The following is a 115343-nucleotide window of genomic DNA, read 5'->3' on the forward strand; positions in this document are numbered from 1 at the left end:
ATCCGATGCCAAGATTTTCAGCACATCCACGTACACCGAGATCTTTATGATCTTGATAATACTGGATTGCATCAAGTTTAAATTGTTTGTCATGTTGCGTTGCCATATGAGATCCTCCTTCAGCATAGCCCAATTTCTGAATGGATAGAAATGCAAATTGGAACATATCCCGGTAATTAATTAAATACATTAACTCTACGGAGCGTAGAAACCGCAAAAATTCACCATATTCTACGTTGCGTGGGTGTGATTGGAAATAGGATTGAAGGATAATTAAGCCAGAAAGGAGGAAAGCAAATGGATCAAATAAAAATTGGAAGATTTATAGCTGATGAGAGAAAGAGAAAAGGGTATACTCAAAAACAGCTTTCTGAAAAATTAGAAATCAGCGATAAAACAATTTCAAAATGGGAACGAGGTGTTTGAGTTATAATAGGACCAAGTTAGATGAAACCCAGTAAAATCAAGGGGTTATGCCTAATTTAGTCCTTATTTTTATACCAATTTAGCGGTAGATAAGGCAGCGCTGTTATATCAAAACCGAAAATCCAAGTCAGTATCACAGATGTCCGCAATCAGTCTGAGAGTGAATCTGTGTGCTTAGATTAGGTACAATTTTATATCAAAACATTTAGTGAGGACTAAATTAGCACTTGAGATGGAATATTCCATCAGCTGGTTTGGTCCTCTTTTTATTTGAGAGGAGTGGTCGAATGGGCAAAGTGTTAATTTGGTTCGTAATCATTATTAGTACAGTGGTTCTCTACTGTCTTATGAAAGTTAAGGCAGAGAGTGATGAACTGTATGAGAAATTAATGAGAAAGCATTTTTATGGCAGGTCTGATGATATTCCTGCATCTGACCAAACTAAGCACTTGAAAGGGTGTGGGTAATTATATGAAATTTTGCAAAACAATAATGCAGACAATACAGAAAAGGAGTGAAAGGAACATGAATAACAAGTTAGAAGTAATCGGCATTGATCATGGCTGGTCAATGATGAAAACAATCTCTCAGGTATTTGTCACAGGTGTTAAGGAGATTACAACAACTCCGGCACTTTTCGGCGATGTACTTGAGTATGAAGGAAAGTTCTATAAGGTTGGAACTGTGAGGCAGGAAGTAAAGGATACCAAGGTCGAAGATGACAGCTTTTATCTTCTCACTCTTGCAGCAGTTGCTAAGGAACTTAAAAGAAGAGGTCTTGCAGAGGCAAAGGTATTCCTTGCTGTAGGACTTCCGCTTACAAGGTTTGGAGCAGAGAAGAATGATTTTATCAAGTACCTGACAAAGAATAAGCGTGTAAGCTTCAAATATGAGAATGAGTCATATCATATTGAAATTGATGATGTGGCAGTATTTCCTCAGTGCTATGCAGCAGTAGTGGACAAGATTCCTGCTATGGCAAAGAAAACACTGATAGTAGATATTGGAAGCTGGACAATCGACATTATGCCGGTAATCAACAAGTCTCCGGATGAATCAAAGTGTGTGACGATTCCCAAAGGTCTTATTACCTGTATGTGTTCTATCAATGAGCAGTGTGTAAGACAGCTTAACGGAGAGGTAGACGAGTCAGAGATACAGAACATCATGCGATATGGCAGGTCAGATATTGATGATGAATACTTTGCCATTATTAAGGCAGAGATAGAGGATTTTGTTGATAAGGTATATAACTCAATCCGTGAGTTTGGGTATAACTTAAAGACTATCCGTCAAAGGTAGAGCATACTTCATTCTTTACTGATGAGGACGGAGATTTAATCTTACCGGAGGCACTGAAAATCGGTAACTACCGCATTGAGGAAGTGTCTGCACCATTTGGATATGTTGTAAATGATAAGTATGTCAACATCTTTGTTGATACTGACACAGCATTTGAGACAGATGGTGATACAAATGATGCAATCATTATTGTGGAATATTCCGATGCCCCTGCAGTCGGAGAGCTGACTGTAGAAAAGAAGGGCGAGGTACTTGACGGATTCAAGGGTGGACTCCTTGCAAGCTCATATGAGAAAGAGTTTGTTTATAAGGAAGGCTCACTTGCCGGAGCAAAAATCAAAGTTTATGCTGCCGAGGATATTTACACAGCAGACAACCAGAAGGATGCAGACGGAAACCGCATTAAGTATTACAGCAAGGGGAGACCTTGTGACAACTCTTACAACTGGCAAGGATGGAAAGGCAACAGCTAAGAATCTTCCTCTTGGACAGTACAGGGTTGTGGAAGTGGAAGCTCCATACGGATATGTATTAAATACGAATGGGCAGAAAGTGACATTCACATATGTGGATGATAAGACACCTGTTATCAAGGAAAGCCTTACTTTCTCAGATGACAGACAGAAGCTTGATATGTCAGTGACTAAGCTTGATGCAGAAGATAACACACCTATTGCAGGTGCAGTATTTGGTCTTTATGCAGACGAGGATATCAAGAATGTTGCTGGCAAGGTAATTATCGAGAAAGGCACACTTCTTGAGAAGGCAACATCTGATGAGAATGGAAAGATTGCTTTTGTTAAGGATTATCCATTTGCAAAATATGTTGCAAGGGAGCTTGTAAAGCCTGCCGGATATGTGACAAATGAGGAAGCAGTAAACTTTGATACAAAATATCAGGGACAGGATGTTAAGGCTGCTGTATATAACAGCGAGTATAAAAACACTCCAACAACCTTTGAGTTTACAAAGACAGATATCACAAGCGGTGCAGAGCTTACAGGTGCAACACTTACTGTACTTGATAAGGATGGAAATGTGGTAGACACATGGACATCTGATGCTAAGGAAGCACATGTGATCAAGAGACTTGTAGTTGGCGAGATTTACACACTTCGTGAGGAATTTGCTCCTTACGGATATCTTAATGCAACAGATATCCAGTTTACAGTAGAGGATACAGGCAAAGTGCAGCATGTAGAGATGAAGGATGAAGTTCCTACAGGTTCCATTGTCATCAATAAGGACGGCGAATTTGTAACAGATACTACTCTTATGAAGGGTTACTGGTACGACTTTATCTTCAATTTCTTCAAGGACAGCCTTGCAGGAGTAACTTTTGATGTATATGCAAAAGAGGATATCGTAAGTGCCGACGGACTTGATACTGTATATCATAAGGCAGGAGACAAGGTGGCAACCATCGTGACAAATGATAAGGGTATCGCAAGAATTGATGACCTTCCACTTGGCAAGTATTATCTTGTTGAGACAAAGACAATTGATGGATTTGTATTAGATGATACACCGATTGAGGCAGACCTTTCTTATATCGACCAGAACACAAAGGTTGTATTTGCAGGAATGGATGTGACAAATGAGCGTCAGAAAGTGCAGATTACTGTAACCAAGACTGATTCAGAGACTAAGGAAGCACTTGAAGGAGCAGTATTCGGCTTATTTGCGAAAGAAGATATCGTGAACAAAGATGGCAAGGTAATCGTAAAAGCTGATAAACAGATTGAGAGAACAGTAACAGGCAACTCTTAAGCTTATCAATGTACCGACAGAGCCTAAGCTTCCACAGACAGGCGACAATGCAAATCCGCTTCTTTATCTTGGAATTGGTGCACTTGCACTTATTACAGGTGTTGGAGTAGGACTTCGTGGAAGAAAGAAAAAGAATAAACAGTAACAATTAACCTTGCGGGGAATGTAAGCCAGTGACTTATGTTCCCTGCTTTTTTTGATTTGGAGGACAAACAGTGGTAGGAGAAAGAATCAGATATTACAGAAAACGACAAAAAATGACATTCAGGGAACTGGGCGAGAAAAGTGGTTTTGAAAATAGAGGTGATGTAAGAATTGCCCAATACGAAAATGGTTCAAGAGTTCCAAGGACGGGAACGTTGAACAGGATTGCAAAGGCACTTGGCATTCCGCCGGAAGAATTATTCTGTGAGGACTGTAGAAAGTGCATGTTTCTCAAGAATTATTACAGAAAGAAAAGAAAATCTCATACCACTTTTGATATGGGAATCGAAGAAGACAACAGTTACAGAGAACACAAAAATCCCGAGGATGAAGGGATTTTGTATGACAATTTAGATTAAGGAGGAACCGTAATATGATGAATTACGAGATTTTTAAGGAAGTAGTAAAAGAAAAGTTTATGGATTATATGCCTGAGAAGTTCAAAGGAATGGAGCTTGTGGCAGAACCCGTGGAAAAGGTGAATGTGACTCTTGATGGCATCATCTTACGAGAGGAAGGCAGGAATATTTCGCCTACGATTTATATCAATGACATGTATAAGAAGTATCAGGACTGTGGTGATCTTGAGGTGTCACATCATTGACAAATGTACATCGCCATGATACGATTTGAGAAATATATATATTTTTTGTCGGAAGTGTGGATTTTTTTGTCGGATACTTTTCTAAAATAAATAAGCTATTACATCTTTATGAAGGTGTTTCAGCATTTGGCACAAGGGGTTATCGCAGAAAGACCTATTTTTTGCAATAACTCAAGTAGAAATGAGGTGAATATCGATGATGCAGCAATTGTATAAATTGACATATGTCAAAAATGGGGGGAGAAGCCTACTGACCGTGAATGACGCTCAGGAGAGAATGACAAAAGGAGGACTTTATGAATATTATCAAACATAAATATGGCAAACGAACGGTATTTCTGCTGCTTGCGGTAATTTTGGTGCTATGCCCTTTGCAGGTTAGGGCGGCAGATAACAAGCCAACCATCGAAATTGGTAACTACATTCAGATGGGTACTTATGGGGGAGTGCCAATTGTGTGGCGTTGTGTAGCGAAGGATAGCAATGGGCCATTGATGCTTTCGGATAGAGTATTGTGTGATTACATGCCCTATGATGCAAAAACCAACAAAAATGCCGAAACAGGCTCGCACCGGCGCAATAGCTGGAGAGATAATTTTGGTTCTAACCACTGGAGAGACAGCAACATACGTTCTTGGCTCAATTCCAACGCTGAAGCAGGAAAAGTGAAATGGCTTTGCGGAAATCCGCCAACAGAGGATTCTGTCTATCCTAAAACGGCAGCATATGACCAAAAGGAGGGCTTCCTTCGCAGCTTTCGTTCGGATGAGCTGGGAGCGATTCGAACGGTGAAGCAGCGTTCTATCGTTTCCCATCCGGAGTATACGGCAGGTTATATCGACGCAGCCGGTGTTGATCTTCCCTATAACACCACAATTGATACGGTAGCGGATGGGTATGACAGTGCCCATTATGAATATATTTGGGATAGAGTTTTTCTGCTGGATGTTCAGCAGCTCAAAACGGTTAATGATAACCTGAACGGCTACCATATCGCAAAAAACAGAAGCGGTGTAGCATGGAACTATTGGCTGCGTACACCGATTACAACCTGTAACCATGATATGCGATTTGTGACCCCTCAAGGGAATATTTTGCGTGACGCACCCTATAAGGGATATTACGGCGTTCGTCCTGCCTTCTATCTGAATACGGAAAATTACACCGTATCATCCGGCACAGGACAGAGCGCACAGGACCCCTATGTTGTTTCCGCACCGGATGCGCCGGATGACAGCATTGGCATATCCGGCGCTGTGCGAGAGGATGTGAATGGTGACTGGAATGTGAACACGGATGAGTATCTACAGCTGGAGATGAGTACCCTCTACACTGAGGATCCTGCATATGCAAATGTAACCGTACCGGTGTATACAATCCAGAAGCCTCGCAGCGATAAGGAGAACATGGTGATTGTGTACTGCGCCGAGGGCTACACCAAAAGCCAGCAAAAGCAGTTTGTCGAGGATGTAAAAAAGCTGTGGGGGGAGGTATTGCAGATAGAGCCATATCGCAGCATGGCGGATCGCTTTAATGTCTATGCACTCTGCACGGCATCGGTGGATGGCTATGGCGGTACCAGCACATTTTTTGCTGCGACCGCCAAAGGAGGAATTTCTACTAACAAAGGGAACTGGCGCAACCATGTTTTGGAGCGCATCATAGGCCCTGCGTTTATCGAGAAGATTCATGACGCACATATTCCTAATGAAACGCATCCAAACGAAAACACGATGGATCATAATTATAGACAGTATGATTATGTGTATGAAAATATCAACCAATTCGTTGTGTTGGCGAATAGCGGTGAGTATTTCGGTGGCTCTCATGATAATAAACAATATGGTATTCACTATATTGTTGCGTCAGCGAGAAACGCATATTCTGCGTTTACCCAGCGGCATGAACTGGGACACGGTCTGTTCCATCTGGGAGATGAATATAATTATAGCACTGTTCCTGTAGGTGAGTGGAATTACACTACATCACTGAATATGACTGCAACAAAAGATCCCACGAAAGTGAAGTGGAGGCAGCTGCTTGGCTTCCGTAATACCTATACCTGCCCGCATCTTGACTACTATCCTTATACCTATAATTCCAGCAGGGATTGTCTGATGCGAGAGACCTTTCAGAATGATTTTTGCGATGTGTGCAAGCTACAGGGCATAAAGGTCATGAGTCAGCTCATTACAAATCCCCCTGCGCTTTATGTGGCTGTTCCTGAGGTGAAAAAGTATATCGGCGATTACAGAAATCCCACAAAAGATCCTTCTGCCTTTGAGGCAGCGAATTCCTCCGCATATGCGAGCTATCAAAATGACAGGAATAGCCGTCTATTAAGCGGCGGCAGTAAAAACAGCTTTGATTATAGCAGCATGAAGGGGCAGCAGGTTGAGCTGCGCACCATTATACAAAATCTTTCGAATACCCAAGCGAAGACTGTGACCCTGCGCCTGTGGGTGGAACATTCCAACGGCGAAAAAGCGGTCACGACAGATGGGGAGCAGGTTTTCACTACGCAGGAGTTTGACATCCCTGTTTGGAAAGAGAAAAGCAAATTCTGGACAAAGGGTGCGTTGGATTACGAGGGCAGCGACTTTAATTCCGGCCTTGTCAACTGCTCTCTGGTTTACACGATTCCGGAGAATGCCATTCTGCAATCCGGCGATACCATCGGCTTTGAGATTGTAGATCATGCGACAGGCGAGGTATTGGCTGATGATGATACGGAGCAGCAGCGCTATGTCAATGTCACCATCCAATATCAGCTGGAGGATGGCACAGATGTTCCAAACACCATGCCGACTACCTTTACTGTTCCGGTAGGCAAAAAGGTTGATTGGCAGCCGCCGCAGGAACTGCACGGCTACACTTTTGTTAAAGCGGAGGGGATGGAAAATGCTGTCCCGAACAGTGGTATGACGATTCGTTATATTTATAAAAGGTCTGAGGAACGCCCCGAGCCGCCGGTGACAAAAAATTATACGGTGCAATACAATTGGGGCTCTGTATTCCCGACAGGCGCAACGCTGCCGCTAAATAGCAGCTCCTATTCGAGTGTGCAACAGGCGAAGGCGGCTGTGGATAAGAAATATACCTCCACAACACGCATTCAGGCACAAAAGGATGGTAAAAACGGCACATGGGCTTTTTCGGGCTGGGATGCCGGCAACCTAAACGGCACAACCGTGGTATTCCGTGGAAGTTGGAGTTTTACGGCGGATACAGCGCCGATAACGCCTCCGAGCGGTACAGCAAGCTACAAGATTACCGCAACGGCAGGTATCGGTGGAACAATCTCTCCCGGTGGCACGACAACGGTATCTGCCGCAGGTCAGCTTACATATACAATCAAGGCGAACGAAGGATATTATATTGCGGACGTAAAGGTGGATGGTTCGGAAGTGACAGCGACCACAAGCTACACCTTTAGTGATGTGAATACTGATCACACCATAGAAGTTACCTTTAAACAGGAAAGCCAGACACCGGATGTGCCGGATGTGATTGCACCAAGCATAACCACACAGCCTGGCAATGCGACAGTGAAGGTAGGTGAGACTGCGTCCTTTACCATAGCAGCAAGCGGTACAGATCTTACCTATCAGTGGCAGATAGACAGAAATGATGGGAAAGGATGGGTAAACATTGACGGTGCAACGGCAACGAGCTATACCACATCCACAGTCAATATAAGCTGCAACGGATTTAAGTATAAGTGTGTTGTTTCAAACAGCGCAGGAAACGTAGAGAGTAATTCTGCAACATTGACCGTACAGGATGCGGGCATAACGCCTCCGAGCGGTACAGCAAGCTACAAGATTACCGCAACGGCAGGTATCGGTGGAACAATCTCTCCCGGTGGCACGACAACGGTATCTGCCGCAGGTCAGCTTACATATACAATCAAGGCAAACGAAGGATATTATATTGCGGACGTAAAGGTGGATGGTTCGGAAGTGACAGCAACCACAAGCTACACCTTTAGTGATGTGAATACTGATCACACCATAGAAGTTACCTTTAAACAGGAAAGCCAGACACCGGATGTGCCGGATGTGATTGCACCAAGCATAACCACACAGCCTGGCAATGCGACAGTGAAGGTAGGTGAGACTGCGTCCTTTACCATAGCAGCAAGCGGTACAGATCTTACCTATCAGTGGCAGATAGACAGAAATGATGGGAAAGGATGGGTAAACATTGACGGTGCAACGGTAACGAGCTATACCACATCCACAGTCAATATAAGCTGCAACGGATTTAAGTATAAGTGTGTTGTTTCAAACAGCGCAGGAAACGTAGAGAGTAATTCCGCAACATTGACCGTACAGGATGCGGGCGGTTCCGATAATCCTGACACACCGAATAACACCTATCAGATTATTGATGGAGCAAACAATAGTTGGACGCATGACAGTGATGGTAATATCACCATCCGGGGTAACGGAGACTTCTCCAAGTTTACCGGAGTTAAGGTGGACGGAAATTTGATAGACAAGAGCAACTACACTGCAAAGGAAGGCTCTACCATTATCACACTGAAAGCTTCCTACCTGAATACACTTTCGGCAGGAACCCATACAGTTGAAATCCTGTGGACGGATGGTTCTGCAAGCACCACATTTACCATCAAAGCAAATACCTCTGATAACAGTAATAACAACCAGAATGATAACAACAATAGCGATTCCTCTGATGACAAGCCATCGAGTGGAACTGATAAGAAGGATGTGACTGCACCTAAAACCGGGGACAACACACCGAGTGTATGGCTGTTTATACTATTAATTCTTTCCGGAACGGGATTGATTATTACCGTAAAGAAACGCAGAGAAAATTTGAATTCATAGAAACGATAGTTAAAAAATGAAACGAGAAAATAACCATGGAGAAGGCGGGCATGTATGTCCGTCTTTTTTTCAAAGAAAACACAACAGGGAGTGTACGCTGCGGAAGAGGTGAAAGAAAAGACACAGACGGAATCAAAGCAGAAGGCGTGTATGGGAATGGAAATGGAAATTTCTTCTCAATCAGGTAAATCTTAAAAATGCAATGCGCTCATTTGGAACATTTGTTTCTAAGATTGATTGGTCGAAGTCAGATTCCTTAAGAGAACTGTTTAGACCATTTGAGCATCTTGGGACAGAAAAGATATATGCTTTATAGACATAAAAAGCAAGATTGAATAGCAACCCTCCCAAAGTTGTGCATTTGCAACCAATGTTTTCTTTACTTTCAGCCACCTGTAGGTATAATTTTGGGTATAAATTGAATTGGAGGTATTTATTTTGATAGGTGACAATATTAAGTTTTACAGAAAAAAATCAGCTTACACAGGATGACATTGCTGAGGCATGTAATGTGACAAGACAGGCGGTGTCGAAATGGGAGAACGGAAATGGTTTTCCGGAAGTATCACTGTTGTTGCCATTATGTAATGAATTAGAGATAACGGTGAACGAATTATTGTCTGGTGAAAGAGTATCAGAAGAAGATTATCTAAAGAAAGCGGAGGAAAATATGGTGAATTTAGTTAGAGAAGCTCAGGAGAGTAAGAAGAAAATTATATTATCAGCAATGGCAGCAGGTCTTACAATTATTGCTGCAGTTCCATTGTTTCTGTTGTCAGGAATGCTTGCGATGGAGAACTGGATGAGGATTCTGCTTATAATTATAGGTTTGGTTGTAATATGTGGCGGTATTGTAATTGCGTGTATTCTTGACAGAGATGCAGGAGCATATGAATGTCCTGATTGTAAGAATAGATTTGTCCCGGATATGAAGTCTTATATTATGGGACCACACACAATAACAAAGCGTAAATTAGTATGTCCTAATTGTGGTGCATATAAGTACTGCAAGAAGGTCCTTACAAAATAAAGCAGTAATTTTACTGCTACAAAAATTTCGACAGATTTTAGCTTTTTCAACTCTATAGGCTTTTTGAGAAGTTTGGTTTTGATGAAGCATTTGGAAGAAGTGCAGTTATGCAATTTCTTGAGCTGAAAGGTTCAGGTGATTCAAAATTTCTTTCCAATCTGATGCAGGCAGATATTATTGAACTGGTATCCGGTCGCGGAAAGGGGAAATATAAGTTCAAAAAGTAATTTGATTATGAAGAAAGATTGAGTGAAAAGTCTTTATGATAAAACACTGTTGACTGAAGAAATGTGGGGAAATTATTAGAAAATTGATACGGATACTTAGAAAAAATACCAGCTGGAAAATATTGAAGGATAAAGCAAAACCGCAGTATATGGGATTTGTGTGTCATTTTTATTTAAAAACAATAAAATGGGTTATCGGCTGGTAAAAAATCGAAAAGAGTTGATAAATACTGGAAAAGTTGGTATAGTTATTCTTAGAAATGGCGGAAATACGTTGGATAAACATTAACATAGGATGTATTGAAACCGCCTTGGGATGGAATACGACAACGGCGTTGGGAAGATAAACATTAACATAGGATGTATTGAAACTTACCTCCCTTTATTGCAAATATCTTTCTCGCCGTGATAAACATTAACATAGGATGTATTGAAACATGTGTCCGGTTCCCGCTTTTATTACGGCCTTTTCGATAAACATTAACATAGGATGTATTGAAACTCACCTGCAATGATTTTAAAACAATTCTTGACTTGATAAACATTAACATAGGATGTATTGAAACGACAAACAGTGTTTATCATACATAAAGTCAGTAGGATAAACATTAACATAGGATATATTGAAACCAAAAATAGGAAGTCCCTATTTTTAAAAACCTAAATGATAAACATTAACATAGGATGTATTGAAACATCTGATCCATATAGTTTTCAAGTTCGGTTTTCTTGATAAACATTAACATAGGATGTATTGAAACAGCCTGACGGCAACAGTAAATGCCAACACGACTGCGATAAACATTAACATAGGATGTATTGAAACAGTAACAGCGGAGCGGATTTTAGAGCCGTGCCTGAAAGATAAATATTAACATGAAATACATTGAAATATCCATATGAAAACTGTAAATAAGACATCATTAAGATAAATTGGAGCGCATAGCATTGATTCGGATGGGAACAATACTAGAAAAATGAAAAATATAGTTGCATGTACCAGAGCGGCAAGGGGGGAATAGTACATAACGATTAGCACAACTTATCAATAATCCGGGTAGAAGGAATTGATATATCATTTTAGAAATACTATAATGAAATTATCAAGAAAAAGGAGTTGATAATTTTGAGTAAAAATTTAATTATCTATTATTCACGTAAAGGTCAAAACTATGTAAATGGCAGAATAGAGAGCCTTACGAAAGGAAACACGGAAATTTGTGCAGAATTTATTCAAAAGGCAGTTGGCGGAGATTTATTTGAGGTTGAAACCGTCAATGGTTATTCGTCAGATTATCATGCATGTACAGCAGAGGCAAAGACGGAGTATGAAAACAATACACGTCCGGAGCTTAAAGCATATCTTAAAGACATCAGCGGGTATGACAATATTTTCATTTGTGGTCCGTGCTGGTGTGGAACATATCCAATGGCAGTATTTTCGTTGATAGAGTCCCTGAATTTCCAGGGCAAAAATGTAATGCCGCTGATGACACACGAAGGCAGTGGATTGGGACGTTCCATGCAGGATATAAACCGAATCTGCAAGGGTGCTGTAATAAAAACAGGCCTTGCCGTTCATGGGGCAGATGCCAGCAAATCAGAGCAGGCAGTCACAAAATGGGCAAAAGAAAGCCTGAATGTGTAAAATCTTTAAGTATGGTATGATATATATAAGGAAATACTGACAGGAGAGAATATAAAGGAGCTTAGAGCCGATGAAATGTGACAAAATCTATATTGCAATTGACCTCAAGTCGTTCTATGCTTCGGTAGAATGTAAGGAGCGTAACCGTGACCCGCTGACAACCAATCTGGTTGTGGCGGATCAGAGCCGCACACAAAAGACGATATGTCTTGCAGTATCACCGGCATTAAAAAAATACGGAATTCCGGGACGGCCGCGGCTTTTTGAGGTGATTCAGAAAGTCAAGGAAGCCAACAGCGACCGTAAGTGGAAAGCACCGAATCATACATTTACAGGGGCTTCGGATGACAGTGAGGAGCTTTGTGAAAATCCGGCGCTTGAGATCGATTACATTGTAGCATCGCCTCGCATGGCACTTTATATGGAGTACAGTACAAAAATTTATAATATCTATTTAAAATACATTGCGCCGGAGGATATTCACATCTATTCTATTGATGAAGTATTTATGGACGTCACGAATTATCTTGCAGCCTATAATCTGACACCGGAAGAACTGGCGATGAAAATGATTCGTGATGTTCTGCAGACAACCGGAATTACGGCAACCGCAGGAATCGGAACCAATCTGTATCTTAGCAAAATTGCAATGGATATTGTGGCAAAGCATATTGAACCTAATAAGGATGGAGTGCGGATTGCCAGACTGGATGAAATGTCTTACCGGAAGCTTTTATGGAATCACAGACCGCTTACAGATTTCTGGCGGGTCGGGGGCGGCTATGCAAAGAAGCTTGCAGAAAATGGATTGTATACAATGGGCGATATTGCAAGATGTTCCATAGGCAAAACAAATGAATTTTACAATGAAGAACTGCTCTATAAGCTGTTTGGAATCAATGCAGAACTGCTGATTGACCATGCATGGGGACACGAGCCTTGTACCATGCAGGATATAAAAGCCTATAAGCCGGAAACCAACAGCGTCAGTTCGGGACAGGTACTGCACTGCGCCTATGAATTTGATAAGGCGAAGCTGGTGGTCAAGGAAATGGTAGATTTGATGGTGCTGGATCTGGTGGAAAAGGGACTAGTAACAGACCAGATTGTGCTGACAATCGGTTATGATATAGAAAACCTTACCGATGCGGACAGAAGGCGGCAGTATTACGGAGAGATTACTGTTGACCGTTACGGGCGGAAAGTGCCGAAACACGCACATGGGACTGCCAATTTAAAAAGGCAGACGTCGTCCACACATTTGATAACCGATGCAGTCATGCAGTTATATGATAAAATTGTCCATCCGAAGCTTCTGATTAAAAGAATCACCGTGACCGCCAATCATCTGGTCGAGGAAAGCCGTGCAGAACAGACACCGAAATATGAACAGCTAGACCTTTTTACGGATTATAGTGTGCAACAGGAACAGCAGGCAGCGGAAAATGCAGATTTAGAGCGTGAAAAACGGATGCAGAAAGCAATGATTGACATCAAAAAGAAGTTTGGAAAAAATGCCATATTAAAAGGCATGAATCTTGAGGAAGGTGCAACGGCGAAAGACAGAAACGAACAGATAGGCGGGCATAAAGCGTAAAGCATAGAATCCTGTTAATTCAGAGCGGATTATACGTCAGATGTCAGGTTGTTGTCCTTAAAATAAAAAGAAAGCAGTGATCAGAATGGATTATCAGAATCAACATCAATACGACGACATCCTTAATCTGCCACATCCGACATCCAAAAATCATCCGAGGATGTCCCTGCATGACCGTGCAGCACAGTTTTCGCCGTTTGCGGCACTCACCGGGCATGAAGCGGCGATAAAAGAAACGGCGCGACTGACGGACGATAAGCAAATTTTAAGTGAAGATGTCATTGAAAAGATAAACGGACAGTTAAAAATAATTGCAGAAAATATAGGAGCAGAACAGGAAATAACCGTCACGTATTTTGTGCCGGATTCCAAAAAATCCGGTGGCGCGTATGTAGACTGCGCCGGAACGGTCAGAAAAATTGATAAATATAACCGCACGCTGGTAATGACGGATAATACCGTCATACCGATAGAACAAATCAGCAGGATTTGCGGCTTGCAGGACTGTGAGATTGATTTGTGGGATATGTATGCGGATTACATCAATGGCAAGCGTGAAATTGCAGAAATCAATATGGATTTTAAGCCGGAGTACAAAACGATATAGCACCGGAACAGGAAAGGAAAAATGAAAATGCAGTTATATCAGGGCAGACCGGCGGATATGACCGGGCGGCAGGATAAAGAAAAACGGGTATATGAATTATTGGACAGATTAGGTATTGCCTATGAGCGGGTTGACCATGAGGCGGCAGAAACGATGGAAGCCTGCGAAGAAATTGATAAATTTCTTGCACCGGCGGTTATCTGTAAAAATTTATTTTTATGTAACACACAGAAAACGAAATTTTATCTGCTGATGATCCGCGGTGATAAAAAATTTAAAACAAAAGAGATTTCATCACAGATTCACAGTGCAAGGCTTTCCTTTGCACCGGCTGAAAAAATGGAAGAATATTTAGATATTCTGCCGGGTTCGGTGAGTGTCCTCGGACTGATGAATGACAAAGAGCATCAGGTACAGCTTCTGGTCGATGAAGATGTGCTGAATGCAGAATATGTGGGGTGTCACCCATGTGTGAATACGTCCAGTCTGCGTTTAAAGACATCAGACATCTTTAATACCTTTTTAAAAGAAGTATCACACGACTATATCACGGTTGTCTTGTCAGAATAAATAATCATACAATTCATTGAAAATAAACTTTATTGTTTACATTTTTGTTCATATGATGTATAATTGTAATAAATATTGTACGTGCTTTCAAGAAAAATGATACAAAATGCACAAAATACAGTAAAAATCAAAAAAATAAGGAGGAACTTTCAATGAATCGTTTAAAAGGAAAAATTGCGGTGATTACAGGCGGTAATTCAGGTGTAGGTGCGGCAACGGCGAAGCTGTTTGCGGCAGAAGGAGCAACCGTTGTGATTACGGCACGCAGGGAAGCAGCATTAAAAGAAGTGGCAGATGAGATTACTGCGGCAGGTGGTGAAGTATATGCCGTTTCAACAGATATTTCCAAGCCGGAGGACCCTGAAATGTTGATGCAGAAGGTTATGGACAAGTACGGAAAGATAGATATTCTTGTCAACAATGCCGGTATTCTGGAGCAGGGATTAAAGCCAATTGATAAGTTCTTAGATGAAGATATGGACAGAATTATCGAAACCAATGAAAAAGGCACAATGCGCTGCATGAGAGCGGCATCTAAGAGAATGACGACGGGCGGCGCGATTGTCAATGTGGCATCGGTAGCCGGTGAAAAAGGCTGCGGCGGTGCGGCTTATGTAGCGTCTAAGGCGGCAGTTATCGGTCTGACAAAGCATACGGCACTGCGTTTCCAGAAAGACGGAATCCGTTGTAATGCCATTTGTCCGGGCAACATTATTACACCGATGACCATGGGAACAGATCCGAAGGCATTAGACCCGGATATGATTGGTGCAATGATGACACACAGCGATATTAAGGCACAGTCTTGTACGGCAGAAGATGTTGCAAATGTAGTTTTATTCTTTGCAAGTGATGAAGCCAGAGCCATTACAGGTCAGATTATCGTAACAGATTTCGGCGCAATGCTGTAAGCGGAAAACGTTAAATCAAAATATATCGGTACGAATATGTGAATAAAATATATTAGTAAAATACATAAAAATACCGGCAGTGAAAAGCTGATAAGAAAATCGGGCTTTGGACTGCCGGTTTTTTGATGTGAAATTTTCAGTCTTGTGTGGTGTAAACACTTTGCTTATATTATAATAAATTCAGACATTTAAAAATATGGAAAAGGAAATCAGCAGAGTAAACAATGAGTAAAGCATCCAATTACTATTATGAACAATTAAATAAAGAACAGCAGAAAGCGTATTATGCCATGAAAGAAGGGCTGTTAAACCAGCAGGACTCTTTTGCAGTGCCAATGCTTGATAAAAAGGAATTATCTGACATTTATTTTATGGTGCGTATGGACTGCCCGGAAATTTTTTATTCCGTGCGTTTTTCGTACCGGTATTATCCGGATTCTACGGCAGTTGAATTTATCCCGGAGTATTTATTTCAAAAAGACAAAATCAGGGAGCACCGTCAGGCAATGCAGGCGCGTGTCAAAAAGCTTGCAAGACAGGCGCAGGGACTGGATGAAAAGGGGAAAGAGCTGTTTATCCATGATTTTATCGTACAAAATGTGCGGTATGACAAATTAAAAAAAGAGTATTCCCACGAGATTATCGGGGCATTGGGAAATGGTGTTGCCGTCTGTGAGGGCATGGCAAAAGCCGTTAAAATCCTTTGTGATGAGCTTGGAATCTGGTGTATTATTGCGCTGTCGGAGGCCAATCACGAAAAGGGAATCAAGTACCGTCATGCGTGGAATGTTATTAAAATCGGTGGGCAGTATTATCATCTGGATGCAACGTTTGACAATACGCTCTCCAAAGACGATACAATCCGGTATGATTATGTGAATCTGTCGGACAAGCAGATTGCAAGGGACCATGAACCGGTCATCTGGAAGGTTCCTGCCTGCCCGGACGGCGACCATTTTTATTATAAGGAAAAGAAGCTGTCGTGGACAACAACGGATGAAGTCAGAAACCGGACGCGTCAGGCAGTGAAAAAGGGAAAAATTCTGTTATTTCACTGGCGGGGAGGGTATCTTACCAAAGAAGTGCTGCAGGAACTGCTTTCCATTTTCTCAGAAGAAGCAAAGGCAAAGGGAAAACAATCCTTTGTATCGGTCAACCGGGCGCAGGCGGTACTGAGGGTGCGTTTTCAGGAAGGTGCCGGTGAAGAACAGATTGAGATGGAAGAAGCCAATGAAAGCGAATTATAGGAAATACAGAATGACCGTATGCAGAATTAAAATAAAAGCATGAAAAAAAAACAGCAGAAATGGAGAAGGGTATGAGGACAGGTAAAAAACTGACAGCAGAAATTCTGTCAGGAAAATGGGATGAGGCATTAAAAAAGCTTTATATGGATAACCAAAAGATACAGCAGCAGAAAAAACGTTATGTAAAAGCAGTGGCATCTTATTGTGAAATTTTTGGCGAAATGCCGGTTGAAATCTATAGTGCACCGGGCAGAAGTGAAGTGGGCGGCAATCATACAGACCACCAGCATGGCAGAGTGCTTGCGGCATCTGTAAGTCTGGATGCCATTGCAGTTGCAGGCAGGGTGGATGAGCCGTTGGTGCGGATACAGTCAGAAGGATACAAGTTGTGTGAAATTCGGCTGGACGAACTGGATAAGAAAACGCGCGAGGAGGGAACAACTAAAGGATTGATCCGCGGCGTGCTTGCAGGCTTGAAACAGCAGGGATATAAAATGGGTGGATTTTGCGCATATATTACAAGTGATGTGCTTTCCGGTTCGGGGCTGTCTTCATCGGCAACATTTGAAACACTGATTGGCACGGTTGTATCGGGACTGTACAATCATGCGGAAATTCCGGCAGTAACCATTGCACAGACCGGCAGATATGCGGAAAATGTGTATTTTGGCAAGCCAAGCGGACTGATGGACCAGATGGCATGTGCCATCGGCGGCATGGTTTATATTGATTTTGAAAATGAAGAAAAACCGCAGATAGAAAAAATTGATGCGGATTTTGAAAAAGCAGGATTGACACTGTGTATTGTGGATACGAAAGGGTCGCATGCAGGACTGACACACGAATATGCACAGATTCCCGTAGAAATGAAGCAGATTGCAGCACATTTTGGAAAAAATGTACTGCGTGAGGTTGAAGAAAAAGATTTTTATGCGGCACTTCCGGTTTTGTGCAAAGAATCAGGCGACCGTGCAGTACTGCGCGCCATACATTTTTTTGCAGAAGATGAACGGGTTGTAAAGGAAGTTAATGCCCTTCGCGCCGGTGACTGGAACCGTTTTTTAAAACTGGTAAAAGAGTCGGGCGATTCGTCTTATAAATATCTGCAAAATGTATATGTCAGTCATGATACGGTCAGTGAGCCGGTTGCCATTGCGCTGGCAGTGAGTGAACGGACGCTTGCGGATAAGGGCGTATGCCGTGTGCATGGCGGCGGTTTTGCGGGAACGATACAGGCATTTGTAAAAGAAGCTGCGGTTTTGGATTATAAAAATGCAATGGAAGCCGTATTTGGAGCGGATTCGTGCCATGTTTTAAAAATACGCAGATATGGAGGAATCAGAGTCATTGGATAAAGATTGTTCGTTAAAGAAAAAGATATTTAACATTATTCAGATTGGTGATAAAAGTAACCGTATCAGCAGGGCATTTGATATATTTATAACAATTACGATTGTTTTAAATATTCTGGTGACATTTGCACAGACGTTTGATGAATTGTCACGGATAACAATGGGATTAAAAGCGATAGAATATGTGACACTGGGCATTTTCTGTGTGGAATATGTCCTGCGAATCTGGACGGCAGAGTACTTATATCCCAATATCGGCAGAAGACAGGCAAAACTTCGTTTTTTGATTTCATTTGATGGAGTGATTGATTTACTGACCATTGTACCTGTATTTTTCTTATCGGGATTTGTAATATTCAGAATGTTACGGGTGGCAAGAATTTTCCACCTGTTCCGGTTAAATGCAAAATATGACTCGTTTAATGTCATCACAACGGTTCTTTATGAAAAACGCAACCAGATTATTTCTTCGGTATTTATTGTACTGATACTTATGCTTGCCAGCAGTCTGTGTATGTATAGTGTTGAGCATGACACACAGCCGGACGTTTTTCGCAATGCGTTCAGCGGTGTCTGGTGGAGTATGTCCACACTTTTAACAGTCGGTTACGGCGACATTTATCCGGTAACGACACTGGGGCGTGTGATGGCAATCTGTATCGCGTATCTGGGAGTCGGTGCAGTTGCAATTCCAACCGGTATTATCAGTGCAGGTTTTGTAGAACAGTATCAGCGCAAAAGCAGTCTGTCCAATCTCAAAAACGCGGACATCAAGCAGATTGCTGAAATATTTGTAGACAAACGCTATGCAGGGAAATCAATTGAAGAAGTGGAAGAACAGGAGCAGCTGACCATTTTCTTGATTTTAAGAGAAGACTTATCAATCCTCCCGCAAAAAGATACGCTGTTAAAACAGGGCGATATCATCATAATCCGCGCTGAAGGGGAGAAAGAATAGAATACCCCCGTGATAAAGGGGGCAGCTCAACGTGTTACTTAACTTCGCTGTCCCCTTTATCACGGGGAAGTTATTCGTTCATACGGTCAGATATTTACTCTTTATAAAGCCTGGTGTGAAAAATCACACGGATGTGCTAATATAGCTATGAGGGCAGATGGGAAATGAGGATTAGTGGAACAACTCCTGTACCATTTCCGCATTATAGACAACCTGTGTCTGATGTTCGGCTTCAATCATGTAGAGCGCGTGGGCGGCGAGGTGTTCGGCAGCCTGCTCTAAATCACGGATACCGGTAGTATCTTTAAAAATATCAAGGACAGCATCCAGTCCGTCATCCAAAACAACACATTCATTTTCATGCAGACCGATACGTTTTAAAACCTTCGGGAGAGAATATTTCACAAAAATTGTCTTCTTTTCTTCCCTTGTGTAATCCGGAATATCAATAACGGCAAAACGGGATAACAGCGGCGCACTGATTTTTTCCTTGTCATTCGCGGTGGCAATCGGATAAACGCCGGAAGTCGGAATCAGACATTCCATATAGTTATCCGTAAATCCTAAGTTATCCAGCAGTGTCAGTAACACATCGGCAGGATTGCCGTTGCCGTTTCCGGCTGTTGCCTTGTCCAGCTCGTTAATGATAAAGACAAGATTATTTTCACCTGCCATATTGAAAGCTTCCATAATAATACCCGGCTTTGCGTTGGAATAAATTCTTGAACTTCCGGTCAGCTGTTCTGCATCGTTAATGGAACTCATATCGAGCGTTGTCCACGGCAGTTTTAAAATCTTGGCAACCAGATAGGCAATCTGGGATTTACCGGTTCCGGCAGGTCCGACCAGCAAAATGCCGTATGCCGGCAGGGTGTGTGTACGGTTAATCTGGATCACGGTTTCGATAATCCGCTGTTTTACACGTTCCATGCCAAATAATTCTTCATCAAGAATCCGGCGGGCTTCTACAGGGTCAATGGATTCAAAATAATTGCTTTTCCATTTAATATTTAACATAATGGATAAAGCACGCTGTGCGTGACGTTTTTCTTCCGGTGTAACCTCGTTGGAGCGTGCAACGACTAAGTTGCGGCGTGCCCACAGACGGATATTTTCAGGAAGCGTCTTACCGGCACAGTTTAAAAAGTCGGAAATGCTTGTGATGCTTGTCAGCTTCATATCATCTGCGGATTCATCTAAATCTTCATCGGAGGTTTCCTCGGCAATCGCATCACTTTCCAGCAGACGCTCAATCATAAACTGTAAAAATCCGTCTTCGGAAGAAAGCTTCTGACTGTTGCTGAAAGCCACTTCGCGGATTTTATATACGGCATAGCCGTCACTGCGGTTTTCACCGGTCAGCTTGACCTTAATGCGGTTTTCGCCAAGCCACTTAATCAGGCTTGTAAAACGGGAGTCAATCTGTAAAATATTGCTGAGTTCCACTCCGTCATCAAGCTGGAATTCAAAGGCGGTCTTTTTATATGGATTTGCAAAAATACCGGCAGAATCCTGTTCCCATGGGTGAGAAGAATTATCTAAAACCAGAATCGGATGCTCCGGTGTGGCTGTGGAGTGATTGGACTGAAAAGTTGTATAAGTACATTCAAAGGCGGAAACCGTATTGGATGTACTGGTTGAATCATATACAAGCATAGTATTTCTCCTGTTCATTTTATTTTATAGTAAGATGTATAAATGTTTAAATATGCACTCAAAACATCATAGCATACCTTGTTCAAATTTAAAAGAGCCGAAATCCCACACAAAATAAAATTACTTATTGACAAATGCGTATATGCACTGTATATATGTATATATACAGATGGCGGAAAAAGAGGAGGGAGCGGAGAAGATGATTCAGCTGGAAAACGTGTGTAAAAAGCTTGGAACCTTTGAACTCAAAGACATCAGCGTTAGTCTGCCTGCGGGCTATATCTGCGGAATTGCGGGCAGAAACGGTGCAGGAAAAACAACACTGTTACATCTGCTTTCGGGGCTGTACCGGCCGGACAGCGGAGCGGTGATGATATTTGACAGCAGGTACGATACACAGGAAAAGCAGATTCACGACAGCTTAGGCGTTGTTTTAAATGAAGATTTGATGATGAAACATCTCAACCTTGAGAAAAACGGGGACTATTTCGGGACATATTATTCCGGGTATCAAAAAGAACAGCTTTTATCATATTTAAAGCAATTTGGACTGGAAAAGAACAGAAAATTCGGAAAGCTGTCCAAAGGGGAAAAATTAAAATATCAGTTTGCATTTGCATTATCATGTAATCCGAAGCTGCTGATTTTAGATGAGCCGACAGCCAACTTTGATGTGGAATTCCGCAAAGATTTTTTGAAATTGTTACAGGAGTTTATCGCAGACGGACAGAAAAGTGTTGTACTGGCAACGCATTTAATGGAAGATATCGACCGCCTTGCAGATTACTTGATTTATCTGGAAGACGGCAGAAGCATTTTCGCAGGACAGATGGAAGATTTCCGGGAACAGTACCGTATTGTGTCGGGAGAAGCTTATAAAATCAAGCTGCTTGACCGGGAAGATATCATTGCCATGGAACAGAAAAAATACGGGGCAAAGGCGCTTGTCAGACATCACGGTTATCAGCATTATGACGCGGAGCTGACAGCGACAGCGCCGACCGTGGAAGAATTTATGTATTTTTTGAGTAAGGCAAAGACGGCGGAAAGGAGAAATTATGAAAAAGTTATTCACTGAATACTGGCAGGAATTTGATGTGCAGTATATAAAAAATATGTATGGAGCAGAGCTTCCGCTGCTTTATTTTGTCATTTACTGGAGCTGGAGTCTGGTTTTTGGAAATGCGGCAGGGACTGACACGACATCTGTCACGGGGAAAATAATACTGGCGGCAGCGGTTATTTTTCCGACGGTCTTTAGCTTTATTTCCTATACACTGCATCCGATAGCACTGTCAAAGCAGATGTATCTGTGTCCGCTGGGCAGTCAGGAGCGGCAAAAGCTGGTTATGGACAAATATCTTTTCCGGGTGGGGCTTCATATGACGGTCTGCATAGCAGGCACGGTTCTGGCAGCATTTATGGCGCGGGGCGCACTGTACTGGTATCTGCTTATTTTATGGAATGGTTTTATCATCAGCATTTTTATTCCGTCAGAGCAGGAAAAGACGGATAGCAGGACAAAGGAGCTGATTTATAAAAATATCATGATTCCTGTGGTGCTGATATTAAATGCCGTATATTTTGAAAATGCTTTAAATAAAGAAAATATACAGATTGTTTATGTTGTGTTGATTGCCGGGTTTATAGGACTGGTACAGTTACCGCTTTTTATATGGTATGCCGGACGGGTAAAAAGCCATATCCGGTCAGCAGTATTTTATAAAACCGGTATAGATGTCAGCGGCAGAGCTGTTTAGGGAGATTCACCATAAAAAGATGTTGGGGACAAAAGACCCCAACTATGAGCAAGCTCATGTGGGTTTAGACCTTTTGACCCTGATATCATAAATATATTGTAGTAGAAATGAGGCGCGTATGAAAATAACAATACTTCCGCAGGGGACACTGGCTATTTATGAGCAGATTGTCAATCAGCTCAAAAATGCAGTGGTAACAGGCGAACTAAAAGCAGGGGAAGCACTGCCGTCCATCCGGGCACTGGCGGCGGATTTGGGTGTCAGTGTCATTACAACCAAAAGAGCGTATGAGGAGCTGGAAAAAGAGGGGCTGGTGCGCTCGGTGGCAGGAAAGGGCTTTTATGTCTGTGAATATAATGCGGATTACTTAAAGGAAAAACAGCTGGTGCTGTTGGAAAAACGCTTAAATGAAGTGATAGAGGAAGCAAAACAGGCAGGGCTTGCCAAAGAAGATTTTGTGGAAATGGTGCAGGCATTATACGAACAGTAGATTACAGATTAGAAAATGTCTGTGCAGTGGGGGCAGGCGGCATCAGGTATCTGCGGTTTATTAGATTGTGGCGAATACAAAAAAAGAGGAGGAAAAGAGCTTGGAAAAAGAAATATTGCGGTTTGAACAGGTGACGGGAAGGGGCAGGAAATTCCCGATTCAAAATGTGGATTTTGCGATGAAGTCCGGTTACATTTACGGATTAACGGGCAGAAACGGTGCCGGAAAGTCAACGCTTATCAAGACAATTCTGCATGAGCAGTCCCGGTATAAAGGTGCAATTTACGTGGATGGAATCCCGGTAAAGGAAAATTATGCAGCGGCATGCCGGAAAATCGGATATGTATCCGAGGACAACGTATTTTTTGAAAAATGTACGGCAATGCAAAATGCAGAAGCGTTGGGCGTTTTTTATGATGATTTCCGGATAGAACGGTTTTGCAAGCAGATGCAGGCATTTGACGTGCCGGTTTCAAAGCAGTACGGAGCAATGTCAAGAGGTGAAAAGTTAAAATGCCAGCTGGCATTTGCCATTGCCCATCAGCCGGTTTTATATCTGATTGATGAGGCAACGGCAGGAATGGACGCAGTATTCCGGCTTCAGTTTTTTGATTGTATGCGCAGGCTGGTGGAGGACGAAAGCTGCGGCGTACTGCTGACAAGCCACATTACTTCGGAGCTTGAAAGAAATACGGATTACAGTGCGGTGATGGAAAACGGACGGTTTAGCGGGTGGACAGAGAGCATTGACGGGATTTTACGGCAGGATGACCGGGAACAGGAGGCGTTATGTATCGAATAACAGACGACAGACAACAGCAGTGTTTGGAAAAATTTTTTGCGAAAGAAAAAACATGGTATCCCGATTATTTCGGGTGCAAATTTGCGGCATATATGATGTTTTTTTGTGGCATTATCGGCTGGCTGTTTCCTTATCAGGCAGAGTGGGTGTCCATTCATGAAAGCATAAAGACGTATGGGATTTATACAATGATATATTTGCTGGGTTTTAGTTTTTACAGCCAGATGTTTACATCGTATAAAGGCAGTAAAAGAAACAGAAATCTCGGTGAAATACTGCAGAATTTACCGGTTTCGTCAGTACAGACAGCGATTTTTAAAGCGAAAAAGACATTAAAAATCTGTGGCAGAATCGCGGTGATTGCGGCAGCCGGACAGACATTTTTTGCGATTGTGGCATTACATACTTTTTCAATAGGAAATATATTGATTCCGCTTGCGGTATTATACGTTCTTCCGGCAGGAATCTGTGCCGTGGAAATTGCGGTTGAATTATGGAAAGGGCAGACACCGGTCAGATTAAAAAAGGCTGACCGGTGATAAAAATAAGTGCTGCCCCGCACATTTATTTACAAGTTATGCGGCTTCCTTTGGTGCTTTATTGACAATATAAATGCCGATACATACAAGAACCAGTGCGGCAATGCTGCTAAAGCCCAAAGAATCTTTTTCGCCAAGCAGCACAGCGGATAAAAGCACGCCGATAACCGGATTCATAAAGCCGAACACAGCAACTTTTGAAATCGGATTGTATTTTAACAGCAGACCCCATAAAGAGTAGGCCACTGCCGAGATAACGCCAAGGTAAAAAAGCATGGCAAACGCAGGCAGGGTAAATCCGGAGAGGTGTCCACCCATAAAGAAGCCGCACACAGCCATGACAATGCCGCCTAAAATAAACTGATAACCGCTTAACATTACAGGATTGTCCTGAACGGAAAAACGTTTCATAAATACCGATGAAAAAGCGTAGGCAACGGTTGACAAAAGAATTGCACCGTCCCCGTTTACGGTAAAATGCAGGTCCATCCCGTTTCCGGCGACGTTGACAAGTACCACGCCGGCAAAACCGACAAGACAGCCAAGCATTTTCCGTGCTGTAACCTTTTCCTGATGAAATAAAAATCCGGCAACGAAAATGGCGACAAACGTGCTGACGGCTTCAATAATCGAAGCCTTAACACCCGTTGTGTGTGCCAGTCCGATATAGAAAAACAGGTATTGTAAAATGGTCTGTAACAGGCTCAGTTCCAGAATATGCGGCAGAGAGGCTTTTGTCGGAAGCAGAAACTGCCGCTGTGTCAGACTGCCAAGAACAACTGCGAGGATTCCGGCAAGCGTAAAGCGGCAGCCCGCATATAAAATCTGGCTTGCCGTATCGGAAGATGCAATGTGCATCATATTGTAGCCGATTTTAATACAGGGAAATGCACTGCCCCATAAGGCACAGCAGATTAATGCGCCAAACAGCACGACTACAGGGTTACTAAGAAAATTTTTTTGTGTATTCATGAGTTTCTCCTAAATATAACTTCACTTTTTGCACAGGATATTGTAGCATAAAAGGATGGATTCGTGGGAAAAACTTCCGGATAAATAAGAGAATATAAATAAAAGATAATACAAGATAAATAAAGCGGAATCAAACAGACATAAAAGAGAGGAACTAAAAGGAGAACGAAAAAATATGAAAATGACAACACTGTGTTATATCGAAAAAGACGGACAGTATTTGATGCTGCATCGCACCAAGAAGAAAAAAGACATCAATAAAGATAAATGGATTGGTGTCGGCGGTCATGCGGAAGGCGCAGAAAGTCCGGAAGACTGCCTGTTAAGAGAAGTAAAAGAAGAAACAGGGCTGACACTGACACGCTTTCGTTTCCGCGGGTTGATTACCTTTGTAAGTGATGCGTGTGAACCGGAGCAGATGTGTCTGTTTACGGCAGACGGCTTTGAAGGTGAAATCTGTCCGTGTGACGAGGGCGAACTTGCGTGGATTGATAAGAAAGAGATTTTAAAGCTGCCGACATGGGAGGGCGATGCCGTCTTTTTAAAGCTGCTCTTAGAAGGCGAACAGCGGTTCTTTACCTTAAAACTGGTCTATGAGGGCGAAAAACTTGTAGAAAAGCAGCTTCGTTTTTATAATTAGTTTATAAAATGATAATTTGACACTGAAAAAGAGCGGGTGCTATAATTTTTCCTCGATATTTAAAAACCGGCGGGAAATGCCGGATAAAAAAATCGGATAAGGGAGAATTTATGACATTTTATCAGGAATTACAATTAAATCAGGCAGGTTCAAAGGCACTGATTAAAGCATCAAAGAGTAAAAAAGAAAAGCATCGGCATATTGCCGTATATCTGTTTAAAATCCTATTGACCGTGGCGTTCTGCACCGCATTTGTAATGGCATTCGGCGCAGTTTTCGGAGAAGATAACAATATCGTAGGTGTTGTTATGCTTTTGTGCGTATTGTCGTTTAGGTATGCGGATTTAGGAATTAAAAATAAGGATGCCATGTGGGCATTTGCAGTGATTTTTGCCATTCTGGCAGCAGGACCGCGGCTTGCCAACGCCTGCGGACTTGTGGCGGAGTGTATGATACATATTGTCTGCATTATGGCGATTATGATTCTTAGCTGTCATAATGTTTTAATGTTTAATCATGCGACACTGGTACTCGGCTATCTTTTGTTATACGGATATGATGTGACCGGTGAAGCTTATTTATACCGTCTTGTGGCGATTGCGGCAGGCGCGGCTCTGACAATGGCGGTTTATTACCGCAATCACAGAAAGCGGACATTTAAAAGAACGTTTAAAGACTTATTTAAAGAAGTGGATTTTCAGTCGTCAAGAACACAGTGGCAGCTGCGCCTTGCACTTGCGATTGCAACAGCACTGCTTCTTGCGGGAATCCTTCATCTGCCGCGCCGTATGTGGGCAGGCATTGCAGTGATGTCAGTAACACTGCCGTTCCCGGAAGAAATCAAGGGACGTGTAGGGGGAAGAATCCCCGGCAATATCATCGGCGGACTGGTATTTATATTAATTTACTGTTTTGTTCCGAAGTCCCTTCATTCATATATCGGGATATTTGGTGGAATCGGTGTGGGACTGTCAGCCACCTACGGCTGGCAGGCGGTGTTTAATTCACTTGGAGCGATGGCTATTGCAGTCAGCTTCTTAGGACTTCCGGGCGCAGTATTTTACCGTGTTTTTCACAACGCGTTCGGTGCGTTGTACGGAATGTTTTTTGAGAAAATTTACAGCAGATGTATAAAAGCTTAATAAGGACAACAGACGAGACTGCCGTGCGATGCCATTCGCATGGCAGTTTTTTTTTGTAATAGGAAAATCCGATAGAATTCCCTATTACAAAAAAGGCACTACGTGCCGATGATGCGCACTCGCGCAAAGATGTAGTTTGTCGCAAACGACCGCGCTCGGCGCGAGAATGTGCTTTGCACATTCTTTTTTGCACAGACAGCTGCAAATCAGTCCAAATTTTGTTGACAAAAGTATTATCTGTATTATAATGTATAATACAAATAATACAAAACGCATCGGAAAGGAGTGAAACTGGAAGATGGTTATAGAACTGGATATGGAAAGTGAAGTGCCGATATATGTGCAGCTTCGCAATCAGATAGTGAAAGGAATCGGAAAAGGAGAATTAAAAGCGCAGGAAAAACTTCCGACAGTCCGCCAGCTGGCAGCAGAAGCGGGCGTTAATACAATGACCGTGAATAAAGCTTATCAGATATTAAAGGCGGAAGGCTATATTAAGATTGACAGACGGCACGGCGCGGTAGTGGCAGATTTTGTTGATATGGATTTGCAGTTCAGGGAAAAGTTAGAAGCGGAATTAGAGCTTTTGTCGGCGGAAGCCAGCATTACGGGAATGGAAAAGGCAGAGTTTTTAAAGCTGTGCGACGGGATTTATTCTAAGATGAAGGTGTGCAGACAATCTTAAAATCAAAGATTTTCGCACAACGTTTTGTGACGTCTGCGGATAGGAGGAAGTATGGGAATTTTTATGTTTATAACATTTGCGTCGGCAAATTTAATTACAATCGGTGCGATGTGGTATGGATTGATGAGCCAGTACCGGTATAATAACGGAATGGTTCTGGGGGTGCATATTCCACCGGAACACGCAGAAGAACCGGGGGTGACAGAACAGGTCACGAATGCCAGAAGAAAAATGAAGCGGTTTCATATCATTAATCTGATTTTAATCATGGCACTCAGCATACTGTGCTTTTTTAATACAGCACTTTATGTTGTCATCTGGATTGTGTGGATTTTTGCATACATAGGAGCGGCGATTTACTTCAATGCCGCAATGCACCGGAAATTGTATGATTACAAGGTGGCGCAGGGCTGGCTTGTAGAAGGGCAGAAAAAGAAGGTCTACATCGACACGGCGGTACTGACAATGACAGAAAAAAGCGCAGTGCCGTACAGGTATCACGCAGTCGTTATTTTAATAGAAATCCTGTGCGTACTGCCGTTTCTGTGTGGAAAACGTCCGGTTTTTTGGGAATAAATGGGGATATTCTGTATCTGTGCCGTGGCGGTATCGGTAACGGCGTGGATAGTGCATGTTTTTATCAACCGCAGACAGCATACGGTTTACAGTCAGGATACGCAGAAAAACCAGCAGGTCAATTACCTGATAAAAAAATATACCGGGGAAGCACTTCTTGCCATGAGCAGCTGTAATGCGGCGGCATGGGTGATGATTGCCGTACAGGCACTTATTTTTAACAGTCTGAACGCGGTTGTGTTTTACAGCTATGTCGTACTGGAAAGCCTGTCAGGCGTGGCATTTCTGGTGCTGATTTTCCGGATGTATAAAAAGAAAAATGCCATTTTAAATGCAGATGACACACCGGTTTATGTTGATGATGACGAATACTGGAAAACAGGATTTTATTACAATCCCAATAACAGACATATGCTTGTGGCGGACCGGATGCAGTCGGGAAATTATTCCTTTAATTATGCAACGGCAGGGGCAAAAATATGGACGGGCATTTTAACCTTTGTTGTTGCAGGAACTATCATATTTACGGTTGCGGCAATGCTTCCGCTGATTGATGTCAAAGTGGATTTTACCATGGATAATAACAGGGTAACGGTTGAGGGCGGCGGTTATAAAATCACATTTGATAAAGAATCCATTCAGAGGGCAGAGCTGCTGGATACAATGCCGCGCGATAATTTTACGAAAACCAACGGCGGCGCAACAGAAACCTATGCGGTAGGGCATTTTAAAGGGAATACTTACGGAAAATGTATGCTTTTTATATATAAAGGAAATGCGCCGTACATTCTGATTCAGACGGACACACAGACGATGTTTTTTAATGCAAAAGACAGCAGTATGACAAAGCAGTGGTATGAGCAGCTGTGTGAGTAGAACACACTATTATCCAAATAATCAAATAAATTTCAATTTTTGTAAGATTTCCATATGTTTTTATGTTTTGCACAGAAATTGCAGGTTTGTGTCGAAAGATTCTGCAATTTTTACACGATATTTATTTTTCATTCACACAGGATTGTGGTATACTAAAGTAAAAAACAAAACGGGAAAGGTAAGAAATGGCAAAGAAAAATAAAATAAAGAACTGGGTCATTCCGGGTGTAGTCGGAGGCGTGGTCATTATCCTGACAGTTGCTTCCATCGTTTCCGGTTCTATACAGCAAAAAAAGGAAAAGGAAAGCAATGCGGCGAGTGTCAGCGTAGACCGGATTAAGTTAAAAGATGATTCGGCGCAGGCACAGCAGATGAGCAATACAGAAACAGAAGTAGAGATTGAATTTGAAGACTGTGCCGTTCCGGTAGGCACGCAGTTAAAGATGACAGCACTGGTTGTTCCCGAAAATACGGACCAGGCACTCATCTGGAGCAGTTCGGATTCGTCTGTGGCAGAGATTGATAAAGACGGAATTCTCACAGTGAAGGCAGTGGGAACAACCGTTGTAACAGCAACTGTCGGAACCGTTTCCGATTCAGTTGTCATTGAAGGAATTGAAAATGTCGCACAGGGTTCAAAAAATAACCTTCCGGTTTACACCGGTACAACCCTTGCAAAAAATAGTGCATCCGGAAGCGGCAGTGCATCGGGCAGTACGTCATCCGGTGGAACATCCGCAGGAAGCGGCTCTGACAGCGGCAGTACAGGTACAGGCGTCGGACAGGCAGGCGGTTCATGGACAGGCTCAGGCAGTTCGGGAAGCGGTTCATACGACGGTGGTTCCGGTGATTCGGATTCGGATGGCGGAGATGATTCAGGCAGTACGGACAGCGGTTCGGGAAGCTCCGGTGGTTCTTCAAACGGTGGATCCGGCACGACGGGCGGTTCTTCCGGCAGTAATTCCGGCAATAACGACGGTTCATCCACAAACGGCGGGAATTCCTCAAACAACAGTAATAGCGGCAGTAACACCGGAAATGGTGACAACAGCGGCAGCATTTCAGACGGACTTTCAGGAATCGGATTTACACAGCGTTATTCCAATGTTTATGTATGCGAAGAAAATGATACATATTATGGAGAAATCATTACACAGCCGAATGTAACCATTATCTATATCAAGCAGAGAAGCGGCACATTTGACAGCAGGATTCAGACGGTGCTTGCCAGACTGCTTCCGGACGAGTACGGACAGGTGTGGAGCAATTATCTTTCTGCCAACACAGACAGAACTTTTACGGCAGAAGGCAGACGGGTACGAATTGTTGTAGCCCCGAATGGCGGTCACTCGCAAATAGTAATATACAATTAGACAAAAATATGATATGCTTACACTAATATGACTTGCAGTGAGGTGAATTAATTGCTGAATGAAAATAAGATTAAAATGATGACGAAAATGGCAATTTATGAAAAAAACGAAGGCAGGCAGATGATTAAAAATTCCCGCTATTTTAAGGGGGATTATGTAGCGTTTGGCGTACTCCGTACATTAATTGCAACAACATTTGCATATATAATCATGGTGATACTGTATGTGTTATGCAACCTTGAAAAACTGGTTGCCGACATTAATTCGCTCGATTATGCGGCAGTGGGAAAAAGACTGGGAATATATTATATCCTGATGTTAATTGTATATACCATCATTGCGGCAATGGTTTATGCCTATCAGTATAATCATTCGCGGAAAGGTCTGAAAAAGTATTTTTCAAGACTGAACAAGTTGGAACGTTTTTACGACAGCCAGAGAAAGAAAAAATAGTATTGGAGGACTCACATGGTTTTTTTACTGGAATTAAAGGAAGGATTTAAGAAATTCTATAATAAATACGATACGTATCTGGTTCCGGCAGTACGGTTTGTGATGGCATTGGTTTCTTTTCTGATGCTCAATGCAAGCATCGGATATATGTCAAAGCTGAAAAATCCGCTGATAGCCGTGGCAATGGCAGTATTGTGTGCCTTTCTTCCAAATGGATTTATGATATTTTTCTTATCGGTATTTATGCTGGTTCATTTATATGCGATTTCTGCGGAATTTGCATTGATTGTACTGGGAATCGTGCTTTTAATGTATCTGCTGTATTACCGTTTTACACCGAAGCAGGGGTATCTTTTAGTGATTACGGTACTGCTTTGCTGGATAAAAATGCCGTACCTGCTTCCAATTGCGGCGGGGCTGTGCTTTAACGCATTCGCCATGATTCCGGCGGCATTTGGTGTGATTATTTTTTACATTATTAAGACAGCCAGTGAATATGAAACGGCACTGACGACAAAGTCAGTCAATGACAGTATGCAGCAGATTTCGTATATTGTAGAAAGTCTGTTTAATAATAAAGAAATGATTCTGTTTGTAATTGCAATGGTTGTTACGATTACGGCAGTATATGCAGTCAGACGGCTAAAGATTGATAATGCGTGGACCTATGCCATTGCGGCAGGGATTGTGGTACAGTTTATCGTACTGCTTGCAGGAATTTTAGTGACAGGTGCCAAAATCAATCTGATTCTGATGATTGTGGGAACCGTGCTTGGCGGGGTTGTAGGGTATCTGTGCCAGATTTTGTTTTTCAGTGTGGATTATTCCAGAACGGAATACGTACAGTATGAAGATGATGAGTACTATTATTACGTAAAAGCTGTTCCGAAAATTAATATTGTCAATGCCGAAGTCAAGGTCAAGCAGATTAATGCGAGAAAGACGAAAAAGGCGCATGACATCAGTGATATGACTTCATCAGAACAGGATGACGAAAATATTTAAGAAAGCTATAAGCGGTAAAATGAGTAAAGACCGGAAGGAACAGAAATGAGGTGAGTATGTGACAGCATGGAATAATTTTTTCAGCGATTATTTATCAAAATTATATATTCCACGGATTGGGTGGACAGATGTCATTGAGATTATCATTATTGCAGTGGTACTGTATAACATTCTGGTGTGGATTAAAAATACAAAAGCATGGGCGCTGCTCAAGGGAATTATCATTGTAGTATTATTTGCGCTGTTTGCATATATACTGAATTTAAAGACAATTCTCTGGATTGCGGGAAAAACCATCAGTGTTGGCATTATTGCGCTGGTGATTATCTTCCAGCCGGAGCTTCGGCGTGCGTTAGAGCAGCTCGGGCGCAAAAAACTGGTTGTCGGACTGTTTAACTTTGGTGAAGGCAGGGAAAAGGGTGAACGCTTCAGCAGCAAAACAGCCGATGAGATTGTCCGTGCCGCTTATGAAATGGGAGCGGTGCGGACTGGTGCATTAATCGTTATCGAGCAGGATATGGTTCTAGAGGAATATGTCCGCACCGGTATCGAGGTAGACGGTGTTGTAACAAGCCAGCTGCTCATTAATATATTTGAACATAATACACCGTTGCATGACGGCGCGGTAATTGTGCGGGGCAACAGAGTAGTAGCGGCAACGTGTTATCTTCCGCTGTCAGATAATTCAAACTTAAGTAAGGAACTGGGAACCAGACACCGTGCGGGTGTCGGCATCAGTGAAGGCACCGACAGCTTTACAATTATTGTATCAGAAGAAACCGGTGCAGTATCCGTGGCGGTGGGCGGTTCAATTATCCGCGACATTGACAGGGATTCTTTAAGAAATAAGCTGGAGTATCTGCGCAAGAAAACAGTAGATGTCAAGTCGTTTAAGATTTGGAGAGGAAGGTTGAAAAATGAAAGAAAAGATATTTAGAAATTTCAGCCTGAAAATCCTGTCAGCTTTATGCGCAATTGTATTGTGGACGATTATTGTCAATATTTACGACCCGACCATGGGGGTGACAATCAGTACCGTTCCGGTGCAGCTGATTAATACAGAAAGTCTTACGGATAAGGGCTATACGTATGAGATTACAGATGGCAGTAAAATTTCGGTTTATGTAAGCGGACCTAAAAGTGTTATCACGGATATTAAAGCGGCAGATATTGTAGCTACGGCAGATTTAAGCAGGATTACGGCATTTGCCGATTATGCCGATATTGATGTAAAGGTTGTCAAAGACGGCAAAACGCTGACCAATGTCGAAGTAACGCCAAAGACAACAGCGGTTAAGCTGGATATTGAAAACAGGGTAACACAGCAGTTTGATGTTGGCATGGAAGTCAACGGTACGGAAGCGGAAGGCTATGTAGTCACGAAACAGACCGTATCGCCATCGACCATCAAGATTACCGGTTCATCAACCACCATTGCAAAGATTGCGCAGGTTAAAGCCATCTGCGACATCAGCAATGCACAGGATAATATCCAGAGTGTTGTACCGATTGTTTTATACGATGCGGACGGCAATGTAATTGATGATCCGCAGCTTGAACTGTCAAAGAGTGAAGTGGAATATACGGCAAGTGTCAAAAAGTCTAAAACCGTACCGTTAAAATATTCTGTTTCGGGTGAACCGGCGGACGGTTATAGCGTTCATAAGGTACAAAGTTCCGCAGACCAGATTACGATTTCGGGAGAGACAAAGGTTTTAGACCAGATTACACAGATTACGATACCTTCCGACCAGTTAAAGGTGACAGGGTTAAGCAGTGATAAGACATTTCGTCTGTGGATGGAAGATTTTGTGCCGTCTGATGTGAGTGTGGTATCGGATTCGGTTGTTTCCATTACGGTAAAGATTTCCGATGTACACAGCAGGGAATTTACGGTGAAGACATCTGATATTACATTTTCCGGTTTATCATCAGGTCTGGAAGCGGCAATTACCGATCAGGATACCATTCATGTAATACTGACAGGTTCAGATGAAGCACTGGCAGCAGCACAGGCATCGGATATCAAAGCTACGGTGAATCTGACAGGCTTAAAAGAAGGAACATATACATTATCGATACAGTTTCAGCTGCCGGGCGGCTGCAGTCTGGACGATACCTATAAGGCAGCCGTAAAGATACAGGCGCAGACAGCACAGACACAGCCGGAAACAACAACACAGCAGACACAGGAAACAACAACAGCCGGTACCTCTGAAACAACCGGCCAGAACCGGTAGAATAAAAAGCTGAAAACAGCGGATGGGAGAGAAAAGATGGTTAGTGAAAAAATAGTCGTAGGAAGTGCATTGGGAATACATTTAAGACCAGCGGGGGCAATGTGCGATGCTGCTGTCAAATACGATTCCCATATTACATTTGCTTATGGAGAAGGAAAGACGGCCAATGCAAAGAGTGTCATTTCAATTTTAGCAGCAGGAATTAAATGCGGTGATGAAATAGAGCTGATTGCAGACGGTCCGGATGAGCAGGAAGCGTTAGAAAATGTTGCTGCTGCATTTAAAGAATCATTAAAAGATTGATTTCAAAAAGGGATTGTATTATAATTTTTATAAATTCAATCAGTAAAAAGAAGAAATATGGAGGATTAAAGTTATGGGTTACATGGAGTCTTACAAGGCGTGGTGTGCCAATGAATATTTTGATGAGGCAACAAGAGCTGAATTAAAATCAATTGAGGGTAATGAAAAAGAGATTGAAGACCGCTTTTATAAAGATTTAGAGTTTGGTACAGGTGGTTTAAGAGGTGTTATCGGCAACGGTACAAACCGCATGAATATTTATACTGTCAGAAAGGCAACACAGGGACTTGCAAACTTTATTAAGAAGGAAAATGCAGCAGACAGAGGCGTTGCGATTGCATATGATTCAAGAAGAATGTCCCCTGAATTTGCAGACGAGGCAGCATTATGCCTCAATGCGAACGGAATCAAGGCATATATCTTCCCGTCATTAAGACCGACACCGGAATTATCATTTGCCGTAAGACAGTTGCACTGCATCGCAGGTATTGTCATTACAGCCAGCCATAATCCACCGGAATACAACGGTTACAAAGTATATTGGGAAGACGGCGCACAGATTACAGCACCAAAGGATACACAGATTATTACAGAAGTAAAGGCTGTTACAGATTACAATACGGTAAAGACCATGGAAAAAGACGAGGCAGAAGCCTGCGGTCTTTACAATGTTATCGGCTACGATATGGATGAAGCTTATATCAAGGCTTTAAAGAAAATGAGCATCAACGGTGATATTATCAGACAGGTAGCGGATGATATCAAGATTGTATACACACCGTTCCACGGAACAGGTAACGTTCCGGTCAGAAGAATTTTAAAAGAACTGGGCTTTAAGCATGTTTATATTGTAAAAGAACAGGAAAAACCGGACCCGGATTTCACAACACTTGAATATCCAAACCCGGAAGACCCAAAGGCATTCACACTGGCATTAAAGCTGGCAAAGGAAAAAGATGCAGATATCATTCTGGCAACAGATCCGGATGCCGACAGACTCGGTGTATATTCAAAAGACACCAAGACAGGCGAATACAAGGCATTTACAGGAAATATGTCCGGTATGCTGATTGCAGAATATCTGCTTTCACAGCGTAAGGAAAAGAATCTGTTACACGATAACGGCGCATTTGTAAAGACTATCGTATCTACCAATATGGCAGATGCCATTGCAGCAGAATACAATGTAAAGCTGATTGAGGTATTAACAGGCTTTAAGTATATCGGTGAGCAGATTAAGTTCTTTGAACAGCAGGGTACATACGAATATGAATTTGGTTTTGAAGAAAGCTATGGCTGTCTTGTCGGTACACATGCAAGAGATAAGGATGCAGTTGTTGCCGTTATGGCATTATGTGAAGCAGCAGCATACTACAAGACAAAGAACATGACTCTGTGGGATCAGATGATTCAGATTTTTGAAAAATACGGATACTACAAAGAAGGTCAGAAGGCAATTACCATGAAGGGTGCAGAAGGGGCTGAAAAGATTGCAGAACTGATGGATAAGCTCCGCAACGAAACACCGAAGAAGTTCGGTTCATGGGACGTACTCGAAGCAAGAGATTACAAGAAGGATGAATGTGTTGATTTAAAGACCGGCGAAAAGAAGTCTACCGGACTTCCGTCATCCAACGTATTATATTATGCACTTTCTGACAATGCATGGTGCTGTGCAAGACCGTCCGGAACAGAACCAAAGATTAAGTTCTACATGGGCGTTAAGGGCAGCAATTTAGCGGATGCAGATGCAAAACTTGAAGAACTTACAAAGGCTGTTATGGAAGTAGCGGGACAGTAGTAATGTGAAGAATCCTTAAATTTAAGATTCTTCACATAGATAATTGTGCTGCAGGCATCACAATTATCTTTTTATCGCAGAGCGAGTTCAGAAATTCTTAACAGAGAAAACACAATTAGAACACATTTCGTTACTATACTACAAAGCATAGACGAGATGTGTTCTTTTTTATCTAAGAACAAAAGACACGACAGAGAGGAGAAATCGATATGTATAACGACGAAAATAACCAGTATAACCCAAGACCGAGATTTGATCCAAAGACAGGAGAACGAATTCATTACGACGATGAAAATACAACGGAAACAACACAGGCAGAAAGTTCAGAATACAGATACAGCGCAGGAAATATTCCGTTTGAACAGGAAAACAATAACACTTCCTATTATCAGCAGAGCAGTACATTCCAGCAGGATACAACCTATCAGCAGGCAGGCGCCGGGCAGGGCAGTATGAATCAGCAGAATGGAAGGCAGAAGAAAAAGAAGGATAAAAACAAAGACGGTTTTGGAGAAAGGCTTGCAAAACTGGCAGGTTCGGCAGCCGTGTTCGGTGTAATTGCCGGCGCAGTAATGTATGGCGTATATTACACGGGAAGTACTATTCTTCCGGTAAAATCATCAAGCGACTATAACAACATTGCAACCGTGACTTCCAATGTAACCGCAACAACGGCACAGAGTACTTCATCAGCTTCAACGGGTATGGATGCACAGTCCGTTGCAAATGCAGCCCTTCCGGCAATGGTGGCATTAAACGGTACGACAACCGTGTCTTCAGGAAGTTCTTCATCTTTCTATGGACTGTTCGGCAGCCAGTCCTATGAAGCACAGACAAGCGGAACCGGTATTATTGTCGGTAAGAATGATAAAGAACTGCTTGTTGTAACGAATGCACACGTAGTTAGTGATGTAAATGATTTAAAATGTGTCTTTGTGGACGGTGAATCTGTCAGTGCAACCGTAAAGGGTTCAAAGTCTGATAAGGATATTGCGGTAGTGGCAATCAATCTTTCAGATATTAAGGATTCAACCATCAACAGTATTGCAATTGCAGAACTGGCAGACAGTGATGATGTAGCCATCGGACAGGAGGTTGTTGCTATCGGTAATGCATTGGGTGAAGGCCAGTCTGTGACAAATGGTATTATCAGCGCGACAAACCGTTCTATTACTGTTAATAATGTAACATTTTCAGGTCTTTTAATGACAAATGCAGCGATTAATTCCGGTAACAGCGGTGGTGCATTACTCAATGCAGAAGGTAAGGTTATCGCAATTAACTTTGCAAAGACTTCCAGTGATGGTGTAGAAGGTATGGCATATTCTATTCCGGTATCGAATGTCATGGATATCATTGACAGCCTGATGAGCCGTGAAACAAGAAGCAAGGTTTCAAGTTCAGAAACCGCTTACCTGGGAATCAGTGGTGTGGATATTACAAGTGCAATGTCTTCCTCATATGGTTATCCGCAGGGGGTTTTAATCAGAAGCGTTGAAAATAATTCAGCAGCTGCACAGGCAGGTCTGGGCGCTTATGATATTATTGTAAGCTTTGATGACCAGTCCGTAAACTCTATGTCCAGCCTCAAGTCTATTATGGAATACTACGCAGCCGGTGAAAAGGTAACGGTTCAGTACTATCATCAGGAAGGCAGTGAGTATGTATTAAAGAGTGTTGAAGTAACTCTCGGCAAAAAGAGCTGATAAGCATTCCGGCATAATTCTTTAAAAGGAACCGGCAAAGCACATAAAGCACAAACATAAATTTGTAAATCAATAAAGTAAAATATCCGGTAAAATGCAGGGACAGATGTTGTCCATCTGCATCATACCGGGTATTTTTTTATAGAGATTTTATTGTAAAAACAAAGACAAATCTGTATACTAAACGTGTATACAAAATTACAGTAAAAGAAGGTGCCGTATTTTGCGGCAGAATGGTGAAAAAATGAGTGAAAATAACGATACAATCAACAATCAGGAAGAGGAATACGAAAAGATTTGTTATATATGCAGAAGACCGGAAAGCAAGGCGGGTAAAATGATTGCAATGCCGGGAAATGTCTATGTGTGCCAGGACTGCCTGCAAAAGACATTTGATACCATCAATAACAGCGGTATGAATTATGATGATATGATGAAAATGAGCGGGATGCCGAATATGGGAATGTTTGGCAATATGAACTATCAGGATATGGATATACCGGAAAATCAGAAAATAAAGAAAAAGAAAAAGGTAAAGAAACCGGAAGAAAAACTGGATTTACGCAACATTCCGGCGCCGCACGAAATTAAGCATATGCTCGATGAATATGTGGTCGGACAGGACTATGCAAAGAAAGTCATGTCGGTTGCTGTTTACAATCACTATAAAAGGGTAGCTGCAGGAGATCAGGCAGATGTAGAGATTGAAAAGTCCAATATGTTAATGATCGGACCGACCGGAAGCGGAAAGACCTATCTTGTAAAGACCCTGGCACGCCTGCTGCAGGTGCCGCTTGCAATTGCAGATGCAACGTCCCTTACGGAAGCGGGCTATATCGGTGATGACATTGAAAGTGTGGTATCCAAGCTTTTAGCGGCGGCGGATAATGATGTAGAACGTGCAGAACACGGCATTATCTTTATTGATGAAATTGATAAGATTGCTAAAAAGAAGGAAACTCGAAGCCGTGATGTCAGCGGAGAATCCGTACAGCAGGGCATGTTAAAGCTGTTAGAAGGAAGCGATGTGGAGGTGCCGGTCGGTGCAACTAGTAAAAATGCGATGGTACCGCAGGTCACAGTCAGTACGAAAAATATTTTATTTATCTGTGGCGGCGCGTTTCCGGAGCTGGATGAGATTATCAAAGAGCGTTTAAACCAGCAGTCGTCTATCGGATTTGCAGCAGATTTAAAGGATAAATATGACGAAGACCCGAACCTGCTGCAACAGGTAACTTTAGAAGACCTGCGCAATTTTGGCATGATACCGGAATTTTTAGGCAGACTGCCCATTATCTTTTCGCTGGAAAACCTGACAAAAGATATGCTGGTTAAGATTATGAAAGAACCACGCAATGCGATTTTAAAGCAGTATGAAAAGCTGCTGGAACTTGATGAAGTAAAGCTTGAATTTGCGGATGATGCACTGGAAGCAATTGCCCAAAAAGCAATGGAGAAAAAGACCGGAGCGCGTGCATTGCGGTCCATTCTGGAAGATTATATGCTGGATATTATGTATGAAATTCCAAAGGACAACAATATCGGAACAGTCGTTATCACAGGCGATTACATTAAAAAGACGGGTGCGCCGGTAATTCAGATGCGTGGCATGGAAATACCGGCACTGACACAGCAGAACGGATAAAGCAGGCTGATAAAGTAAATCCATAGGATAAAGCAGATATAAAACGGATACATAAGCAAAGGCACAACTGAATATACTATACAAAAAAGCGGGAGCAAAAAAAGTGCCGGATTGCAGTTCGCTCATTGTATCGGAAGAAACGGGGGATTATATTATTGAATATAATTCCCTTTATTTTGAACAAATTCAAAGACAGGACGGTGTCTGTATTTCTTGTATTAATGATACGTGGTGTATTTTGTATACAAATTATCCGGGCAGCCGGAATATTAATATACAACAGGGATATTATAGCGTGCCGAAACTGTACGGACTGATGGACACGACCAGCTTTGATGCATCGGGAATTACGGCAACATTGAATCAGCCCCTGTTAAATGTGCGTGGGCAGGGTGTGCTGATTGGCTTTTTAGATACCGGAATCGACTATTTAAGAGAAGATTTTAAAGCGTCAGGCGGCAGAACCAGGATTGCGGCAGTCTGGGACCAGACGATACAATCTGTAAATTATGAAGAAGATACAGGAGAAGCAGCAGGGACAGAGCAGTATGACAGAGAACAGGCACAAGGCATGGTACAGTACGGCACGGTGTATACACGGGAGGACATTAATGCGGCACTCGCGGCAGAGCGTGAAGGACAAAATCCCTATGATATTGTGCCGTCAAGAGATGAAAACGGACATGGAACATTTCTTGCAGGGGTTGCAGCCGCATCGGAAACCGCAGATTACATAGGAGCAGCGCCGGAGGCGGAGATTCTGATGGTAAAGCTAAAACCTGCCAAAAAATATCTGCGGGACTTTTATCTGCTGCCGGAGCAGGTAGAAGCCTATTCGGAAACGGATATGATGATGGGGGTGCGCTTTTTACAGCAGTATGCCATCAGAGAAAAAAAGCCGCTGGTTATCTGCGTCGGACTGGGAACGGCTTCCGGTTCAAGAACCGGTGCGCTGCCGTTTGCAGATTTATTAAATACATTGGCAAGGCAGGTCAATACAGTAGTTGTAACCTGTACAGGAAATGAAGCTAATAACAGAACACACACATCCGGTCTGGCGGTATCAGATACAGAACCCTCCGAAATAGAAATTACCGTCGGTGCAGATGAACGCGGATTTGTGATGGAAATATGGGCAGAAAGTCTTGATATCTTATCGGTGGCAATTACCTCTCCTTCTGGCGAGCGGATTTCACGGATTCCGGCAAGAATTGATACAGGAGGGGTCTACAATTTTTTACTGGAACGTTCACAGGTTGCAGTGAATTACAGAGTAGTGGAATCTGCATCAGGTTATGAAGTTATTTTTATGCGTTTTATAAATCCGGCACAGGGAATCTGGAAAATTCATGTATACAGCCTGACTAATATTGTGGGACGGTATAATGCATGGCTGCCATTAAAGCAGTTTTTATCAGGGGATACGTATTTTTTGAATTCCAATCCTTCCACAACACTTACAGAACCCGGTGCGGCAGAGCGCGTAATCAGTGTCGGGGCATATAATCATATTACGGATGCATCTTATGTAGCATCCGGACGCGGTTATACAGCGACAGGTCTGGTAAAACCGGACTTTGTCGCGCCTGGAGTAGACGTCTATGGTGTCCGGGCAGGCGGGGGATATACGACACGGACAGGAACAAGCGTTGCAGCAGCCCACGCGGCAGGTGCTGCTGCCCTTCTTCTGACATGGGGTGTTACGGACGGCAATCTGCCCTATATGGGAACAAACGAGGTTAAATCGGTGTTAATCCGGGGGGCAAAGCGCGAAAACAATACGGTGTATCCGAACAATATTTACGGGTATGGGAAAATGGATGTCATTGAAGCATTTTATAAACTGCGGACCGGTTAAAACACGAACTTCCGATTGAAAAAAGAAGCAGGGAATGATAAAGTAAATAAATGCATAGTGACACTAAAAATTGGAATTATTGCAATGAAAATATAGAAAGGATAATGCAACTGCAGGAAATAAGCAGTTTATGGAACGGAGAGAAAATGAAATATAAAGCACTTGCCCTTGATTTGGACGGTACATTAATTAATAGTGAGAAAAAACTTTCAACCAAAAATAAAAAAGCGGTTATGGAGGCGGCGGAGCGCGGCGTGCATATTATTCTGGCATCTGGAAGACCACTGTTTGGCATAGAGCCGGTGGCAGAAGCGCTGGAACTTTCCCGTGTCGGCGGTTATATTCTGGCATACAATGGCGGCAATATTATCAACTGTAAGACCAAAGAAGTCATTTACAGCCGGAATTTCCCGCCGGAATGTATACACGATGTCTGTACACTGGCAAAAGAACACGGTGTGTATGCTCTTTCATATGACAAGGATGAGGTAATTTCGGAAAGTGATACAGATGAATATGTGCTGCGGGAGGCAAAATGTAATGATGCGTCCGTCCGCCGTGTGGAAAATCTGGAACAGTATGTAAATTATCCGGTTGCCAAATTTTTAATTGCAGGGGAGCATGAAAAGCTGATACCGATTCAGCAGGAACTGCAGAAGCGGCACGGAGATGTCATTGATGCATTCTGTTCTGCCGATTATTTTTTAGAGATTGTACCGAAAAATGTGGCAAAAGACCGTTCCCTTGCAGCGCTGCTTGAAAAGCTGGGACTGCAAAGGGAAGAACTGATTGCCTGCGGTGACGGCATGAACGACATTTCCATGATTGAATATGCCGGTCTTGGCGCTGCCATGGAAAATGCGTATCCGCCGGTAAAAGAAAAAGCGGATATCATAGCACCGTCTAATGATGAAGACGGTGTTGCCGAAATTATTGCTAAGTATTTTTAGAAAATGTGCCGATACTATAAATAGGACACAAGATGTGCCGATATAGTATGAAAGAACTATAAAACAAAAGAAAGTACAGCATAATTTCAAGGAGGAGATTACAGCAGAAACATTTATCGTAAACAGGGTGGAACTCATTAACAAAGTCGAAAGTGTTTCAAAAGTTGGAAATACAGCCAGAGTTGCCGCTGAACAGAAAAACAGCAGCAGCGAAAGTTTTGAACAGATGCTTGCATTAGAACAGAGCAGACAGAAAGCACGCGTAAGATGCGCCGATGAGAGACCTGTCAATGTGAATCCTGACGTGTTAAACGGCAGAATGAACGGCTACAACAACAAAGCAAGAGAAGCGTACTTTTCAATGGTATTTCCGACAATGGATCTGAAAGGCTGAACAGCACACGGAGGTAGCTGGTCAGACAAAAAAACTGCCGGGCAGGCAATGTATTTTATATACATATCCTGCACCGGCAGTTTTTTTACAGAGATCTGATTAATTAGAAGAAACGTATTCGGAAACATCGAATACTTCGCCGTTGTTGATTTTCTGAATCAGTTCGACTGCTGTATTTACGGTATCGTAATCCGGCAGGTCAACAGACTTCTTTGAAAGGTTATATACGGTACAATCGCGGGATGCCGGCGTTCCCTCTACGCTGTAAGACTGGACATTCCATGAAGTTGTGTTGGCAATCTGTCCTTTAATTAATGACGTCATCGTTGCAGGCGGCATATTTGTTAAAATCATATTAGAAACAGAACTTAACACTGCACTGTAATTGGCAAGAATCGAAGGTGAAGTCGCCTTGTCGATAATTGCTGTGATGGCAGCAGCCTGGTTTCGTCCACGCTGGAAATCGCCATCGCCGAAAACGTGTCTTTCTCTTACGAAAGCAAGAGTTTTTTCACCGTCACACTGGTTTTCGCCGACTGTAAAATGATAGCTTTCAGGAGCTGCATCCTGACCGTTTGTAAAGTCCACGCTTGAATTGATGGTAATGCCGCCAAGTGCATCAACCACTTTTACACAGCCGGTAAAGTTAATCTTTACATAGTAATCCACGGTAACACCGTAGAGATTTTCCAATGCCTTAATAGAGTAATCGACACCGGCATTTCCTGCGTGTGTCAGTTTATCAAGACCAGACTTTCCGGAAGCATTTTCAATTGTGATATAGTAATCACGCGGTGTCGAAACAAGCAGTACCTGACGGGTTTTAGGATTGATGCAGGCAAGAATATTGACATCGCTGCGGCCGTTGGAAGAAACCGGACCGTATCCGTCATTTCCGGACAGATAAATGACAAACGGTTCTTCATTGACCTTTTTATCGGAAGCGGAAAGCTTGACCTGGGTAGTAATCGTAATCGTTCCGATAACTTTTGTTTTGTCTTCAAATGTTTCAAATTCCTCCGTTAAAGTTGAACGGAGTGAATCACTCATGACAACAGCCTGAATATTCTTATTGGCATATAAGGCATTGACCATTTCTGACCAGTCGGTGTAATCTTTCGTATTTAATGTCGTATTATTTTTAGATTCAATTTCTGAAATGGCTTTTGTGGCAGCCTCACTGTTAATGCCGCTGTTATATCCGAAAGAATAAGACAGGGCATCCTGCACGGAGTCGGCCTTGTCATCTGCCAGTACGATAATATCCACAATGTCGGTCTTTGTTGAACCGGACATCAGATTAAAGGTCTGTGCAAGCTGTGTCATAAAGATAAATCCAAACAGCATGACACACGACATAATCACGGCTAAAATTTTACCGAGAATATGTGCCTTTGTAAACTGTGAGCAAAAATCATACAGCAGCAAAAGAATCAGGATTGCATTGACAATCAGCAGATACTGTACCGGAAGGATTGAAAATGTAATGATTCTGAATAAAAAAAGAATCGTAAGAATCAGCTGGATCAGTACAAGAACCAGTCCTGCCGCAACACGTTTGCCGCGCTGTTTGCGCTTGAGTGCTTTGGGCGAGAGCTTGTCGCTGTCTTTGAAAAGATACTTCAAATCGCCCTTTGTACGTTTAATAATATTTGACATAATAATCTCCATTCCGCAGGCAATTTAATGCCGGAGGAATCGCGAGCCAAATCTTATTTGGCTCTGCGATAAAAAGCGACTTTGTGGCGCCTGCGGCACAAAGTGCTGTGTGAAAAATATGCTATCAAGCATATTTTTTCACAATAATCTCCATTCCTGAGCGGACAATAATTGCACGGGCATTATTGTTTGCACGATTTCCTTATACAATGTACAAAAAGTACATAAACTTCATTATACATATTTCCTGGGAAAATAACAAGAGCTACTTTATATGAAAGAAAGCATAAGAAAAAATGAAAAAACGATTTATTAAATTAATAAAAACAGGATTGAAACTTATTTAATAACAGAAAAAGTGTGAAAATGGTTAATTTAAAGACAATTAATGCAAAAGCACTTAAAAAAATTAAGTTTTGTTACTACGCTAAAGCAGCAGAGCGGACAACTGGATTTACATTATTCAAAATAGCATTGTTTTATTAGCAAAAATAGCTAAAAAACTTGCAATGGGAAAACTGTTTTTATATAATAAGCATAGATTCCGCCAAAGGCGTAAAAGAAAAGGAGTTTTTAAGGTTATGGGATATGTTGATGAAGTCTTAGAATTAGTTTCTAAGAAAAACGCAGATCAGCCTGAGTTCTTACAGGCAGTAACAGAAGTTATGGAATCTTTAAGACCGGTAGTAGAGGCAAATGAAGACCTTTACAGAAAGAACGCAATCTTAGAGAGAATTACAGAGCCAGACAGAGTGTTAATGTTCCGTGTACCATGGGTAGATGATAACGGACAGGTACAGGTAAACAGAGGTTTCCGTGTACAGTTTAACAATGCAATCGGACCTTACAAGGGTGGTCTTCGTTTACACCCATCTGTAAACTTAGGTATTATCAAGTTCTTAGGTTTTGAACAGATTTTCAAGAACTCACTCACAAGCCTTCCTATCGGCGGTGGTAAAGGTGGTTCTGACTTCGATCCAAAGGGTAAGTCAGACAGAGAAATTATGGCATTCTGCCAGAGCTTTATGACAGAACTCTGCAAGTACATCGGTGCTGATGTCGATGTTCCTGCCGGTGATATCGGTACAGGCGCAAGAGAAATCGGTTATATGTTCGGACAGTACAAGAGAATCAGAGGGATGTTTGAAGGCGTTCTTACAGGTAAGGGTCTTACATACGGCGGTTCTTTAGCAAGAACAGAAGCTACAGGTTATGGTTTATTATACATCACAGAAGAATTAATGAAGTGCCATGGCGATTCATTAGAAGGCAAGACAGTTGCTGTTTCAGGTGCCGGTAACGTTGCAATCTACGCAATCCAGAAAGCACAGCAGCTCGGTGCTAAGGTTGTTACATGCTCAGATTCAACAGGCTGGATTTATGATCCGGAAGGAATCGATGTAGAACTTCTCAAGGAAGTTAAGGAAGTTAAGAGAGCAAGATTAACAGAGTATGCAGCTGCAAGAAAGTCTGCTGAATACCATGAAAAGAAGAACGGCGAACACGGCGTATGGTCAGTGAAGTGTGACGTTGCACTTCCATGTGCTACACAGAACGAACTTGACCTTGATGACGCTAAGCAGTTAGTTGCAAACGGTGTAAAGGCTGTTTGTGAAGGTGCTAACATGCCTACAACTCTTGAAGCTACACAGTATTTCCAGAACAACGGTGTATGGTTTATCTGTGGTAAGGCTTCTAATGCCGGTGGTGTTGCAACATCTGCTCTTGAAATGAGCCAGAACAGCGAAAGACTCAGCTGGACATTTGAAGAAGTTGACGCTAAGCTCAAGAACATCATGGTTAATATCTATCACAATATTGATGATGCTGCTAAGAGATACGGCATGGAAGGCAACTATGTAGCCGGTGCAAATATTGCAGGTTTTGAAAAGGTTGTAAACGCTATGCTCGCTCAGGGTGTTTGCTAATTTAAAATAAATTTCATCACACAGACAAAAAAAGACACATTTTTACACTCCGGATTCGGTATGATAGCGGTTGTAAGAATGTGTCTTTTTATAATTCCATGAGCGATGGCTATGGCAGGGGTAATGAATCCGTGGTATAATACCTAAAATAAAAGAAGAGGAGGCTGTTGCAGATGATGAACTTATTTGAAGGTGTCAGAAAGATGACGGATGACGAAATCCGTATGCAGATCGCACTGTTTCGCAATGTCACCCTGCTGAATGCCGCGAAAGAAACGTCGGGTAAGGTGCTTGGCGGGCTGGCAGACATTGCCAACGCATTTGCGGAAAGCTTCAGCAAAAGAACGCCGTTTGATTTTCAGGTAACGCGCGTGTGTGACATGGTACGAAAAGAATATGACCGTTTAAAGGCAAATGACCGGGTGCAGTTAGAATACGAACTCAAAAAAATTCTGACCGAAAAATGCAGGGAGCTGGTGCCGGAAGAATCCGAAGAGCCGGATGAAGAACGGCTCTCCTTTTTAATCATCAATGAAGCAGCGAAAGTCTACGGAATCCATAAATATAAGACACCGTCGGGTAAAATCGAAGCTGTCAGTACAGCTTATAATAATGCACTGCTGTCCGTGATACATACAAGACTGCAAAAGCAGGGCAAAGAAGAAGTAATCCATACCGACCAGAAAATTCAGGATGCCATGAATGCCGTATCATTGGATACCAAGCGCCAGCTGCAGTCTGCGCTTATGCCAAAGGAATTCAGCGGACGGTGCATCGGACGTATTTTAAGACTGGAACGTTCCACAAAGTACCTTTCGTATACGGTGACATTTTTAGGCTACGGCTGTTTTGATGAGGTATTATCCAACGTATCTGCCGTCTTTTCGGCGATGCGGGCGTTCAAACGGATTTCACGCGTGCTGTTTGCACAGATGATATGGAAAATTAAAAATACAACCCATCTGACATTTACCATTGCAGAAAATGTCCTTCCGGCATATTTAGACCCGGTCAGACGTCAGGAATTTATGATACAGGAGCAGGAATTCCGTGCGGCACTGGCAGGAAGGATTGAATCGGAGCAGCAGTATGCAAAGTGTGAACAGGCAGTCACAAAACAGGAAGAGAAAGCAGCCGATGCAAAACAGCGGCTGGAACTGATGCAGCGGGATTATGATGAATTACAGATGAAATTTATGGGGCTTGAAAGCCGTAAAGATGAATATATGAACAGGACAAGACCGGAAAATGAAACAAAAGACTATTACAGCGAAGTCAATGAAACGAAACGCCGGTTAGACCGGGCACAGGCACAGCTGTCAAAGGCCGGAGCAAAATACCGCGAAGAGGAAGAAAAGCGCGGCAGGGCAGAATCCGAAAAGAATACGGCGATGCTTAACCTGGAAGTGGTAAAGCGCAAAACGGAAGAAGAAGTCCGTGAACGGGCGCGGGAAATTGAAAAAGTGTGGAAAGCTTTTTTCTTCCGGTTTTCATTTGAGGAGGATTTGTTTGAGTCGGTTGTGATTCATTTCACAAGGGATGAGGTTTTAATTATAGAAGAAATGTTAAAAGAACTGCATGAAAGCCGGAATACGGGAAGTTTTGCCTATGAAACAAAACAGGAAGAAGACCATACGGAAAGCGTGACCTATACGGTGACGCCGGGCGAAAAGGTTATCCGTATCGTTTATGAGAAAACACACATTATGCAGATAGGATAAAGAGGACAGTGAAAAATGGCGGAAAACAGATATTGTGACATAGAAGCGTTTCTGGATACGATTCCACAATATGCAGGAGAAAGCGGTGTTGTGCGGGCAGGCGCACTGCTTGAAGAATTGGGACATCCGGAAAAAACATTAAAAATCATTCATGTTGCAGGCAGCAACGGAAAAGGTTCAGTGTGTGCCTATTTAAACAGGATTCTGATACAGCACGGCTTTAGGACAGGACTGTTTACATCCCCGCATTTAGTTGATGTCAGGGAGCGTATCCGCATTGATAATGAAATGGTTTCCAAAAGTGATTTTGTACAGGCATTTGACAGGGTACACAGTGCAGCAAAACGTCTGCAGAAGAAAAATATCACGCTGGCATATTTTGACTGGCTGTTTGGCATGGCGCTGCTGTTATTTGTGCAGAAACAGGCCGATTTTGTCATTCTGGAAACCGGACTTGGCGGGCGGCTCGATGCCACCAATGCAGTACAAAATCCGGTGCTGTCCGTGATTACAACCATCAGTTTAGAGCATACTGCGGTGCTTGGGGATACCCTTTCACAGATAGCAAAAGAAAAGGCGGGCATTTTAAAGCAAGGTGTTTCTGCAGTTTATTCGGCAAAAGAACCGGAAGTCATTCACGTGATGGAGCAGACCGCAGAAAATGCAGGTGTTCCGGTATTGGAAGGTGTAACACCGGCAGACTATCAAATTACGAAAAACACAGGAAAGTGTATTGATTTTTCACTGCATAATGGTTATTATAAGAATGATTGTTTTTCTCTGGCAACAGGAGCTGTTTATCAGGCGGAAAATTGCAGCCTCGCTTTAACCGGTGCGGCACTTTTGCAGAAGGCAGGCATTTTACAGCTTGATGAGGGGAAAGTAAGGCAGGCCGTTTTTGAAACCTGCTGGGAAGGCAGAATGGAAGAAGTTGAGCCGGATATTTATATTGACGGTGCACACAATCCGGAGGGCATTGAAGCATTTATCCGGTCGGCGCGTTCTATTTGCGGGAAAAGACCGGCAGTTCTTTTATTTTCAGTTGTAAAAGATAAGAATTTTGAGCAGATGATTGGGATGCTTGCGGCATCCGGGGTATTTACCCATTATATTATTGTACAGATGCAGACAAAAAGGCATCTTGCAGGTGAGAGTATCGAAGAACTGTTTGCAAAGTATACATCAGCCCCCCTGACAGAGTTTGACGAATCCTTTGACGGATATTTATATGGAAAGAAACTGCAAGAGGAGATTCCTGACAGCGTATTATTTTGTACAGGGTCTTTATATCTGGCAGGTGAAATTAAACAGAAGCTGCAAAATGGCAGATAAGGAAAAAGGAAAGGTTTGGTATAAGATTATGATAGATTTTGATGAAGAAATTAAGAAGTTTCAGCCGAGTCTGGAAGTTGATGATGCGGAAGAAGCGATTTATAATAATGATGTGCCGGACATCACAGACCTGATTGCAAAGATTATGGAAGATATTTCAAAGTAAGACGTACTGGATTTGGAGGAAAAGATGAGATGTTATAAATGCGGTGCCACACTGACGGCATCTGACAGATGTCCGCAGTGCAAGGCGGACGTTTCAGTCTATAAAAGAGCGGCAAAAGCTTCCAACGCCTATTATAATCTTGGTCTTGCAAAGGCAAAGGTCAGGGATTTGACAGGTGCGGCAGAAAGCTTAAAAACAAGTGTGATGATTCACAAAAACAACATAGAGGCAAGGAACCTGTTAGGACTTGTTTACTGTGAAATGGGTGAAGTGGTTGAGGCACTCAGCCAGTGGGTTATCAGTAAGAATTTACAGCCGGACAACAATCCGGCAGGGTCTTATATTGCACAGATTCAGTCGAATCAGGGCAGGTTTGATGCGGTAACAACAACGATAAAGAAATATAACCAGGCATTAAACTATGCCAAAGAAGGCAATCTGGACATGGCAACCATACAGCTTAAAAAAATTGTTGGCCAGAATCCGCATCTGATAAAGGCACACCAGCTTTTAGCGCTGATTTATATCAAAGACGGCGAATATGCAAGAGCCAGAAAGCTGCTGATGTCTGTTTTAAAAATTGACCGCAACAACACGCTTGCGCAGCTGTATTTAAAGGAAATCGAAGAAGCACAGCAGTTAAAGAAAAAGCAGGGTGCGCGTTCCAATGAATTTTTACCGCAGAAGCGTGAAAAGCGTGAAACAAAGGTGATAGAAAGCCAGCCGCTCAGTGGAAATGATGTGATTCTGCCGCGGTCATCGTATAAAGAGCCGGGCAACGGTGCTATTACGATTGTGAATATCCTTGTCGGTGTTGTAATCGGTGCTGCACTCATCTGGTTTTTAGTAATGCCGTCCCGTTACAAGGGCATTACGGAGGATTATAATAAGAGCCTTCAGGATTACAGCGAACAGCTCTCATCCGGCAATGTGGAAATCAATTCCCTCACGAAGCAGTTAGAGGATATAAAGTCGGAAAAAGAGGCACTCGAAGGACAGCTTTCGGGATTAAGCGGAGAAGGCGGAAGCAATAAGCTGTTAACTGCCGTTATAAGTGCAGCTAATTCATATATTGCAAATGATACTGCAACCGCAGCCAAGGAACTCATGGATATTGATGTCAGCTCACTGCCGACAGATGATGCCAAGAAACTGTATAATACCATTGCAGAAGCGGCGATGAAGCCTGCGGCAAATGAATTTTATACACAGGGTACAACAGCTTACAATAAAGCGGATTACACAACAGCCGCCACTGCATTTGTAAATGCGTATAAGTGTGACAGCACGAAGGCAGAAGCAGCTTATTATGCGGCAAAGAGTTATGTGGCGTTAAACCAGACGGAAGATGCCAAGAAGTACTATCAGTACATTGTGGATGGATTCCGCTCAAGCTCGTACTACTCAGAAGCCAATGCATATGTAACATCGCATTCATAAAGATACGTAAAAAAGATAAACCTGTCAGACGGTAAAAACCGCTGGCAGGTTTTTTGCTGTCTGAAATGAAAGCTGTCTAAAATGAAAAGCCACAGTAGGAAAAAATGTGACGGCAGACGACATTTCAGGCAGGAACAGCCGGACAGGCACAAAAAGCGGAAAGTGTTGCAAAAAGAAAGGGAGGATTGGCATGGAAGCAGCAAAAAGTGCGGCAAATGAAGAAATGCAGGAAAATAAGCATACGGATTACATTTATATGGTTACAGGGGACAGGCTGGTAATCAGTATGAATGCGGAACTTGACCATCATCTGGCAGATGAAATGCGGGATGTGATAGATACGATTATTGAGGAACGTGGGGTGCGCCATCTCATTTTTGATTTTTCGAAAATCAGTTTTATGGACAGTTCGGGAATCGGGCTGATTATGGGGCGGTATAAGAAACTGCAGGAAAACGGCAGTATCAGCATTGCGGGGGCAAATGACAGTATCCAGCGGATTATTTTAATATCCGGACTGCATAAGCTGGTACATACCTGTAAGGACGTTTCGCAGGCGGCAAAAAATATAGAAAAATAGGAGAGGACATGGAAATGAAAGCAGATAATGCGATGGAAGTGATATTTGATGCAAAATCTGAAAATGAGAGTTTTGCAAGAGTAACAGCAGCGGCATTTTGCACACGCCTAGACCCGACGGTGGAGGAAATTGCGGATATTAAAACAGCGGTTTCAGAGGCTGTTACAAACAGTATCGTACACGGATATGAGGGCATAGAAGGAAAAATCACGTTAAAGGTAAGCCTAGTAGGACAGGAAGTACGGATTGAAGTCCACGACGACGGAATCGGCATTGAAAATGTAGAGCAGGCAATGGAGCCGCTTTATACAACCAAACCGGAGCAGGAACGTTCCGGCATGGGATTTTCCTTTATGGAAGCTTTTATGGATGAGTTAAAAGTGTATTCCGGTAAAAACAGCGGAACAACGGTGATTATGAAAAAAAGAATAGGTGTAGAAAATTAGCAGATAGGGTGTGATTATATGAATCATACTAAGGAACTGATTGAAAGAGCGCACAGAGGAGATGAGAAAGCAAGGGAAACACTCGTATTGGAAAATATGGGACTGATTGGAAGCATCGTGCGGCGTTTTGCCGGAAGGGGGTATGAGCAGGAAGATTTGTTCCAGATTGGGAGTATCGGGCTGATTAAAGCTGTGGATAAGTTTGATACGGCATTTGACGTTAAATTTTCAACCTACGCCGTACCGATGATTACCGGGGAAATTAAACGGTTTCTGCGGGACGACGGCATGATAAAGGTCAGCCGGACACTGAAGGAAAATTCAGTGAAAATGGCGAGAATGATTGAGGAATACAGAAAAGAACACCTGTGCGAGCCAACCGTGGAACAGATTGCACAGCAGACGGGAATTCCCCCGGAAGAAGTTGTCATGTCTTTTGAGGCGGCGGCAGATGTGGAATCCATTTACAGGACAGTCTATCAGGGGGATGGAAGCGAAGTCTGCCTGATTGATAAAATCGAAGAAAAACGCAATTATAATGAAGAAAGTGTCAACCGCATGGTGATTGCACAGATTATGGAAGAACTGCCTGAAAAAGAGCGTACACTGATCCGGATGCGCTATTTTGAAGAACGCACGCAGACCGATATAGCGGCAAAGCTTGGAATCTCACAGGTACAGGTTTCCAGAATGGAAAAGAAAATTTTAGCATCCATGAAGAAAAAACTTGCGTAAAAGCGCATAAAAACAGAGGTCATTGCAGATACTTCCCTTGTAAACAGCAGAAAGGGACAGGAAAGCGATGAGTGAAACATTATATATCCAGATTAACAGAAATATTCAGGTCGATAAACGGGAAATCACTATCGGCGATGTGGCAGCTCTCCTTTGTAAGAACGCCGGCATAACAGCACGTGTAAAAACGATAAAGCTGATTACGCTGCCGGATGTTCCGAAAAGGAGAGTTTCTTTTTCTGTAATAACCGTAATGGAAAAAATCGAAAAGATTTACCCGGATTTACAGCTTGTAAGCATTGGGGAAAGCGACTTTATTGTGGATTATATCCGTCAGAAAAAGAAGAGCCGGGTATGGCAGGGGCTGATGGTAGCATTTGTTTCCGTTTTTACGTTTGTCGGAAGTGCCTATGCCATCATGGCATACAACAATGATGTCAGTACCAATGAAATCTTTGAAAAGGTATACGAGATGATGGGAACGGGTAATTTTCAGGAATATAAGGTCATTGAAATTGCTTACGCGGTGGGTCTGCTGCTGGGCATTGTCGTTTTCTACAATCATTTTGCGGGAAAACATTTTACGGGCGATCCGACACCGATTCAGGTGGAAATGGACAAATATGAAACGGATATTGACAACTGTATGATTGACCGCAGCAGCACGGAAGGGAAGGAAAAATAATGGATGGGATGGAACTTTTAAAGCTGGCAGTACAGATTGCCATCGGACTGGCAGCAGGCGGTTTTACGGCGGCGGGATATTTTGCGGTAATTACCAGTGTCGGCATGATAAACCGCATTGTCGACGTCACCAATACCAAAGCGTACATTCCGTATTTTGAAGAAGTCATCATCTGGGGCGCATCCCTTGGAAATGTATGGTTCATCTTTGACCTGCCGCTGCCGGCCGGTATGCCGGGTGCTGTTTTATACGGTCTGCTTTCCGGGATGTTTATCGGATTGTTTGCCGTCAGTCTGGCAGAAAATATTAAGGCACTGCCAATCTTTGTAAGGCGTGTGCGGATTGGTGCAGGACTTGGCATTGTCGTGCTTGCAATCGGTCTGGGAAAAGCAGCAGGACATCTATTGTATTATCTGAAATTATATCCATAATACAGTATACAGAATACAAAATGAAAGAAAATGCAGCGGGCATCATAAGTATATCAGGGCATGCAGCGCAGATGTATAAGGAGGCAGTGTAATGGGAAAAGAAAAAGGCGATAAAAATAAAATTGAGATTGTAAGTGCGGGTGCAGAGCCGGGAACGGGCGGCGGTCCGGTTAAAAGAGAAGAAAGCAGGGAACAACAGCGAAATGAGCAGTATAACCAGTATGTAGAGCAGGTGACGCCAAAGGCAAACTGCCTGTTAAACTGTGTCAAAGCATTTATCACAGGCGGTTGTATCTGTACAGTTGGACAGATTCTGACGGTGCTGTTTTTAAACAGCGGCATGGGAAAGGACGAAGCTGCTGCGTATACGACAATCAGTCTTGTTTTTGCCAGCGTTGTGCTGACGGGATTAAATATATATCCGCTGATTACGACATGGGGCGGTGCGGGAAGCTTAGTGCCGATTACCGGCTTTGCAAACAGCGTGGTAGCGCCTGCGATTGAATATAAAAAAGAAGGACAGGTATTCGGTATCGGCTGCAAAATTTTTACTATCAGTGGCCCTGTGATTTTGTACGGCATTTTAAGTTCTTGGATACTGGGCGTGATTTACCTGATTGTTGTCAGCCTGCGTGCTGTGTAACCGTGTAAAAATGAAGGGAGAAGTTGATGCAATGATTGTGGGAAAACAAAGTATTTTATTTGAAGAAAATGTATATATAGAAGAAACGGCATGCGTTGCAGGACAGAAGGAATCGGAAGGACCGCTTGGAAAACTTTTTGATGTGGTTGTGGAAGATGCGATGGCGGGCATGGAAAACTGGGAAGAAGCAGAAAGTACCTTACAGCAGCTGGCTGTGGATAAACTGCTTGAAAAATGGGATGGCAAAAAAGAAGATTTGCGTTATATTTTTGCAGGAGATCTGCTGGGGCAGTTGATAGCCACATCATTCGGGCTGATGCAGTATGAAATTCCAATGTTCGGATTATACGGGGCCTGTTCTACTTTTGGTGAAGCGCTGTCGCTTGCGGCAATGACGGTTCATGCAGGTTACGCCGGTCATGTCATTGCACTGGCTTCCAGTCATTTTGCAAGTGCCGAAAAACAGTTCCGTTATCCGCTGGAATACGGCAACCAGCGGCCACCGGCTTCGACATGGACAGTTACAGGCTGCGGGGCAGCCGTTATTGGTACGGAAAAAGGCGAGGTCTGTATCCGCGGCATTACGACCGGAAAAGTGATTGATTTTGGTGTAAAAGATTCAATGAATATGGGTGCGTGTATGGCGCCTGCAGCAGCAGATGTCATTGCAGCCAATTTAGAAGACATGCAAAAGGATGTTACGTATTATGACTGCATTATTACGGGAGATCTGGGGGCAGTCGGTAAAACTATTCTTATGGATTTGTTAAAGGAAAAGGGATATGACCTGACGGGCAGATATACTGACTGCGGACTGGAAATCTTTGATGCGGAAAGCCAGGATACGAAAGCGGGTGGAAGCGGCTGCGGCTGTTCTGCAGTTACAATGTGTTCATATATTATGAAAAAAATGAAAAATCACAGCTGGAACAGGGTGCTGTTTGTACCGACGGGAGCGCTTTTATCCACAGTCAGCTACAATGAAGGAAAAAGTGTTCCCGGTATTGCACATGCAGTAATTCTGGAAAGAAAGGGGAACAGAAAATGATGGTATTTATAAAAGCATTTGTAATCGGCGGAATGATTTGCGCTCTGACACAGATATTAATGGAAAAAACCAGGCTGATGCCCGGAAGGATTATGGTACTGCTCGTAACGCTGGGAACGTTTCTGGGGGCAGTCGGTTTATATGAGCCGTTTGCGGAATTCGCTGGTGCAGGTGCGACTGTGCCGCTGTTAGGTTTTGGAAATGTATTGTGGAAAGGCGTCAGAGAAGCAGTCGATGCCAATGGTTTTTTAGGGTTGTTCCAGGGCGGTTTTAAAGCCTGTGCCGTCGGCGTATCCGCCGCGCTCATCTTCGGATATCTGGCATCCGTGCTGTTTGAACCGAAGATGAAGAAGAAGTGACGCATGAAATATGATTGCGACTCAACGTTATCGCTTAACGGGCGCATGAAATATGATTGCGGCTCAACGTTATCACTTAACTTCGCTGCAATCATATTCCATGCTTGGAGTGATGGAGGACGGGAAGTTACGGAGATATGAACGTATGATTGCGGCTCAACGTTATCACTTAACTTCGCTGCAATCATATTTCATGCTTGGAGTGATGGCGGACGGAAAGTTACGGAGATATGAATGTATGATTGCGGCTCAACGTTATCACTTAACTTCACATGAAATAAAAAGAAAAAGGCTTCTGACAGTACCGGGTTAAACGGTGTTTATCAGAAGTCTTTTTCTTTAGTTTGCAGATATCCTGCATTATTTTAATTTGTTATTCCGCGGTGTTCCAATTCTGGCTGGCAGTAGTTGGATTCTGGGCAGCGGAGCTGCTTTGGTTGTTGTTGTGTGCGGCGCTTGTGCCGGCTGTGTTGGAAGTATTTCCGTTTGTTCCGTTGTTATTTGCGGCGGTTGTTCCTACAGTGTTAGATGGAGTGGTTACCGCCTGTGAAGCTTCGGTTGTCTGGCTTCCGGGTTTTACAGCGGAAGCATTGGAGCCGTTGTGCAGGCTGCAAAGTCTGGAAAGCTTTTCATCTGTAATTGCGTAAGAAGAATCATATGCACTATAAGAAGATTCTTCATCAGAAGCAGTACCGGAGGATGATTTTTTAATATAAACACGTGTAGAGGTGTTTGTACATCCTGCGGAAGCGACATCGCCCGAATCATTACAAATTGTTACTTTAACATGGGTGTCACATTCTTCTGTCGGCACATTATCCGCCGAAAAATATTCTGTAATAACCTGGCTGCCGCGCGGGTCTTCATCACATAAACCTGCAACAGCGAGTTTACCGGACTGTGAGCATACCTGGGCAGTCACAATGCCGGACGGCTGTGTAAATTCACCGGTAGAAAGTCCCTCGTGAATCTGTGACATAATCGTCTGCCAAATCTTTGTATGGCTGATAGACTTGGACAAAACTTTAGAGTTATCATCATAGCCCAGCCAGATAGAAGCCGTATAATATGGTGTAAAACCACAGAACCATTTATCGGTTTCATTATTGGTCGTACCTGTTTTACCGGCAACCGGCTGGTTGGAAAGAGCTGCAGATGTACCGGTACCCTGTGTGATAACGGATTCCAGTGCACTGGTCAGCAGCCATGCCGTCTGTTCCTTTAATACGGTATGTGTTTCACTGGAGGAATTGTCAAGCAGCAGATTCCCCTTGTAGTCGTATACAGCGGTATAATATACCGGTTTGGTGTACGTACCGTGATTTGCAATGGCAGCGTAAGCTGCGGTCATATCAATATTGGTAACACCCAGTGTCATACCACCGAGGGCGAGCGGCTGAACAATATCGTGGCTGCCGTTAATTGCCTTTTGTGGAGATACCAGCGTGCTGATACCGAATTTTTCCAGATAATTAAAGCCGACCTGCGGTGTGATTAACGTCAGCACCTTGACAGCCGGTACATTCTGCGAGCGGTAAATCGCTTCACGCACGGTCATCAGTCCGCGGTATTCTCCGGCAGTAAAGTTTTTAACAAGCTGTCCGCTTGAATAATAGTACGGAGAGTCATCAATAGCACTGGCAAGTGTAATCGCACCGGTATCAAGCGCCGGACCGTAAGCTGCCAGTGGTTTAATGGAAGAACCCGGCTGGCGTGGCGAATCAGTTGCACGGTTTAAAGTACGGTTGCCTGATTTTTCTCCGCGTCCGCCGACCAGTACCTTCACATAGCCGGTATGCTGATCCATTAAAGAAAATGAAAGCTGCGGCTGGATTACATAATGCAGCGATTCTGCAACAACCGTTTCACCATTTGCCGTCATGGCTTCGCGGTAGGTATCCACATACTGCTGTGCGGTATCTTCGTTAGTCTGTGTCAGACTGAAATTATAATTGCCCTGTACATTCTGATACCATGTCTGCATGGTCGAATGGGAGTAATTGATAATTTTTCCGTCAGCGTTTTTTACACTTAATGCATAGTTAATCGAAAATTCTGTTGAACTCGGATAAAATGAAGGGTTGTTAATCGCTTCATCGGCAATTTCCTGCATGGAAGTATCCTGTGTGGAATAAACCTGCAGACCGCCTTTGTAAATGAGGTTGGTTGCCTGTGTTTCCGTATAACCTTTCTGTGTCATCAAGTCGTCAATCAGCTGTTCAATGAGTGTATCAACGAAATAAGAATATGTGGAAGAGGAGCCGGTTGCAATGTCAAGACCCTCTACACGCGCATATACATCATCTGCAAGGGCTTCATCATACTCTTCCTGTGCAATGTAACCGTGCTTGAGCATATTGCGCAAAACCTTCTGCTGTCGTTCCTGATTGTCTTCCGGATACTTTAACGGGTTTAACTTGGTCGGATTCTGTGTAATGGAAGCAATCACGGCACATTCGCTTAAAGTCAGTTCGGAAACGTCTTTTCCGAAATAACCGTTGGCAGCTGCCTGTACACCATAATAGCCGTTTCCAAGGTTAATTGTATTTAAGTAATTTTCAAGGATATCGTCCTTGCTCATATACGTTTCAAGCTTAATTGCAAGATACTGTTCCTGCACCTTACGCTTAATCTTTTCAATGTCTGTTTCGTTATATGCATTAAAGACATTGTTTTTTAAAAGCTGCTGTGTCAGGGTACTTGCACCCTGTGAAAGACCACCACCGGTAATAGTGTTATAACCGGCACGGATAATGCCACGGATGTCAATGCCGTTATGTTCGTAAAAACGTTCATCTTCAATTGCAACAAAAGCATGCTGCAATTCAAGAGGCACAACGTCCAGCTCCACGGAAATACGGTTGGAGCCGGTGGTAGAGAGCGTCTGGATTTCATTGCTTTCGTTATCGTAGATTTTTGTGGCAAATCCGTCAGGTGATACGTCAATTGTCGAAACGTCAGGGGCGCTCGAAATAATACCCTGTACAGAACCCAGTACCAGACATGAGCCTGAAACCACAACGGCAATTGCTAATATCAGTATAAATTTGATGGCGAAAACGCCAAGTTTTGTTCGAAGTCTTGTAGCGGCGGAATTTAGCAGTTTTTTCTTTTGTTTTATGCCTTGTCTGCCATAATTCATAGATTGTCCTCCTTGATAAGTTCTTACTATTATATCATAACGAAAATACTTTGACAAATTGAAATGAAATTCGTACTATATAATAAATGTTTGCTGCGGAACAATCCATAGGGGAAATTATACTTCCGGCGGTCATTAAAAATGTAAGGCATACAGAATGGAGAAAATATGAAGATTATATATAAGGAAGGCGAAGGGGAGATTGAAGAAAAAAAATCCCGTTTTATTGCACACGTATATCCGGTACAATCGGAAGAACAGGCAGTATCATATATTAATGAAGTAAAAAAGAAATACTGGGATGCAAGGCATAATTGTTATGCCTATGTATTGGGAGAGGATGCGGGCTTTCAGCGGTTTAGTGACGATGGAGAGCCGCAGGGGACAGCAGGAAAACCGATTCTTGACATTATTATGAAAAGCGGCATCTATAATTGCCTGATTATTGTGACAAGATATTTCGGTGGTACGCTGCTTGGAACAGGCGGATTAATCCGTGCTTATCAGGCAGCTTCCAAGGAAGGACTGGAACACAGCACCGTGCTTTCGGTATCGGACGGGGTTCTGGCACAGATTGATGCGGATTATAACAGCATTGGGAAAATCCAGTATATTTGTTTGGAAATGCACATAGATATATTAAAAACCGAATATACTGAAAATGTTTATATGGAAATGATTGTACAGGCAGAAAATTATGGACAGTTTGTACAGAAAATAACCGATGCGTTTTCAGGGAAAATTTCTGTTGTAAAAATTCAACAACAGAAATTTGGCAAAAGTGAAAGCGGAGAGGTGATTCTGCTTTCCTGAGCAAAATAATGGGAAAAGATAGTAATATATCACAAAAAGAAGTTTTGAAAACCGAAAAATTCAATTTGTATTGTAAATGTGATGTAAAAATAAACAAAAAATATGGTACGGATAGTGCATAATTTACATAATGCATGGTATATTTTGCGCAGAGAATTTATTTAATAAGAATAAAAATATAAGAAAACTGAAAAAAATGTAAAAAAAAATAAAACTGGAAAGCCGCATAAATACTGGGGTTTCACAAAAAATTCAAAAAAAGTACAAGAATTGTTCAAAATAGTCTTGTTAAAATCACACAAAAATGCTATTATACCTATGTCAATGAATGTTGGCTGGGGGTGGTTCCCCCGCGAAACCAAACAAGGAGGGTTTATAGGTTTATGAAGAAAACAATCAAAAAGCTTACTGCTGTAGGTTTAACACTTACTTCAGTAATGGGACTCGTAGCTTGCGGCAGCTCAAATGACAGCAATGCAGCAGGCGGATCAAGCTCAAGCAAGGAAGTAACAAAACCGGATAAGTTCACAATTATGTGCGATAGTACGGTAGTTACAGAAACAAATGGTGCTGCGGCATTCTACGAACAGTTAAAGACTGCAACAGGTCTTGACTTCCAGTGGACTCGTCCGGACCACAGCGGTTACTATGATGCAGTTGCTAATGCATTTAACTCAGATGATACAATGCCAGACGTTATATTACTTTCATCTGACTACTATGCATTATATGCTTCAAATGGTTTCCTTTGGAATATGACAGATGCTTGGAATTCATCAGAAACAAAGAAATCAGGAAGATTAATCAGCACAGCTGATAACGTTCTTTCAGCTCTTATGGTTAATGGTGAAGATGGAACAAAGGCTATGTATGGATTCTCTCCATACCGTGGTAATGGCTGCTGTACTTATATCAAGAAGGCTTGGTTAGATGCAGCTGGTATCAGCACAGCAGATGTTGAAGGCAAGACACTTGATTTCAACACATACTATGGCTACTTAAAGCAGATGGCTGCTAATAAGGGTCATTATGTAATTTCTGCTCCGGGCTTCATCAGCAATGAAGCACCTTACACAAACTACCTGCCAGAATTCTATCAGCAGGCTAACTACACATTCTACAAGAATTCATCAGGACAGTACGTTGATGGTTTCTCAGAAGACAAGATGAAAGAGGCTCTTCAGAGAATCCAGACAGCTGTTAATGATGGTATTATTGATAAGGAATCTGTAAACAACTCTACATCTAATGCACGTGATAAGTTCTATTCAACAGATGCAGGCTCTGAATCAGGCGTATTCACATACTGGGCTGGTACATGGGCTAATACATTAAAGACTCAGCTTGCTACTAAGGGTCTTGATAATGAACTGATTGCTATTAAGCCAATCCAAGAACTTGGTACATATGTAGAAAGAATCGCACCATGCTGGTGTATTACTACAGCAGCTAAGAACCCGGAAGGTATCTTTAAGTACTTCATCGATACAATGTTAGATGGCGGCGACGTTCAGACACTTTGGGAGTACGGCGCAAAGGGAACCCACTGGGATACAAAGGCAGAAACTGTAACACTTGCTAAGGATGACGAAGGCAAGAAGACTAAGACTTATGAAGAAGGTCAGTTCCACTTCCTTCCACAGCCGGAATCACCGGATAAGTTAATGTCTAAGAACCACATCGATCCAATCCTTGCTCTTGCTAAGTTCCAGGATGGTAAGGAAGATCCAGGTGCTAGTGCTATGACAGAAACAGCTAAGGCTAACGGTGATTTCTTCGCTGAAAACTCAACTGTAGCAGTTCCACTTCCAATGACAACTGCTCTTTCTGAGAACATCACTGATATCAACACAGCTAGAAACTACGTTATCTCTCAGGTAGCTTTAGGTTACATGACAGTTGATGAAGGTATGAACTACTACAAGACAACAGTTGGTTCATTAGCTGATACAGTACTTAAGTCTTTAAACAAGTAATCAGTAACTGATTATGTAAACACGGCTGTATAGCCACTTTATAAGAATCCACTTTCGGGTGGGGGAACCCACCCGGAATGGATTCTAATTTTTAGCTTATTTATATCGAGAGTAGGCTTGGAATTTTACAAAAAATATTAGGAAAGAAGGTATGAAGATGCAATGTAAGTCTTGTGGAACAGAATTACCTAAAAAAGCAAAGGTTTGTCCGAAGTGCGGAGAACTCGTTGGAAAGCAGAAGTCAGACAACCTTAAAGTAATTGCTGTCGCCGGTTTAGTTATTGCGTTAATAGGCGGGCTATTGCCTTTTGTTCAGAATACAGATGTTGAGTTGATTTCTGATGCCTACAGTTTTATGAACATTGATGTACCAGCTATGTGGTACCTTTACATGCTGGCTATTGTAGTATCTCTGGTACTTTTAGCAGTAAAGAAAGATATGTTTTCAATTATACCTACAGCTATTTCAGGTATAATTTTTATTGTTTCATTCGTAGGAATGAACTTCAGAGGTTACGAGAGCAGAAAGCTCTATAATCTTCATTCATTGACAGATTTATTATCAAACGGATATGAAGGTTCTTCATATTCAGTAGGTTGCGGTGTATATGTAGTTATCATTGGTCTCATTCTTGGTATTGCAGGATGCTTTATTGATATCATGAAGTACTTCAAGAAAGATATCAACGTTGACTCTAAGTACATGACAAACTCAATCAACAGGAAAGTATGGTCAAAGATCTACTACCACAGATGGTTCTATGTAATGTTTTTGCCGGTATTAATCATGATTTTACTGTTTAACTACTGGCCAATGTTAGGTTGTAGATATGCCTTTACAAAATATATTATCCGTTCACCGTATTATGTAGGTCTTCTTCACTTCAATACGATGTTCACAAACGATGTATTCTTCTGGGATGCATTCCGTAACACATTACTGCTTTCTATCGTTAAGTTAATTCTTAACACTGGTGCAGCCGTTATTATTTCATTATTACTGAATGAAATTACAAACCTTGCATTTAAGAAGACAGTACAGACAATTGTATACTTACCTCACTTTATGTCATGGGTAGTAGTTGCTTCTATCTTCCGTTTAATTCTTTCAGTTAACAGTTCAGGTATGATTAACCAGATGTTAATGGGAATGGGCGTGATTGATAATCCAATCTTCTTCCTTGGTGATGTAAGATACTGGAGAGGCACATTCTTCTTCATCAACGTTTGGAAGGATACAGGTTGGGGAACAATCCTTTTCCTTGCTACATTATCAGGTATCAGCCCAGACCTTTATGAAGCTGCCCAGATTGATGGTGCAAACCGTTGGAAGAGATTAATTTATATTACACTTCCTGCTTTAGCAAATACTATTATTACTGTATTCATTCTGAACCTTGCTAAGGTTATGAACCTTTTCGAATCAGTATTCGTAACAATGAACGATGCAGTCGTTAACGTTTCTAACGTACTTCAGACATATGTATACCGTAAGACATTCGGTAGTGGTAACTCCGATTATGGTTATACAACAGCGGTTGGTTTATTCAAGTCATTTGTAGGTATGATCCTCGTACTTGGATGTAACTATGCAAGTAAAAAAGTACGTGGTCGCGGTATTGTATAGGAGGGATAGATAATGAGTAAAGAACAAGTAGTAGTTGCAAGAAAAAAGAAGAAAAAAGTCAAAATCTTCCCTATCGTAAACGTAATTTTGTTTTTGGTAATTTCATTAATTATCATGGTTCCTATTTGGAAGGTTATCGTCGATTCATTCGATGCAAAAGCCGGTTATGGTATGAATTTCCTGCCACAGACATTTACACTCGGTGGTTATAGTTCAATCCTTTCCAGAGTTGCACTTTATAGACCGTTCTTAATTTCAGTAGTTGTAACGATTGCTGGTACATTTATCGGTCTGTTATTAGCAACATTAGGCGCTTATGTATTAATTCAGTGGGAAATGCCGGGAAGAAACTTCTTCGCATATATGTTATTATTCACAATGATTTTCGATGGTGGTATGATTCCTAAGTACCTCGTTATGAAGGACTTACACTTACTGAACACACTTTGGTCAGTAATCCTGCCATTGTCTATCAATGTATATAACCTTGTATTAATGAGAAACTTCTTTGAAGGTGTTCCTGAATCACTGTTTGAAGCAGCTGAAATTGATGGTTGTTCTCCAATGGGTACATTCTTTAAGATTGTACTTCCGCTTTCAAAGGCGGCTTTGGCTTCTATCGGTTTGATGTATGCCGTACAGTTCTGGAACGATTATACAAACTTCAAGATTTATATCAACAAGAACGAGTTATTCAACTTCCAGATGAAGCTGCGTAACATGGTTATGGATAACGATATCCCTGATGAAGGTGGTATCGACCCGAATACGATTGCCAATGCAGCCGTTATCGTGGCTATCCTTCCTTTCGCAATCATCTACCCATTCTGTCAGAAGTACTTCGTACAGGGTGTTAATGTTGGTGCCGTTAAGGAATAATTTAAAAATTCAACAGAATTTACAGGCTGTCGCATATGCGGCAGCCTTTTTGTGTATTCAGTCATAGGTATTCCGATTGAACACTTTTTCTGTAGGTTTTTACAATATTCTGCTTTAATATGTAGAAAAAAACAAAAAGGTCATGTATACTAGAGAAAGATTTAAAAAGATGCTTTTTAAAAGGCAGAACAGGAGGGAAAATGATTACGCTTAAAGATGCCATATATTTGGAAAAGATAGATGAAGTGAAGCGTATTTTGGAAGAAAATCCGCCGCTGATTGACGAAGTAGATGAAGATGGTGTGTTAATGGCACTGCTGGCAGCCAAAACAGGCAATCTGAATCTGGTACGTTACATCGTTGAATACTCCAGAGCCAGTATGAATATTACGGATAAAAATCAGAAAAATATGCTACACTATGCAGCGATGTCCGGTAATGTTGCGACCTGTAAGTATCTTGTGGAACGGGTTGGATTGTCACCGTTATCCGGAGACATCAATCTTTTGACACCGTATGAAATCGCGCATGAGAACAAATTTTTTGATTTAGAGGAGTATTTTCAGGAGGAGACTGGCGCACCGCTTGAAAAAATGTATCACAATCCGATTCGTACCGGAATGTATCCGGATCCGTCGATTGTCAGAGTGGGTGAAGATTATTATATGGTGAATTCATCCTTTATCTATTATCCGTGTATTCCGGTTTCAACGTCAAAGGATTTGATTCACTGGAAAATTATCGGTTACGCCATTACCAATCCGGAATGGGCAGGTTTACAGCATTTAGAGGGCGGCAGAGGATACTGGGCGCCGGATATTTCCTACTATAAAGGAAGATTTTATATTACGGCAACGTATCGCTTAAATGATGACGGAACGGTTTATCGAAAGCAGATTGTTGTAAGCTCGGACAGACCGGAAGGACCGTACAGTAAACCGGCGGTGATAGATGAAGACGGTATTGATCCTTCTATTTTTAATGATGATGACGGACGGCGCTATATGCTTTTAAACAGAGGTGCGCGTATTTTTGAATTAAATGAAGATGCCACGGCACAGATATCAAAAGCATCGTTACTGTATTATGGCGATCAGAAAAGAGCGCCGGAGGGACCACATTTATTAAAAAAGGATGGATATTACTATCTGTTTGAAGCAGAGGGCGGAACAGGACCTGGACACCGTATTACCGTGTCAAGAAGCCGCGAGCTGATGGGGCGGTATGAGCCGTGTCCATATAATCCGATTATGCGCCAGACAGATGAAAAGGCTATTATCCAGCGCTGTGGACATGGAAAGCCGGTGCAGACACAGAACGGTGAATGGTATATGGTGTATCTGTGCGGCAGAAAAATCGGTGACGGTTACAGCATTTTAGGCAGGGAAACGGCATTGGATAAGATTACATGGACTGCAGACGGCTGGCCTGTTGTCAATAATTTAGACGGTCCGAGTGCCATGCAGATAAAGCCGGATTTGCCGGAAACAGTGTGGGAGTCTTCCTATTTTGATGATTTTGATGGTGAATATTTAAGCACAGACTGGATGTTTCCGAGAGTGCCGGAACCGGACGGCGTGCTGTTGCAGGATTCTCATGTAAAGATAAAGGGAAGCTGCGCGGATTTGGATTCCATGGGAGCAAGAAATATCCTGCTTCGCAGACAGCAGCATTTTAAATTTACGGCAGTCTGCAAGATGAAAATGCCACAGTTGTATCCGGGACAGGATGCGGGCATGACATGCTATTATGATGAGAATACTTTTGTAAAATTTGGTGTATTTGCGACACAGGAGCCGCAGCCGCGTCTGATTGTGAAAGCAGTAGAAGTCATTGGAGAACAGGTGAAAGAAAGCGGCAGCATTGAACTGGATTTCAGACGTCAGGACGTTTATTTAAAAATTGAAACGAATGATTTGAAACGTACCTGCTATATGAGTTATGATGGTAAAGAGTACATAAAGGTGGCAGTGCTTGAAAATGTCTATTACCTGTGTGATGAAGGCTTAAAGAAGGGCAAGCGTTTTACAGGGGCAATGATCGGCATGTACGCTTATGCAGGTGATTTTGGCAGCCGATATGTAGACGAATACGGAAGACACGGGGATGACACCCTGTATGTTGATTTTGACTGGTTTGACTACCAGCCGGAAAAATAAGGAGGAATGAACTTTGAAAGAAAGAAATATTATATTGGAAGGTAAGTTGAAAAGCTGGCTTTTGTCGGTGGATATTGAAAAGCTGGCAGCAAAACAGCAGGGGCAGCTTATTCTGGGGCTGGAAAAGCTGTATCAGGCAACAGGTGATGCGGATTATCACACATTTGCAAAAAAGGCAGTAGATAACCTTGTAGCGGAAGACGGAACGTATGCAAAGGCAGAGGGCAGCCTTTCCGATAATTTATTTGGCAATGCGTTATTTGCAGTACGTGCAATGGATACTGTATACAATCCGCAGGACACAGCAGCTGAAAAGACAGAAAAAGCCATTTTAAAGCAGGAAAAGGTGATGACTTCCGGTGCACGATTTGATGCAACAGAAACCTGCGCAGGCACATTTTCCACAAAGCTTTCAGATGCATATCTGACACAGCCGTTTTATATGAATTATGAAACAAAATTTGGCGGAAAAGAACAGTACAATGATATCATTGCGCAGTTTAACATTTTACAGGAGAAGGCATATCCGTCTGTGGAAAATGAATTGGGAAACGCTGCGGCAGACCTTGAAATGGCAGCGTACGCAGCAGCGGCAGTAGATACCATGGAGGTTATGGAACAGCCGTTATATGAGATTTTTGACAGATTAAGACAGATTTTAAAGCAGGTAGTCGCTGCAATGAATACAAAGAGCCTTGATACATTTGCAAAAGAAGCGCGGGAGGCAGGACTGTTTTATGCGTATGCCGTATTAAAGGGCTGCCGCATGAAGGCGCTTATTACTGAAAAATACGAAAAAGCAGCATTGGATATATTGGAAGCGGCAGAAGCAAAAGCACAGGAAGATGATGTATTTGGCGCGGATACAGCATATACAGCCGTACTGGTAACGGCTTACGCGGAAAGCCTGCGCAACAGAGAATATCAGGACTACGGAAGAACTAAGGGAGGCGCATTATGGAGTTAAAATTTGTTACAGCAACAAGCAGAAGTGCAGTGGTAGAACTGACGGAATCAGGAAAATTTTATACAGAAAAGCCGTATGAAATCTACGTAGACGGCAGTAAATATATGGACAGTGAAAAGGTTATTACAACACTTTACGGTTTAAAACCGGATACGTTATACAAGGTTTCTGCCGTGTATGACGGACAGGAAATTGCGGCGGTAGACGTTCAGACAAAGTATGAATTTGTAACGTTAAATGTAAGGGAATTCGGCGCATACGGCGACGGTGTCCATGATGATACCAATGCCATTCAGTGTGCGATTATGGCATGCCCGAAGGATTCCCGCGTGTTAGTGCCGGAAGGTGTTTATAAGATTTCAAGTATCTTTTTAAAGGATAATCTGACACTGGAACTCGCAAAGGGTGCAGTGCTTTCCGCCTTTACCGACAGAGAAAAATTCCCGGTTCTGCCGGGTGAAATTGAGTCCTATGACGAAACGGCACAATACAATTTAGGTTCATGGGAAGGCAACCCGCTCGATATGTTTTCTGCAATCGTATGCGGTATCAATGTAGAAAATGTTGTCATTACTGGTGAAGGAACAATTGACGGCTGTACCAATTTTGAGAACTGGTGGAAGAACTGCAAGGTCAGGGATACGGCATGGCGCCCAAGACTGTTCTTTATCAATCACTGCAAAAATGTGATGATGCACGGCATTACGGTTCAGAATTCTCCGTCATGGACGATTCATCCGTACTTCAGTGAACATTTGAAATTTATTGATGTAAAGATTAAAAACCCGGCAAATTCACACAATACAGACGGCTTAGACCCGGAAAGCTGTACAGACGTACTGGTGCTTGGTACGTATATTTCTGTCGGTGATGACTGCATTGCAATTAAGTCCGGTAAAATTTATATGGCAGAAAAATATCAGGTGCCAACTTCCAATATGATTGTCAGACAGTGCTGTATGAGGGACGGACACGGTGCGGTCACAGTTGGAAGTGAAATTGCGGCAGGTGTTAAAGACGTTCATATTACAGACTGCATTTTCATGAATACGGACCGTGGTCTGCGTGTAAAGACCAGACGAGGCAGAGGACAGTTATCCGTTCTGGATGATATTTCCTTTGAAAATATTGACATGGATAACGTGATGACACCATTTGTTGTCAACAGCTTTTATTTCTGTGATCCTGACGGCAAGACCGAATATGTCGGTACGAAAAAACCGCTGCCGGTGGACAGAAGAACACCGTCTATTAAGCGTCTGACGTTTAAAGATATTAAGGCAACCAACTGCCACGTTGCGGGTACGTACATTTACGGTCTGCCGGAAAGCAAAATTGAAAAGCTTACCTTTGAGAATATCAGCTTCTCTTATGCGGAAAATGCAAAATCCGGCGTAGCGGCAATGATGCTTGGCTGTGATGAGGCTTCAAAGCAGGGGTTGGTTGTCAATAACGTAAAACAGCTTATTTTAAAGAATGTAAAGGTTACAGGCTGTGAGGGTGAACCGATTGTTGCAGGCAATGTAGACGAACTGATACAGGAGTAAAATAGATTATGAATCTTCATGCACCAAAAGGAATTGACGTAGAAAACTGGTTTATTGAATGTTACAGAAAATACAAAGGACATCCGATGTGGATTCTTTTAGGACTTTATAAGGGAAATTACAACAAGTTCTTTATGGCGGTTGTGTTTTTCTTTATCAAGCACTGTCCGGTGTGGGTGCTGCCGATTATTACGGCAAATATCATCAACGATATTACGAGCGGCGCACCGGACGCATACCAGCATATTTTTATTGAAGCGATTATCATGGTTGTACTGATTGCACTCAACATTCCGACCAATTATATGTATACAAGATACAAATCGCTGGCAACAAGATATGCGGAAACGGGACTTAGAAAGGCACTGGTGCGCAAATTGCAGCAGTTGTCGATTTCGTATCATAAAGAAACGCAGTCGGGGCGGCTGCAGTCGAAAATCATGCGTGATGTGGAAGCTGTGGAAACGCTTTCAACGCAGATGTTTTTAAGCATTTTAAATATTGCGTTAAACATCATCATTGCACTGGCAGTAACGATTTCAAAAAGTATGGTGGTGTTTGTCTTTTTCCTGCTGACGACACCGATTGCGGCGCTTACCATGGTCTTTTTCAGAAATGTCATGCGCAGGCGCAATACAGAATTTCGTAAGGAAATGGAAGAAACCTCGGCAAAAGTCATGGAAATGGTGGAACTGATTCCGGTGACAAGGGCACATGCGCTGGAGGAAGAAGAAGTCCACAAAATGAGCGGACAGCTCTTTGCCGTGGCAGAAAAAGGCTACAAGCTGGATATTATCCAGTCGTTGTTTGGTTCGGTGGGTTGGGCGATTTTCCAGGTCTTTCAGGTAGTCTGTCTTGCCTTTACCGGTGTGCTGGCTCTGCGGGCGGCAATCCAGCCGGGTGATATTACGTTGTACCAGAGCTATTTCAGCACCATTGTCAGTCAGGTATCTTCACTGATGTCGCTGATTCCAACGATTGCAAAGGGTATTGAATCTGTCAATTCCATTGGTGAAGTGCTGTTAGAAGAAGATGTGGAACACAACGAGGGCAAGAAAAAGCTTGCCGGTGTGCATGGCGATTTTTGTTTTGAAAACGTAAAGTTCCATTATAATAATACGGATAAAAATGTATTAAATGACTTAAATCTTACCGTTCATCAGGGAGAAACGATTGCACTGGTCGGAGAGTCCGGTGCGGGAAAATCGACAATTTTAAATCTTGTCATTGGATTTAATTTTGCTACAGACGGAAAAGTGCTGGTAGACGGCGAGGATATCAGCCAGATTGATTTAAGAAGCTACAGAAAGCATCTGGCGGTAGTGCCGCAGACCTCAATACTGTTTTCGGGTACAATCCGTGACAATATTACATACGGTATTGAAAATGTCAGCGAGGAACAGTTACAGGAGGTTGTAAAAGCTGCCAATCTGACCGATTTAATCGAATCCCTGCCAAAGGGACTTGATACCATGGTCGGAGAGCATGGCGGAAAGCTCTCAGGCGGTCAAAGACAGCGTATTTCCATTGCAAGGGCATTAATCCGCAACCCACAGGTAATCGTCTTAGATGAGGCAACCTCGGCGCTTGACAGTATCTCCGAAAAACTGATACAGGAAGCATTGAATAATCTGACGAAGGGACGGACGACTTTTATTGTGGCACACCGCCTTTCAACAATCCGCGATGCCGATAAAATCGCGGTCATTGCAGACGGACACTGCGTAGAATACGGCACATTTGAAGAACTGATGGCATTAAAGGGTGAGTTCTATCAGATGAAGTCGATACAGAGTTAAATACAGGCACAAAAGCAGATAAGAATATTTTTTGTAAATTCCAAAGAAGGGATAGGAAGCAGCTTTTGCATTCCTATCCCTTTTTGTTTTTAAATCTTTTTTTAAGCTTTAAAGAAAATCTATTACTTTTCGTTTGTATTCCAGATACGCAGCGTAGCAATCAGCTTTTCCTTAGAATCAGCGTCCATCTTCTGAACGAGCTGCATGATTTCGTTATCCAGAGCAGTATTCTGATAGTTCTTATCAACACTTCCTGCAAGATAATCCAGAGAAACTCCGGTAAGCTCTGCATAGTAAGAGAGCATTCTGAGTGTCATCAGATTACGTCCGTTTTCTACGTTACTGATGTAACCAGGTGTTACATCGAGGGCTTTTGCAACGTCCTCCTGTGTCAGTCCGTGTGCAATTCTTAACTTCTTTACCTTTGCTCCTAAATCGCTGTCCATGTCACATACCTCCAAATTCTGTGTTTTTGTGATAATTTGTTTTACTTTTTGTTGGCTCTGTATCTTAATGTAGAGTCCAGAATCTTTTTACGGATTCTTAAATGGGTTGGTGTTACCTCTAACAGTTCGTCTGTATCGATGTAATCCAAAGCCTGTTCCAGACTTAAAATTTTAGGCGGAACAAGTCTTAATGCTTCATCGGCGCTGGAAGAACGGGTATTGGTCAGGTGCTTTGTCTTGCAGACATTGACCTCAATATCTTCCGTACGTGGATTTTCACCGATAATCATACCGGCATAAACCTTTTCACCAGGTCCGATAAAGAGTGTACCGCGGTCCTGTGCATTGAAAAGACCGTAAGTTACAGCTTCACCGTCTTCGTAAGCGATTAAAGAACCGGTCTTACGATAAGAGATGTCACCTTTGTATTCTTCATAACCTTCAAAAGAAGTGTTAATAATACCGTTACCTTTGGTATCTGTCATAAATTCGCCACGGTAGCCAATCAGACCACGGGACGGAATCGAGAACTGAAGACGGGTATAACCGCCGTTAATTGGTGTCATTCCGAGAAGTTCACCTTTTCTCTGGCTTAACTTCTGGATAACTGAACCTGAAAATTCTTCAGGAACATCAACATAAGCAAGTTCGATTGGCTCTAACTTTTTGCCGCGCTCATCTGTATGGTATAAAACCTCAGCCTTGCTGACAGCAAATTCATAGCCTTCACGACGCATGTTTTCAATTAATACGGAAAGATGTAATTCGCCACGGCCTGAAACCTTGAAAGAGTTTTCAGAACCCGGATTTTCTTCCACACGTAAGCTGACGTCTGTATTTAATTCACGGAACAGTCTGTCACGGATATGTCTTGATGTGACAAACTTACCTTCCTTTCCGGCAAGCGGGCTGTCATTTACCATGAAATCCATGGAAAGTGTCGGCTCTGAAATCTTCTGGAACGGAATGGCTACCGGGTTTTCAACAGAGCAGAGTGTATCGCCAATGTGAATATCCGCAATACCGGATACGGCAACAATATCACCAAAAGATGCTTCCGGTACGTCAACCTTATTCAGACCGCTGAAAGTATAAAGCTTTGTAATGCGGACTCTCTTGCGTACAGAAGGGTCGTGATGGTTTACAATTGTTACTTCCTGATTGACCTTTAACTTACCGTTTTCAATCTTACCGACACCGATACGGCCGACAAATTCGTTGTAGTCGATTGTGGAAATGAGCATCTGTGTATCGGCATCCGGGTCACCCTCCGGTGCCGGAATATTATTAACAATACAGTCAAATAAAGGCTGCATATCTTTTCTTTCGTCATTTAAGTCAGCAATGGCATATCCTGATTTTGCAGAAGCAAAAATAAACGGACAGTCAAGCTGGTCTTCGTTGGCATCCAGATCGATAAACAGTTCCAGAATCTCATCAATAACTTCATTCGGACGGGCTTCCGGACGGTCAATCTTGTTGATACATACGATAACAGACAGGTTTAATTCCAGAGCCTTCTGGAGTACGAACTTGGTCTGCGGCATAACACCTTCAAATGCATCGACAACAAGAACAACACCGTTTACCATTTTTAAGACACGCTCTACCTCACCACCGAAATCGGCATGACCCGGAGTATCGATAATGTTGATTTTTGTATCTTTATAAGTAATGGCAGTATTTTTTGAAAGAATCGTGATACCACGTTCTCTTTCAATATCATTAGAATCCATTACACGCTCTGCGACTTCCTGATTCTCACGGAAAGTACCGCTCTGCTTTAAAAGTTCGTCAACCAGTGTTGTTTTACCGTGGTCAACGTGCGCAATAATAGCGATATTACGAATATCTTCGCGTTTTGTAATCATTGTTTTTTCCTTTCTGAATGTATATAAACTATATCCGACTATGATTAGCAACTTTTATATTCTATCACAATATTAGAAAAATACAAGAGTAAACTTATAAAATTGATTGTATCATAAGGGAAACACGAGCGCAACCCCTGTTTTTATGCGGGTTGTCGGAAATTGTATTTTTTTAAAATTTTATGAGATGTTTTGTAAATATAAGAAAATTTTATGGTTTGTACGTAAAAAAAACACATTTTTTTTGTAATATATCCCCATATCGATACATATACATATTAAGAACACAAAATAAAGCACAAAACCGGTTTTAAGAAAATGACCGGTATTAAGAAGGGAGAAATACTAAGATGCTTGATAAGGTGATTGAAAACAACAGGGTGAGTATTATCGGAGAAGTCGTTTCAGAATTTGAATTCAGCCATGAAGTGTTTGGCGAGGGCTTTTATCTGGTAAATGTATCGGTTAACAGATTAAGCGATATGGTAGATATCATCCCATTAATGATATCTGAAAGGCTTGTCGATGTGACAAAGGATTACAGGGGAAGGAAGATTGAGGTATCCGGACAGTTCCGTTCCTATAACAGACATGAAGGAGTTAAAAATAAACTCATTTTATCCATTTTTGTAAGGGAAATGCAGTTTATTGAAGAAGAAGAAATTCCGGAAGAACAGGCAAGAACCAATCAGATATTCCTTGATGGCTATGTGTGCAAGCCGCCGGTCTACAGAAAGACACCGCTTGGTAGAGAAATAGCAGATATCCTTGTCGCCGTTAACCGTCCGTATGGAAAGTCCGATTACATACCGTGCATTGCATGGGGCAGAAATGCGAGATATGCCTCTACAATCGAAGTCGGTGGACACCTTCAGATATGGGGCAGGGTCCAGAGCCGTGAATACACGAAGAAAATCAGCGAGGAGCAGGTTGAAAAGCGTGTGGCATATGAAGTTTCCGTCAGCAAAATTGATGTGGTTGAGGAAGATGAAGCCTGAAACAGAATAGAAGTTGACATCATAATAAGTAAGTGATATATTCAATATAATTACAGGGCAGCCTGTAAACCGAACAGAGCCGTAGAAAATGCGGCAGTCAGTGAAGTAGAGGTCGCGTTATTCATCAGTACGTTGGTAAGATGTGCCAGACACAGGTGAAACCAAAAGAAAGGGGATGACGCCGAAGTGGAAGATTACTGGAGGTCTTCTGCTGGGCGTAAGATTAAGAGTCTTGCGACTGTCATCTTTAGATGGAGGGCTACTTAAAGAACTATATTGAATTCTTTAGGGCCGGTTCATTTCAGACATGAGCCGGCTTTGCCTTTGTAAAATAAGAGAGGCTGGTATCAGCGGAAAGAAGGAGTTATGTCAGTATTTACCGGAGCTGGTGTAGCGATTATTACACCAATGAAAGCAAATGGAGAAGTCAACTATGAGAAACTGGGAGAATTTATCGATTATCAGATTGAAAATTCTACCGATGCCATTGTAATTTGCGGAACAACAGGAGAAGCTTCTACATTAACGCATGAAGAACATATCGAAACCATTCGTTTTGCGGCAGACCATGTAAAGAAAAGAGTGCCTGTCATTGCAGGAACAGGTTCTAACTGTACGGAAACAGCCGTATATCTTTCACAGGAAGCGCAGAAAGCAGGCGTGGATGCCTGTCTGGTTGTAACACCGTACTACAACAAGGCAACACAGAAAGGTTTAATCAAGCATTATACAACCGTAGCAAAGTCTGTAGATTTACCGATTATCATGTACAATGTGCCGGGACGTACAGGCTGCAATATCCAGCCTGAAACAGCAGCAACACTGGCAAAGGATGTTGATAATATCGTAGCCATTAAAGCCGCTACAGGCAATATGGCACAGGAGAGCAAGACCATGGCACTCGCAGAAGGCCGTCTGGATATGTATTCAGGAGAAGACGGACTGATTGTACCGTTAATGTCTATCGGCGCAAAGGGTGTTATTTCCGTATTGTCAAATGTTGCACCACAGCAGACACATGACATCTGCGCAAAGTTTGCGGAAGGCAAGATTGAAGAAGCAAGACAGTTACAGTTTAATGCACTCGAACTGGTAGACGCATTATTCTGTGAAGTCAATCCTGTACCGGTAAAACACGCCTTAAATCTTCAGGGCTGGGATATGGGACCGCTGCGTATGCCACTTTGTGAAATGGAAGATGCAAACCTTGAACGTTTAAAAAATGCTATGATTCAGTACGGAATCTTAGAGAAATAAGGAGAAACAGGACATGACAAGAGTAATTATGCACGGCTGTAACGGACACATGGGACAGGTCATTACAAAGCTGGCAGAAGAAGATACCGATGTGGAAATCGTAGCAGGAGTGGATCCGTTTGATGACGGACACAACAGTTATCCGGTTTTTTCATCTATTGAAAAATGTGACGTTGATGCAGACGTAGTCATTGATTTTTCATCAGCCAAGGCAGAGGATGCACTGATTGATTACTGCACAGCAAGCAAGCTTCCGGTGATTGTCTGCACAACAGGTTTAAGCGAAGCACAGCTTACAAAAATCCGAGAAGCGTCTGAAAAGGTTGCTGTATTAAAGTCAGCCAATATGTCCCTGGGTATCAATACATTATTCAAGCTGCTCCAGGATGCTGCAAGAGTATTCTGTGATGCGGGCTTTGATGTGGAACTGGTTGAAAAGCACCACAATAAGAAGCTGGATGCACCGAGTGGAACAGCGCTGGCACTGGCAGATTCTATCAAAGAAGTGGTAGGTTCAGACTATTTCTATAAGTTTGACAGAAGCGGCGAGCGCGCACAAAGAAATCCGAAGGAAATCGGAATCAGCGCTGTCCGTGGCGGTACGATTGTCGGAGAACATGAAGTCATCTTTGCAGGAGAGGACGAGGTCATTGAATTTAAGCATACCGCTTATTCAAAGTCTGTCTTTGCAAAGGGCTCTATCGAAGCTGCCAAGTTCCTTGCCGGAAAACCGGCAGGCTACTATGACATGAGAGATGTTATTGCGGCAAAGCAGTAAAATAAGAAAATTCAACAGAGCTTGTAATTTCAAATCCGCAGTGCCGGTAAAGCTGCATAGCAGCCGTATTGGTGCTGCGGACATTTAATATCAGCGGCAGATTGTGATTTTTAAAATAAGCCGGTATCAGGTGTGCAAGAAGCAGTGTGCCAATTCCCTGCCCCCGGCAGTCTTCATCGACATAGACCCCGTACAGATTCGTAAAGCCGTTTTCATAATCAAGGGAACATACGGCACACGGTTCGTCTTCCTCTCCCCGGTATAGCAGAAAATCCTGTTCATCATCGGAAAAGCAGGTTTCATACAAAAAGTTATCATTGCAGGAATTGAAATCTTTTGCAGGTGAGCTGGTTATCGTGGAGTGTATGTTTGAACAGGCAGCAGAATCCGGCAGAATGTCCCCATTTGCAGTACATAAAGCTGGAGCAGCCATGGAGGCATTTTCCGCCGTCAGCATCATCAGATATTCGGTGTAGGCGGTGCCGCCGTATAAAGCACATTTTTTTAAAAAATCAGGGAAAATGCCGGTAAGCACACAATCCGGGTACTGTGCTTTGATTTTGTGGTATGCCGTCCCGCAAAGGGCGGTAAAAATGCCCTGTCTGCGATAGTCCGGCAGTACGAAAGCTGCCACCTCCGCTTCTGTAAAGGATTCATTTTCACTGATAAGAAAAGTCAGCAGTCCGGTACAATGCGTGCGGTCTATATCTGAAAATACGGCAAAATACGGTGTGTCACAGTCCGAAAAAAGTTCATATTCCCCGCAGTCTGTAAAAAAATGTGCAAATGTATCTGTAAAACGGCTGTCAGCCGGGTCAATCTGAAAAACAGTATGATTCATCGTTATTCTTCCAATCTAACATAAAAATTTTATAAAATATATTGTAGCAAATTCAAAGATAAGGTACAATAAAGGAAAAGATTTTTGCGATAAAGTAGAAATGAGGCATATAGATGGGTAAAATAGCAGTATTAACAGACAGTAACAGCGGTATTACACAGGAGCAGGCAAAGGAACTGGGGGTATACGTGATTCCGATGCCGTTTTTTATTGACGGACAGCAGTATTTTGAAGGGATTAATCTGACACAGGAAGAATTTTACGAAAAGTTAAAAAATGATGCGGATATTTCGACTTCACAGCCGTCCGTAGGCGAGTTACAGGACGAATGGGACAAGCTCTTAAAAGAATATGATGAGATTGTTTTCATACCGATGTCCAGCGGATTAAGCGGCACATGCCAGACGGCGGCTATGCTTTCTGACGATTATGACGGTAAGGTTCAGGTTGTCAACAACCAGCGCATTTCCGTAACCATGCGCCAGTCTGTGTTAGATGCAAAGTTACTGGTATCCAAGGGCTATTCTGCGGCACAGATTAAGGAAGTGCTGGAGCGTGAAAAGATGCAGTCAAGCATTTACATTACACTGGAAACTTTAAAATATTTAAAGAAGGGCGGACGAATCACACCGGCGGCAGCGGCAATCGGAACGGTATTAAATTTAAAGCCTGTATTGCAGATTCAGGGCGAGAAGCTGGACGCATTTTCTAAGACAAGAGGCAAGAACTCAGCAAAGAAGATTATGTTAAAGGCAATGGCGGACGATTTGGAAGGACGTTTTAAGGAATGTGCCGAAAAAGGCCGCGTGCATATGGAAGCTGCTTATGCCGGCAACCGCGAAGAAGCAGAAGAATGGGCAAAGCTGATACAGGAAACGTATCCGCAGTTTGATTTCCACATGGATCCGCTTTCATTAAGCGTGGCATGTCATATCGGACAGGGTGCGCTGGCAATTGCGATGACCTGTTATATTCCGGAAGATGACACGAAGTAATGAAAAGATAGGGCAGGAGAGGCATATGCAGAAGGCAAAGCAAAGAAGTGAAATCGCACAGCAGGATAAATGGAGAATCGAAGATATTTATGCGACAGACGAAGCATGGGAAGCCGATTACAACGAATGTATCCGCAGGGCAAAAGAAAAATGTGTTTATCAGGGCAGACTGGCAGAGTCCGCCCTGATACTGTATCAGGCATTAAAGGAATCCGATGAAGCGGATCTGCTTGTGGAGCATGTATACGTGTATGCATTTATGAAATATTACGAGGATACTGCCAATGCTGTGTATCAGGAAATGTCCGGCAGGGCGCAGGCGGCTGTCACGAAGCTGTCTGAAAAATATGCATTTTTAACACCGGAAATTTTAGCAATTGATCAAAAGAAGATGCAGGAATATCTGAACTCGGATACAATCGCACTTTACCGTCATGCACTGGAGGATATACTTGAGAAAAAAGAACATGCCCTTTCCGAAAAAGAGGAACGCCTGCTTGCAATGGCAGGGCAGGTGACGGCTTCACCGAATGAGATTTTTTCAAAGTTTAACAATGCCGATGTGAAGTTTGGCACGATTTTGGATGAGGACGGTAATGAAGTTGAATTAACCAACGGCAGATACAGTGTCTTTATGGAAAGCAACGACCGTAGTGTCCGTGAAAATGCATTTAAGGCACTTTACCGCCAGTATGGAAATTATAAAAATACACTTGCAGCAACATACTATGCCAATGTCAAGCAGGCGTGCTTTTATGCAAAGGCAAGAAAGTATGACTCCACGCTGCAAATGTATTTAAGCGGTTCATTTATTCCGGAAAAGGTTTATCACAACCTCATTGAAACGGTTCATAAAAATCTGGATAAAATGCATGCCTATGTGTCACTGCGCAAGCAGGTATTAGGCGTGGACGAACTGCATTTTTATGATATTTATGCACCAATGGTATCGGATATTACGATGAAGATACCGTATGAAGAAGCAAAAGACATTGCCTTAAAGGCGCTAGCACCGCTGGGTGAGGAATATTTATCCAAGGTGAAGGAAGGCTTTGAAAGCGGCTGGGTTGATGTCTATGAAAATACAGGCAAACGCACCGGTGCATTTTCATGGGGCACATATGGCGTACACCCTTATGTGTTCTTAAACTACACGGATACGTTAAATGACGTATTTACGCTGGTGCATGAAATGGGTCATGCCATGCATACCTATTATTCCAATGCAAACCAGCCGTATCCGTATGCGGGCTACCGCATTTTTGTGGCAGAGGTCGCTTCTACGTGCAATGAAGCCCTGTTAATGCAGTATCTTCTGAAAAACTGCACGGATTTATCGGAAAAGAAATATCTGATGAACCACTATTTTGAACAGTTTAAGGGAACGCTGTTCCGTCAGACGATGTTTGCTGAATTTGAAATGATAACGCACAAAATGGCAGAAGACGGCGAGGTGCTGAGCGCACAGGCATTATGCGATGTCTATAGGAAGCTCAATGAAGAATATTTTGGTGAAGATATGGTGATTGATGACGAGATTGCGCTGGAGTGGTCCAGAATCCCGCATTTTTACACACCGTTTTATGTTTATCAGTATGCAACCGGCTATTCGGCGGCGATTGCGATTGCTTCCAAGATTTTTAAGGGCGATGAAAAGACACTGAAAGGATACAAGCAGTTCTTATCGGGCGGATGCAGTATGCACCCGATTGACCTTTTAAAGCTGTGCGGCATTGATATGGAAAGTCCGCAGGTAATTCAGGAAGCGCTCGATGTCTTTGGGAAACTGTTAGAGGAGTGGGATTAATTGAAATATAAAATTGGCGAGCTGGCAAAACTGTTGAATATTTCTACCAACACAGTACGGCGGTATGAAAATCAGGGATATATTCATGCAGTACGGAACGAAGACAGCGGATACCGTTATTATGATGAAGATGGTGTGTTTGACATAACGAATATAAGGCTGCTGCGTAAATATGGATTTCCGCATGAAAAACTTCTTGAAATGCAAAGTTATACTATACAGGAAGAAATAGCAGCATATCAGGAACGTATGCAGCAAATGGATAAGGAAATTGCTTATATGACTTATGTGCGGCATCGTATTAAAGATGATGTTCTGCTGATGCAAAAAGCGGCGCAGATGATAGATGTCTATGAAAAAGACTGTGTGGAGCAGATTTATGTATTATATAAGGAAGGCGGAAAGCTTTTGCAGGAAGCAGGCCGGTTAAAGAAAATTGAAGAATTTTTATATCAATCTCCGGAGGTGCAGCACATTTATCTGATTCCACAAAAAGAATTGGAGCAGGGCAGATTTACAATTTGTAATGGCTGGTCGGTAAAAGATATGCACATGGAAAAGTATAGTATGACTGAAAATGAGTATACAGTGCGCTATCGCCAGAAACCGTCAATTATGGGAATTGTAAAAATTCCGGCAACGTTGGAGGAATTGTCAGGTTATGAGGAGGAAACATTAAAACAGCTGATGATTGGCAGACATCTGCAATATATGAAAGAACATCATATGTGTATTAATGGAGATATTATAGGTGTGATTGTCAGTAAGGCGGTTGAAAATGGGAAACCGGTCATGTATCTGTTAATGAGTGTTCCTATTGTATCTGATGTAGAACAAAATATTGTATAAATTGAACAAAAAATATTGACTCTGACACGAGGTCAGACTTTATAATAAAATCCGACAGAAAAGGACTGGGCTTTTCTGTCGGATTTTTATTATGGTTAAAAACCGGAATGGAGGAGTTATGGGGAAAAAGACAAAGAAACGTTTGAGCTGTTTTTTATGTGCAATGCTGTTATTTGTAACAGGCATTGAAACATCGGCATTTACCGGGGTTTTTGCCGCAACAGCCAGAAAAATTGACGTCTGGGACTTTGGTGCTGTACAGGAAAGTGACACACAACTGTACAACAACCATATCAGCGCACAGGACTGGGAACAGTGCGAAAATGTCAGCAGTGCCGGAAAATTTGCGGAAGGCACAACAGTATTTGGCGATTTGACATTGACACATACAGTGAATGACCGCCTGTTTTCAACGAGCAGCAAAAATTATGGAACCAATGCACTTGCGAAAACGGCTTATGCAGATGGATATACCGCAGGTGGGATGTATTACTGCAACGGTACAGGTGGTGAAGGCAGAAGAAATATAACGATTGCCAATGTAGAAGCCGGGGATAAGATTGTAGTGTATATGGCATCAAGCAACGCTGTCACAGGCGAACTTGTATTTACCTATCTTGGAGAAGGTGGAACACAGAAGGATACGGAAAGTTTTACAAATGTAGGAACAAAATATGAATTTATTGCCCAGTATAGCGGTTCCTATAAAATTTATACTACAGCAGCTGCTGGTAAACCAATTTATAACAGAGTGATGAGAATACCGGCTGTAACAGTAAGTGGTACGATTGAATTAAATGGAGAGGATATTTCAGGATGTCAGTTACTGTTTATGAATAAACGTACAAATACAGCAACGCAGGCCAAGTTGAACGGAAATTCCTACAGTGTTTCACTGGCGGCAGGAGAAGAATACACTGCAGTGCTTTCAGGTGTAACCGGCATCGGTTTCACCAATGATACAAAGGTTGTAACGACAGATATATCAGAGGTATTGACCGGTAAGGAGAATGTCAGTCTGAAAGTTGAAACAAAGAGTGTCTATACATATACCGGAAAAATCAGTGGTTTTACAGAAGGCTATGATATATCAAAATTAAAAGTGACAATGGAACCGGCAGAAGGTGCAATGGCAGATGCCGTTGAATTAAAGATTGCAGAAGATTTTTCATTTACGGCAGTTCTTGAACCGGATGTAGAATATACAGCTTCTTTACAGGGAGTAAATGACTATGAAATCATTTCCGGAAAAACAGTAAATGACAATCAGAATCATACAGAGGATATTATTGTAGCGGCAAAGGCAGTTTATGCGGTAAATGGTGAATTTACAGGATTAGAGGCTGGAACAAATGTAACAGAACTTACATTTACCAACGTAGATGACAACTATGTGTATGCAGGAACGGTAACAAATGATGGCTATGAAATATCATTGAGAAACGGTGCTTATGCAGTCAGTGCAGCAGCAGACGGATACCGCACAACGACTCATGTAGTTGTAAACGGTGCTGCGGTAAAGAAAGATATTTTATTTGTATCGACAGCAGCGGCAGAACCAATGACACGTGTGCCGGATTTATATGTGGGTTATGAAGACAAGGCAGAATATAATTATAATACGGTAAAAGAGGCAGTTGCGGCAGCAGCAGCAATGAATCCGTCTTCGGAGGAAGAACGCATTACGATTCATATTGCACCGGGAACTTACCGTGAACAGGTTATCATTACAACACCATATTTGTCCCTTGTTAATGATTCAGACAAAGAGGTTCTGATGACATGGTATTACGGAATCGGTTATGAATATTACAGTGCAGACGGCACAGGATATTATAATGTGGAAAATGCGTATGACCAGTATGCAAAGTCAACTGCATCGAAGTGGGGCTGTGCTGTTTACGTAAAAAATACGGCAACCGGATTTAGCGCAGACGGCATTGTGTTTGAAAATTCATTTAACCGGTATCTGACAGACGAAGAAATTGAAGACGGTGTAACACCGGCGGCGGATACAGGACTTCCACAGAGAAAATATGGTACAGATGTAGCTTCCAAGGCAGCAACAGAGCGTGCAACAGCGATGGCAGTGGAAGCAGATAAAGTGGAATTTACAAACTGCGCATTTTTAGGAAGCCAGGATACATTGTATACAGGAAATTCCGCAACCAGTCTGTATTTTAAGAACTGCCGTATTGAAGGAAATACGGATTATATTTTCGGTGACGGTGACTGTGTATTTGACGGCTGCGAATTAAAATGGTACGGATACAGTACCAATTCAGTCGGCGGATATATTACAGCACACAAACCGACATCTGATACAAAAAACGGTTATCTGTTCAGAAATTGTGTTATTACAGCAAATGATGAATTAACGGTGACACCGGGATACTTCGGCAGACCGTGGGGCGCTGATGCACATGTGACATTTTTAAATACAAAGCTTGCAGGTGACTTTATCGTTGCAGACGGCTGGACGGAGATGAGCGGTAAAAAGCCGGAAAATGCAAAATATAATGAATTTAATACAACACGCACGGACGGTACGGAAGTGGATTTATCTGCCCGTGTAACAGGAATTATGTCTGAGGATACAGCAAATGCAGTTGATATAGCAGCTTATTTTAACGGCTGGACACCAAAGGCATACACAAAGGAAGCAGACGGCGTTGCATTTACAAGGGTTCCTTATGTTGTGGATAACGGTGATATTAATGCGCCATATCCGGGACACAAACTCACAGTTGGCTATTCTTTAGGCGAAGTAAATGATGCCAGTGATGCTTCGGTTATCCGCTGGTATATCGTTGCAGATGACGGAACAGAAACACTTAGCTGCAGCTCTACGGCAAATGCAGATAAGAGTTTTACCATTCCGTCAGAAGCAGAAGGCAAACATATTAAGGTTGTTGTTATTCCGCAGACTATCAGTGGAACAACTGGTGAAGCAGCAGAATATAAAGTAGAAGCATTTGTAAGAGAAGGTTACGAAGACCCGTCTTCTACAGGTTCGGATATTGAACTGGGAAAGGGCGTTAATATTTTCCTTGCAGGAGATTCTACGGTAAAGGATTATTCTGCAAACGGAATGTATATGTCCGGCAAGGCACAGGCAGAAGGTTCATGGGGCGAATATTTGCAGAGTTTCTTTGATGATTCAAAGGTCAAGGTTGTCAACTATGCCAATGGCGGACGAAGCAGCAGAAACTTTATTAACGAAGGTTCACTGGATAAGATTGCAGAAAATATTAAAGCGGGAGATTATCTGTTTATTCAGTTTGGACATAATGACTGTTCAAACCAGTCCGGTTATTTAGAAGACCGCTATGTGCCGTTAGGGACACCGGATGAAAACGGTATTTATCCGACAACCGCAGGAACAAAAGTGGCAACACCGTCAACACTTACAGATAAATACGGTGATACATTTTATTCGTATGACTGCGGTGGAACATATAAATGGTACTTACAGCAGTATATTGAAGTGGCAAAGGCAGCAGGTGCAAAACCTGTTCTTGTAACACCGGTTTCAAGACTTTATTATACGGCAGACGGTACAATTAAGGCGCACCATGATTCAACAGATACAACAACGGGAACGCTTGTTACAGAGAACAACGCATATGTAACAGCGGTAAAACAGCTGGCAGAAGAACAGAATGTACTGCTTATGGATGCGTTTGAGTTGACAAAGACAATGTATGAAACGGCTTATGCCAACGATACGGCAGCATCAAATGGGGTATCTGAATACGGTACACAGGTAATGGCACAGGGAGATAAGACACACAGCAATAAGCTGGGAGGTTTCCTGACTTCTGCAATGATTGCACAGCAGTTACAGAATATGGATTTAACGATTTCGCCAGCCGTTAAGATGCCAAGTCAGGTTGCAGGAAACAATCCGGATGGACAACAGACATTTACTGTAAATGGTAAAAATGAATTAAAAGCATATATCAAAAATGCAGACGGTAATTACACAAAAGTATCAGAGTATTGGACAAAATATGGACAGACATTGATTACCGAAATTGGTGAAAAGCACGAGGAATTGAGTAAACCGTCAGAGCCGGATACACCGTCAGAAGAACAGGCAACTGTATGGGTAGTCGGCGATTCAACCGTATGCAGCTTTACAGATGCATACTACTATCCGAGATACGGCTGGGGTACACAGTTATCCAACTATTTTGACAGCACATTAAAGGTTGAAAACCTTGCACTTTCAGGCAGAAGCTCAAAGAGCTTTACGTCAGAAGACAACTATAAGACATTGTTGGAAGGCATGACAGGCGGAGATTATCTGCTGGTAGGCTTCGGACACAATGATGAAAAGGCAGAAGACGGCAGATATACAGACCCGAACGGCGATTATACGGCAGAAGGCTCTTTTGCAAATTCATTATATGAAAATTATGTAAAACCTGCACAGGAAAAGGGTGTAACAGTAATTTTATGCACACCGATTGTCAGAAGAACCGCAAACGGTGAATGGAGCAGATCAAATCTGCACGTTACAGCCGATACTGTCAGCGAAGGAAAGACTTATGCGGGCGGCGACTACGCAGAAGCCGTCAGAAAATTAGGCAGTGATGTCAATGTTCCTGTAGTGGATATGACAACACTGACAAAGAATCTGTATGATTCACTCGGCGCAGATGAAACCGTAAATTTACATTCATGGACATCATCCAGTGCCGCAAGCGTGGATAATACACACACCAACATTTACGGTGCGCGTTACAATGCATATATGCTGACACAGGAAATCAAGAAGTTAAATGTGGCAGGCATTGCAGACCACATTTTATCCGCAGAAGCGCCGGTAAAGAGCGAAGTCTTAAAGCCGAATTCGGATTATAAGGAAGCGGATTATACACCGGTAACGGGTGAGAGTACACTTTGGAAGAAAGCAGGTATCTGGAGCGGTTCTGTATTTGGAAATGTCGGTGGCAATCCGTCAACGGATAACCATACACTGGAAACAGATGCAAACGGCAATATCCACATTGCAGTCAGAAAAAATAAGGGTAAGATTGGAAGCACGGCAGACGGTATTGCCATGTATTATTACAAAGTACCGGCAGCAAGCAGTTTTACACTGACAGCAAAAGCAACCATTAATTCTTTTGACAACAATGACCAGGTATCCTTTGGTTTAATGGCAAGAGATGATATGTATCTTGATACAAATACAACCAATGCACTGGGTGATTATGTAGCGGCAGGACCGTTAAAGTTAAAGAGCGGCGCATGGAACTGCTTTGCAAGAAAGAGCGGTGTGCTGACACAGGGCGGAACTTGTGAAAATGCGATTACAAATGGAGATACCGTAGACTTAAAGATTGAAAGCAATGCAGACGGATATGCCTGCACATTCGGTCAGGAAGCAACCGTTACGGGCGGATTTGATTTCAAACTGACAACGATTGATTCCGATTATGTCTATGTGGGTATGTATGTGGCAAGAAATGCCGATGTAACATTCTCTGATGTAAAGCTTATCGTAGACGGCAGGGAAGTCACAGCAGAACCGGAACAGCCAAGCGAACCGGAGCAGCCGACGACACCGAGTGAGCCAAGCGAACCGGAGCAGCCGACGACACCGAGTGAGCCAAGCGAACCGGAGCAGCCGACGACACCGTCAGAGCCGACGACACCGGAGCAGCCAACAACACCGGAACAGCCGACAACACCGGCAGAGCCGACGACACCGGAACAGCCAACGACACCGGCAGAGTCAACAAAACCGGAAGCCGCGTATGTAGATATTACAGTTGAAGGTGTGGCAGCGGCAACAATCGGTCCTGATGCGGTTGTAAAGACTGTGGATGGAACTGTGCTTACAGCCGACCAAATAAAGCTTATTTTGACAACTGTGACAGAGAATGAACAGCAGTTTGCAATCAAAAATAAATTGGAAAGTCAGGCTATGGCATTAAAGGCAAATAACGCTTATTACCACATCGGTCTGACAGATATGACAGGAAATACGGCAGAATTGGTACAGGGAACAATTCGTTTTCTTCTTGCATATCCGGACGGAACAGGGGAACAGGACAGTTTTGTTGTGTATCATGTGAAGGATAACGGAGAAATAGAAAACATGCCGGTGCAGTTATCTGCAAATGGTATTGTAATAGAAACAACGGGATTCAGTGATTTTGTTGTCAGCTATGATATAGTTCGGTCAGCAGATACGACACATAATACAGATACAGACGATGTAAAAACAGCAGATATGGCGCAGACACTTCCGTATACAGTCATGTTACTGGCAGCATTTGGATGCTTTGGTCTGGTAGTTACATCGAAAAAGCGTCATGCAAAATAAAAAGTAAGATATAAAAAATAATGACCGCTGTGTGAAAGGTGAAATTATTTTACCGGATTCGCACGGCGGTCTGTTTTTTGATGATTTTTGATAATAAAGGCAAAGGCTGATTTTATGATGGGTGGGGCGTTTGTAACGAATGTTGCAGAAAAATTGCAAGAAATTTGTAAAAAAAGATTGACACAGAAGTTAAAATCAGATATACTTATATTCGTTGGTGCGAGTTTATAAGCAACAGCAAATTTAATATTTGTATTATGCGCGAGTGGCTCAGTGGTGGAGCACCTCCTTGCCAAGGAGGGGGTCGCGGGTTCGATCCCCGTCTCGCGCTCTTTTTATTTTTAGGGAAGCCGGTAGTTTGCAGGCTTCCATCAATCCGATTTCCCGATTTTCATGAACCAAATATTTATACATATTCATTAGAAAGTACTTTTGCAGATAGGGCGGTTTATCGGACCGGTTTAAGATGTTAAATAAAAAGTCACGACACCTTTTTGAAAATTATTCCACAGTATGCTACAATAAACAATTGCAGACAAAGTCTTAAGAAATTTAAAGATTTATAAGAGTTTAATTTTAAGGCGTTTCGAATAAAATAAATAGCAGTGAATAATAAAAAAGAGGTGAAAGGGTAGTTGAAGCGGGAACAGATTAAGAAAAACAAAAAGAAAGCCGGAAAACGGCATAAAAATCTGATACTTTTATCACTGCTTGCACTGGCACTGACAGCAGGCTGGTATGTTTTTACGACACCGTCCGGTAAATTGTTAAATACCGGTGCGTGGTTTGCGGCAGAAACCGATAAATCTGATACGCAGGAAAAACAGACACTTTCGGCTGTTACGCAGAAATACAGCGATGAAACGCAGTATGCAACCGGTGATTATATCAATGTGTATCATTTTTTGGATACACTGGAGAAAGTGCCAAACCGCGGGCTTCAGATGAAGATGGGCAAAGACGGCTGTTATCAGATGAACAGCAATGACGATTCGCGCAATTTTAACATTCTGCAGCTGACGGATATTCATATTACGGGAACGGAAGGTTCTTATAAAAAGGATATACAGGCGATTGATACCGTGTATACAATGATACAGCGCACAACACCGGATTTTATCGTGCTGACGGGAGATGTCATTTTTGGTGTGGACGGATACGATGCCAATGACGGCATGCGTGCATTAAATGTTGTCAGTAAACTGATGGATACGATAGGGATTCCATGGACATGGACATTTGGAAATCATGATCATACATTTTTTGACCAGTTTTCATCATCTACAATCGCAGCCATGCTGGCGCAGAGCAGCACACTTCGCATTTATCCGAAAAATGAAACGCTTTCCGGCTACACCAACGGCATTTTTAAATTGTGCAATAAAAAAGGAAATCTTGTTATGGGACTGGTCATGCTGGATTCCGGCGACCGCATTTTTGATAAAAACGGTGGCAGTCTGGGGTATGATTATATTCGTGATGACCAGGTGGAGTGGTATGCAAAGCAGATTGGACTGTTGCAGGGACAGTATGGAGCAGATGCAAAAACACTGATGTTTTTCCATATTCCGCTTCAGGAATATCAGACGGCATGGGATACCGGTACACCGGTCTTTGGTACAAAGCGTGAGGCAATAGATGTGTCGCAGATGCACAGCGGCATCTTTTCAAGGGCATTGGAATTAAAAAGTACGGTGGCGATGTTTTGCGGACATGACCATGTGAATGACTTTGGAATCTATTATGAGGGCATTGAACTGGTTTACGGTAAATCAATTGATTACATTGCTTATCCGGGCATTGAGAACCAGAAAGAACAACGGGGTGCAACTCTTATCAGTGTGGATTCGAAAAGCGGGTATAATATTACACCGCTAAGATTTGAGTGACAGAAAAATTGACAGAAAAATCAAAAAAAGTTATTGACAATACATTAAAAATGGTGTATATTATTCCTTGCATTGCGGCAGTCGTAAGACAACCAGATGCAGGGAAATATGCGCGAGTGGCTCAGTGGTGGAGCACCTCCTTGCCAAGGAGGGGGTCGCGGGTTCGATCCCCGTCTCGCGCTCTATAGAAAAGATAAAACCGGTGTTAAAGCTGAAAAGCTTTGGCATCGGTTGTTGTCGTTGTGCCTGACGGCACATGTCACGAATGGATGAAAGCCCCTAATCCGCCCTGGAAGTGGGAAGGATACAGAAAAGACCAAGAGTGTCCGGTTCAGTTTCACTTATAAAACAAAAATAAGAGCAGATGTAAATGCGCGAAATATTTACATCTGCTCTCATTTGGTTTTTGGTTGGTTTTGGTTTATGAAAATTGTAAAAAAGCTTACTGCCTCATCACAGTATTTATAATAATAGATAAATGTGTCGAAAATGCGATAAACTTTTGAACAGATTATGAATGGAAAGTAAATAAATTGCTACCAAAATTTTCATAATAAAATTTTATTGAAAAAAATCAACAAAAAGTCAAAAATAATGCTTGACATTTAAAGGAGATTCCTATATAATTCAATCTTGTCAGTTGAATATTTTATGCGCGAGTGGCTCAGTGGTGGAGCACCTCCTTGCCAAGGAGGGGGTCGCGGGTTCGATCCCCGTCTCGCGCTCTTTTTATTTTCAGGGAAGCCGGTATTTAAGTCGTATCAACGATTTGTGTACCGGCTTTTTGTATGGAAATTTCGGGAATCCGGTTATCTTTAATATTTTGTGCCATAAATCATCAAAAATGCTTGATTTGTGGCACTTTTTTTGTTATTAAAAAGATAGGCAAATTTCAGCGGTAATTGAATTGACATAAAGAGGCGAAAGGGAAAAGAAGAATGGCAGAAAAAGCAGAAAATATCATTGAACTAAAACATATTACCAAGGTTTACAGTGATAATGGTTTTAAGGCAGTGGATGATTTTAATCTTGAAGTAAAGCGGGGAGAATTTGTAACATTTTTAGGACCGTCAGGGTGCGGAAAAACAACGACACTCAGAATGATAGCCGGATTTGAACTGCCATCAAGCGGAGAAATTTTATTAGATGGCAGGGACATTGCACATCTACCTGCAAACAAAAGACCGATTAACACGGTATTTCAGCGGTATGCCCTGTTTCCGCATATGAATATCTATGAAAATATTGCATTTGGATTAAAACTCAAAAAGTTACCGAAAGAAGAAATCCGCAAAAAAGTCAAGCACGTTCTGGCAATGGTGGATTTGGAAGGCTTTGAAGACAGAAAGATTGCAACACTTTCCGGCGGACAGCAGCAGCGTATTGCGATTGCGAGAGCGCTTGTCAACGAGCCGGAAATTCTGATGTTAGATGAACCGTTAGGCGCACTGGATTTAAAAATGCGTAAGGAAATGCAGCTTGAATTAAAAAATATGCACGACCAGCTTGGCATTACATTTATCTATGTAACGCACGACCAGGAAGAAGCGCTTACGATGTCGGATAAAATTGTGGTGCTTTCGGAGGGAAAAATCCAGCAGATTGGTACGCCGGAGGACATTTACAATGAACCGAAAAATGCGTTTGTAGCCGATTTTATCGGAGAGAGTAACATTTTCAAAGGTATTATGACAGGACATATGAAGGTGCGTTTCTGCGGCGGGGAATTTACCGGAATGGATGATGTGCCGGAAGGAACACTGGTTGATGTCGTTGTCAGACCGGAAGACGTTATTATTACGGCGCCGCAGGACGGAACGGTTGCAGGTGTTGTAACTTCGGTTATTTTTAAGGGGATGCATTATGAAGTGGCGGTGGAATCCGGAAAGTACGAAATTATTATCCGTACCACAAAGTGTTATGCGGTCGGTGATGAAGTCGGTATCTGTTTAGAGCCGGACGGTATTCATGTCATGCTTGCCGAGGACCATACAACCAGCTTTGTAACAACAATAAACAGCGACTATACATTAGATTTTAACGGAAAGGTTATCCGCTGTGATTTGACAAAAGTTGTACCGAAGTCGAAGATGAAGGACAATGCGCTGATTGATGAAAACGGAGAAACGGTGGATATTTCCAAGTTAAAAGTACAGGTATCCATTCAGCCGGACGACATTGAGATGAGCGATGAGGCAGAAGCCGGTCTTGTATCGGGAGAGATTATCAACCTGATTTACAAGGGCGATCACTACAGCTACGTTGTGCGTACCGAATACGGATATGACCTTATTGTAGATGACGAATATCTGTGGAATATGAACGATAAGGTCAGCTTAGTCATGCCGGAAGACAAGATGAAATTTCAGTTGAAGAAGTAGAAACGGAATGGAGTAGAATATGAAAAACGTGTTTTCGCGCAGACAGATGGGGATTCCGTATGGCGTGTTCCTTGCATTTTTTGTGGCTGCGCCTTTGATTGTGCTGTTTTATTATGCCTTTACCAACGGCTCAGGACAGTTTACATTAAATAATTTGAAAAATTTCTTTGTCGACCCCAATACAATGGGGACGTTATGTTACAGTATTGTACTGGCGGTAACGGTGACACTGGTCTGTCTGGTGATTGCCTATCCGGTGGCGTATATTTTAGCGGGCAGTGCATTAAAAAGAAAGGGTGTTATTCTGATGCTTTTTGTGCTGCCGATGTGGATTAACTTTACACTGCGTATTACGGCATTAAAAGAAATCCTTTCTTTAATAGAAGGAAATTTGGCATTTCACCCGTTTTTAAATACGGTTATCGGAATGACGTATGATTTTCTGCCGTTTATGATTCTGCCGCTGTATACAACGCTTTCAAGACTGGACTCTTCGCTGATAGAAGCGGCGGGCGATCTGGGTGCAGATTCATTTCAGACATTTATAAAGGTTATTTTTCCGCTGTCAATTCCTGGAATTGTCAGCGGGGTTTCCATGGTGTTTTTACCGGCGATGACGAACTATGTTGTGCTGGATATGCTCTATAACAGCACGTACATCATGGGCAGTCTGATTGGCAGCTATTTCAGCGCATACGACTGGCACAACGGCTCAATGATTGCCCTGATACTGTTATTTATTATCGGTATCGTGGCGGTCGTATCCGAGGGAAATGATACGGAAAATACAGGCAGGGGATTAGTGTGAAGAATCCTTAAATCTAAGATTCTTCACGTCAAGCATAGCTTGATGTTAGCACTTTGTGCCGCAGGCGTCACAAAGTCGCTTTTTATCGCAGAGCCAAATAAGATTTGGCTCGCGATTCCTCCGGCATTAAAATGCCTGCGGAATGGAGATTATTATAATGAAAAAAGGATTCAGATACGGATGGATTGGTCTGGTTTTATTATTTATGTATGCACCGATTCTGATTCTGGCAGTCTACAGCTTTACGGATGCTGCCAATATCGGACCGTTCCGGTCTTTTTCCGTGCATAATTATGTGACACTTTTTACGACACCGGAGCTGTTAAACATGATTTTAGGCTCAGTGATTTTAGCGGTGGGCAGTGGTTTGATTGCAACGATTCTTGGTACATCGGGTGCAATTGGTGCATTTTATTCTAAAAAAAGAGTGAAAATGGCAATGAGTGCGCTCAATCAGGTGCCGGTTGTCAATGCAGATGTTGTAACCGGATTTTCAATGTGTATTCTGCTCGTGGTTGTGTTCGGTGTGAGCAAGGATACATATATTCCACTGGTACTGGGACATGTGGTTTTGAGTGCGCCGTTTGTTTATCTGGCGGTAGTGCCGAAGTTAAAGCAGATGGACCCGAGCATTTACGAAGCGGCGCTCGATTTGGGGGCAACACCGTTTTATGCGCTGGTCAAAGTGATTATTCCGGAAATTGCATCGGGAATTTTATCAGGGTTTGTCATGGCAATCACACTTTCACTGGATGATTATTTTGTTGCAACTTATACGAAACCGGCAACCTTTGATACGATTAGTACTTATGTAGTAAATGCGACAAAGGGTTCACAGACAGAGATTAAGACGGCACTGTGGGCGCTGTCTACGATTATCTTTTTGGTCGTTGTTGTGGTTGAACTTGTATTAAATCTGGCACCGGCAAAGAAGGCAGCAGGAGAGGAGACTGAAATTGATGAGTAAACGGTATAAGCGGCTGTTGTCCGTCATAATTTCCATTGTACTGCTGGCAGGCATCGCAACAGCAGTGGGGGCAGTTGATATTTTTTCTTTAAAAAACAGTGAGCAGGCGGCAATGGCATCGGATTCGGATACTATCATCCTGCGTGTGTGTAACTGGGAAGAATACATTGATACCGGGGACTGGGACGAAGCGATAGAATTGGACAGCGGTGAAATGAAGGGTGAAAATTCTATTGTAAAGGATTTTGAAGACTGGTATTATCAGATTTACGGTAAAAAAGTTGTGGTCGAATATAGCACCGTCGGAACAAATGAAGAATTATATAATATGCTGACACTCGGCGATGAGTATGATTTGATATGTCCGTCGGAATACATGATTATGAAGCTGATGGCTGAGGGCTGGCTGGAACCGTTTTCGGAGCAGTTCTTTGATAAAAATGTAACAGAAAATTATTACACACGCGGCGTTTCACCGTTTATCCGCAGTACCTTTGATGAAAATACGATTAACGGGGAGGCATGGAGCCGTTACGCCGCCGGGTATATGTGGGGCATTACAGGGATTGTATACAATCCGGAGGAAGTCACAGAAGAGGAAGCTTCTACGTGGAAAATTATTTCAAATGACAAGTTTAAACGGCAGATTACGATTAAGGATAATGTCAGGGATTCAATGTTTGCGGCGGTCGGTGCGATAAAGTCGGATAAGCTGTTGTCGTCTTCCTTTTTAAATGCCGCAGATTATAAAGAACGTCTGTCGGCAGAAATGAATGATACATCTGAAGAAACGATTGAGCAGATTCAGGAGTATTTGCAGGCAGTTAAAGACAATGCCTACTCTTTTGAAACGGACAGTGCAAAAGCCGATATGATTACAGGAAAAGTGGTAGCGGGCTATCAGTGGTCGGGCGATGCCGTGTATACGATGGATCAGGCAGAAAAAGATGATTTTTATCTGGATTTTGCAGTGCCAAGAGAAAGCACGAATCTGTATTTTGACGGCTGGTGCATGTTAAAGAACGGCATTAAAGACAGCGAAGAGAAAAAGCAGGCGGCAGAAGGGTTTATCAATTTCCTTTCAAAGCCTGAAAATGCAGTCCGCAATATGGATTATATCGGATATACGTCCGTGATTTCCGGCGGGGACAGTCCGGTGGTCTATGACTATATTAAATGGAATTACGGCGCAGAAGACGGAGGGGAAGATACCGTGACCTATCCGCTCGGTTATTTCTTTTCCGGTGATACGGAAGATAAAAAGTATATGCTGACGGTTCCGGCAGAACAGACACACCGCCAGTTATCCGCGCAGTATCCAACCGAGGAGATGATAGAGCGCAGTGCAGTCATGAGTTATTTTGACACCGAGGAAAATGCGCGCATTAATCAGATGTGGATTAACGTGCGTTGTTATAATATTGAAAATGTACCGGTATGGGCATGGATTGTAACAGGACTTGTCATTGCGGGATTGATTGTACTTGCGGTAAGAAAGCATTTTAAAAAGAAAGTATACATAAAATAAAAATGATTGCATGAAAAAAGCAGATAACGGGAATCGAACCCGCCTTTCCGGCTTGGGAAGCCGGCGTTCTACCGATGAACCATATCTGCATGGAAATCATTATAGCACATTGACTTTAAAATTCAAGTTGAAATTCAATTAAAAAATCCGGCAGAAAACCGGTTGGCAGGCTGAAATATCAGACCTTTCAACCGGCGTCTGCCGGATTTTTACTTTATGAAACTTCGCCTACGGCGGATATTAGCAACCGAAGTAAAAAAACTTGCAAATTACGCTAAATAACTCGGAACAGCTATTAAAGTTAAAACACATAAAATTATTGCCTCCTTGTTTTTCGTTTATTTGTATCAGCTGATTACAAATGAATTGTAACAATTTTGTAACATTTGAGCAATAGGAGGTTACTGGAAAAAGACTTGACAGATAACGTGCGGTGTAATAATATAAATAAAAAGATATTATATGACATATAATATCATGCAACAAAATAATAAAAAGAAACGGAGACAGAAATGATTTTTCAGATTGGTTCGGCACTGCTGGATGCCTGTGTTCTGTCTGTTCTGGAGCGGGAAGATATGTATGGATACATCCTGACGCAGAATGTTAAAGAGGTTGTGGATATTTCAGAATCCACGTTATATCCGGTACTGCGCAGACTGCAAAAGGAAGCATATCTTGTCACCTATGACCAGCCGTTTGCAGGAAGAAACAGACGGTATTATCAGATTACGGACAAGGGCAGAGAGCAGCTTGCAATGTACAGGAAAGAGTGGATTGCATACAAATCCAATATTGACAGAATATTGACAGGAGAGGAAAAGCAATGACGAGAGAAGAATATTTAGATATTTTACAGAATAACCTGCATGGTATTCCGCCGCAGGAAGCAGAAAATATCATGGAATATTACCGGGAATATTTTGATGATGCCGGTGTAGAAAATGCGGAAAAAGTAATGCAGGAGCTGGGCGCACCCGAACAGCTTGCAAAAAGGGCGGCGGCAGATGCTGCCGCGGAAAACGGATTTGCAGGTGCGGCAGGTTCCGGACAGAATCCGGGCTTTGGAAGTTATAACGGACAGACAGACGAAAAGAAAAAGCATACGGCGGCAGGCATTACATTGGCGGTGATTACTTCCCCAATCTGGGCAAGTCTTTTACTGGCGGCAGTCTGTGTGCTGTTTGCGGTGGTGATTACCGTTGCGGCAGTGGTGCTGTCATTGGGATTTGCGGCGGTGGTCATGGTAGCTGCCGGATTATTTACCGTGGGAACAGCACTTGTTACTGTGTTTTTACATATACCGACAGCGGTTATGCTGATTGGTGCGGGACTGGTGAGCGTAGGACTGGGACTGCTTGCGGCGCTGCTGACATATGGATGCGTTATAGGAATTAAAAGGTTTGTGATGTGGATTTCTAATAAAGAATGGAGAAATGCGAAAATCCATAAACCAAAGATTTTCGCATAACAGAATTGTGCCGCAGGCGTCACAATTCTGAATTTATCGCAGAACTGAATAAATTCAGTCCGCGGTTCCTTGTGCATTAAAATGCCTGCGGAATGGAGAAGAAGATGAAAAAATGGATAAAGATTACAGGAATAACAGCCGCCGTGTGTATCGGCGCGGGATTGATTTGTTTTGTATCGGGCGTTTTTGCGGGTGCAAAGAGCGGTGTTTTTATTTCAAGACGCGGTATTGAACTGGAAGGCAGTGCTTATTCTGATGAGCGCTATGGCATTTCACAAATCAAAGACATTGAGATTGAAGCGGATGATGCCAAAGTTGAAATAAAGCCGTCACAGGATGATACCTTCGGTTACAGCGTGACCTATGAGGATACACACAGCACACCACAGGTTACGGTTGACAATGGGAAAATCCGCATAGAGGAAAAAACAAGCGGAGGATTTTGGATTTTAGACTTCGGTTTTGCCGCGTTGTTTGAAAACCGGGAAAATGTAGTGACGGTCTATGTGCCGGAAAAAGCAGCCCTTGATACGGTAAAAATTGATACGTCAAACGGAAAAGTGACAGCCGATGCTCTGTTTACGACACAGAATCTTAATGTACAGTCGGACAATGGCAAAATTGAACTGATGCAGATGATTTGCGAGAAAAATGCGCAGGTGCATTGCAGTAACGGTAAAATAACGGTAAATGCAGAATTTAAGGGCGAGAGCCTTTTTTCAAGCAATAACGGCAATGTAGAGCTTGCCGGAGCATGGGAGGGAACGGTGACCTGTAAAACCAATAACGGTAAAATACAGGTAACGGCGCCAAAGCCGGAAAGTGCGTACCGCGTGGAAGCACACACCGACAACGGCAGTGTCTATGTCAATGACAATAAAGTGTTAAATCCTTATACCGCACAAAATACACAGGCAGATACGAACCTGTATGCAGTCAGCAATAACGGCTCGGTACGGCTGGAATTTGCAAATTAAAAAATGCAAATAAAAAAGGCAGATAAGAAATCCGTAAAAGTGGTTTCTTATCTGCCTTTTTGTGATTTATAATACAGAATCTTTTTTATAACGGGAAATGACCAGTGCTGCGCTAAATGCCGCAAAGGCAAACAAAAGCTGGATTCCCAGATACATGGTATAGGTCTTTAACTCACCGGAAGTTCCTGTATACTGTGTACAAAGCTCATCGGTGCGGATATACCAGTAGGCAGGAAGAAAGTGTGCCGCCTTTATGACATTTTTTCCTAAGAATTCCATTGGAATAAAAACACCGCATAAAAATGACATGCACAGCCCGATAACATTAGACCACATATTTAAAATGTTCGGATTGTAAGCCAAAAAGCTGATAAGGTAGGTAATGCCGACAGAAACCAGCAGGAATACAAAACTGTTGATAACCAGCATCAGTCCCCGTACCGACAGCAGCCCTTTTCCACAGACCGTCAAAGCCAGCACCATAAAAACAAGCCATAATAAAATGCTGTATGTCAGGCAGGCAAGGGCAAGCGCCGTATTGTAGTGGACGGCGGATACGGCACTGCACCGTATCCGGTAGTTGACATTTTTTTCACGGAAAATCAGCAGCAGTCCGCCAAGGCTTGTAATGACAGTAGCAATAAAAATGTACGGAAGATAGTGAAAATAGCGTTCAATATTTTGAACGGTAATCTGCACATCGTCCTGCCGGGTATCGGAAAGCAGTGTTGCTTCCTCTACAGAACCGATACAGTCATCGGTGAGCCGCGCGGCTTCATCGCAGGAATATCCGGTATTTCTGAAATTAAAAAATACATTGAGGAAGGTGTTAATGCTGTTATCCAAAAAGTAAGCATAACTGCTGTTTTGTTGTTTCACATTTTTAAGTGAATCCGGATTTTCAGAAAAGCCGTCAGGGATAATCAGCACATAATCTACATTTCTGAAAAATAATTCATCAGCAATCGCTTCGTTGTCGTCTTTTATGGAAGTGAGGTTCTGTGTTCGGTCAAGGTAATTATACAGCACGCGGCTTTCATCTGTATTGTCATGGTCGAACACGGCAACCGTCAGCCTTTTTGCGGTAAAAAGAGTGTCGGTATTTTCAGACATGGTATTTGCCATAATCACACTGATAGCGGCAAAAGCAATAACATACAGCAGTACCGAAGTAATCTGTCTGCGCAGTGATTTATAAAAAGCTTTAAAGACTTGCATAATCAGACCTCCTTAATATCAGACCGGAAATAAAGCACAGCACCAGTGTCATGACAGCCAGTATGCCCATATTGCGCGCAAAGCGGGTCAGGGAAGGATACATATTTAATGCGTACAGACTGTCTGAAATCAGTGCCGCCGGATTTATGCGGTTAAACAGCGGGCAGATATGTTCTATCCAATCTTTCATGGTTGCCGCCATAAGTCCGGCAAAAAATGAGTTGACCATCATAAATACAAGGGCAATGCCCATTTTAATGTGCATACTGCATTTAAAGGCGATTCCGATAAAAACACCGGCGGCAAGGGAAAAAAGCGTACCCATAAGTGCTGTGGCAAAGGAAAGACCTAAGCGGTTTCCGAAATCCAGCTTTAAAATCACAGTCAGATAGAAAAACAGTAAAAAAACACCGACGGACTGAAGCACAAAAGCGGCAGCGAGGTCACTTAAAATCATGACGGACTTGCGTGTCGGTGCACATTCACGGCGCATGCCAAGGCTCGATAAGTTGGCAAGGGCAGTGCCGATACATTCTACACCGGAAGATACACTCATCAGACAGCACATCGCAATCAAAGCATAAAAATACTGCATATACGGGTCGTAGGAAGCATCTGCCAGAGAAATTTCACTGCCGTAGGAGTGGCGTTTGGATAAAAAATCAATGGAATCGGCCAGCTTTTCCGGGTGTTCTGCGGCAATTTTTTCAAATACACTGCTCTGGGTGCAGTATTGGGATAAAAAAGACTGCATCAGGGTCTGTTCCATGCCGTTTTCTGCAACGGTCAGGTGCGGTGTGGCATCAACATAAAAAATGCCGGTGGCTTTATTTTCCTTTAACATTGCGATGGCAGTGTCTTCATCGGTAAAGGTCAAATCAAATAAGGCTTTTCCGTCTGATTTTTCAACTTCTTTTAAGACCGTTTCAAAGGCAGTATTTTCATGAACCGTCACGACAGCGGCAGGAATTGTGTTTAATTCCAGCTCCGTGCCGTTTAGAAGCCTGCCAAAGCCCAGGTAAAAGAATGTGCCTAAGATAAGTGGAAAAGCCAATGTCCAAAAGGTCAGGTCTTTTTGAAGAAATATACTTTTCAGCCTGTATAAAAACAATCGTAAAAACATTATAAACCTCCTCTCAATGTAAGTTAATCTCTTAATTCGCTTCCGGTAATTTCAAGGAAAACATCATTTAAAGTCGGAAGTTCCGAATAAACGCGCCCAAAGGCAATGTTTTCCTCCTGTAAGTAAGACAGAAGATGAATCAGGTTGTGGCTGCCGCCACTGCACTGTACGGTCAGTCTGTTATTTTCATAAGAAACGTCATAGACATGGTTAAGCCTGCGGACAGCCTCAAGCTGTGTATCGGTCAGCTCTAAAATTTCTACGGTTAAAGTTTCGCTTTTTTTAATGAGCTGTTTTAATTCGGTGGCAGTACCGTTTGCAAGGTTGCGTCCTTTATCCATAATCACAATGCGCGAACAGATTTGTTCCACTTCTTCCATATAATGGGATGTGTAAATAATGGTTGCGCCTTCTTCGTTTAATTTTAAAATGCCCTGTAAAATTTTATTACGGCTCTGTGGGTCTACGGCAACGGTCGGTTCGTCCAGCAGAATCAGCTTCGGCTTGTGCGCAATGCCGCAGGCGATGTTTAAACGGCGGAGCAGTCCGCCGGAGAGTTTTTTGGGATAAAATTTTACAAAATCCGAAAGTCCCGCAAATTCAACCGCCTCTGCAACATATTGGCGGCGAAGCTTCTTATCTTTAATGTATAGACCACAGAAATAATCAATATTTTCCTGTACGGTCAGTGTGTCAAAAACGGCGACATTCTGAAAGACAACGCCGATATTGCGCTTTAAATCATAGCTGTCGGGCTTCATAGGTTTTCCAAAGACCTCGATTGAACCTTTATCGTATGCCAGCAGGGACAGCAGACAGTTCATGGTCGTTGTCTTTCCGGAACCGTTCGGCCCTAAAAGCCCTAAAATTTCTCCTTTGGATACGGTTAAGTTAAAATGGTCCACGGCAACCAGTTCATGATAACGTTTGACCAGATTTTCAATTTTTACAATGGTTTCTGCCATAAAAAATCCTCCTGATAATGTTGGTGTTCATATTGTAAGCTGTTATAAACATTGTAGCGTGTGAGGGCAGAATGCGGTAGTGAAGAATATCAGAATCGGAAGTGACATTTGTCATATCTTGCGGTACAATAAAAATATAAATAATCAGAAGGACGGCAGATTTTAGCGGGACTGCCGTATGGAAATGAGGAAAATGTGAGAAAGATTACAGATATGCTGGTACTGTACGTGCTGTGTGCCGTACTCGAATCAGCCTGCGGGATTACCAATCATGTAGTGGTGAGTCTGCTGTTGTTATTTATTGAGGTGTGTGCCGTTATATATCTGCAAAGCATGGCGGGAAGGACATTTGCGGTGACGGTCTATCTGTTGTCGTTTTTAGTGATAAAAGAGACATCATATGGCTTTCCGGTTGTACTGTATGCCGTCTGGGAACAGGTGCTGGAGGCATGGGAGAAAAAAGAGATAAAAAGGACGGCAGTAGCAGGCATTACAGTTTTTTTGTGGGTATTTTTTGGCGTTGCGGCATCGCGCTATATCCTGTCGGGTACAGACAGGATACAGTGGCAGATACTATGGATTGTTTTTGACATGCTGGCGGTATATCTGCGGCAGATGACATGGCAGGATAGAGAACTGCAAAAGGAGTTCATCCGCATACAGGATGATGACAGGGTGAAGCTTTTACTGCGGGAGCATCCCGCCTTTTATCAGATTTTAATTCAGGATAACGGTAAATGTGTGCATCCGGGGGACGGTACGGGAATCGGGATTACCAATATGCGCCAGCGGGTGGAAACGTTTGGCGGAACGATAGATATCCGCACAGAAAACGGATACCGCATTTTTATCCACATTCCAAAAGCAGATATTCCTGCCGGAAGATGAGAAACTGTCCGGGATTTTTTCACTGCCGTTTTGCGGCAAAATTACCCGGAAAATAAGGAGAAGTATGAAAGTAGTAATAATTGACGATGATAAACTGGTAAGCATGTCTTTGAAAATGATTCTGGAAAACGGAACGGATATTGAAGTGGCGGCAGTCGGAGAAGACGGACGGGAAGCTGTGTCACTATATAAAAAATACAGTCCTGATATTTTACTGCTGGATATCCGTATGCAGTATATGACCGGACTGGAAGCGGCAAGAAATGTGCTTGCGGCATATCCGGATGCCAAAATTCTTTTCCTGACGACATTTTCAGATGACGAATATATTATTGAAGCACTCGAAATCGGTGTAAAGGGATACCTGCTCAAACAGGATTACGAAGGACTGGTTCCGGCAATCCGTGCAGCAGCGTCCGGACAGATTGTCTTTGGCGGAAAAATTGTCGATAAGCTGCCGGGACTGCTTGGCGGAACAGCCGCTTATGATTATGCGGCACAGGGAATCACACAGAAAGAATACGAAATGATACAGCTCGTTGCACAGGGGCTCAGCAATAAGGAGATTGCAGAAAAGACTTTTTTGTCAGAGGGAACAATCCGTAATTATATCAGCACCGTACTGGAAAAGCTGAATTTGCGGGACAGAACCCAGCTGGCAGTGTTTTATTATCAGAACGGAGGTCGGTAAAAATGGGTGGCATTGAAGACTATATCAAATGGCGCGGGGATTTGACGTTTGAGCAGTCTGCATTTAATGAGGTGGATAATCTGGTGCTGTCGCAGATTGCTTATGTGGATTTTAAAAATATCATACCGGCGGCAGGCAGTAAAGAAAAAATTACCCTGCGGCAGGCGGCACATGATTTTTTTGACTTAAATGATGAGGAAGAATTACAAAAAGTCACATCGTTTATCAGGGAAGCACCGTTTTTTATGCGGATTGCAGCGGAAAGCAGGCGTTTCGGGGATATTGTGCTTTCCGATTATGCAGATGTGACAGATGACCATGAGGAGAAGCAGTTTGCAGCATTCTGTGCGGAACTTCCCGATGATACGTACTACATTGCATTCCGCGGGACAGATGATACGATTATCGGCTGGAAAGAAGATTTTAACATGGGTGTCATGATGCCGGTGCCGTCCCAGCTTGAAGCTGTAGAGTATGTCAATACCGTTATGCGCTGGAAACGCGGAAAGCTTCGTCTTGGCGGTCATTCAAAGGGCGGCAATCTTGCGATTTATGCCGCCGTCTTTGCAAAGCCGTCCATTCAGCGCAAGGTGGTGAAAGTCTATAACAATGATGGACCGGGATTTACAAAAGAGATGATTGAAAGTGAAGCGTACCGGAAAATGCTGCCGCAGATTCAGACGATTGTACCGCAGCATTCCCTTGTCGGTATGTTACTGTGGCAGGAAGAAGAATATCTGGTGGTGTGCAGCAGTCAGACAGGAATCATGCAGCATGATGCCATGTCGTGGCAGGTAGAGGGCAAATGCTTTGTGACATGTCCGTCTCTCAGCGCGAACAGTAAGAATTTTCATGAAGCCATAACATCATGGCTGGAGGGTCTGTCTGCAAAGGAACGGGAAAAATTTGTGGATACACTTTTTGAACTTATTACCGCAAGCGGTGCAAAGACTCTTTCAGACATCAACGCCGATATCCTTCGCAGTGCCAACGCCACCATCAAAATGTTCGGTACACTGGATGCGGGAACAAAAGGATTATTGTTAAAAATACTAAAAGCCCTCTCAACCGAAATCAAGAGGGCAAGAAAGAGTAAAAACAGATAATAGGACAGATAAAAGGATAAGCCGAAGTCAAGTAACACGTTGAGGCGTTCCTTTTATATGCCTCTATTTGTTATGGGTACGCCGCAGAAAAATCCACCCCAAAAGGCAGAACGCCATAAACATCGGATAGTAGTTATACGCGATAATATCCACACCGCTCAGCGGCATAACAGCAGAAGCTGTGGCTGCGGAAGCATAAAGCACCTGTGCGCCGTAAGGTAAAAGCCCTTGTGTTACGGAAGCGCTGATATCTAATAAAGAAGCTGTTTCACGCGGCGAAATATCATATTCGGTACTGATTTCCTTTGCAATCGGACCGGCAAGAATAATTGAAATTGTATTGTTGGCAGTTGCTGTATCAATACCGGCAGTTAAAACGCTGATACCGAAACGTGCACCCTTTGGTGAGCGGATTCTCTGATGGATGGCAGTTAAAAGCCAGTCAATACCGCCGTTATATTTAATCAGTGAACCGATACAGCTGACAATAATTGAAATTACTGTAATATCATACATGGCGGTAATGCCATCGCCCATACATGTAAAAATCTCCATGCCGGAAAGATTTCCGGTGAAAATTCCGGCAGCAAGAGAAAAGACCGTGCCTAAAATCAGTACGGCGAATACATTCATGCCGCACAAGGCGCTTACCAGTACAAAAAGATATGGTGCAATCAAAAGCAGATTGGCATCCTTTGCGTAAACGGAAACGACCTCCGAATGGGAAGGCAGAATCAGCAGTAATACAAAAGTCAGGATAGCGGCAGGCAGTACAATAAAAAAGTTTGTGCGGAATTTATCTTTCATGGAACAGCCCTGCGTGCGGGTTGCGGCAATTGTGGTGTCGGAAATCATCGAAAGATTATCCCCGAACATCGCACCGCTGATGACCGCTCCGATGCACATGGCAAGGGAAATCGAAGTCTTTTCACTGATACCGACCGCAATCGGTGCCAGTGCGGAAATCGTTCCGACACTTGTTCCCATGGATATGGAAAGAAAACAGCCGATAATAAACAGTCCGGCGGCAGACCAGCTGGCAGGAAGCAGTTTTAATCCTAAATTTACCGTGTGTTCAACGCCGCCCGCGGCGGATACGGCTCCGGAAAATGCGCCTGCCGTCAGGAAAATTAGACACATGGTAATAATATTTTCATCGGCAAGCCCTTTGGCAATGACCGTGATTTTTTCAGAAAATGAAAGTGTGCGTGTCTGTAAAAATGCCGTCAGCAGAGCAGCTAAAAAAGCAATAATTGCAGGCATATTGTAAAAGTCGTGAAATATAATACCGGAACCGGCATAAATCACTAAAAAAACACCAATTGGCAGAAGTGCCAGCGGTGAAGGTTTAAGGGAATCCTTTAAGGGCATATTTGCAGTTGTATTGTTCATGTGAATCCTCGCTTCTTTTAATATTATTTTAATAGCTTTGATATCTGCTGCTAATATTTGCAATCCCCCTGTGGGACAGAAATTTTAAAATTATGCATCAATTTGTTATTTGATGAGCAACGTACTTATAGTATAAGAAGAAAAGAGAGGTGTCAACACATTATTTTTTCCATTCTTTTCGTTGACAGGAAAAAAGTACAATAATATACTTAATGAGAAATATTTTCAATTAAAGATTTGTGAAAATGATAGACAAAAAGAGGAATAGAGGATAGTATGAACAAGCCATAAACGAAAGCCTGTTCATACAGCGCTTTGTGCCGCAGGCGTCACGAAGCTGCTTTTATCGCAGAACTGAATAGGTTCAGTCCGCGGTTCCTCCGGAATTAGAATGCCTGCGGAATAGAGGATAGTATGACACTGGATAAATTAGAGGTTGGAAAAGACGCGGTCATTGAAAGCGTAGGCGGAAAAGGCGCACTGCGCAGGCACTTTCTGGACATGGGGCTGACACCGGGTACGGAAGTGACAATGATGAAAAAAGCACCGATGGGTGATCCAATAGAGTTAAGACTCAGAAGCTATGAACTGACACTGCGTCTTGCAGATGCGGCACAAATAGAAATCAGCGGAATCCATGATACCGATACTGTGCGGAGCCGTCAGGCACATTTAAAAGACATTCCACATCCGCAGGTTGGTGAAATGGGAATTTATCATGTGCGAAAAAAGGGAAATGAACTGCGGGAAGGAGAACCGCTGACATTCGGACTGATTGGCAATCAGAACTGTGGAAAGACAACGCTGTTTAACCAGCTGACAGGCGCCAATCAGCATGTTGGAAATTTTCCCGGAGTTACGGTAGACAGAAAAGACGGTCAAATCAAAAATCATCCGGAAGCAACCGTGACGGATTTGCCGGGAATTTACTCTCTTTCACCGTATACTAATGAAGAAATTGTGACAAGGGATTTTCTGATTCAGAATAAACCGCGCGGCATTATCAACATTGTCGATGCAACCAATATTGAAAGGAATCTGTATCTGACGATGCAGTTGATTGAGATGGACATTCCGATGGTGCTTGCGCTGAATATGATGGATGAAGTGCGTGAAAATGGCGGTACGATTCAGGTCAACCGTCTGGAAGAAGCATTGGGAATACCGGTTATTCCGATTTCAGCGGCAAAAAATGAAGGAATTGGAGAACTCATAGAACATGCCATTCATGTAGCGCGTTATGATGAATGTCCGGGACGGCTTGACTTTTGCGATGCCAACGGTGAAAACGGACAGGCAGCGATTCACCGCTGTATCCATGCGGTAGTACATTTAATTGAAGACCATGCAAAAAAAGCAGAGATTCCGGCGCGTTTTGCGGCAACAAAGCTGGTAGAAGGGGATAAACTGATTTTACAGCAGCTTGGACTGGACCGGAATGAAGAAGAAACACTGGAACACATGATTCATGAAATGGAAGAAGAATGTGCAAAAGACCGGGAAGCAGCCCTTGCCGATATGCGTTTTAAATTTATCGAAAAAGTGTGTACGCAGACAGTTGTTAAGCCAACAGAAAGCAAGGCACACGCAAGAAGTGTAAAGGCGGATAAGATACTGACCGGAAAATATACGGCACTGCCGGCTTTTGCGGCAATTATGGGGCTGATATTCTGGCTGACCTTCGGAGTTATCGGTGCAGGTCTTTCGGACTGGCTGAGTGTTGGAATTGATATTGTAACGGATTTTGCTGACCGTGCATTAACGGCGTATGGGTTAAATCCGGTTGTCCATTCCCTGATTATTGACGGTATTTTTGCCGGTGTCGGCAGCGTTTTGTCGTTTTTGCCGATTATTGTAGTGCTGTTCTTCTTTTTATCAATTTTGGAGGACAGCGGATACATGGCACGAATTGCATTTGTAATGGATAAACTGCTGCGTAAAATCGGATTGTCCGGCAGAAGCTTTGTACCGATGATTATCGGCTTTGGCTGTTCTGTACCGGCGATTATGGCAACCAGAACACTTTCATCGGAGCGCGACAGAAAAATGACGATTCTTTTAACACCGTTTATGAGCTGTTCGGCAAAACTGCCGATTTATGCACTGTTTACATATGCGTTTTTTCCTAAATATCGTGCTTTAGTGATGGTGGGACTGTATTTCACGGGGATTATCGTGGGTGTTTTATTTTCACTGTTGCTAAAGAATACAGCATTTCAGGGTGAACCGGTTCCGTTTGTTATGGAACTGCCAAACTACCGTCTGCCGAGTTTAAAAAGTGTGGGAATGTTAATCTGGGATAAAGCAAAGGACTTTATTACAAAGGCATTTACGATTATTTTCATGGCATCAATTGTCATCTGGTTTTTACAGACGTTTGATGTACGGCTGAATGTTGTCGTGGATTCCAAAGACAGTCTGCTGGCATTAATCGGTGGATTTGCGGCACCGGTTTTTGTGCCGCTGGGATTTGGCGATTGGAGAATTTCTACCGCACTGATTACGGGATTTACCGCAAAGGAGAGTGTGGTCAGTACGCTTACAGTTTTATTCGGTGGAGATATGAGTGCATTAAATACCTTATTTACACCATTTTCGGCACTGGTATTTTTAGTATTTACTCTGTTATATACACCGTGTGTTGCGGCGATTGCATCCGTAAAAAGAGAAATGGGAACAGCGCGTTCAGCATTTTTAGTCGTAATCATGCAGTGTGTGATTGCATGGATTGTAGCATTTGCGGTCAGAATGATAGGGATGCTTATAGGATTTTAACAGAAAACAGAAATGGAGATTAGGATGAGAATTATAGGCGGAGCCATTATACTGGTGATTGCAGTGTGGCTGTATGTTGTCAGTACCAGAATGGTCAATAAAGATAAAAAGGAAAATCATACAGGCTGTGACGGAAACTGTGCAGGCTGTATGAGCGGCTGTATGACACACACAGATAACGATAAAAGCCATTGAAACATTTTAAAAAGTACGTTATAATGAAACGAAAAGGTGCTGCAATGCGGCAGTAATCAGGAGGATAAGAGGAATGGAAAACGAAGCTGTTTCAAAGAATTTTATTGAACAGATCATAGATCAGGATATTAAGGAAGGACATTGTAAGAAGGTAGTTACACGATTTCCGCCGGAACCGAATGGATATCTCCACATTGGACATGCAAAATCCATTTTACTAAATTACGGACTTGCCAAAGAATATAACGGACAGTTTAATATGCGTTTTGATGATACGAATCCGACAAAGGAAAAGGAAGAATTTGTGGATTCTATTAAGCGTGATGTTGAATGGCTCGGTGCAAAGTGGCACGGAGATGTGTTATTTGCATCAGGCTATTTTGATCAGATGTACGAAGCGGCAGTCAGGCTGATTAAAAAAGGAAAGGCTTATGTGTGTGATCTGACACCGGAACAGATTCGTGAATACAGAGGAACGCTTACGGAACCGGGTAAGGAAAGTCCGTACCGTAACCGTTCCGTAGAAGAAAATCTCGAATTATTTGAGAACATGAAAAACGGTGTGTACAAGGATGGAGAAAAGGTACTGCGTGCAAAGATTGATATGGCATCACCGAATATCAACATGCGTGACCCGATTATTTACAGAGTAGCACATATCTCACACCATAGAACCGGAGATAAGTGGTGCATTTATCCGATGTATGATTTTGCACATCCGATTGAAGATGCGATTGAGGGCGTATCCCACTCTATCTGTACACTGGAATTTGAGGATCACAGACCGCTGTATGACTGGGTTGTAAGGGAACTTGAATACGAGAATCCGCCAAGACAGATTGAATTTGCAAAGCTTTATTTAAATAACGTAGTAACAGGAAAGCGTTATATTAAAAAGCTTGTAGAAGATAAGATTGTAGACGGATGGGATGACCCGCGTCTGGTGTCTATTGCGGCACTGCGCAGACGTGGATTTACACCGGAAGCCATAAAGATGTTTGTAGACCTTGTGGGTGTTACAAAGAGTCAGGGTGCGGTTGAATATCCGATGTTAGAGTATTGTATCCGTGAGGATTTAAAGCTGAAAGCAAAGAGAATGATGGCAGTCTTAAATCCTGTAAAACTGGTGATTGATAACTATCCGGAAGGACAGGTTGAGTACATGGAAGTTCCAAACAATCAGGAAAATCCTGAACTTGGAACAAGAAAAGTACCGTTTACAAAAGAATTATATATCGAAAGAGAAGATTTTATGGAAGAACCGCCAAAGAAGTATTTCAGAATGTTTCCGGGTAACGAAGTGCGCCTGATGAACGCATATTTTGTAACCTGTACAGGTTGTGAAAAGGATGAGAACGGTAACGTTACCGTGATTCATGCAACCTATGATGAGGAAACACGCGGCGGTAACTTCACTGGAAGAAAAGTGAAAGGAACAATTCACTGGGTATCTGCAACAGAAGGCAGTCCGGTAGAGGTCAGACTCTATGAGAATATCGTAGATGAAGAAAAGGGCGTATACAATGAAGAAGACGGTTCTATCAATGTAAACCCACATTCACTTACCGTTTTAAAGAACTGCTATGTAGAACCGGAACTTTTAAAGGCACAGCCGGAAGATAAATTCCAGTTTGTACGTAACGGATATTTTACAGCGGATTCTAAAGATTCAGAAGCCGGGAAACCGGTATTTAACCGGATTGTATCTTTAAAGAGTTCGTTCAAAATGCCTGCCAAATAATAAAAGACGTCAATAAGTGTCTGTAGAAATGGAGAAGTGTGAACAGGCCATAAGTCTAAGCTTGTTCACACGGAGATTTGTTTCTGAGCGAAAACAAATCTCCCTGATTGCAGATGAGAAATCGCCTGCGCGAAATTCTCATCGCATCTTCGCAACAAAGTCGCTCAGAAATGGAGGAAAATGCGAAAATCCATAAATTAAAGATTTTCGCATATCACTTTGTGCCGCAGGCGTCACAAAGTCGCATTTTATCGCAGAGCCAAATAAGATTTGGCTCGCGATTCCTCCGGCATTAAAATGCCTGCGGAATGGAGATTAGTATGGAAAACAGCAGCAATAAAAAAGATGAAAGCACTTATGTATTTGATAAATCCATGAACTGCCCGGTCTGTGATGCGGATTTTAAGACAAAGCAGGTAAAAACAGGAAAGGCCAGATTTTTAGGAACTGAGGCAGATTTAAGACCGCTGTATTCCGGAATTGATACAATCAAATATGATGTATGTCTGTGCCCGAAGTGCGGATATGCATCAACACTGCGTGAATTTAACAACGTTACGCCGAAGCAGAGAGCGCTGTTAAAGGAAATGATTGGAAGCAAATATACAGCAATGGAGGATTCAGCAGATTATTATACGTATGATATTGCGATTAAACGGTATAAGATGGCATTGCTGACCGCAATGACAAAACCGGCCAGAGGAAGTGAACAGGCTTATTTGTGCTTAAAGCTTGCATGGCTTTACAGAGGAGCAGCAGAAGAATTACAGCAGGATGATACAGCCAATCTGGGGCAGATTGCAAAGTATAACAAACTGGAAGCGGAGTATATCGAAAAAGCATACAAAGGCTTTACCGAGGCACTTTTAAAAGAGTATCCGCCAATCTGCAATATGGACGAGGTGACGATCAACTCCCTGCTTGCACAGCTGGCGCATAAATGCAATGATGACGATACAGCACAGAAGTTTGCCTATATGGTGATGGGTTCAAGAAATGCATCTTCAAAAGCAAAAGACAAGGCACGTGAACTGATGGAAGTTATCCGTGAGTCACGTCATGAAACGACAAATGAGTAAAAAAATGAAATGCAGATAACAGGTGAGGATTATGAATCGAATAAAGGCAGTTTTACAAAAATGCTGGCAATATGAGATTGTACATGCTGCCGTATATTCGGCATTGCTGAATATGCTGGTTGAGTGTTTCAACAGGAGAAGTTTAATCGGATTGGTAATGATTTTTACCAATCCGGTTCTGTTTTTATATAATACACTGATTATTCTGGTGACGATGTCTGTCGTACTGCTGTTTCACAGAAAAGTGTTTGTATACTGCACGGTGAGTGTGGTATGGATATTGTTGGCAGTGACGAATTTTGTGGTGCTTTGTTCCAGAAAAACACCATTTACGGCAATGGATATTTATCTAATTGAAGATGCCATAAAAGTCATTCCGGTCTATCTGAATGTTTTTCAGATGATTCTGATTGTACTGGCAGTTGCCGCAGGGATTGCGGGACTGGTATGGCTGTGGATAAAAGGTCCGAAACAGCAGGAAAAAATACACTATATCCGTACAACAGTAAAAATTGGATTACTGTTGTTATGCTGTATGGGAGTTACCCACTTTCTGCTTCTTACCGGAACAATCAGCAGTTATTTCGGCAATCTTGCCAATGCCTATAAACAATATGGATTTGCTTACTGTTTCACGTGCAGTGTTGTGGACAGAGGAATCAGCAAATCGGATGAATATACACCGGAGTATGTTAATAGTCTGAAAGAGGATATTGAAGAAATAGAAGTCGAAAATTCGGAAAAATCACCGAATATCATTTTTTTGCAGCTGGAGTCTTTTTTTGATCCGAATCTGGTAAAAGGCATCAGTTTTTCGGAAAATCCGCTTCCGTATTTTGAACAGCTTGTGGCAGAGTATCCGTCAGGCTACTTATCTGTGCCGTGCTTTGGTGCGGGAACAGCCAATACGGAATTTGAAGTGCAGACCGGCATGAATATGGATGATTTTGGACCGGGTGAATATCCGTACAAGACGGTTTTACAGTCCAAGGTCTGTGAATCCATGGCATATGACTTAAAAGAAAAAGGGTATGCCACCCATGCACTGCATGACAATGACGGAACGTTTTATGACAGATATAAGGTCTTCTCTCATCTGGGATATGAAGATTTTACATCAATTGAATATATGGACAATATCGAAATGACACCGATGGGCTGGGCAAAGGATAAGATTCTGACGGGGGAAATCGGAAAAATACTGGATTCCACAGATGGTTCGGATTACATTTATACAATTTCCGTACAGGGACACGGCGATTATCCGGCAGAGTATCCGGAGGGCTTTGTGCCGGAAATTACGGTAACGGGATTTTTTGATACGGCAAAGGAAAAGGCATTTACCTACTATGTCAACCAGATTCATGAAATGGATAATTTCCTGCGGGAGTTGACGGCGATGCTTGAAAGCAGGGATGAAGAGACAGTGCTTGTCATGTACGGCGACCACCTGCCGGGATTTTCATTTACGGACGAAGTACTTGAAAATGGCGACATTTATCAGACACAGTACGTTGTCTGGAGCAATTTTTCACTGTCGTCCGAAAAAGAAAATCTGGAAAGTTATCAGTTGGCAGCGCATGTACAGCAGATGCTTGGCATGTCGGAAGGTTATCTGACAAAGTTTCATCAGAAACGTAAGGACACGCCGGACTATTTAAAAGATTTAAAGATTCTTGAATACGACATTTTATATGGAAACTGTGATTTATATGGCGGGGAAAATCCATTTCAGGCAACCAATCTGATTATGGGACAAAATGATATTACAATCACCAATGCATATAATTACAAGGATTATGTATGCGTGGAAGGCAGTAATTTTAATGATTACAGTGTGGTCTATATTAATGACAAAGCCTATCCGACAGAGATTATCAACAGCCATCTGCTGCGGGTGGAAAAAGCACAGGTTACAGCCGGAAATATCGTGTCGGTAGTTCAGCAGGGCGATGATAAAATTGAGCTTAGCCGTGTGTATTTACAGGTTGGGGAGTCCGAAAACAAATAGTGAGATTTCATTGACAACAATTGCCGCAAATGCTAAGATAAAGAAGGTGTTTGGCACCATATATTTTTTTGGAGGTACTTGAAATGAAAGGTACAGTAAAGTGGTTTAATAACCAAAAGGGCTATGGCTTTATCAGCGATGAAGAAGGCAAGGATGTGTTCGTACATTACTCAGGTCTGAACATGAGCGGATTCAAGTCATTAGACGAAGGCGCAGAAGTAGAGTTTGACGTAACAGAAGGCGCTAAAGGTCCTCAGGCTATTAATGTAACAAAATTATAATCCAAATGGTTTACAGTGTGCCTTTTTAAATATACATTTCGTTATTAAAAAAGATATATTGTTATGCAATTAAGATTATGAGAGGAGCAGCCGCAGCTATGTGGCTGCTCTTTTCGTCTGTACAGAACAAACTTTAATAGATATTTTATTGGCTTTTACAGACAGAAATGATATGATTAAGAAAGATAAAAAGCCGTGGCAGATGGAAACGGCGGAATGGAGATTTTATGGAAACAATTGATTTGACACAGACCCTGCCGGCAGGAACGTCATCCATGCTCTCGGCGGGTGGGATTCTTATGCTTTCGGCAATTATTGTACTTGTAGTTGTCATTATGAAAAGATGGAAAGCAAGAGTTATGCCGGGGATTTTAGGTGTGATTGCCTATGCCGTTTTTGTATTTATTTTTGCCAATCTGGCAACATCGGCGCTGGCACTGATACCGAGTATAGACAATATTTTTTATAACAACCCGGCAACGTATAATATTGTATATGCGCTGTTTGCGACAGCCGGATTTACAGCAGCAAGAGTTGTTACCGGCTATATGTTAAATGAACGTTTTGAGCGTAAAGGCGATGTCTATCTTGCGGGAATCGGTCTTTCAATCGGCGACAGCCTTTTATACGGTATGACAGCGATTTCCTACATTACGTGGTGTACCGCAATCCAGGCAGGACAGGCACAGGATATGCTGGCACAGCTGGCGGCGGAAGAGGTGACAACAACATATGAAACGGTTTCGGCACTGTTTACAACACCATCCGTTTTATGGCTGTTACTGGGTGTCAACTGTATTCTCGATATGGTTTTAAATATCGCATTAATGAATGTAATTTTTGGTGTTATTAAAGGAAATCTGGCAAAATGGTGGTACGGCGTTACAGCGGCAGTGACATTTTTTGCGATGATTTCATTCCAGCTTTATAATCAGGAATCCGTTGCAAGCATAGCGGTAAGCTTTGCTGTAAAGCTGGTTATTTTTGCAGTCACTATTTATTATACGTTCCGCGTTGCGGGTAAGGAGATTGAATATTCAGATGACTAATGAAAACCGTGGATTAAGCTGCGAAGAAGCACAAAAAAGGCTGTATGCCGGTTATGGAAATGTACAGGTGAAAAATCAGTCCAAATCTGTCGGACAGATTATTGCCGGTAACATTTTTACATATTTTAACTTCATATTTGCAGTGTTTACGGCATTGTTAGTTTTTGTAAGGTCATATGTAAATATGACCTTTTTGCCTATTATTGTGTGCAATACAATGATTGGCATTGTTCAGGAAATCCGGGCAAAACAGGTGTTAGACAGGCTGACACTGATGAATGAACCTAAAACGCAGGTTGTGCGCAGCGGGCAGATGCTGCAGGTGGATTCAGAACAGCTGGTGCTTGGAGACCTTTGCGTTTTTCAGGCAGGAAACCAGATTTGTGCAGATGCAGTTGTTGAGAAAGGCAGTCTGCGTGTCAATGAAGCACTGATTACAGGTGAAGCGGATGAAGTGGTAAAAAATCCGGGCGATATACTGTATTCCGGCAGTTTTGTTGTTTCAGGAAAAGGATATGCGACACTTACAAAAGTGGGACTGTCATCTTTTGCGGCACAGCTGATGTTAGAAGCAAAAGCATCGCGTAAAAATACACAGACGGAAATGATGTGTTCCTTAGACCGTCTGGTGCGTATCATTGGCATTGCCATTATACCGATTGGAATCCTTCTGTTTTTACAGCAGCATTTTGTCATTGGTTCGACCATACAGGAAAGTGTCGTATCCATGATTGCATCACTGGTCGGTATGATACCGGAAGGACTGTATCTTTTAGCGAGCATTGCACTGGTTGTCAGTGTCATGCGCCTTGGCAGAAAAAAAGTGCTGGTTCATGAAATGGCGTGTGTTGAAACGCTGGCGCGGGTCAATGTCCTGTGTGTGGACAAGACGGGAACGATTACGGAAAATAAAATGTCTGTCCGGGAAATTATTCCGCTGGCAAAAGAGGAAGAAGAAACTTCGCTTCATGCCTTAATTGGAGATGTTGTAGCAAATCTGGATGCGGATAATATCACGATGCAGGCATTAAAAGACTATTTTGACGGAAAAAGTGAACGAAAGGCACAAAAAGTCATTCCGTTTTCTTCACAGCGCAAATATTCCGGTGTACGTTTTGAAGAAGGACTATATCTGATTGGTGCGCCGGAGCGGCTTCTGGCAGAGCGTTACGGAAAATATGACGTGCAAATTTTGGATAAAATCGACAAAGGTGTGCGTGTACTTGTATTTGGCAGGTATGGGGAAGAACAGCATTTGTTTGAACCGCTTGCATTTATTTTAGTGAGTAATCCGATCCGAAGGGATGCGCGGGAAACATTTGAATATTTTCAGAAAGAAGACGTCTGTATTAAGGTTATATCCGGCGAT

Annotated in this window: 94 protein-coding genes, 4 tRNA genes, 3 pseudogenes, 1 CRISPR repeat array and 1 riboswitch (1 of these 103 running past the window's edge); of the genes and pseudogenes, 89 read left to right on the forward strand and 12 right to left on the reverse strand. The window is 42.6% G+C overall.

What is annotated here, in order from left to right:
* Positions 1-297: 297 nt before the first annotated feature.
* From LI288_RS12140 to LI288_RS12220, 17 genes and pseudogenes are all read left to right on the forward strand, one after another.
* Entirely contained in the window at positions 298-426 is a 129-nt protein-coding gene (locus tag LI288_RS12140; RefSeq protein ID WP_227090609.1) for a helix-turn-helix domain-containing protein, read from the forward strand.
* Positions 427-951: 525 nt separating this feature from the next.
* Positions 952-1713: pseudogene (locus LI288_RS12145) on the forward strand (ParM/StbA family protein); the annotation flags it as partial.
* A gap of 68 nt (positions 1714-1781) precedes the next feature.
* Positions 1782-2201, forward strand: a complete 420-nt coding sequence (locus LI288_RS12150) for a hypothetical protein (RefSeq protein WP_264473990.1) — start codon at positions 1782-1784, stop codon at positions 2199-2201.
* The gene (locus LI288_RS12155) at positions 2158-3498 is read left to right on the forward strand and encodes an MSCRAMM family protein (RefSeq protein ID WP_320055241.1); all 1341 of its coding nucleotides are present in this window, start codon (positions 2158-2160) and stop codon (positions 3496-3498) included. The genes LI288_RS12150 and LI288_RS12155 overlap by 44 nt, the downstream gene beginning before the upstream one ends.
* Positions 3499-3502: 4 nt before the next feature.
* Complete coding sequence (locus LI288_RS14675) at positions 3503-3643, forward strand: LPXTG cell wall anchor domain-containing protein (RefSeq protein ID WP_227090823.1); 141 nt, start codon at positions 3503-3505, stop codon at positions 3641-3643.
* Between the two features lie 70 nt (positions 3644-3713).
* Positions 3714-4061: a helix-turn-helix domain-containing protein gene (locus tag LI288_RS12165; RefSeq protein WP_227090615.1), complete on the forward strand. Its 348-nt coding sequence runs from the start codon at positions 3714-3716 to the stop codon at positions 4059-4061.
* A gap of 14 nt (positions 4062-4075) precedes the next feature.
* Positions 4076-4291, forward strand: a pseudogene (locus LI288_RS12170) (DUF5688 family protein); the annotation flags it as partial.
* Between the two features lie 311 nt (positions 4292-4602).
* Positions 4603-9162, forward strand: a complete 4560-nt coding sequence (locus tag LI288_RS12175) for a M64 family metallopeptidase (RefSeq protein WP_227090617.1) — start codon at positions 4603-4605, stop codon at positions 9160-9162.
* A gap of 445 nt (positions 9163-9607) precedes the next feature.
* Positions 9608-10192 (forward strand): helix-turn-helix domain-containing protein, encoded by a 585-nt coding sequence (locus LI288_RS12180; protein WP_227090619.1) that lies wholly within the window; start codon positions 9608-9610, stop codon positions 10190-10192.
* Positions 10193-10696: 504 nt separating this feature from the next.
* Positions 10697-11245: a CRISPR direct-repeat array (repeat unit 30 nt; unit sequence GATAAACATTAACATAGGATGTATTGAAAC).
* A gap of 300 nt (positions 11246-11545) precedes the next feature.
* A complete protein-coding gene (locus LI288_RS12185; RefSeq protein ID WP_022431130.1) occupies positions 11546-12067 on the forward strand; it encodes a flavodoxin in 522 nt (173 codons plus the stop codon).
* 70 nt (positions 12068-12137) lie between these two features.
* Complete coding sequence (locus tag LI288_RS12190; protein ID WP_227090621.1) at positions 12138-13664, forward strand: Y-family DNA polymerase; 1527 nt, start codon at positions 12138-12140, stop codon at positions 13662-13664.
* Positions 13665-13749: 85 nt separating this feature from the next.
* Positions 13750-14160: pseudogene (locus LI288_RS12195) on the forward strand (hypothetical protein); the annotation flags it as partial.
* A 138-nt stretch (positions 14161-14298) separates the two neighbouring features.
* Positions 14299-14841, forward strand: coding sequence for a prolyl-tRNA synthetase associated domain-containing protein (locus LI288_RS12200; protein WP_227090825.1), 543 nt, complete (start codon positions 14299-14301; stop codon positions 14839-14841).
* Positions 14842-14993: 152 nt separating this feature from the next.
* A complete protein-coding gene (locus tag LI288_RS12205) occupies positions 14994-15752 on the forward strand; it encodes an SDR family NAD(P)-dependent oxidoreductase (RefSeq protein WP_227090623.1) in 759 nt (252 codons plus the stop codon).
* A gap of 224 nt (positions 15753-15976) precedes the next feature.
* A complete protein-coding gene (locus tag LI288_RS12210; RefSeq protein WP_227090625.1) occupies positions 15977-16999 on the forward strand; it encodes a transglutaminase domain-containing protein in 1023 nt (340 codons plus the stop codon).
* A gap of 71 nt (positions 17000-17070) precedes the next feature.
* On the forward strand, positions 17071-18354 hold the full coding sequence (locus LI288_RS12215; protein WP_227090627.1) for a galactokinase: 1284 nt from the start codon (positions 17071-17073) through the stop codon (positions 18352-18354).
* Positions 18347-19309, forward strand: a complete 963-nt coding sequence (locus LI288_RS12220) for an ion transporter (RefSeq protein ID WP_022431137.1) — start codon at positions 18347-18349, stop codon at positions 19307-19309. The genes LI288_RS12215 and LI288_RS12220 overlap by 8 nt, the downstream gene beginning before the upstream one ends.
* Positions 19310-19480: 171 nt before the next feature.
* Here LI288_RS12220 and LI288_RS12225 read toward each other — a convergent pair whose 3' ends face one another.
* Positions 19481-20965 carry an AAA family ATPase gene (locus tag LI288_RS12225; protein ID WP_227090630.1) on the reverse strand — a complete coding sequence of 495 codons (1485 nt, stop codon included), beginning with the start codon at positions 20963-20965 and terminating at the stop codon, positions 19481-19483.
* 199 nt (positions 20966-21164) lie between these two features.
* Between LI288_RS12225 and LI288_RS12230 the strand changes: the two genes are divergently transcribed.
* From LI288_RS12230 to LI288_RS12250, 5 genes are all read left to right on the forward strand, one after another.
* Positions 21165-22043, forward strand: coding sequence for an ABC transporter ATP-binding protein (locus LI288_RS12230; RefSeq protein WP_227090631.1), 879 nt, complete (start codon positions 21165-21167; stop codon positions 22041-22043).
* Positions 22024-22725 (forward strand): hypothetical protein, encoded by a 702-nt coding sequence (locus LI288_RS12235; protein WP_227090633.1) that lies wholly within the window; start codon positions 22024-22026, stop codon positions 22723-22725. Before LI288_RS12230 ends, LI288_RS12235 begins: the two co-directional genes overlap by 20 nt.
* Before the next feature lie 118 nt (positions 22726-22843).
* Positions 22844-23215 (forward strand): GntR family transcriptional regulator, encoded by a 372-nt coding sequence (locus tag LI288_RS12240; protein ID WP_022431142.1) that lies wholly within the window; start codon positions 22844-22846, stop codon positions 23213-23215.
* A gap of 100 nt (positions 23216-23315) precedes the next feature.
* Positions 23316-24017, forward strand: a complete 702-nt coding sequence (locus LI288_RS12245; protein ID WP_227090635.1) for an ATP-binding cassette domain-containing protein — start codon at positions 23316-23318, stop codon at positions 24015-24017.
* On the forward strand, positions 24005-24556 hold the full coding sequence (locus LI288_RS12250; RefSeq protein WP_227090637.1) for a hypothetical protein: 552 nt from the start codon (positions 24005-24007) through the stop codon (positions 24554-24556). The genes LI288_RS12245 and LI288_RS12250 overlap by 13 nt, the downstream gene beginning before the upstream one ends.
* Positions 24557-24592: 36 nt before the next feature.
* Here the strand turns inward: LI288_RS12250 and LI288_RS12255 are convergent, their stop codons facing one another.
* Entirely contained in the window at positions 24593-25528 is a 936-nt protein-coding gene (locus LI288_RS12255; RefSeq protein WP_227090639.1) for a DMT family transporter, read from the reverse strand.
* Between the two features lie 175 nt (positions 25529-25703).
* On the opposite strand from LI288_RS12255, the gene LI288_RS12260 reads away from it, so the two are divergent.
* From LI288_RS12260 to LI288_RS12340, 17 genes are all read left to right on the forward strand, one after another.
* Positions 25704-26168, forward strand: coding sequence for an NUDIX hydrolase (locus LI288_RS12260; RefSeq protein WP_227090640.1), 465 nt, complete (start codon positions 25704-25706; stop codon positions 26166-26168).
* A 110-nt stretch (positions 26169-26278) separates the two neighbouring features.
* Positions 26279-27310: an FUSC family protein gene (locus tag LI288_RS12265; protein ID WP_227090641.1), complete on the forward strand. Its 1032-nt coding sequence runs from the start codon at positions 26279-26281 to the stop codon at positions 27308-27310.
* A 298-nt stretch (positions 27311-27608) separates the two neighbouring features.
* Positions 27609-27995: a GntR family transcriptional regulator gene (locus LI288_RS12270; RefSeq protein ID WP_227090643.1), complete on the forward strand. Its 387-nt coding sequence runs from the start codon at positions 27609-27611 to the stop codon at positions 27993-27995.
* Positions 27996-28046: 51 nt separating this feature from the next.
* Positions 28047-28571, forward strand: a complete 525-nt coding sequence (locus tag LI288_RS12275) for a hypothetical protein (RefSeq protein WP_227090645.1) — start codon at positions 28047-28049, stop codon at positions 28569-28571.
* Positions 28572-29447 carry a hypothetical protein gene (locus LI288_RS12280; RefSeq protein WP_227090647.1) on the forward strand — a complete coding sequence of 292 codons (876 nt, stop codon included), beginning with the start codon at positions 28572-28574 and terminating at the stop codon, positions 29445-29447. It begins immediately after the preceding gene.
* 185 nt (positions 29448-29632) lie between these two features.
* Positions 29633-30820, forward strand: a complete 1188-nt coding sequence (locus LI288_RS12285; RefSeq protein ID WP_227090649.1) for an Ig-like domain-containing protein — start codon at positions 29633-29635, stop codon at positions 30818-30820.
* 51 nt (positions 30821-30871) lie between these two features.
* Positions 30872-31273 (forward strand): hypothetical protein, encoded by a 402-nt coding sequence (locus tag LI288_RS12290; protein WP_022431292.1) that lies wholly within the window; start codon positions 30872-30874, stop codon positions 31271-31273.
* A 15-nt stretch (positions 31274-31288) separates the two neighbouring features.
* A complete protein-coding gene (locus LI288_RS12295) occupies positions 31289-32278 on the forward strand; it encodes a hypothetical protein (RefSeq protein WP_022431291.1) in 990 nt (329 codons plus the stop codon).
* A 58-nt stretch (positions 32279-32336) separates the two neighbouring features.
* The gene (gene cdaA / locus LI288_RS12300; protein ID WP_022431290.1) at positions 32337-33215 is read left to right on the forward strand and encodes a diadenylate cyclase CdaA; all 879 of its coding nucleotides are present in this window, start codon (positions 32337-32339) and stop codon (positions 33213-33215) included.
* Positions 33196-34518: a CdaR family protein gene (locus LI288_RS12305; RefSeq protein ID WP_227090651.1), complete on the forward strand. Its 1323-nt coding sequence runs from the start codon at positions 33196-33198 to the stop codon at positions 34516-34518. The genes cdaA and LI288_RS12305 overlap by 20 nt, the downstream gene beginning before the upstream one ends.
* 36 nt (positions 34519-34554) lie before the next feature.
* Positions 34555-34821: an HPr family phosphocarrier protein gene (locus LI288_RS12310; protein ID WP_022431288.1), complete on the forward strand. Its 267-nt coding sequence runs from the start codon at positions 34555-34557 to the stop codon at positions 34819-34821.
* A 73-nt stretch (positions 34822-34894) separates the two neighbouring features.
* Complete coding sequence (locus LI288_RS12315) at positions 34895-36622, forward strand: phospho-sugar mutase (protein ID WP_022431287.1); 1728 nt, start codon at positions 34895-34897, stop codon at positions 36620-36622.
* 209 nt (positions 36623-36831) lie between these two features.
* Entirely contained in the window at positions 36832-38328 is a 1497-nt protein-coding gene (locus LI288_RS12320) for a S1C family serine protease (RefSeq protein ID WP_227090653.1), read from the forward strand.
* Between the two features lie 244 nt (positions 38329-38572).
* Entirely contained in the window at positions 38573-39973 is a 1401-nt protein-coding gene (gene clpX, locus LI288_RS12325; protein WP_227090655.1) for an ATP-dependent Clp protease ATP-binding subunit ClpX, read from the forward strand.
* Between the two features lie 103 nt (positions 39974-40076).
* On the forward strand, positions 40077-41831 hold the full coding sequence (locus tag LI288_RS12330; RefSeq protein WP_227090657.1) for a S8 family peptidase: 1755 nt from the start codon (positions 40077-40079) through the stop codon (positions 41829-41831).
* Between the two features lie 146 nt (positions 41832-41977).
* Entirely contained in the window at positions 41978-42781 is an 804-nt protein-coding gene (locus tag LI288_RS12335; RefSeq protein ID WP_227090659.1) for a Cof-type HAD-IIB family hydrolase, read from the forward strand.
* Positions 42782-42908: 127 nt separating this feature from the next.
* Positions 42909-43175, forward strand: coding sequence for a hypothetical protein (locus LI288_RS12340; protein ID WP_022431282.1), 267 nt, complete (start codon positions 42909-42911; stop codon positions 43173-43175).
* 99 nt (positions 43176-43274) lie between these two features.
* Here LI288_RS12340 and LI288_RS12345 read toward each other — a convergent pair whose 3' ends face one another.
* Positions 43275-44834, reverse strand: a complete 1560-nt coding sequence (locus tag LI288_RS12345; protein WP_227090660.1) for an LCP family protein — start codon at positions 44832-44834, stop codon at positions 43275-43277.
* A 581-nt stretch (positions 44835-45415) separates the two neighbouring features.
* Here LI288_RS12345 and gdhA point away from each other — a divergent pair.
* The 13 genes from gdhA (at position 45416) to LI288_RS12410 (ending at position 56348) form a co-directional block, all read left to right on the forward strand.
* Entirely contained in the window at positions 45416-46762 is a 1347-nt protein-coding gene (gene gdhA, locus LI288_RS12350) for an NADP-specific glutamate dehydrogenase (RefSeq protein WP_227090662.1), read from the forward strand.
* Positions 46763-46935: 173 nt separating this feature from the next.
* The gene (locus LI288_RS12355) at positions 46936-48483 is read left to right on the forward strand and encodes a hypothetical protein (RefSeq protein ID WP_227090664.1); all 1548 of its coding nucleotides are present in this window, start codon (positions 46936-46938) and stop codon (positions 48481-48483) included.
* 15 nt (positions 48484-48498) lie between these two features.
* Positions 48499-49815: a bifunctional folylpolyglutamate synthase/dihydrofolate synthase gene (locus LI288_RS12360; RefSeq protein ID WP_227090665.1), complete on the forward strand. Its 1317-nt coding sequence runs from the start codon at positions 48499-48501 to the stop codon at positions 49813-49815.
* Positions 49805-49981, forward strand: coding sequence for a hypothetical protein (locus LI288_RS12365; RefSeq protein WP_022431174.1), 177 nt, complete (start codon positions 49805-49807; stop codon positions 49979-49981). Before LI288_RS12360 ends, LI288_RS12365 begins: the two co-directional genes overlap by 11 nt.
* A 24-nt stretch (positions 49982-50005) precedes the next feature.
* Positions 50006-51421: a tetratricopeptide repeat protein gene (locus LI288_RS12370; RefSeq protein ID WP_022431173.1), complete on the forward strand. Its 1416-nt coding sequence runs from the start codon at positions 50006-50008 to the stop codon at positions 51419-51421.
* A 190-nt stretch (positions 51422-51611) separates the two neighbouring features.
* Positions 51612-52001, forward strand: coding sequence for an STAS domain-containing protein (locus tag LI288_RS12375; RefSeq protein WP_022431172.1), 390 nt, complete (start codon positions 51612-51614; stop codon positions 51999-52001).
* Positions 52002-52015: 14 nt separating this feature from the next.
* Positions 52016-52447, forward strand: a complete 432-nt coding sequence (gene spoIIAB / locus LI288_RS12380) for an anti-sigma F factor (protein WP_227090827.1) — start codon at positions 52016-52018, stop codon at positions 52445-52447.
* 18 nt (positions 52448-52465) lie between these two features.
* Positions 52466-53182 carry a SigF/SigG family RNA polymerase sporulation sigma factor gene (locus tag LI288_RS12385; protein WP_022431170.1) on the forward strand — a complete coding sequence of 239 codons (717 nt, stop codon included), beginning with the start codon at positions 52466-52468 and terminating at the stop codon, positions 53180-53182.
* Positions 53183-53249: 67 nt separating this feature from the next.
* The gene (locus LI288_RS12390; RefSeq protein ID WP_227090667.1) at positions 53250-53867 is read left to right on the forward strand and encodes a stage V sporulation protein AA; all 618 of its coding nucleotides are present in this window, start codon (positions 53250-53252) and stop codon (positions 53865-53867) included.
* The gene (locus LI288_RS12395; protein WP_227090669.1) at positions 53867-54298 is read left to right on the forward strand and encodes a stage V sporulation protein AB; all 432 of its coding nucleotides are present in this window, start codon (positions 53867-53869) and stop codon (positions 54296-54298) included. Before LI288_RS12390 ends, LI288_RS12395 begins: the two co-directional genes overlap by 1 nt.
* 91 nt (positions 54299-54389) lie before the next feature.
* Positions 54390-54941 carry a SpoVA/SpoVAEb family sporulation membrane protein gene (locus LI288_RS12400; protein ID WP_022431167.1) on the forward strand — a complete coding sequence of 184 codons (552 nt, stop codon included), beginning with the start codon at positions 54390-54392 and terminating at the stop codon, positions 54939-54941.
* A gap of 31 nt (positions 54942-54972) precedes the next feature.
* Complete coding sequence (spoVAD, locus tag LI288_RS12405) at positions 54973-55989, forward strand: stage V sporulation protein AD (RefSeq protein WP_022431166.1); 1017 nt, start codon at positions 54973-54975, stop codon at positions 55987-55989.
* The gene (locus LI288_RS12410) at positions 55989-56348 is read left to right on the forward strand and encodes a SpoVA/SpoVAEb family sporulation membrane protein (protein ID WP_227090829.1); all 360 of its coding nucleotides are present in this window, start codon (positions 55989-55991) and stop codon (positions 56346-56348) included. The genes spoVAD and LI288_RS12410 overlap by 1 nt, the downstream gene beginning before the upstream one ends.
* A gap of 373 nt (positions 56349-56721) precedes the next feature.
* On the opposite strand, the gene LI288_RS12415 is transcribed toward LI288_RS12410, so the two are convergent.
* Positions 56722-59490: a transglycosylase domain-containing protein gene (locus tag LI288_RS12415; RefSeq protein WP_227090670.1), complete on the reverse strand. Its 2769-nt coding sequence runs from the start codon at positions 59488-59490 to the stop codon at positions 56722-56724.
* 168 nt (positions 59491-59658) lie between these two features.
* Here LI288_RS12415 and LI288_RS12420 point away from each other — a divergent pair, with 168 nt between their 5' ends.
* The 8 genes from LI288_RS12420 (at position 59659) to LI288_RS12455 (ending at position 71257) form a co-directional block, all read left to right on the forward strand.
* On the forward strand, positions 59659-60303 hold the full coding sequence (locus LI288_RS12420) for a YigZ family protein (protein WP_227090672.1): 645 nt from the start codon (positions 59659-59661) through the stop codon (positions 60301-60303).
* Between the two features lie 383 nt (positions 60304-60686).
* Positions 60687-62279 carry an ABC transporter substrate-binding protein gene (locus LI288_RS12425; protein ID WP_227090673.1) on the forward strand — a complete coding sequence of 531 codons (1593 nt, stop codon included), beginning with the start codon at positions 60687-60689 and terminating at the stop codon, positions 62277-62279.
* 151 nt (positions 62280-62430) lie between these two features.
* A complete protein-coding gene (locus LI288_RS12430; protein WP_227090674.1) occupies positions 62431-63906 on the forward strand; it encodes an ABC transporter permease subunit in 1476 nt (491 codons plus the stop codon).
* A 12-nt stretch (positions 63907-63918) separates the two neighbouring features.
* Positions 63919-64785 (forward strand): carbohydrate ABC transporter permease, encoded by an 867-nt coding sequence (locus tag LI288_RS12435; RefSeq protein ID WP_022431160.1) that lies wholly within the window; start codon positions 63919-63921, stop codon positions 64783-64785.
* Between the two features lie 200 nt (positions 64786-64985).
* Entirely contained in the window at positions 64986-66944 is a 1959-nt protein-coding gene (locus tag LI288_RS12440; protein WP_227090676.1) for a family 43 glycosylhydrolase, read from the forward strand.
* A gap of 13 nt (positions 66945-66957) precedes the next feature.
* Positions 66958-67911 carry a hypothetical protein gene (locus tag LI288_RS12445; protein WP_227090678.1) on the forward strand — a complete coding sequence of 318 codons (954 nt, stop codon included), beginning with the start codon at positions 66958-66960 and terminating at the stop codon, positions 67909-67911.
* Complete coding sequence (locus tag LI288_RS12450; RefSeq protein WP_022431157.1) at positions 67902-69458, forward strand: glycoside hydrolase family 28 protein; 1557 nt, start codon at positions 67902-67904, stop codon at positions 69456-69458. The genes LI288_RS12445 and LI288_RS12450 overlap by 10 nt, the downstream gene beginning before the upstream one ends.
* A gap of 8 nt (positions 69459-69466) precedes the next feature.
* Positions 69467-71257: an ABC transporter ATP-binding protein gene (locus LI288_RS12455; protein ID WP_227090680.1), complete on the forward strand. Its 1791-nt coding sequence runs from the start codon at positions 69467-69469 to the stop codon at positions 71255-71257.
* Positions 71258-71379: 122 nt separating this feature from the next.
* Here the strand turns inward: LI288_RS12455 and LI288_RS12460 are convergent, their stop codons facing one another.
* Both LI288_RS12460 and typA read right to left on the reverse strand, forming a co-directional pair.
* On the reverse strand, positions 71380-71703 hold the full coding sequence (locus tag LI288_RS12460) for a helix-turn-helix domain-containing protein (protein ID WP_022431155.1): 324 nt from the start codon (positions 71701-71703) through the stop codon (positions 71380-71382).
* Between the two features lie 41 nt (positions 71704-71744).
* Positions 71745-73574 carry a translational GTPase TypA gene (gene typA / locus LI288_RS12465; protein WP_022431154.1) on the reverse strand — a complete coding sequence of 610 codons (1830 nt, stop codon included), beginning with the start codon at positions 73572-73574 and terminating at the stop codon, positions 71745-71747.
* A gap of 350 nt (positions 73575-73924) precedes the next feature.
* On the opposite strand from typA, the gene LI288_RS12470 reads away from it, so the two are divergent.
* The 3 genes from LI288_RS12470 to dapB all read left to right on the forward strand — a co-directional run bounded on the left by LI288_RS12470 (position 73925) and on the right by dapB (position 76607).
* The gene (locus LI288_RS12470; RefSeq protein ID WP_227090681.1) at positions 73925-74572 is read left to right on the forward strand and encodes a single-stranded DNA-binding protein; all 648 of its coding nucleotides are present in this window, start codon (positions 73925-73927) and stop codon (positions 74570-74572) included.
* 98 nt (positions 74573-74670) lie between these two features.
* Positions 74671-74842, forward strand: a riboswitch (Lysine riboswitch).
* Positions 74843-74938: 96 nt separating this feature from the next.
* On the forward strand, positions 74939-75829 hold the full coding sequence (gene dapA / locus LI288_RS12475; protein ID WP_227090683.1) for a 4-hydroxy-tetrahydrodipicolinate synthase: 891 nt from the start codon (positions 74939-74941) through the stop codon (positions 75827-75829).
* 13 nt (positions 75830-75842) lie between these two features.
* Complete coding sequence (gene dapB / locus LI288_RS12480) at positions 75843-76607, forward strand: 4-hydroxy-tetrahydrodipicolinate reductase (RefSeq protein WP_227090685.1); 765 nt, start codon at positions 75843-75845, stop codon at positions 76605-76607.
* Here dapB and LI288_RS12485 read toward each other — a convergent pair.
* Positions 76588-77448: a GNAT family N-acetyltransferase gene (locus LI288_RS12485; protein WP_227090688.1), complete on the reverse strand. Its 861-nt coding sequence runs from the start codon at positions 77446-77448 to the stop codon at positions 76588-76590. The genes dapB and LI288_RS12485 overlap by 20 nt on opposite strands.
* Before the next feature lie 113 nt (positions 77449-77561).
* On the opposite strand from LI288_RS12485, the gene LI288_RS12490 reads away from it, so the two are divergent.
* The 12 genes from LI288_RS12490 (at position 77562) to LI288_RS12545 (ending at position 95012) form a co-directional block, all read left to right on the forward strand.
* Positions 77562-78443: a DegV family protein gene (locus tag LI288_RS12490; RefSeq protein WP_022431149.1), complete on the forward strand. Its 882-nt coding sequence runs from the start codon at positions 77562-77564 to the stop codon at positions 78441-78443.
* Positions 78444-78468: 25 nt separating this feature from the next.
* Positions 78469-80250: an oligoendopeptidase F gene (gene pepF, locus LI288_RS12495; RefSeq protein WP_227090690.1), complete on the forward strand. Its 1782-nt coding sequence runs from the start codon at positions 78469-78471 to the stop codon at positions 80248-80250.
* Entirely contained in the window at positions 80251-81099 is an 849-nt protein-coding gene (locus LI288_RS12500; RefSeq protein ID WP_022431147.1) for a MerR family transcriptional regulator, read from the forward strand.
* A gap of 118 nt (positions 81100-81217) precedes the next feature.
* Complete coding sequence (locus tag LI288_RS12505; protein WP_227090692.1) at positions 81218-87439, forward strand: pectinesterase family protein; 6222 nt, start codon at positions 81218-81220, stop codon at positions 87437-87439.
* A 259-nt stretch (positions 87440-87698) separates the two neighbouring features.
* Positions 87699-87770, forward strand: a tRNA-Gly gene (locus LI288_RS12510).
* A gap of 304 nt (positions 87771-88074) precedes the next feature.
* Positions 88075-89328, forward strand: coding sequence for a metallophosphoesterase family protein (locus tag LI288_RS12515; protein WP_227090694.1), 1254 nt, complete (start codon positions 88075-88077; stop codon positions 89326-89328).
* A 110-nt stretch (positions 89329-89438) separates the two neighbouring features.
* Positions 89439-89510: transfer RNA gene (locus LI288_RS12520), tRNA-Gly, on the forward strand.
* Positions 89511-89981: 471 nt separating this feature from the next.
* Positions 89982-90053, forward strand: a tRNA-Gly gene (locus tag LI288_RS12525).
* Between the two features lie 213 nt (positions 90054-90266).
* Complete coding sequence (potA, locus tag LI288_RS12530; protein WP_227090696.1) at positions 90267-91709, forward strand: polyamine ABC transporter ATP-binding protein; 1443 nt, start codon at positions 90267-90269, stop codon at positions 91707-91709.
* A gap of 19 nt (positions 91710-91728) precedes the next feature.
* Positions 91729-92517, forward strand: a complete 789-nt coding sequence (locus LI288_RS12535) for an ABC transporter permease (protein ID WP_022431607.1) — start codon at positions 91729-91731, stop codon at positions 92515-92517.
* A 157-nt stretch (positions 92518-92674) separates the two neighbouring features.
* On the forward strand, positions 92675-93484 hold the full coding sequence (locus tag LI288_RS12540; protein WP_227090698.1) for an ABC transporter permease: 810 nt from the start codon (positions 92675-92677) through the stop codon (positions 93482-93484).
* Positions 93477-95012, forward strand: a complete 1536-nt coding sequence (locus LI288_RS12545) for an extracellular solute-binding protein (protein WP_227090700.1) — start codon at positions 93477-93479, stop codon at positions 95010-95012. Before LI288_RS12540 ends, LI288_RS12545 begins: the two co-directional genes overlap by 8 nt.
* A gap of 18 nt (positions 95013-95030) precedes the next feature.
* Here the strand turns inward: LI288_RS12545 and LI288_RS12550 are convergent.
* A tRNA-Gly gene (locus tag LI288_RS12550) sits at positions 95031-95101 on the reverse strand.
* Between the two features lie 423 nt (positions 95102-95524).
* On the opposite strand from LI288_RS12550, the gene LI288_RS12555 reads away from it, so the two are divergent.
* From LI288_RS12555 to LI288_RS12565, 3 genes are all read left to right on the forward strand, one after another.
* Positions 95525-95842, forward strand: coding sequence for a PadR family transcriptional regulator (locus tag LI288_RS12555; RefSeq protein ID WP_022431610.1), 318 nt, complete (start codon positions 95525-95527; stop codon positions 95840-95842).
* Positions 95839-96483, forward strand: a complete 645-nt coding sequence (locus LI288_RS12560) for a DUF1700 domain-containing protein (protein ID WP_227090702.1) — start codon at positions 95839-95841, stop codon at positions 96481-96483. The genes LI288_RS12555 and LI288_RS12560 overlap by 4 nt, the downstream gene beginning before the upstream one ends.
* Before the next feature lie 104 nt (positions 96484-96587).
* Entirely contained in the window at positions 96588-97460 is an 873-nt protein-coding gene (locus LI288_RS12565; RefSeq protein ID WP_227090704.1) for a DUF4097 family beta strand repeat-containing protein, read from the forward strand.
* Positions 97461-97526: 66 nt separating this feature from the next.
* Here LI288_RS12565 and LI288_RS12570 read toward each other — a convergent pair whose 3' ends face one another.
* From LI288_RS12570 to LI288_RS12580, 3 genes are read right to left on the reverse strand one after another with little or no spacing between them, the layout of a single operon-like run.
* The gene (locus LI288_RS12570; protein ID WP_227090706.1) at positions 97527-98678 is read right to left on the reverse strand and encodes an ABC transporter permease; all 1152 of its coding nucleotides are present in this window, start codon (positions 98676-98678) and stop codon (positions 97527-97529) included.
* A complete protein-coding gene (locus tag LI288_RS12575) occupies positions 98665-99801 on the reverse strand; it encodes an ABC transporter permease (protein ID WP_022431614.1) in 1137 nt (378 codons plus the stop codon). Before LI288_RS12575 ends, LI288_RS12570 begins: the two co-directional genes overlap by 14 nt.
* A gap of 23 nt (positions 99802-99824) precedes the next feature.
* Positions 99825-100766: an ABC transporter ATP-binding protein gene (locus LI288_RS12580; RefSeq protein ID WP_227090708.1), complete on the reverse strand. Its 942-nt coding sequence runs from the start codon at positions 100764-100766 to the stop codon at positions 99825-99827.
* A gap of 195 nt (positions 100767-100961) precedes the next feature.
* On the opposite strand from LI288_RS12580, the gene LI288_RS12585 reads away from it, so the two are divergent.
* From LI288_RS12585 to LI288_RS12595, 3 genes are all read left to right on the forward strand, one after another.
* A complete protein-coding gene (locus LI288_RS12585) occupies positions 100962-101654 on the forward strand; it encodes a hypothetical protein (RefSeq protein WP_227090710.1) in 693 nt (230 codons plus the stop codon).
* Positions 101655-101718: 64 nt separating this feature from the next.
* On the forward strand, positions 101719-102345 hold the full coding sequence (locus LI288_RS12590; protein WP_022431616.1) for a response regulator: 627 nt from the start codon (positions 101719-101721) through the stop codon (positions 102343-102345).
* A gap of 2 nt (positions 102346-102347) precedes the next feature.
* The gene (locus LI288_RS12595) at positions 102348-103451 is read left to right on the forward strand and encodes a DUF2974 domain-containing protein (RefSeq protein ID WP_227090711.1); all 1104 of its coding nucleotides are present in this window, start codon (positions 102348-102350) and stop codon (positions 103449-103451) included.
* A gap of 63 nt (positions 103452-103514) precedes the next feature.
* Here the strand turns inward: LI288_RS12595 and LI288_RS12600 are convergent, their stop codons facing one another.
* Complete coding sequence (locus LI288_RS12600; protein ID WP_334301381.1) at positions 103515-104876, reverse strand: Na+/H+ antiporter NhaC family protein; 1362 nt, start codon at positions 104874-104876, stop codon at positions 103515-103517.
* A 381-nt stretch (positions 104877-105257) separates the two neighbouring features.
* Here LI288_RS12600 and feoB point away from each other — a divergent pair, with 381 nt between their 5' ends.
* From feoB to LI288_RS12640, 8 genes are all read left to right on the forward strand, one after another.
* Positions 105258-107618 (forward strand): ferrous iron transport protein B, encoded by a 2361-nt coding sequence (gene feoB / locus LI288_RS12605; RefSeq protein WP_227090715.1) that lies wholly within the window; start codon positions 105258-105260, stop codon positions 107616-107618.
* Positions 107619-107642: 24 nt separating this feature from the next.
* Positions 107643-107813, forward strand: a complete 171-nt coding sequence (locus LI288_RS12610) for a FeoB-associated Cys-rich membrane protein (RefSeq protein ID WP_022431620.1) — start codon at positions 107643-107645, stop codon at positions 107811-107813.
* Positions 107814-107886: 73 nt separating this feature from the next.
* Positions 107887-109554 carry a glutamine--tRNA ligase/YqeY domain fusion protein gene (locus LI288_RS12615; RefSeq protein ID WP_227090717.1) on the forward strand — a complete coding sequence of 556 codons (1668 nt, stop codon included), beginning with the start codon at positions 107887-107889 and terminating at the stop codon, positions 109552-109554.
* Positions 109555-109874: 320 nt separating this feature from the next.
* On the forward strand, positions 109875-110633 hold the full coding sequence (locus tag LI288_RS12620) for a DUF2225 domain-containing protein (RefSeq protein ID WP_022431622.1): 759 nt from the start codon (positions 109875-109877) through the stop codon (positions 110631-110633).
* 31 nt (positions 110634-110664) lie between these two features.
* The gene (locus LI288_RS12625) at positions 110665-112644 is read left to right on the forward strand and encodes an LTA synthase family protein (RefSeq protein WP_227090719.1); all 1980 of its coding nucleotides are present in this window, start codon (positions 110665-110667) and stop codon (positions 112642-112644) included.
* An 83-nt stretch (positions 112645-112727) separates the two neighbouring features.
* Positions 112728-112925: a cold-shock protein gene (locus LI288_RS12630; RefSeq protein WP_022431624.1), complete on the forward strand. Its 198-nt coding sequence runs from the start codon at positions 112728-112730 to the stop codon at positions 112923-112925.
* Between the two features lie 227 nt (positions 112926-113152).
* A complete protein-coding gene (locus tag LI288_RS12635; RefSeq protein ID WP_227090721.1) occupies positions 113153-113974 on the forward strand; it encodes a YhfC family glutamic-type intramembrane protease in 822 nt (273 codons plus the stop codon).
* On the forward strand, positions 113967-115343 hold the 5' portion of the coding sequence (locus tag LI288_RS12640) for an HAD-IC family P-type ATPase (RefSeq protein WP_227090723.1). It continues 978 nt past the right edge of the window; 1377 of the gene's 2355 nt are visible here — the first part of the coding sequence; it begins with the start codon at positions 113967-113969; its stop codon lies off the right edge, out of view. The genes LI288_RS12635 and LI288_RS12640 overlap by 8 nt, the downstream gene beginning before the upstream one ends.

Source organism: Lachnospira pectinoschiza, assembly GCF_020564355.1.
GTDB classification, from domain to species: Bacteria; Bacillota; Clostridia; order Lachnospirales; family Lachnospiraceae; genus Lachnospira; species Lachnospira intestinalis.

Excerpts from the sequence above, each read along its gene's own strand:
- LI288_RS12255 (WP_227090639.1), bottom strand. The coding sequence starts at position 25,528 with ATGAATACACAAAAAAATTTTCTTAGTAACCCTGTAGTCGTGCTGTTT.
- LI288_RS12555 (WP_022431610.1), top strand. The coding sequence starts at position 95,525 with ATGATTTTTCAGATTGGTTCGGCACTGCTGGATGCCTGTGTTCTGTCT.
- LI288_RS12140 (WP_227090609.1), top strand. The coding sequence starts at position 298 with ATGGATCAAATAAAAATTGGAAGATTTATAGCTGATGAGAGAAAGAGA.
- LI288_RS12280 (WP_227090647.1), top strand. The coding sequence starts at position 28,572 with ATGGGGATATTCTGTATCTGTGCCGTGGCGGTATCGGTAACGGCGTGG.
- LI288_RS12320 (WP_227090653.1), top strand. The coding sequence starts at position 36,832 with ATGTATAACGACGAAAATAACCAGTATAACCCAAGACCGAGATTTGAT.
- LI288_RS12450 (WP_022431157.1), top strand. The coding sequence starts at position 67,902 with ATGGAGTTAAAATTTGTTACAGCAACAAGCAGAAGTGCAGTGGTAGAA.
- LI288_RS12490 (WP_022431149.1), top strand. The coding sequence starts at position 77,562 with ATGGGTAAAATAGCAGTATTAACAGACAGTAACAGCGGTATTACACAG.
- clpX (WP_227090655.1), top strand. The coding sequence starts at position 38,573 with ATGAGTGAAAATAACGATACAATCAACAATCAGGAAGAGGAATACGAA.
- LI288_RS12270 (WP_227090643.1), top strand. The coding sequence starts at position 27,609 with ATGGTTATAGAACTGGATATGGAAAGTGAAGTGCCGATATATGTGCAG.
- LI288_RS12440 (WP_227090676.1), top strand. The coding sequence starts at position 64,986 with ATGATTACGCTTAAAGATGCCATATATTTGGAAAAGATAGATGAAGTG.
- LI288_RS12565 (WP_227090704.1), top strand. The coding sequence starts at position 96,588 with ATGAAAAAATGGATAAAGATTACAGGAATAACAGCCGCCGTGTGTATC.
- LI288_RS12425 (WP_227090673.1), top strand. The coding sequence starts at position 60,687 with ATGAAGAAAACAATCAAAAAGCTTACTGCTGTAGGTTTAACACTTACT.
- dapA (WP_227090683.1), top strand. The coding sequence starts at position 74,939 with ATGTCAGTATTTACCGGAGCTGGTGTAGCGATTATTACACCAATGAAA.
- LI288_RS12620 (WP_022431622.1), top strand. The coding sequence starts at position 109,875 with ATGGAAAACAGCAGCAATAAAAAAGATGAAAGCACTTATGTATTTGAT.
- LI288_RS12215 (WP_227090627.1), top strand. The coding sequence starts at position 17,071 with ATGAGGACAGGTAAAAAACTGACAGCAGAAATTCTGTCAGGAAAATGG.
- LI288_RS12395 (WP_227090669.1), top strand. The coding sequence starts at position 53,867 with ATGGATGGGATGGAACTTTTAAAGCTGGCAGTACAGATTGCCATCGGA.
- pepF (WP_227090690.1), top strand. The coding sequence starts at position 78,469 with ATGCAGAAGGCAAAGCAAAGAAGTGAAATCGCACAGCAGGATAAATGG.
- LI288_RS12285 (WP_227090649.1), top strand. The coding sequence starts at position 29,633 with ATGGCAAAGAAAAATAAAATAAAGAACTGGGTCATTCCGGGTGTAGTC.
- LI288_RS12250 (WP_227090637.1), top strand. The coding sequence starts at position 24,005 with ATGTATCGAATAACAGACGACAGACAACAGCAGTGTTTGGAAAAATTT.
- LI288_RS12175 (WP_227090617.1), top strand. The coding sequence starts at position 4,603 with ATGAATATTATCAAACATAAATATGGCAAACGAACGGTATTTCTGCTG.
- LI288_RS12190 (WP_227090621.1), top strand. The coding sequence starts at position 12,138 with ATGAAATGTGACAAAATCTATATTGCAATTGACCTCAAGTCGTTCTAT.
- LI288_RS12375 (WP_022431172.1), top strand. The coding sequence starts at position 51,612 with ATGGAAGCAGCAAAAAGTGCGGCAAATGAAGAAATGCAGGAAAATAAG.
- LI288_RS12545 (WP_227090700.1), top strand. The coding sequence starts at position 93,477 with ATGAGTAAACGGTATAAGCGGCTGTTGTCCGTCATAATTTCCATTGTA.
- LI288_RS12385 (WP_022431170.1), top strand. The coding sequence starts at position 52,466 with ATGAATCATACTAAGGAACTGATTGAAAGAGCGCACAGAGGAGATGAG.
- LI288_RS12335 (WP_227090659.1), top strand. The coding sequence starts at position 41,978 with ATGAAATATAAAGCACTTGCCCTTGATTTGGACGGTACATTAATTAAT.
- LI288_RS12610 (WP_022431620.1), top strand. The coding sequence starts at position 107,643 with ATGAGAATTATAGGCGGAGCCATTATACTGGTGATTGCAGTGTGGCTG.
- LI288_RS12590 (WP_022431616.1), top strand. The coding sequence starts at position 101,719 with ATGAAAGTAGTAATAATTGACGATGATAAACTGGTAAGCATGTCTTTG.
- LI288_RS12275 (WP_227090645.1), top strand. The coding sequence starts at position 28,047 with ATGGGAATTTTTATGTTTATAACATTTGCGTCGGCAAATTTAATTACA.
- LI288_RS12415 (WP_227090670.1), bottom strand. The coding sequence starts at position 59,490 with ATGAATTATGGCAGACAAGGCATAAAACAAAAGAAAAAACTGCTAAAT.
- LI288_RS12595 (WP_227090711.1), top strand. The coding sequence starts at position 102,348 with ATGGGTGGCATTGAAGACTATATCAAATGGCGCGGGGATTTGACGTTT.
- LI288_RS12260 (WP_227090640.1), top strand. The coding sequence starts at position 25,704 with ATGAAAATGACAACACTGTGTTATATCGAAAAAGACGGACAGTATTTG.
- LI288_RS12265 (WP_227090641.1), top strand. The coding sequence starts at position 26,279 with ATGACATTTTATCAGGAATTACAATTAAATCAGGCAGGTTCAAAGGCA.
- LI288_RS12560 (WP_227090702.1), top strand. The coding sequence starts at position 95,839 with ATGACGAGAGAAGAATATTTAGATATTTTACAGAATAACCTGCATGGT.
- LI288_RS12205 (WP_227090623.1), top strand. The coding sequence starts at position 14,994 with ATGAATCGTTTAAAAGGAAAAATTGCGGTGATTACAGGCGGTAATTCA.
- LI288_RS12410 (WP_227090829.1), top strand. The coding sequence starts at position 55,989 with ATGGTATTTATAAAAGCATTTGTAATCGGCGGAATGATTTGCGCTCTG.
- LI288_RS12345 (WP_227090660.1), bottom strand. The coding sequence starts at position 44,834 with ATGTCAAATATTATTAAACGTACAAAGGGCGATTTGAAGTATCTTTTC.
- gdhA (WP_227090662.1), top strand. The coding sequence starts at position 45,416 with ATGGGATATGTTGATGAAGTCTTAGAATTAGTTTCTAAGAAAAACGCA.
- LI288_RS12615 (WP_227090717.1), top strand. The coding sequence starts at position 107,887 with ATGGAAAACGAAGCTGTTTCAAAGAATTTTATTGAACAGATCATAGAT.
- LI288_RS12635 (WP_227090721.1), top strand. The coding sequence starts at position 113,153 with ATGGAAACAATTGATTTGACACAGACCCTGCCGGCAGGAACGTCATCC.
- spoVAD (WP_022431166.1), top strand. The coding sequence starts at position 54,973 with ATGATTGTGGGAAAACAAAGTATTTTATTTGAAGAAAATGTATATATA.
- LI288_RS12295 (WP_022431291.1), top strand. The coding sequence starts at position 31,289 with ATGGTTTTTTTACTGGAATTAAAGGAAGGATTTAAGAAATTCTATAAT.
- LI288_RS12535 (WP_022431607.1), top strand. The coding sequence starts at position 91,729 with ATGAAAAACGTGTTTTCGCGCAGACAGATGGGGATTCCGTATGGCGTG.
- LI288_RS12200 (WP_227090825.1), top strand. The coding sequence starts at position 14,299 with ATGCAGTTATATCAGGGCAGACCGGCGGATATGACCGGGCGGCAGGAT.
- LI288_RS12390 (WP_227090667.1), top strand. The coding sequence starts at position 53,250 with ATGAGTGAAACATTATATATCCAGATTAACAGAAATATTCAGGTCGAT.
- LI288_RS12400 (WP_022431167.1), top strand. The coding sequence starts at position 54,390 with ATGGGAAAAGAAAAAGGCGATAAAAATAAAATTGAGATTGTAAGTGCG.
- LI288_RS12210 (WP_227090625.1), top strand. The coding sequence starts at position 15,977 with ATGAGTAAAGCATCCAATTACTATTATGAACAATTAAATAAAGAACAG.
- LI288_RS12460 (WP_022431155.1), bottom strand. The coding sequence starts at position 71,703 with ATGGACAGCGATTTAGGAGCAAAGGTAAAGAAGTTAAGAATTGCACAC.
- LI288_RS12435 (WP_022431160.1), top strand. The coding sequence starts at position 63,919 with ATGAGTAAAGAACAAGTAGTAGTTGCAAGAAAAAAGAAGAAAAAAGTC.
- LI288_RS12540 (WP_227090698.1), top strand. The coding sequence starts at position 92,675 with ATGAAAAAAGGATTCAGATACGGATGGATTGGTCTGGTTTTATTATTT.
- LI288_RS12225 (WP_227090630.1), bottom strand. The coding sequence starts at position 20,965 with ATGCTTGTATATGATTCAACCAGTACATCCAATACGGTTTCCGCCTTT.
- LI288_RS12485 (WP_227090688.1), bottom strand. The coding sequence starts at position 77,448 with ATGAATCATACTGTTTTTCAGATTGACCCGGCTGACAGCCGTTTTACA.
- LI288_RS12420 (WP_227090672.1), top strand. The coding sequence starts at position 59,659 with ATGAAGATTATATATAAGGAAGGCGAAGGGGAGATTGAAGAAAAAAAA.
- LI288_RS12360 (WP_227090665.1), top strand. The coding sequence starts at position 48,499 with ATGGCGGAAAACAGATATTGTGACATAGAAGCGTTTCTGGATACGATT.
- LI288_RS12370 (WP_022431173.1), top strand. The coding sequence starts at position 50,006 with ATGAGATGTTATAAATGCGGTGCCACACTGACGGCATCTGACAGATGT.
- LI288_RS12310 (WP_022431288.1), top strand. The coding sequence starts at position 34,555 with ATGGTTAGTGAAAAAATAGTCGTAGGAAGTGCATTGGGAATACATTTA.
- LI288_RS12240 (WP_022431142.1), top strand. The coding sequence starts at position 22,844 with ATGAAAATAACAATACTTCCGCAGGGGACACTGGCTATTTATGAGCAG.
- LI288_RS12505 (WP_227090692.1), top strand. The coding sequence starts at position 81,218 with ATGGGGAAAAAGACAAAGAAACGTTTGAGCTGTTTTTTATGTGCAATG.
- LI288_RS12230 (WP_227090631.1), top strand. The coding sequence starts at position 21,165 with ATGATTCAGCTGGAAAACGTGTGTAAAAAGCTTGGAACCTTTGAACTC.
- spoIIAB (WP_227090827.1), top strand. The coding sequence starts at position 52,016 with ATGAAAGCAGATAATGCGATGGAAGTGATATTTGATGCAAAATCTGAA.
- dapB (WP_227090685.1), top strand. The coding sequence starts at position 75,843 with ATGACAAGAGTAATTATGCACGGCTGTAACGGACACATGGGACAGGTC.
- LI288_RS12575 (WP_022431614.1), bottom strand. The coding sequence starts at position 99,801 with ATGTTTTTACGATTGTTTTTATACAGGCTGAAAAGTATATTTCTTCAA.
- potA (WP_227090696.1), top strand. The coding sequence starts at position 90,267 with ATGGCAGAAAAAGCAGAAAATATCATTGAACTAAAACATATTACCAAG.
- LI288_RS12305 (WP_227090651.1), top strand. The coding sequence starts at position 33,196 with ATGAAAGAAAAGATATTTAGAAATTTCAGCCTGAAAATCCTGTCAGCT.
- LI288_RS12580 (WP_227090708.1), bottom strand. The coding sequence starts at position 100,766 with ATGGCAGAAACCATTGTAAAAATTGAAAATCTGGTCAAACGTTATCAT.
- LI288_RS12630 (WP_022431624.1), top strand. The coding sequence starts at position 112,728 with ATGAAAGGTACAGTAAAGTGGTTTAATAACCAAAAGGGCTATGGCTTT.
- LI288_RS12355 (WP_227090664.1), top strand. The coding sequence starts at position 46,936 with ATGATGAACTTATTTGAAGGTGTCAGAAAGATGACGGATGACGAAATC.
- LI288_RS12570 (WP_227090706.1), bottom strand. The coding sequence starts at position 98,678 with ATGCAAGTCTTTAAAGCTTTTTATAAATCACTGCGCAGACAGATTACT.
- LI288_RS12430 (WP_227090674.1), top strand. The coding sequence starts at position 62,431 with ATGAAGATGCAATGTAAGTCTTGTGGAACAGAATTACCTAAAAAAGCA.
- typA (WP_022431154.1), bottom strand. The coding sequence starts at position 73,574 with ATGATTACAAAACGCGAAGATATTCGTAATATCGCTATTATTGCGCAC.
- LI288_RS12315 (WP_022431287.1), top strand. The coding sequence starts at position 34,895 with ATGGGTTACATGGAGTCTTACAAGGCGTGGTGTGCCAATGAATATTTT.
- LI288_RS12625 (WP_227090719.1), top strand. The coding sequence starts at position 110,665 with ATGAATCGAATAAAGGCAGTTTTACAAAAATGCTGGCAATATGAGATT.
- LI288_RS12455 (WP_227090680.1), top strand. The coding sequence starts at position 69,467 with ATGAATCTTCATGCACCAAAAGGAATTGACGTAGAAAACTGGTTTATT.
- feoB (WP_227090715.1), top strand. The coding sequence starts at position 105,258 with ATGACACTGGATAAATTAGAGGTTGGAAAAGACGCGGTCATTGAAAGC.
- LI288_RS12365 (WP_022431174.1), top strand. The coding sequence starts at position 49,805 with ATGGCAGATAAGGAAAAAGGAAAGGTTTGGTATAAGATTATGATAGAT.
- LI288_RS12235 (WP_227090633.1), top strand. The coding sequence starts at position 22,024 with ATGAAAAAGTTATTCACTGAATACTGGCAGGAATTTGATGTGCAGTAT.
- LI288_RS12470 (WP_227090681.1), top strand. The coding sequence starts at position 73,925 with ATGCTTGATAAGGTGATTGAAAACAACAGGGTGAGTATTATCGGAGAA.